This is a genomic window from Paenibacillus caseinilyticus (assembly GCF_027533645.1).
Taxonomy (GTDB): Bacteria; Bacillota; Bacilli; order Paenibacillales; family NBRC-103111; genus Paenibacillus_G; species Paenibacillus_G caseinilyticus.
Map to the genome: position 1 here is coordinate 1 of NZ_JAQAGY010000001.1, position 115,343 is coordinate 115,343.

94 protein-coding genes and 3 pseudogenes (1 of these 97 running past the window's edge) are annotated in these 115,343 nt (G+C 52.8%); 33 read left to right on the forward strand and 64 right to left on the reverse strand.

Going from position 1 to position 115,343, the window contains the following annotated elements:
- Positions 1-305 precede the first annotated feature (305 nt).
- The 4 genes from O9H32_RS00005 to O9H32_RS00020 all read right to left on the reverse strand — a co-directional run bounded on the left by O9H32_RS00005 (position 306) and on the right by O9H32_RS00020 (position 5,133).
- On the reverse strand, positions 306-1,778 hold the full coding sequence (locus O9H32_RS00005; RefSeq protein ID WP_269863663.1) for a serine hydrolase domain-containing protein: 1,473 nt from the start codon (positions 1,776-1,778) through the stop codon (positions 306-308).
- A gap of 367 nt (positions 1,779-2,145) precedes the next feature.
- A complete protein-coding gene (locus tag O9H32_RS00010; protein ID WP_269864293.1) occupies positions 2,146-2,712 on the reverse strand; it encodes an RBBP9/YdeN family alpha/beta hydrolase in 567 nt (188 codons plus the stop codon).
- A gap of 882 nt (positions 2,713-3,594) precedes the next feature.
- Positions 3,595-4,326, reverse strand: coding sequence for a Fic family protein (locus tag O9H32_RS00015; RefSeq protein ID WP_269863664.1), 732 nt, complete (start codon positions 4,324-4,326; stop codon positions 3,595-3,597).
- A gap of 297 nt (positions 4,327-4,623) precedes the next feature.
- The gene (locus tag O9H32_RS00020) at positions 4,624-5,133 is read right to left on the reverse strand and encodes a hypothetical protein (protein ID WP_269863665.1); all 510 of its coding nucleotides are present in this window, start codon (positions 5,131-5,133) and stop codon (positions 4,624-4,626) included.
- Between the two features lie 215 nt (positions 5,134-5,348).
- Between O9H32_RS00020 and O9H32_RS00025 the strand changes: the two genes are divergently transcribed.
- Genes O9H32_RS00025 through O9H32_RS00035 form a run of 3 tightly spaced genes read left to right on the forward strand, consistent with a single transcriptional unit; the run spans position 5,349 to position 9,142 of the window.
- A complete protein-coding gene (locus O9H32_RS00025) occupies positions 5,349-7,142 on the forward strand; it encodes an ABC transporter ATP-binding protein (RefSeq protein WP_269863666.1) in 1,794 nt (597 codons plus the stop codon).
- 4 nt (positions 7,143-7,146) lie between these two features.
- Entirely contained in the window at positions 7,147-7,845 is a 699-nt protein-coding gene (locus tag O9H32_RS00030) for a response regulator transcription factor (RefSeq protein ID WP_269863667.1), read from the forward strand.
- The gene (locus O9H32_RS00035) at positions 7,832-9,142 is read left to right on the forward strand and encodes a HAMP domain-containing sensor histidine kinase (protein ID WP_269863668.1); all 1,311 of its coding nucleotides are present in this window, start codon (positions 7,832-7,834) and stop codon (positions 9,140-9,142) included. Before O9H32_RS00030 ends, O9H32_RS00035 begins: the two co-directional genes overlap by 14 nt.
- A 459-nt stretch (positions 9,143-9,601) precedes the next feature.
- Here O9H32_RS00035 and O9H32_RS00040 read toward each other — a convergent pair whose 3' ends face one another.
- The 4 genes from O9H32_RS00040 to O9H32_RS00055 form a co-directional block, all read right to left on the reverse strand.
- On the reverse strand, positions 9,602-9,919 hold the full coding sequence (locus tag O9H32_RS00040; protein WP_269863669.1) for a hypothetical protein: 318 nt from the start codon (positions 9,917-9,919) through the stop codon (positions 9,602-9,604).
- A gap of 209 nt (positions 9,920-10,128) precedes the next feature.
- Positions 10,129-11,691, reverse strand: coding sequence for a DUF4179 domain-containing protein (locus O9H32_RS00045; protein WP_269863670.1), 1,563 nt, complete (start codon positions 11,689-11,691; stop codon positions 10,129-10,131).
- Entirely contained in the window at positions 11,636-12,235 is a 600-nt protein-coding gene (locus tag O9H32_RS00050) for an RNA polymerase sigma factor (protein WP_269863671.1), read from the reverse strand. The genes O9H32_RS00045 and O9H32_RS00050 overlap by 56 nt, the downstream gene beginning before the upstream one ends.
- A 304-nt stretch (positions 12,236-12,539) precedes the next feature.
- Positions 12,540-12,893, reverse strand: a complete 354-nt coding sequence (locus O9H32_RS00055; protein ID WP_269863672.1) for a helix-turn-helix domain-containing protein — start codon at positions 12,891-12,893, stop codon at positions 12,540-12,542.
- A 117-nt stretch (positions 12,894-13,010) separates the two neighbouring features.
- Here O9H32_RS00055 and O9H32_RS00060 point away from each other — a divergent pair.
- Positions 13,011-13,840: pseudogene (locus O9H32_RS00060) on the forward strand (IS110 family transposase); the annotation flags it as partial.
- Between the two features lie 4 nt (positions 13,841-13,844).
- Here O9H32_RS00060 and O9H32_RS00065 read toward each other — a convergent pair.
- Positions 13,845-14,591, reverse strand: coding sequence for an SDR family NAD(P)-dependent oxidoreductase (locus O9H32_RS00065; protein ID WP_269863673.1), 747 nt, complete (start codon positions 14,589-14,591; stop codon positions 13,845-13,847).
- 181 nt (positions 14,592-14,772) lie between these two features.
- Here O9H32_RS00065 and O9H32_RS00070 point away from each other — a divergent pair, with 181 nt between their 5' ends.
- The 3 genes and pseudogenes from O9H32_RS00070 to O9H32_RS00080 all read left to right on the forward strand — a co-directional run bounded on the left by O9H32_RS00070 (position 14,773) and on the right by O9H32_RS00080 (position 16,663).
- Positions 14,773-15,123, forward strand: coding sequence for a winged helix-turn-helix transcriptional regulator (locus O9H32_RS00070; protein WP_269863674.1), 351 nt, complete (start codon positions 14,773-14,775; stop codon positions 15,121-15,123).
- Between the two features lie 28 nt (positions 15,124-15,151).
- Positions 15,152-15,468: pseudogene (locus tag O9H32_RS00075) on the forward strand (EVE domain-containing protein); the annotation flags it as partial.
- A 580-nt stretch (positions 15,469-16,048) separates the two neighbouring features.
- Positions 16,049-16,663 (forward strand): CBO0543 family protein, encoded by a 615-nt coding sequence (locus O9H32_RS00080; RefSeq protein ID WP_269863675.1) that lies wholly within the window; start codon positions 16,049-16,051, stop codon positions 16,661-16,663.
- 289 nt (positions 16,664-16,952) lie between these two features.
- Here O9H32_RS00080 and O9H32_RS00085 read toward each other — a convergent pair whose 3' ends face one another.
- From O9H32_RS00085 to O9H32_RS00095, 3 genes are all read right to left on the reverse strand, one after another.
- The gene (locus tag O9H32_RS00085) at positions 16,953-17,174 is read right to left on the reverse strand and encodes a hypothetical protein (RefSeq protein ID WP_269863676.1); all 222 of its coding nucleotides are present in this window, start codon (positions 17,172-17,174) and stop codon (positions 16,953-16,955) included.
- A 168-nt stretch (positions 17,175-17,342) separates the two neighbouring features.
- Complete coding sequence (locus O9H32_RS00090) at positions 17,343-17,561, reverse strand: hypothetical protein (RefSeq protein ID WP_269863677.1); 219 nt, start codon at positions 17,559-17,561, stop codon at positions 17,343-17,345.
- Positions 17,562-17,965: 404 nt separating this feature from the next.
- Positions 17,966-18,676, reverse strand: a complete 711-nt coding sequence (locus O9H32_RS00095; protein ID WP_269863678.1) for a hypothetical protein — start codon at positions 18,674-18,676, stop codon at positions 17,966-17,968.
- A gap of 237 nt (positions 18,677-18,913) precedes the next feature.
- On the opposite strand from O9H32_RS00095, the gene O9H32_RS00100 reads away from it, so the two are divergent.
- The gene (locus tag O9H32_RS00100) at positions 18,914-19,312 is read left to right on the forward strand and encodes a carboxymuconolactone decarboxylase family protein (RefSeq protein WP_269863679.1); all 399 of its coding nucleotides are present in this window, start codon (positions 18,914-18,916) and stop codon (positions 19,310-19,312) included.
- Between the two features lie 230 nt (positions 19,313-19,542).
- Here the strand turns inward: O9H32_RS00100 and O9H32_RS00105 are convergent, their stop codons facing one another.
- Complete coding sequence (locus tag O9H32_RS00105) at positions 19,543-20,223, reverse strand: TetR/AcrR family transcriptional regulator (RefSeq protein ID WP_269863680.1); 681 nt, start codon at positions 20,221-20,223, stop codon at positions 19,543-19,545.
- 138 nt (positions 20,224-20,361) lie between these two features.
- Between O9H32_RS00105 and O9H32_RS00110 the strand changes: the two genes are divergently transcribed.
- Positions 20,362-21,714 (forward strand): MATE family efflux transporter, encoded by a 1,353-nt coding sequence (locus O9H32_RS00110; protein WP_269864294.1) that lies wholly within the window; start codon positions 20,362-20,364, stop codon positions 21,712-21,714.
- Between the two features lie 246 nt (positions 21,715-21,960).
- On the opposite strand, the gene O9H32_RS00115 is transcribed toward O9H32_RS00110, so the two are convergent.
- Positions 21,961-23,469, reverse strand: coding sequence for a DUF5050 domain-containing protein (locus tag O9H32_RS00115; protein ID WP_269863681.1), 1,509 nt, complete (start codon positions 23,467-23,469; stop codon positions 21,961-21,963).
- Between the two features lie 240 nt (positions 23,470-23,709).
- Between O9H32_RS00115 and O9H32_RS00120 the strand changes: the two genes are divergently transcribed.
- Positions 23,710-24,390, forward strand: coding sequence for a hypothetical protein (locus tag O9H32_RS00120; RefSeq protein ID WP_269863682.1), 681 nt, complete (start codon positions 23,710-23,712; stop codon positions 24,388-24,390).
- A 449-nt stretch (positions 24,391-24,839) separates the two neighbouring features.
- Here the strand turns inward: O9H32_RS00120 and O9H32_RS00125 are convergent, their stop codons facing one another.
- The 7 genes from O9H32_RS00125 to O9H32_RS00155 all read right to left on the reverse strand — a co-directional run bounded on the left by O9H32_RS00125 (position 24,840) and on the right by O9H32_RS00155 (position 32,031).
- Positions 24,840-25,661 carry a putative protein N(5)-glutamine methyltransferase gene (locus O9H32_RS00125; protein WP_269864296.1) on the reverse strand — a complete coding sequence of 274 codons (822 nt, stop codon included), beginning with the start codon at positions 25,659-25,661 and terminating at the stop codon, positions 24,840-24,842.
- Between the two features lie 82 nt (positions 25,662-25,743).
- The gene (locus tag O9H32_RS00130; protein ID WP_319946913.1) at positions 25,744-26,271 is read right to left on the reverse strand and encodes an AAA family ATPase; all 528 of its coding nucleotides are present in this window, start codon (positions 26,269-26,271) and stop codon (positions 25,744-25,746) included.
- 377 nt (positions 26,272-26,648) lie between these two features.
- Positions 26,649-27,320: an adenylyl-sulfate kinase gene (locus tag O9H32_RS00135; RefSeq protein ID WP_269863683.1), complete on the reverse strand. Its 672-nt coding sequence runs from the start codon at positions 27,318-27,320 to the stop codon at positions 26,649-26,651.
- Positions 27,317-28,063: an HAD family hydrolase gene (locus O9H32_RS00140; RefSeq protein ID WP_269863684.1), complete on the reverse strand. Its 747-nt coding sequence runs from the start codon at positions 28,061-28,063 to the stop codon at positions 27,317-27,319. Before O9H32_RS00140 ends, O9H32_RS00135 begins: the two co-directional genes overlap by 4 nt.
- 1 nt (position 28,064) lies before the next feature.
- Positions 28,065-29,108, reverse strand: coding sequence for a zinc-dependent alcohol dehydrogenase (locus O9H32_RS00145; protein WP_269863685.1), 1,044 nt, complete (start codon positions 29,106-29,108; stop codon positions 28,065-28,067).
- A 45-nt stretch (positions 29,109-29,153) separates the two neighbouring features.
- Positions 29,154-30,392, reverse strand: a complete 1,239-nt coding sequence (locus O9H32_RS00150) for an aspartate aminotransferase family protein (RefSeq protein ID WP_269863686.1) — start codon at positions 30,390-30,392, stop codon at positions 29,154-29,156.
- Between the two features lie 415 nt (positions 30,393-30,807).
- Positions 30,808-32,031: an MFS transporter gene (locus tag O9H32_RS00155; RefSeq protein ID WP_269863687.1), complete on the reverse strand. Its 1,224-nt coding sequence runs from the start codon at positions 32,029-32,031 to the stop codon at positions 30,808-30,810.
- A 100-nt stretch (positions 32,032-32,131) separates the two neighbouring features.
- Between O9H32_RS00155 and O9H32_RS00160 the strand changes: the two genes are divergently transcribed.
- On the forward strand, positions 32,132-32,782 hold the full coding sequence (locus tag O9H32_RS00160) for a DUF1349 domain-containing protein (RefSeq protein WP_269863688.1): 651 nt from the start codon (positions 32,132-32,134) through the stop codon (positions 32,780-32,782).
- Between the two features lie 372 nt (positions 32,783-33,154).
- Positions 33,155-33,724: a CatB-related O-acetyltransferase gene (locus tag O9H32_RS00165; protein WP_269863689.1), complete on the forward strand. Its 570-nt coding sequence runs from the start codon at positions 33,155-33,157 to the stop codon at positions 33,722-33,724.
- 193 nt (positions 33,725-33,917) lie between these two features.
- Here O9H32_RS00165 and O9H32_RS00170 read toward each other — a convergent pair whose 3' ends face one another.
- Complete coding sequence (locus O9H32_RS00170; protein ID WP_269863690.1) at positions 33,918-35,486, reverse strand: ABC-F family ATP-binding cassette domain-containing protein; 1,569 nt, start codon at positions 35,484-35,486, stop codon at positions 33,918-33,920.
- 187 nt (positions 35,487-35,673) lie between these two features.
- Between O9H32_RS00170 and O9H32_RS00175 the strand changes: the two genes are divergently transcribed.
- The gene (locus tag O9H32_RS00175; protein WP_269863691.1) at positions 35,674-36,294 is read left to right on the forward strand and encodes an NAD(P)-dependent oxidoreductase; all 621 of its coding nucleotides are present in this window, start codon (positions 35,674-35,676) and stop codon (positions 36,292-36,294) included.
- Positions 36,295-36,398: 104 nt separating this feature from the next.
- Here the strand turns inward: O9H32_RS00175 and O9H32_RS00180 are convergent, their stop codons facing one another.
- Complete coding sequence (locus O9H32_RS00180; RefSeq protein WP_269863692.1) at positions 36,399-36,662, reverse strand: substrate-binding domain-containing protein; 264 nt, start codon at positions 36,660-36,662, stop codon at positions 36,399-36,401.
- Entirely contained in the window at positions 36,563-36,859 is a 297-nt protein-coding gene (locus O9H32_RS00185; RefSeq protein ID WP_269864320.1) for a type 1 periplasmic-binding domain-containing protein, read from the reverse strand. Before O9H32_RS00185 ends, O9H32_RS00180 begins: the two co-directional genes overlap by 100 nt.
- A gap of 215 nt (positions 36,860-37,074) precedes the next feature.
- Here O9H32_RS00185 and O9H32_RS00190 point away from each other — a divergent pair, with 215 nt between their 5' ends.
- The 4 genes from O9H32_RS00190 to O9H32_RS32820 all read left to right on the forward strand — a co-directional run bounded on the left by O9H32_RS00190 (position 37,075) and on the right by O9H32_RS32820 (position 41,064).
- The gene (locus tag O9H32_RS00190; protein ID WP_269863693.1) at positions 37,075-38,058 is read left to right on the forward strand and encodes a glycoside hydrolase family 113; all 984 of its coding nucleotides are present in this window, start codon (positions 37,075-37,077) and stop codon (positions 38,056-38,058) included.
- A 36-nt stretch (positions 38,059-38,094) separates the two neighbouring features.
- On the forward strand, positions 38,095-39,306 hold the full coding sequence (locus O9H32_RS00195) for an AGE family epimerase/isomerase (RefSeq protein ID WP_269863694.1): 1,212 nt from the start codon (positions 38,095-38,097) through the stop codon (positions 39,304-39,306).
- A gap of 29 nt (positions 39,307-39,335) precedes the next feature.
- Complete coding sequence (locus tag O9H32_RS00200) at positions 39,336-40,517, forward strand: glycoside hydrolase family 130 protein (protein ID WP_269863695.1); 1,182 nt, start codon at positions 39,336-39,338, stop codon at positions 40,515-40,517.
- A 223-nt stretch (positions 40,518-40,740) separates the two neighbouring features.
- Entirely contained in the window at positions 40,741-41,064 is a 324-nt protein-coding gene (locus O9H32_RS32820; RefSeq protein WP_406627232.1) for an EthD family reductase, read from the forward strand.
- A 162-nt stretch (positions 41,065-41,226) separates the two neighbouring features.
- Here O9H32_RS32820 and O9H32_RS00205 read toward each other — a convergent pair.
- A pseudogene (locus tag O9H32_RS00205) lies at positions 41,227-41,388 on the reverse strand (YebC/PmpR family DNA-binding transcriptional regulator); the annotation flags it as partial.
- Complete coding sequence (gene fabF / locus O9H32_RS00210; protein WP_269863696.1) at positions 41,387-42,625, reverse strand: beta-ketoacyl-ACP synthase II; 1,239 nt, start codon at positions 42,623-42,625, stop codon at positions 41,387-41,389. The gene fabF and the pseudogene O9H32_RS00205, both read right to left, overlap by 2 nt.
- Before the next feature lie 146 nt (positions 42,626-42,771).
- Here fabF and O9H32_RS00215 point away from each other — a divergent pair, with 146 nt between their 5' ends.
- Positions 42,772-43,629: a helix-turn-helix transcriptional regulator gene (locus tag O9H32_RS00215; protein ID WP_269863697.1), complete on the forward strand. Its 858-nt coding sequence runs from the start codon at positions 42,772-42,774 to the stop codon at positions 43,627-43,629.
- A gap of 153 nt (positions 43,630-43,782) precedes the next feature.
- Here the strand turns inward: O9H32_RS00215 and O9H32_RS00220 are convergent, their stop codons facing one another.
- From O9H32_RS00220 to O9H32_RS00255, 8 genes are all read right to left on the reverse strand, one after another.
- Positions 43,783-44,847, reverse strand: coding sequence for a LacI family DNA-binding transcriptional regulator (locus tag O9H32_RS00220; RefSeq protein ID WP_269863698.1), 1,065 nt, complete (start codon positions 44,845-44,847; stop codon positions 43,783-43,785).
- Between the two features lie 97 nt (positions 44,848-44,944).
- Positions 44,945-46,258 carry an ABC transporter substrate-binding protein gene (locus tag O9H32_RS00225; RefSeq protein WP_269863699.1) on the reverse strand — a complete coding sequence of 438 codons (1,314 nt, stop codon included), beginning with the start codon at positions 46,256-46,258 and terminating at the stop codon, positions 44,945-44,947.
- Between the two features lie 25 nt (positions 46,259-46,283).
- Positions 46,284-47,792, reverse strand: a complete 1,509-nt coding sequence (locus O9H32_RS00230; protein WP_269863700.1) for a response regulator transcription factor — start codon at positions 47,790-47,792, stop codon at positions 46,284-46,286.
- 12 nt (positions 47,793-47,804) lie between these two features.
- Complete coding sequence (locus O9H32_RS00235; protein ID WP_269863701.1) at positions 47,805-49,661, reverse strand: cache domain-containing sensor histidine kinase; 1,857 nt, start codon at positions 49,659-49,661, stop codon at positions 47,805-47,807.
- A gap of 174 nt (positions 49,662-49,835) precedes the next feature.
- Positions 49,836-54,350 (reverse strand): glycosyl hydrolase, encoded by a 4,515-nt coding sequence (locus O9H32_RS00240; RefSeq protein WP_269863702.1) that lies wholly within the window; start codon positions 54,348-54,350, stop codon positions 49,836-49,838.
- Positions 54,351-54,476: 126 nt separating this feature from the next.
- Entirely contained in the window at positions 54,477-55,778 is a 1,302-nt protein-coding gene (locus tag O9H32_RS00245; protein ID WP_269863703.1) for an ABC transporter substrate-binding protein, read from the reverse strand.
- Positions 55,779-55,948: 170 nt separating this feature from the next.
- Positions 55,949-56,782, reverse strand: a complete 834-nt coding sequence (locus O9H32_RS00250; protein ID WP_269863704.1) for a carbohydrate ABC transporter permease — start codon at positions 56,780-56,782, stop codon at positions 55,949-55,951.
- Positions 56,779-57,654, reverse strand: a complete 876-nt coding sequence (locus O9H32_RS00255; RefSeq protein WP_269863705.1) for a carbohydrate ABC transporter permease — start codon at positions 57,652-57,654, stop codon at positions 56,779-56,781. The genes O9H32_RS00250 and O9H32_RS00255 overlap by 4 nt, the downstream gene beginning before the upstream one ends.
- A 580-nt stretch (positions 57,655-58,234) precedes the next feature.
- Between O9H32_RS00255 and O9H32_RS00260 the strand changes: the two genes are divergently transcribed.
- On the forward strand, positions 58,235-59,761 hold the full coding sequence (locus O9H32_RS00260) for a glycosyl hydrolase (protein ID WP_269863706.1): 1,527 nt from the start codon (positions 58,235-58,237) through the stop codon (positions 59,759-59,761).
- Between the two features lie 145 nt (positions 59,762-59,906).
- Here the strand turns inward: O9H32_RS00260 and O9H32_RS00265 are convergent, their stop codons facing one another.
- Together O9H32_RS00265 and O9H32_RS00270 are read right to left on the reverse strand one after the other, a co-directional pair.
- On the reverse strand, positions 59,907-61,247 hold the full coding sequence (locus O9H32_RS00265) for an MFS transporter (protein ID WP_269863707.1): 1,341 nt from the start codon (positions 61,245-61,247) through the stop codon (positions 59,907-59,909).
- Between the two features lie 68 nt (positions 61,248-61,315).
- Positions 61,316-62,344, reverse strand: a complete 1,029-nt coding sequence (locus tag O9H32_RS00270) for a quercetin 2,3-dioxygenase (protein ID WP_269863708.1) — start codon at positions 62,342-62,344, stop codon at positions 61,316-61,318.
- 229 nt (positions 62,345-62,573) lie between these two features.
- On the opposite strand from O9H32_RS00270, the gene O9H32_RS00275 reads away from it, so the two are divergent.
- Entirely contained in the window at positions 62,574-63,473 is a 900-nt protein-coding gene (locus tag O9H32_RS00275; protein ID WP_269863709.1) for an AraC family transcriptional regulator, read from the forward strand.
- A 31-nt stretch (positions 63,474-63,504) separates the two neighbouring features.
- Here O9H32_RS00275 and O9H32_RS00280 read toward each other — a convergent pair whose 3' ends face one another.
- Positions 63,505-64,524, reverse strand: coding sequence for an AraC family transcriptional regulator (locus tag O9H32_RS00280; protein WP_269863710.1), 1,020 nt, complete (start codon positions 64,522-64,524; stop codon positions 63,505-63,507).
- A 115-nt stretch (positions 64,525-64,639) separates the two neighbouring features.
- On the opposite strand from O9H32_RS00280, the gene O9H32_RS00285 reads away from it, so the two are divergent.
- From O9H32_RS00285 to O9H32_RS00300, 4 genes are all read left to right on the forward strand, one after another.
- Complete coding sequence (locus tag O9H32_RS00285; protein WP_269863711.1) at positions 64,640-65,221, forward strand: NAD(P)H-dependent oxidoreductase; 582 nt, start codon at positions 64,640-64,642, stop codon at positions 65,219-65,221.
- A gap of 184 nt (positions 65,222-65,405) precedes the next feature.
- The gene (pdxR, locus tag O9H32_RS00290) at positions 65,406-66,836 is read left to right on the forward strand and encodes a MocR-like pyridoxine biosynthesis transcription factor PdxR (RefSeq protein ID WP_269863712.1); all 1,431 of its coding nucleotides are present in this window, start codon (positions 65,406-65,408) and stop codon (positions 66,834-66,836) included.
- An 88-nt stretch (positions 66,837-66,924) separates the two neighbouring features.
- A complete protein-coding gene (locus O9H32_RS00295; protein ID WP_269863713.1) occupies positions 66,925-67,482 on the forward strand; it encodes a CBO0543 family protein in 558 nt (185 codons plus the stop codon).
- Positions 67,483-67,715: 233 nt separating this feature from the next.
- On the forward strand, positions 67,716-67,934 hold the full coding sequence (locus tag O9H32_RS00300) for a hypothetical protein (RefSeq protein WP_269863714.1): 219 nt from the start codon (positions 67,716-67,718) through the stop codon (positions 67,932-67,934).
- Between the two features lie 318 nt (positions 67,935-68,252).
- On the opposite strand, the gene O9H32_RS00305 is transcribed toward O9H32_RS00300, so the two are convergent.
- On the reverse strand, positions 68,253-69,233 hold the full coding sequence (locus O9H32_RS00305) for an aldo/keto reductase (protein WP_269863715.1): 981 nt from the start codon (positions 69,231-69,233) through the stop codon (positions 68,253-68,255).
- A gap of 325 nt (positions 69,234-69,558) precedes the next feature.
- Here O9H32_RS00305 and O9H32_RS00310 point away from each other — a divergent pair, with 325 nt between their 5' ends.
- Entirely contained in the window at positions 69,559-73,266 is a 3,708-nt protein-coding gene (locus tag O9H32_RS00310) for a family 14 glycosylhydrolase (protein WP_406627233.1), read from the forward strand.
- 79 nt (positions 73,267-73,345) lie between these two features.
- Here O9H32_RS00310 and O9H32_RS00315 read toward each other — a convergent pair whose 3' ends face one another.
- The 3 genes from O9H32_RS00315 to O9H32_RS00325 form a co-directional block, all read right to left on the reverse strand.
- Positions 73,346-73,720, reverse strand: a complete 375-nt coding sequence (locus tag O9H32_RS00315; protein ID WP_269863717.1) for a hypothetical protein — start codon at positions 73,718-73,720, stop codon at positions 73,346-73,348.
- Between the two features lie 118 nt (positions 73,721-73,838).
- Complete coding sequence (locus tag O9H32_RS00320) at positions 73,839-74,600, reverse strand: SDR family NAD(P)-dependent oxidoreductase (protein ID WP_269863718.1); 762 nt, start codon at positions 74,598-74,600, stop codon at positions 73,839-73,841.
- A gap of 79 nt (positions 74,601-74,679) precedes the next feature.
- A complete protein-coding gene (locus tag O9H32_RS00325) occupies positions 74,680-75,456 on the reverse strand; it encodes a DUF817 domain-containing protein (RefSeq protein ID WP_269863719.1) in 777 nt (258 codons plus the stop codon).
- Between the two features lie 286 nt (positions 75,457-75,742).
- On the opposite strand from O9H32_RS00325, the gene O9H32_RS00330 reads away from it, so the two are divergent.
- Positions 75,743-76,579, forward strand: a complete 837-nt coding sequence (locus O9H32_RS00330) for an alpha/beta fold hydrolase (RefSeq protein WP_269863720.1) — start codon at positions 75,743-75,745, stop codon at positions 76,577-76,579.
- 312 nt (positions 76,580-76,891) lie between these two features.
- Positions 76,892-77,857 (forward strand): pectate lyase, encoded by a 966-nt coding sequence (gene pelA, locus O9H32_RS00335; RefSeq protein WP_269863721.1) that lies wholly within the window; start codon positions 76,892-76,894, stop codon positions 77,855-77,857.
- A 94-nt stretch (positions 77,858-77,951) separates the two neighbouring features.
- On the opposite strand, the gene O9H32_RS00340 is transcribed toward pelA, so the two are convergent.
- From O9H32_RS00340 to O9H32_RS00355, 4 genes are all read right to left on the reverse strand, one after another.
- Positions 77,952-79,442 carry a glycoside hydrolase family 32 protein gene (locus O9H32_RS00340; protein ID WP_269863722.1) on the reverse strand — a complete coding sequence of 497 codons (1,491 nt, stop codon included), beginning with the start codon at positions 79,440-79,442 and terminating at the stop codon, positions 77,952-77,954.
- Positions 79,443-79,461: 19 nt separating this feature from the next.
- A complete protein-coding gene (locus O9H32_RS00345; RefSeq protein ID WP_269863723.1) occupies positions 79,462-81,054 on the reverse strand; it encodes an ABC transporter substrate-binding protein in 1,593 nt (530 codons plus the stop codon).
- Between the two features lie 72 nt (positions 81,055-81,126).
- On the reverse strand, positions 81,127-82,008 hold the full coding sequence (locus O9H32_RS00350; protein WP_269863724.1) for a carbohydrate ABC transporter permease: 882 nt from the start codon (positions 82,006-82,008) through the stop codon (positions 81,127-81,129).
- Positions 82,009-82,036: 28 nt separating this feature from the next.
- Positions 82,037-82,960, reverse strand: a complete 924-nt coding sequence (locus tag O9H32_RS00355; protein ID WP_406627242.1) for an ABC transporter permease — start codon at positions 82,958-82,960, stop codon at positions 82,037-82,039.
- 556 nt (positions 82,961-83,516) lie between these two features.
- Here O9H32_RS00355 and O9H32_RS00360 point away from each other — a divergent pair.
- The gene (locus O9H32_RS00360; protein WP_269863726.1) at positions 83,517-84,560 is read left to right on the forward strand and encodes a LacI family DNA-binding transcriptional regulator; all 1,044 of its coding nucleotides are present in this window, start codon (positions 83,517-83,519) and stop codon (positions 84,558-84,560) included.
- A gap of 171 nt (positions 84,561-84,731) precedes the next feature.
- Here O9H32_RS00360 and O9H32_RS00365 read toward each other — a convergent pair whose 3' ends face one another.
- The 5 genes from O9H32_RS00365 to O9H32_RS00385 form a co-directional block, all read right to left on the reverse strand.
- Positions 84,732-85,742, reverse strand: coding sequence for a LacI family DNA-binding transcriptional regulator (locus O9H32_RS00365; protein ID WP_269863727.1), 1,011 nt, complete (start codon positions 85,740-85,742; stop codon positions 84,732-84,734).
- A 193-nt stretch (positions 85,743-85,935) separates the two neighbouring features.
- Complete coding sequence (locus tag O9H32_RS00370; RefSeq protein WP_269863728.1) at positions 85,936-86,907, reverse strand: ABC transporter permease subunit; 972 nt, start codon at positions 86,905-86,907, stop codon at positions 85,936-85,938.
- A complete protein-coding gene (locus O9H32_RS00375; protein ID WP_269863729.1) occupies positions 86,904-88,472 on the reverse strand; it encodes a sugar ABC transporter ATP-binding protein in 1,569 nt (522 codons plus the stop codon). The genes O9H32_RS00370 and O9H32_RS00375 overlap by 4 nt, the downstream gene beginning before the upstream one ends.
- A 108-nt stretch (positions 88,473-88,580) precedes the next feature.
- Positions 88,581-89,555 carry an ABC transporter substrate-binding protein gene (locus tag O9H32_RS00380; RefSeq protein WP_269863730.1) on the reverse strand — a complete coding sequence of 325 codons (975 nt, stop codon included), beginning with the start codon at positions 89,553-89,555 and terminating at the stop codon, positions 88,581-88,583.
- Positions 89,556-90,427: 872 nt separating this feature from the next.
- Positions 90,428-90,739: a putative quinol monooxygenase gene (locus tag O9H32_RS00385; protein WP_269863731.1), complete on the reverse strand. Its 312-nt coding sequence runs from the start codon at positions 90,737-90,739 to the stop codon at positions 90,428-90,430.
- Positions 90,740-91,065: 326 nt separating this feature from the next.
- On the opposite strand from O9H32_RS00385, the gene O9H32_RS00390 reads away from it, so the two are divergent.
- On the forward strand, positions 91,066-91,926 hold the full coding sequence (locus O9H32_RS00390; protein WP_269863732.1) for a helix-turn-helix domain-containing protein: 861 nt from the start codon (positions 91,066-91,068) through the stop codon (positions 91,924-91,926).
- A gap of 179 nt (positions 91,927-92,105) precedes the next feature.
- Positions 92,106-92,957: an oxidoreductase gene (locus O9H32_RS00395; RefSeq protein ID WP_269863733.1), complete on the forward strand. Its 852-nt coding sequence runs from the start codon at positions 92,106-92,108 to the stop codon at positions 92,955-92,957.
- A gap of 111 nt (positions 92,958-93,068) precedes the next feature.
- Here O9H32_RS00395 and O9H32_RS00400 read toward each other — a convergent pair whose 3' ends face one another.
- The 5 genes from O9H32_RS00400 to O9H32_RS00420 form a co-directional block, all read right to left on the reverse strand.
- Entirely contained in the window at positions 93,069-93,302 is a 234-nt protein-coding gene (locus tag O9H32_RS00400; RefSeq protein ID WP_269863734.1) for a GNAT family N-acetyltransferase, read from the reverse strand.
- Positions 93,303-93,325: 23 nt separating this feature from the next.
- Positions 93,326-93,889, reverse strand: a complete 564-nt coding sequence (locus O9H32_RS00405; protein ID WP_269863735.1) for a hypothetical protein — start codon at positions 93,887-93,889, stop codon at positions 93,326-93,328.
- Positions 93,850-94,338 (reverse strand): S1 domain-containing protein, encoded by a 489-nt coding sequence (locus tag O9H32_RS00410; protein WP_269863736.1) that lies wholly within the window; start codon positions 94,336-94,338, stop codon positions 93,850-93,852. Before O9H32_RS00410 ends, O9H32_RS00405 begins: the two co-directional genes overlap by 40 nt.
- A 911-nt stretch (positions 94,339-95,249) precedes the next feature.
- Entirely contained in the window at positions 95,250-96,044 is a 795-nt protein-coding gene (locus O9H32_RS00415) for a class I SAM-dependent methyltransferase (protein WP_269863737.1), read from the reverse strand.
- Between the two features lie 92 nt (positions 96,045-96,136).
- On the reverse strand, positions 96,137-96,982 hold the full coding sequence (locus tag O9H32_RS00420; protein WP_269863738.1) for an AraC family transcriptional regulator: 846 nt from the start codon (positions 96,980-96,982) through the stop codon (positions 96,137-96,139).
- A 134-nt stretch (positions 96,983-97,116) separates the two neighbouring features.
- On the opposite strand from O9H32_RS00420, the gene O9H32_RS00425 reads away from it, so the two are divergent.
- Positions 97,117-98,226, forward strand: coding sequence for a glycoside hydrolase family 88/105 protein (locus tag O9H32_RS00425; protein ID WP_269863739.1), 1,110 nt, complete (start codon positions 97,117-97,119; stop codon positions 98,224-98,226).
- A 566-nt stretch (positions 98,227-98,792) separates the two neighbouring features.
- On the opposite strand, the gene O9H32_RS00430 is transcribed toward O9H32_RS00425, so the two are convergent.
- Positions 98,793-99,698: a LysR substrate-binding domain-containing protein gene (locus O9H32_RS00430; RefSeq protein ID WP_269863740.1), complete on the reverse strand. Its 906-nt coding sequence runs from the start codon at positions 99,696-99,698 to the stop codon at positions 98,793-98,795.
- Between the two features lie 141 nt (positions 99,699-99,839).
- Here O9H32_RS00430 and gdhA point away from each other — a divergent pair, with 141 nt between their 5' ends.
- Complete coding sequence (gene gdhA, locus O9H32_RS00435; RefSeq protein WP_269863741.1) at positions 99,840-101,219, forward strand: NADP-specific glutamate dehydrogenase; 1,380 nt, start codon at positions 99,840-99,842, stop codon at positions 101,217-101,219.
- Between the two features lie 196 nt (positions 101,220-101,415).
- Here the strand turns inward: gdhA and O9H32_RS00440 are convergent, their stop codons facing one another.
- A complete protein-coding gene (locus O9H32_RS00440) occupies positions 101,416-101,937 on the reverse strand; it encodes a DUF421 domain-containing protein (RefSeq protein WP_269863742.1) in 522 nt (173 codons plus the stop codon).
- 245 nt (positions 101,938-102,182) lie between these two features.
- On the opposite strand from O9H32_RS00440, the gene spoVB reads away from it, so the two are divergent.
- A complete protein-coding gene (gene spoVB / locus O9H32_RS00445; RefSeq protein WP_269863743.1) occupies positions 102,183-103,697 on the forward strand; it encodes a stage V sporulation protein B in 1,515 nt (504 codons plus the stop codon).
- A gap of 89 nt (positions 103,698-103,786) precedes the next feature.
- Here the strand turns inward: spoVB and O9H32_RS00450 are convergent, their stop codons facing one another.
- The 7 genes from O9H32_RS00450 to O9H32_RS00480 all read right to left on the reverse strand — a co-directional run.
- The gene (locus tag O9H32_RS00450; RefSeq protein WP_269863744.1) at positions 103,787-109,657 is read right to left on the reverse strand and encodes a glycoside hydrolase; all 5,871 of its coding nucleotides are present in this window, start codon (positions 109,655-109,657) and stop codon (positions 103,787-103,789) included.
- A gap of 347 nt (positions 109,658-110,004) precedes the next feature.
- Positions 110,005-111,027 carry a LacI family DNA-binding transcriptional regulator gene (locus O9H32_RS00455; RefSeq protein WP_269863745.1) on the reverse strand — a complete coding sequence of 341 codons (1,023 nt, stop codon included), beginning with the start codon at positions 111,025-111,027 and terminating at the stop codon, positions 110,005-110,007.
- Between the two features lie 258 nt (positions 111,028-111,285).
- Positions 111,286-112,311, reverse strand: a complete 1,026-nt coding sequence (locus O9H32_RS00460) for a LacI family DNA-binding transcriptional regulator (RefSeq protein ID WP_269863746.1) — start codon at positions 112,309-112,311, stop codon at positions 111,286-111,288.
- A gap of 113 nt (positions 112,312-112,424) precedes the next feature.
- Complete coding sequence (gene iolB, locus O9H32_RS00465) at positions 112,425-113,243, reverse strand: 5-deoxy-glucuronate isomerase (protein WP_269863747.1); 819 nt, start codon at positions 113,241-113,243, stop codon at positions 112,425-112,427.
- On the reverse strand, positions 113,240-114,301 hold the full coding sequence (gene iolG, locus O9H32_RS00470; protein ID WP_269863748.1) for an inositol 2-dehydrogenase: 1,062 nt from the start codon (positions 114,299-114,301) through the stop codon (positions 113,240-113,242). The genes iolB and iolG overlap by 4 nt, the downstream gene beginning before the upstream one ends.
- Positions 114,302-114,314: 13 nt before the next feature.
- Positions 114,315-115,178, reverse strand: a complete 864-nt coding sequence (gene fba / locus O9H32_RS00475; RefSeq protein ID WP_269863749.1) for a class II fructose-1,6-bisphosphate aldolase — start codon at positions 115,176-115,178, stop codon at positions 114,315-114,317.
- 35 nt (positions 115,179-115,213) lie between these two features.
- Positions 115,214-115,343: the 3' portion of a CoA-acylating methylmalonate-semialdehyde dehydrogenase gene (locus O9H32_RS00480; protein ID WP_269863750.1), read on the reverse strand. Its footprint extends 1,316 nt past the window's final position; the window shows 130 of its 1,446 coding nt (coding positions 1,317-1,446); the start codon falls outside the window, past its right edge; its stop codon occupies positions 115,214-115,216.

The window sequence follows — 115,343 nt, forward strand, 5'->3', positions numbered from 1 at the left end:
TTGCCTCCAGCTTCCTTCAGATTCCACCTCACGGTGGACACCCTTGCTCTTGGCTAACGGTAGGCGTTCGCCAGCCCCCGTTCGGGACTTTCACCCTAGAGATGACGCCCATGCTGGGCGTACCACGAAAAAAAGGCTGCCGGACCATAACCGGCAGCCTCGTTCTTCGTAGGAGACAACTACAGCGGCAGCTGCCCCGTCACGTCCTTAGCTGATTGGAAGTTGGTATGAAATTCATTTTTTCCAAAACCGGTATAATACAGGAATGATTTAGTGAGTCAATATCGGCTATGAGTAAGTTATTCTCACCCAACATTACTCTGGACCAACTTAACTTGGCAAAACCTTCTCATTTGGCATACCCAATTTGTTATATTTACAAGCGTTATTACAACAAGCCATATTATTAGCGATGACATGGTGGTCCATAGCCCAAGCCAAGGAACCACTCGCCCAGCGGCCATGAATGTAGTTAGGGGTGAAAGCAGCACAAGAATCAAGCCAGGAAGAATCCACCAGACGGATGAAAAAATCAATTGTCCAGCCGTAATGCCCTTGTTGCTCTTGCTGATACGAAAATGTGTATACAACCCCCAAAGGCCCGTCGCAATGATGAGCAAAATCATAACGGTCTCCATCTTTTTACTGTTAAAGATAGGAGCTTCGGCCTTTTCGCCCTTTATGATCCTTTCAATGCCTTCGACAAAAGCTCCATAATCGACAAAAGTATTGATTCCCGAGTTAAACATCATGGTAATGCCGAGCCGATGATCTAAATCTATCTTCTCTTCACTCTTATACGTCCAGAAAATTCCATTGTGGGAAAGGGTCCGTCCTCTATGTTCGTCCTCGTCTACATTCCACCCCATTCCATACGGACCGTTCTGTCCGGCTGTATGGTACTCCTCCATTAGTTCTGAGGTAAGAAGCTCCCCATGATATTGAGCAAGCATCCATTTTGCCATATCTTCAGCAGTTGAAACAATCCCTGCCGGACCGTCAATGAACCAATGCGGCTCTTCTTGCCTTACAGGAAGGCCAAGCAATAAATAATTCCCCCGCGGAATGGCAGGATTTTCATTGATTTGCTGCGTAGTGCTAATGCTGAAGGTATGCCTCATACCCAGGTGCTCGAATATATTCTTTTTCATGTAGGCAGAGAAGTCCTGCCCGCTTACTTTCTCCACAAGCAGAGCCAAATACTGATAATTCGGATTGTGGTAGATATAGGCTGTTCCGGGATCATTCGCAAGCTGAACCGTGCTCAACGATTGGTTAATCTCCCGCAGCGATTGATATTGGGGGGAACGTGTCATGTCGGGATTCACTTTGTCATTAAGACCGGTTGTCTGATTCAATAAATTCCGGACCGTGATTGTACGAACACGCTCATCCTTAGGCGAGAGCTCAGGAAAGTATACAGCGTATGGCGTGTCAAGATGAATTCGTCCTTTTTCCACCAACTGAAGAACGGCTAGTGCCGTGAAAGCTTTGCTTAAGGAAGCAATGGGAAAAGGGGTGCTGCCGATGATCTGGCGACCATCTGGAAATTCACCGTAACCGTTGGTATAAAACACCTCTTCCTTATTGACTATTGCGAGAGACGCAGCTTTAATGTTGTTGGCTTCCATATTATTTTTGATGTAATTATCGATTTCTTGCCGTACTCCTTCGGCTTTGTTTGGAACTTCGATTGCAGACACAGGGTGAACCTGGATTGACATCCATAGCAGTACACTACTCAAGCATAAAATGAATTTGTTTTTGGCGGTAGTCATCGTGATCCTCCCTCCAACCCAGCATAGGGAAACGGTAAAGCATACAGGCTATGCCATTCTCGTGCTGCTTGATAGTTCATTGAATTGCTCCTCCTTATATTGATTTTCCCGTTAAAACCAGTGTTACAGATGAATCTTAAGAAATAAGGAGGGTTTTTCTTACTATTTTAGATAATAACAATCCAAATCCTTGCAAACTCACGACACTATCCACTTACCGGTACCCGATGGTTATCATTCCCATTTCCGTCAGCCTGTCTGCCCCATGAATTGAAAAAAAGGCAGCCATTATGCCGGCTGCCGATCATCGTATTTCATTGAGTTAACGTTACCCATAGCGTAATGATATGTCTTAAAAACCACCATTTTATATAACTTTGATCATTTGATTCAAAATATCATAAACCGCCGGGAAAGTAATATAACCATCATCTTCTAAAAAATGGCCACCCTTTTCGACAGAAATAAATGATGCATCCAATTGTTTTGATAAATGTTGACTGAATTGAAAAGGAACAATATTGTCATCCTTTGCAGCGATAACAGCACGTGAATTTGTTGCAGCAATTATTTTGTTGTAATCCACTTCTTTTTCTGTAAAAGGATTTATGGAAGGAAAGAGTGACAATGGTTTAGCGAAACCAGAAACAAGAATAAAGCCTCCAAAGGTTGGTAACGGATTTAATTGTTCTAGATATTTCAATAGTGTGATGGATCCTAAACTATGTGTGACAAAATAAGTTTTGTTATCTATACTCTTTATACCTTTAGCTAATGTATCCAACCATTCTTCCTTCCTGGGGTCAGACGAATTGGGCATGTCTAGGACCGAAACTTGATGATCGTCTGCCAATAACGCTTCTTTTAACCAAGGGAACCAATGATTGTTTGGTGAAGCTCCATAACCGTGGATAATATATACTTGTTTTCCCATTACTACACTCCCTTTTATAGAGATGAAAACAAGGAATACTAATTTGCACCATTCCCAGGCCGGAAAGGCAAAATATGGTATATCCATATTTCTAATAATATCGAAATTCATAGATCTGTCAACAACTTCTTCTCAGTAATGTTCTGCCCGATTATATGAAGAAGTAAGCAAGAGCTGACGCGGCAGCTCCTTCATTCTCGGGATCACGAGCAAAAATTACTGAAATACTGTTGCCAGGATTGATTCAAGATTCGTGCTGGACGACCAGATCGTTTCTCGATGTCTCATGTAACGATATGGAATTTCCCATTAGAGAAGTTCTGTTGTATACTCCCAATGCTTGTGATTACGTCTGTCGGAATTCCCATCTGTTGAAGCTGTCCTTGAAGCGTCTCAAGTGGCAATGTGATGAAAGCCAATGGCTTACCGCTGGCTTTAGCGATGGCCTCTGCTCGTTGAGCACCAGTGAGGCTTACTGGCCCGGTTCCTGTATATATTGCACCATCGTGACCTTCGCTGACTAGAAGACCGTTATGAATGCCCTCTAAGTTTGCATAACAGGAAAACTCTTACAACCGATCGTGGTATTGGCTGGCAACACACCACCATATCCAGTTCCCAATGGCAATGGCCTTTGCTGACCAGCCAAGTCGATAATACGCCCCTAGTTGTCCACGCTCGGCTATGGTAAGATGGGTGCAGCTCATGTGTGGGTTCTCCTGTTCAAATGGTGGTGTGGTAACTTCCATTGTACACGAATCCAAACATAGGCTCTTTTATTTTTCGCTTAGGTGTCGCACTTCATATTACAATCCGTCAAATGATTAAGATATTATAGAAGACTTCTTTACATATTATTTGTTGCTTCCGTATATCGGAAACTTACACCGACAGTAATAGTTGTAATCCGTGGATAACCTCATCTAATACCATATCGATAAGGTTTTTGGGGTCACCTTGATCCGCAAGTTCAAGCGCTTTGTAATAATCTTGACGATTCTCATTGCGGACAATTGCTGGGGGATATCCGTTCTTCAATAATACATAGTTCATGATAAGCCGACCAACACGTCCATTCCCGTCCGGGAATGGATGGATTGCTACAAATTTATGATGACATAACGCAGCTAACTCGATAGGATGCAATTGGCTCTGCCCAGAATACCATCGAATAAGCCCCTCCATTTCTTCCGGAACGAGTATAAATGGAGTGTAATGATGGATTTCGCCAGATATAGTCAATACATGATTGTCCTTCTTTTTATACTCTCCCGGTTGAAAATCCAAGTTCCGAACACCTTGAAATAATATAACATGGAACTCCTTGATAAGGCTCTCACTGAGGTCTCTATATTTAATGGCATCCTGTAGGTAATCAATCGCTTCCGCATGATTCACGATCTCCAAGTGCTCACGCAAAGATTTCCCCTTGACCGTTAACCCTTCCCTTAGAAAAAAAGCCGTCTCCTGATAAGTAAAAGTATTTCCTTCAATGGCATTTGAATGATAAGTCCACTCTTCCCGAAACTTCTGTGCTAAGGTCTTCATTAGATCCGGTTGAATTGGTCTCCGTTCTTCAACTTGCCGCTTTAATTCGTCAACTTGTTCCCACATTGAAATATTTCCCTTTCCGATACTGGAATAATTATATTTATTATACCACTTGGATGGACATATCTGCTCATTAGCTTAGAAAGTGAAGTCATCTAACGAGAGCCAGTGTACCAAAAACCAGTGCCATTAACCTCCGATACGCTCTTCTGATCATTCGCAATACAAACAGTGCTGCAAAGACCATAGCAATTAACCCAGCAGGATGATTAATCCAATCCATCTTAAACACCTTCCCTTCCTATATTAAAGTAGCGACAGCTGTACCGGCGGCTTGGAATATTCGGGCAGCAGCGGAAGCTATAGATCGATGCCGTGATATGCCTCCTCCAGCCGGAAGAGCCACTGCAGGTTGTAGGCCATACAGGCTTCGCCATCCCAACTCGGGTCCACCTTATCGGCAGCGACTTGCCCCCTCTCTGTGAGCACAAAACGCTTCTGCCGGCTCCAAATCGGAGTCGTAGAGTCCCAATGGCTCAGTCGCAGCCCCTTCGCCGTTTTGCGAATCCTGGCTATCTCTACAAACATGATCCGGAGGAGTCCCATCAGAAAGGAGGAGAGCTTGTTGAACTGCTCCAGGTTCCTCCGCATGATTGTCCGCCGATACAAGAAGAACGCGATCGCCGCGCGCACCCGCTCGCGGGAAATTCCATGAGATCCCTTGCCGCGCTGGGTTCTAAAGTGCACCTGCTTCGAGGAAACGGACTCAACGAGATTGATATTCCCAAGTCCTGTCTCTACTCTGCCGGAAGTAAACTTCTTAAAAAAACGTCGTTCCCACTCTCTTGCTGTTACGTCAAAATGATTCATACACTAACCCCCTCTTGTCGGGTGAGCCATCGTGGCAAACACGGAGCCTCTGGCTGCACCTCTTATTCGTTTTGATCATTTATGAAGGCATCTAAAAATTCTCTGAATCTACTTTCATAAACTGTTAAGATTTGATCTTTATGATGAACAACTGTACCGCGGCGACATCATAAATTTACGTATGGAAGCGAATCTTAACGAACTGGGAGACAACAATGAACTTATTTGACAAATCCACCAAGCAGACAGACACTCAAGATCCATTGCCTAAAACCACGCTAAGCCATTTTGCTGCGCTTTTAATCTCAGCAGGTATTCCCAAACTGACGCTCGGCATCGCGATCCTATTAAGCTTAATCAGCGCGATGGCGGGACTGATTGTTCCACTCGTCACCGGCAGTATGATTGACCAGTTCCGCCTGGAGTCGATTAATGCCCCGATGGTGCTGAAGCTAGTATTTTTCTTTATTTTGCAAGCGATATCGAGCGGGGTTTCCTATTTATTGCTGGCCTACGTTGGCAGCCGAATGGTCAAGCACTTGCGCACAAAACTCTGGAAGAAAACATTGGCGCTGCCGGTGCAGTTTTTTGACCGCCATCGCTCGGCAGACCTTATGAGCCGCGTAGCTAACGACACGAATGAGATCAAATCGTTTATTACCGACCACTTAATCGCCTTTTGTTCCAATCTGCTCACCGTCATTAGCGCGGTCGCCATTCTTTTTTACTTGGACTGGCAAATGACACTGATCATCTTGCTGGCGCTGCCGATTGGTATTGCCTTCCTGATGCCGATGGGTGATAAATTGTACGAGATTTCAGTGAACATGCAGGAACAATTGGCCGGGCTGGCTTCAACCCTTTCACAAGTACTTGGGGAAATTAGGCTGGTGAAGTCCTCTAATTCCGAATGGCGAGAAATAAAGAACGGTGAAGCCGACATAGACGGGCTGTATCGCTTTGAGATGAAAGAGGCCAGAATAAACGCAGTGCTGACACCATTGATGTCGCTGATCATGATCGTTCTTCTGGTTATCATCATCGGTTACGGAGGGGTCCGTGTTTCTTCCGGCGCTTTGAGTACGGGAGCACTTGTCTCTTTTATCCTGCTGTTGTTTCAGATTCTATTTCCATTCAGCCAATTCGCAGCCTTCTTCTCGCATTTAAAAAAAGTGATGGGTGCAACAGGGCGGCTAAGGCTGATTATGGAGCATCCCCCGGAAACCAATCCTCAAGTTCGCTTGCTGCCTAACAAGCAAAATACCATGGAGTTCCGCAGCATTCGCTTCGGCTATCAACAGGATAAGCCGATTCTGCTGAATGTCTCTTTTACGATCCCCCACTGCAAGGTGACGGCTCTGGTAGGACCTAGCGGAAGCGGGAAAACGACGATTTTTTCACTTATTGAACGTTTTTATGAACCGGAGAACGGTGTGATATACTGGGGAGATTCAGCAATTGGTGATTTTCCCTTCGAGGCTTGGCGCAGGAAGATCGGTTATGTCTCCCAAGAGAGTCCGCTTATGGCGGGTACAATTCGAGACAATATCACCTATGGCCGTGAAGAAGAAGTAAGCGAGGAAGAACTGATCGAGGTAGCTCGGCTTGCCTATGCCCATGATTTTATTGATGCACTCCCCGAAAAGTATGAGACAGAGGTTGGCGAGAGAGGAATTAGGCTATCAGGCGGACAACGCCAGCGTATTGCTATTGCCCGGGCTTTGCTGCGTAAACCCGATATTTTGCTCTTAGATGAGGCGACGGCCAGCCTGGACAGCGACTCGGAGCATGAAGTACAAAAGGCGCTCGACTATTTAATGAAGGGCCGGACAACCTTGATCATCGCGCATCGATTATCGACCGTCGTGCATGCGGACCAAATCGTCGTGTTAGACCATGGTCAAGTAACTGGAATCGGCACGCACGAGGAACTCCTTCATAAGCATCCTTCCTATAAGGCGTGGGCTTACAAGCAGTTTCAGATCAATCCATATACGAGCAAGGGGTGAAACGATGAATCCGAATCGCATTTTAGTTGTGGAAGATGATCAAGATATTCGTGACCTCCTCTGCGCCTCGCTTGCCCGAGCGGGTTACGAGGTGACTCCGGCCAAGGATGGACAGCAGGCATTGGAGCATATAGATGATTCGCTTGACCTGGTTATATTGGATATTATGATGCCAGGCATTTCGGGAATTGAAGCATGCAAGCAAATTAGGAAACGCTCCAATGTCCCGATCTTGTTCCTAACTGCAAAATCCGGCACAATCGATAAGACAGAAGGGCTCTTGGCCGGCGGAGATGACTATATGACGAAGCCCTTCTCCGAGGACGAGCTTCACGCCAGAGTCATAGCCCAGCTGCGCAGATATAAGATTTATCAGGACAAAAAAGATCACGGTGAAACGTTTCTGATTGCGGGCAAACTCAAGGTCAGCGAGCAGTTCAATGACGTCTGGAAAGACGATCGCAAAATCGAGCTGTCCGACCTTGAATATCGGATCTTAAAGTTGCTCATGAGCAGGCGTAACAAAATTTTTTCCGCGCAAAATATATATGAAAGCGTCTGGAATCAGCCCTACTTCTATTGCTCGAACAACACCGTCATGGTGCATATCCGTAAATTGCGCGCGAAGATTGAGGATGATGCCGCTCATCCGACCTATATCCAGACTGAATGGGGAAGAGGCTACCGCTTTGTCATATCGTAGGCTTTCGCTGACCAAAAAGCTGGCGTTGCTCATTTTGACCGCATCGATGGTGAGCGGGTTATCTTTTCTTATCATGCAAGCCATCAGCGATGAATGGATTGACCGTCATCTCGAATCGGAGACTTATTTCGAGCAGCAGTCTTCCGAATATGTGAAGAAATTTGCTGAGTACGTTGACGCGAATGGTTTGTCTTCGACGGACCGAGACGCCTTCGCCGCGTGGACGAAGAAAGAAAAAATTATTCTGCTTACCATCTATAAGGACCAGGTACTCCAGTTTGATTCCGTCTACACGGCTGGAGATGAATCAGCGTATGGAGTGGAATCCGAATCCCAATACGCGAAGAAGCATTCTTCCCCCGTTCTGTTTAGCGATGGCCAAGGAGATGTCATTATTGACGGTTTCTTCGCATCCCGTTATTACGACGCAGCCTTTGCACTGGAGGTTCTAGCATCAACGGCCATCTTTCTGTCGATTGTGCTAACGGGCATCCGCCGAAGCCTGGCTTATCTGAAGACGATCCATGAAGAAATTCACATTCTGGAAGGCGGCGATCTGGAGTATGCGATGACCATCCGAGGTCACGATGAATTAGCCATGATCGCCGGAAGCATTGAAGAGCTTCGCAAAGCGTTTCTAGGCAAGCTGCTCGCAATCGAAGCGCTTCAGGCGGAGAGCCGAAGCCTCGTAACCGAGATGTCTCATGATATGCGTACGCCGCTGACCTCCTTGATGATGTACTTAGAATTTGCCCGAAAGGAAAAGGACAAGTTGTCCCCCGAAGCCAGCAGCTATATCACAAATGCCTATGGCAAAGCACTTCAATTAAAGAGCCTGTCCGATAATTTGTTCGCTTACTTCCTTCTGGACAAAGAACAGGAGGCCGAACTGGAGACGTTGTCTGCGCAAGAGGCGATTTACGATCTGATGTCCGATCTGGTCGGTGTGCTGCGGCAAGAACAATTCCTGACCCGCTTGACAGGCGAACTACCCGACGCCTATATCACCGTTAATATGGAGTATCTTGGACGTGTTTTCGATAACCTGCTCTCCAACTTGTTGAAATATGCAGAGCTGCATGACGAAATCAACATCTCATTCGTGTTCGATCAAGAAGTGTTCGAAATTCATATCCGTAACACGATTAAGGCCACGGATGCTTCCTTGGAAAGCACAAGGCTGGGTGAAAAAATCATAGCGAAGATGATGCAGCACATGCTGGGTCAATTCTCCAGTTCCAACGATGGTCTCACCTATCGGACGGTCTTGAGATTCTGGAATACAAAAAGGTACTGATGATCCGCTGGCGTTGTTCTAAAGGACACCAGCGGATCCATTCATATCTATCATCGATAGGAACCTCCTCTGCAATTATTATATAAGTAAGCGTCAAATAGCCCACATCCTTTGACTAGGTATGGGCTATTTGACGCTTATTTTTCTGACGAGCGCCAATGTGCCAAAAACCAGTGCCATTAACAACTCCGGCCTCCACCCCTTGGACAGGCGTAACGAAGGAATGAGAGGGCAACGACCCGTTGAGTCATGGGAGTGAAAACCTCCAGGGGCGGCGTGAAGCATGCGTGCAGTATATGGAAGGATATGGGGTTGCAATCTCCCCTCTATTTCCTCACGCCTTCATGTTGTCTCGGTCTTCAACAGTGCTCCTGAAACTATCTTTCCGTATTTCTGTCAAAGGTGAAATCCTGCGAATAAGCGAGTATTCGTCAGAGAACTAAATCGTACCGAGGGAGCTTAATGAGTAATATGTGAAGTTAATCCTAATTTATCTATGAGAAAATCCCCTTGTTCTATTTTTAACGTTTTCTTTTCATTACTAAATTCCCATCCATTTTCAATCGCATATCTAATTAAACGTTCACAATTGCTTGGCTTATGTGGGATAAAGTGCCAGCTGCCTTCCCATGTAAATAAGACTTCAAAAAATGAGGTTTTTGATGAATAGACCTTAAAATTCACAAATTTATTATTAGAGATCTCATTAATAACGCAGTGGAATTGAGAGCCATTTACAATTATCTTTTTAGTTCTTTTGCAAAATGTCTTCCCCATAAATGTAACCCTCCTGAATACGACATTCTTCAAGCATGTAGAGTCATATTGTTACTTTGAAAGTATAGCACACCTTGGGATTAACTCCCCTTATTTCAATAAAAAATGAAGCAATTGCCGAGGCAAACTGCTCCTGAGTCGTTCAACTATCGTTCCCAGATAGTTCAACAAACCCTTATCCATCTTCAACATAGCAAGTAGCTATTATTTTACTCCATTGGCAGCTTCCAGTTCACATTGTTATACCACTTAGAAACAGAGGTACGGGTTAATAACAGTTTTTGGGGGATTATTGTTATCCCCGGAACTCGAAACTGATAGAGAACCTTAGGGTCTTCCACGCCCCCTCCCAAAACGTAACGCTCCTCTTCCATCATAATGGAGCCATGACCTTTAGCAGAATACACAGTGCCCTGGTCGTCTTGAAATACCCAGTTGGATTCAATGGGGTCGTTTAACAGTCTTCCTTCAAGATGCAGGCTGCCTTCGCTTTGCTTTGCATCAGGATTCTCATTGGGCTCAATCGTGAATCGTCTGAGCATGAATTCATCACCAGCTGAACGGAAAGCTAGGGGCTCCTCGCCTAGTCTCTCTGGCTCGAAGCTTATTTTTGTACCATCCTTCTCAGAGACTGAATATCCATCTATTACGAAATAATAAGGCTCATTCTCAGGCAAATACCGGAAAGTGTAGCTCCATAGCATGCCCCCCTGCTTCGTACCCGGTATGCTTGAGTATGTCATTAGACTATCGTTGTGAGGAAATTTCCGTGCATTCACACTATGAATTTCCTTTCCATGCTCATCTTCAAAATGAAACGATAGAGACTGCTTCTGCCAGTAATCCTGCGGGGAGCGAAGCAACGCTTCCGTGCTTAGCTCTGTTTCCAGCTCCAGTCTTACGCCTTGCACCATTCGAGTCAGTCGCTTTAGCCGGATTGTCATACCCTCAGGTGTGGTGTATTCCCCTTGTATTGGGGTGACCCGAGTTTTGGCTTTTGCTTCCTTCATATCGATAGTGAAGTCAAAATTCCATTGTCCATTAATGGGCTCCAGCCACTTATGGTATTCATTGGTGAAGCTTGTGATGCGACCCTCAACAATAATCTTGTCTACGGTAACCGGCTCCGCGAAATGGGCTACCATGTAATAAAAATCAGGAGTTATTCCTATGTCGTACATTTCTCCAAGTTGATGCCCCTCTTGATCCTTAATGGTAATGGCACCAGGATTCAGAAACCGGTCATCCGTCGCGGCTGGGCCACTCAATTGCAAGGCCAATACCACCCTTGTTGGGTCTGCAACAACCTCCTCAACACGTACTGTATGTTCATGATCAGTCACCTCAATACCCGGGTTCTGTACCAAGCCGAATTCCATAGCACGAAGCAACCCTATGTCCACGTTCTCTTCTTTAAACAAAGAACGGATGATCTGTGCAAATGAAGGGACAGTATAGTAGTTCACCACCCCTGCAGTAACTAGTAGTAAGGCAACGATAGCCGCGATCGTCCTGCGCATTCTCCAGCGGCTTTTAATACGGGGACGATGACTTGATGTGGTGATTTTGTCCATCACATCAGTGACAAAGGAATCTGGAAGTTCATCCTCATAAAGCAGCGTAGCAAGACTCTCTTGTTCCTCTAAGAGACGCTGATACTCACCTTGACAACGAGAACAACTTCCAATATGAGTAGAGAATGCTCTCCGGTGCTCTTCAGTCGGTATCTCGACCAGATAAAGCTCCATCTCCTTGCGGCTTAAGCAATCCATGCCCTGCCCCCTCCTTCTTGCTTAGTAATAAGCGCATCCGTTCCTTAGCTCTGTACAGATCGTTTCGAACCTTCGGCACACCTACACCCAGTAACTGACTGATTTCTTCGTAACTCAAATCGTTAGTATATCGAAGCAAGAGAGCAAGCCGATAGTGCTCGGGAAGTCGTTCCATAACTTGATAGAGCTCCTCACGGCTCTCGGCACGAAGCAGCTGCTCCTCAAATCCCTGCCCACTTGCAGTAAGATCTTCATCGAGTTCTGTTAAAATTAGTTTTTTTCTCTTTACTGAATCTCTCCATATATTGGTCGTAATGGTATACAGCCAGGCAGAAAAACTTTTCTCGGGGCGGTGAGTAGATAAATTATGATACGCCTTAATAAAGGCTTCTTGTGCCATGTCTTGCGCGTCTTGCGAAGGCACGCCTAATCCGCGTAGGAGTCCGAATAACTTTCCTTTGTACCTACGGACCAATATAGCAAACGACTCTGTATGTCCAGCCAGAACACGCTCCACGATCTCGCGATCCGTTTCAGATTCCACGCACTTAAGCTCCTTTCCTATTCCAATGAATAAGACGAGAATTACTGTGAAAAATCTCTTTTATCACGAATTTATTTTCATACAAGAGCCCGGTTTGTGCCCTTCTAGCTTCTCTTCTCAGTATGAGCGAATAAAGATGAGCCACTTGAAGCTGATTCTATGGAACACAAAAAAGCACCTACCAGCTAGATGCTTTGTCTTTCTTTAAGCCCATTTACCAGGTTATCCTGCCCGTTACTTCAATGAAAAAATAGAGCAGCTGCCGCGGCAAACTGTTCCTGGATCATTCAACTGTCTTCTCCAGTTAGTTTAACACGGAGGGTTCATACTGCTTTCTTTGTTCCGTGGATTCTTTAATCCACTCGCTTAGACCAGCACTACTTACAAATATGTCGTTACCTATTTTGATAATTGGCAACATTTTACCCCTGTATGAGCCACTTGTCGTCAGAGCCTTTTCTTCGGAACTAATAATCGCTTTTACTTGAGACTCAGATATATTTAAATAATCAGCTGTTTCTTGAATTGACATTAGTGGTTTATAAGTTTTGTTCGATGAAGATGACAATTGACCCCCGCTGATGATAAAACAACCAACCATGAATGCAATAGCTAAAAAAACTGAACAGATAATATTACTAAAATTAGAACTTTTCAAAGAAATATCCCTCCGAATATGGTAAAAGAGTTTACACTATATTTTACCACAATTGGAACTAAACTGTCCTTTAGTTTAACGAGCGACCAGGTTAATTAACTGTTCTGATCCGGCCATACAGGCGTATTCTGGAAGCCAATTGTTAACCTATTAGAAGCGGAAGATATTGAATTTTTAGTGGTAAATGCTCAACATATGAAAGCTCTCCCAGGACGTAAAACGGATGTGAAAGATGCGGACTGGATTGCGCAACTTCTTCGTCATGGACTGTTAAAGGCGAGCTTCATTCCGAACCGCAGCCAAAGGGAACTGCGAGAATTAGTTCGTTATCGCCGAAGCATCATTGAAGAACGAGCTAGACAACATAATCGGATTCAAAATGTGTTAGAAGGAGCAAACATCAAGCTTGGCTCTGTGGTTTCAGATATTATGGGGGTCTCATCTAAGGACATGCTTAACGCCATTGCAAACGGTGAAGAAGATCCTGGAAAATTAGCAGGCCTCGCTCTGCGAACTATGAAAAAGAAAAAAGATGAACTCGAATTCGCTCTTCGAGGTTATGTTAATCCTCATCAACGTATGATGCTCAAAACCATTTTAGGTCATATTGACTTCCTCACCGCACAAATGGGGATATTAGATCAAGAGGTTGCCCAAAGAGTTATTTCAGATCAAGAAGATCTCGAGCAATTAGATTCTATCCCTGGACTTGCCACTCGAATGGCTGAACAAATCTTAGCTGAAATAGGAACAAACATAAAAGCCCAGTTTCCAAGTGCGGCTCACTTGTGTTCTTGGGCAGCACTTGTACCTGGACATAATGAGAGCGCGGGCAAAAGGAAGTCTTCTAAAGGAAAAAAGGAAATAAAAATTTAAAATCTGCATTAACAGAGGCCGCACATTCCGTAGGTGCCTCCAAAAACTATCTTGGTGCTATGTATAGGCGAACATTTAAATTTGTGCAGCTCCTCCATCCACAAACAATTCGGTCCCTGTGATATAACTACTTTCGTTGAAAGCTAGGAACATAACTGCTTTTGCAATTTCTTCAGATGTCCCCAATCTACCTAACGGCGTTGTAGACTTGGCATACTCCATAGCATTATCGAGCTCAGCTCCAAATAATTCATCATGAGCTGGTGTAATAATCGTTCCAGGGCTAACCACATTAACACGAATTTGAGTTCCCTTTAAATCAAGAATCCAGTTGCGAATTAGTTGTCTGATTGCCGCTTTTGTAGCGCTGTAGATACTGAATGCCGGCATTCCCATTGAACCTGCCATAGACCCCGTCAGGATAATCGAGCCTACATTGTTCGGAAACAAGGGTAATGCCTTTTGAACTGTGAATATCGCTCCTTTTACATTAACATCGAAGGTTTTGTAATAATGCTCCTCCGTAATTTCACCCAACGGAAGAAATGACCCCACTCCAGCATTAGCAAAAAGAATGTCCAAATGACCTTTCTCTTGCTTCACTGCATTATACAGCCGGTCCAAATCCGCCAGATTGGAAACGTCGCCTTGAATACCAGTTACATGATCTCCAATCAGCTTCACAGCCGCATCAAGCTCACTTTGTCTGCGCCCCGTGATATAAACATGCGCCCCTTCTTTAGCAAACTGCTGTGCCGTTACAAGCCCGATACCGCTAGTGCCTCCTGTAACAACTGCCACTTTCCCATTAAACTTTCCCATGTTATGACTCTCCTTTTAAAGGTGCTTTAAGTATGTCTGTCCGTCGTTTTGTCATCAAACAACTGTTCAGTACATCTCATAAATGATATTATGTAATAAAAGTAACCACAATAATAGTACCCACTTTTTTGTTATATAGTAACTAAAAAGTAATAATTGTAATTGAAGGGAGATATACAACATGAAAGTTTATTATTGTAACCTTGAAGTTACCATGGAGGTAATTGGGGGGAAATGGAAAGGGCTAGTTTTATACTATTTGATAAAAGGTCCGAAACGAACGGGCGAATTAAAGCAACTTGTGCATGGTATCACTCAAAAAATGCTTATCCAGACCCTCAGAGAATTGGAAGCTGATGGACTTGTTAGCAGGAAAATGTTCAATCAGGTCCCTCCGAAGGTCGAATATTCGACTACAGAGCTTGGGCAATCGCTAGATCCGATTCTAAGAGCGCTTTGTCAATGGGGTGACGGTTATGCGGATAAAACATTCGCTGAAGGAGAGTTTCAAATTCTTAATAATGAATTTTGAGTATCCAACTAAGTCAGGAATGGATGAGCGTACAGAAATGACGAAAGGGACACCCCTCCAAGCGTTTACCGCTATCGGGGAAGTGGATGATGATAAAGTCTACGAATATCAGATGTCCGAATCGTTTGTGCCAATCCGCAGAAAATCCGCTATATTTCATGCCGGGAGGTACAGATTAGAGATCTATTAGAGCAGCTTAGCTTCACTCGCGGGAACCGAAATTGGGGGTATTCCTTAAGCTACGGTCATTTTGAGATCGGTCGGGAGGACTTTCTGACGATTGCGAGTGCGATGCTACCCAAGCCAGATAGCCAGCATAATCTGCAAATGGTTTGTCAGGCTTAACATTAGACGTTATTTTACTTTGCTTGGTTTCCGTAAAATGTCGGTCACTTCAATGCAAACAGAGAGCCGTTCACGGTGAACAGCCCCCTAGTTGTTATGCTAACCAGTTAGAATTCCTGTAAAACGAGTAATTTGGTCTTTGCAAAAAAACAAGCGCCTCTGTACGATGGGGTTGCACACGAAACTACCCACCTTGTAGTTGGCCAATTCTAATTTGTGGTACACGTCACCAATCAGATAATAAATGTTGAAGTGAAGACCATTATAATGAATCTTTACAACAGGATCTCCCCATTCATCTTTTTTCGTCCAGATATTATATATTGTGATCTTATCAAATTTTCCATTGAATTTAAGCGGTAGGTTATTGGGGATAGAGTTTAGCTAATATGGGAGCGTGGATATAAATCCATGCTTTTATTTGATTTGGACTAGCACCATGCCGATCAAGGACAGCGCCTGCTGGTTCAGCTCATTGGACAGCTGCGTAGCCTGCATCGCGGAATCGATCAGGTAGGTTCGCAGTTAGATTGCCCTTCGCCCATGATGTAATACAGCCATCACTGATCGGAGACAATAGATGGAAAAGGAGCTGAGTGGGTTGGGAAGTAAGCAGGAAAAGATATTCGAGAAAATACTTGGAGAGTTTCATGAAGCCAGTGACCACATGATTTGGTACTGGGTTCACTACTCCGGCTTTAACACCTGGCAATTCTGGCTCTTGGCAGCCATGCTCATTTGCCCCTTGATTGCGCTTTGGTTTTGGCTAGACCGGAATCGCGTGTTTCTGCTCGGATTTTACGGATACAGCGTACATATCATCTTCACCTATTTAGACTCGATCGGTACTTCCCAAAGCTTCTGGGCCTATCCGTATAAGCTGTTCCCGTTCCTGCCTGTGGGATTCGCGCTGGACGTATCACTTGTGCCGGTCTGCTTTATGTTCCTGTACCAGCACTGCCTGAAAAAGAGATGGAATTACTACCTGCTTTCCGCAGCCGCCAGCGCATGCTTCTCGTTAATCATTAAGCCCATTATGGGCGCAGCTGACCTATTCCAGATGTATAACGGCATGAACTATTTCATCTTGTTCGGCCTCTATGTCGTCGTCGCTTTCGGCGCCAAGTGGACAACAAACTTGTTCATCTACTTCGACAGGCAAAGCGACACCTATCGGATCCGTCGTATCAAATGAGGGCGTTCAGGTGAGCGTCCTCACCCGTGCTCGATCGCGACGGCAATTGGCAGTGGCTGACGCTTGAGGATCTTGGCTATGATGAAGAGCAAGTAGAGCGATGGGAACTACATTGCACTAAACTGATCGACCACAATGAACATGAAGCAAAACATTGGTCTCTCAGCAATCTTGAAGTTACTTCAATGGCAAACGGCAGCCGATCGTGTGCCGGCTGCTGTCGTCTCTTGTGGAGCTATCGTCTCCAGTTAGTTGAACAATGACTAGGGGTAATAGTTGGCCTTTGCTTCTAAAAAGATTGCAGCACATACATGATAATAAAAGTAACACTACATATAGCACCAATTGAGAAAACAGTATAACCGAAAATACGGAGAGCCCATGGCATAACTCCCATATCAACTTTACTGGTGGGTGTCCCCACTATAGTCCTATAGTGCTCGGTTACCGAATTAAACGAAGAAATTTCTTGATTCTCACTCTTCACTTGCTTTGAGTTGAATTGTTCCATAAGAAATCACTCCTTTTTTATATCATACCACGAAACCCTCAGTTTTTTCCTTTAATTGTAACTCTCCTGCCCTTCAGCTTAAAGCGAACCAGGGAGCAGCTGCCTCGCGGCGATCTGCTCCCTGGTTATTCCGCTAACATTCCCCGATAGCTGAATGATTTATAATAATTAGGACTTTCTTCCTTTATTGAATAAAAATAAAAGAAATCCTAAAATCAATAAAAGAATAATTGATGGTATTAGCATTGAAAAGTTAATAGTGAAGCCGAAGTCACCTTGAAACAGTGTTTCTATCAATGATAATTTGTTTTCAGTTAGTCCATATTCATCCATCAACTGGGCTCTTGTTTCTTCCGTAAGATCATTTTTAGTGGTTTCCAAATCCATATATATAATCCCCTTAAACCTTCCTAATTAAAGCTTAAGACGAGGAATATCCGTTGTGGATTCCTCTCTGCTTATTGAACTAACGTTCTCAGTTAGCGTAACGTCCAAGTGCCTTGCGAAGGCGAGGTTAATAGTTCTTTCATTGCTTATTTTTTTCGATATATCCCCACATATAATAAGCTCCCCAAAATAATACTGGAACAATTAATGTAACTGGTCTCCATTCTCTTGGTCAATAAAATGCCATAAATATTGCAACCAACAAGGTCCCATTGCGCTATACTCCCGTTACTTCAATGAAAAAAAGGAGCTGCTGCCGCGGTGGCAAACTGCTCCTGGTTGGCTCTAAACTAACGGTCAAGGATAGTTGAAAATGAAAGCTAAGAATAAGTACCGGACGGCGTTCACTTGAGCTGGTTTTGCGCTTCGGGCTTCAGAATATCGTCGCCCTCGATGATTAGATTTTTTAAGTCTCGCAAAGAGTTGATCTCTTGCCTGAGGATATGGTTCAACTCCTTCAGGTCGTCGGAACCATCAGTGAAATCCGCATCGAGGTACTGAGCTGGAACCTGTGTATTTTCTATTTTGATGTTGTACATATGATCGTCCATGACGATCAAGCCTGCATAAAGATTGCCCACAATCTCTATGGAACCATGATTGTAATATCCAAAGACGGCATCGCGGATGTGGGCGTCTCCGTTAATGAAGATTTCAGAGCCGCCGGAGAGGATATTCCGGGCAATGACATTCCCCTGAACCAGCAGCAGTGGACCACTGTCCATGTTGGTGTTCAGCACGTTACCCTCAATGGTCAGATCACCCAGAACAACCAGACCATTTAATTCCCAGTTTCCCTCTGGAGCCAGCTGTTCGAGTTCTTCCCAATCGAGCGGCAGATGCTGATTCAGCACCAGAGGTCCGTTGCTGACCAGGAATCGACTCTCGGGATCAAAGAAGTAGTCATCAAGGTGCGAAGGCAGTGAAAAGATTTGATGTAACTGTACTCTGGCGTTCAGACTTTTAAATGATTCAACGATCAGTTTCCCCTCTGAAATGTACTCATGAAGTGAATTCATTTCTATTTCTTGAACCTCATCATTTGAACTACTCATTATTGATCGCCCCCCCATAAAGATTGAAATCTAGTATCAATTCATGATAGTAAACCCATTGTCCTAGCCTCGAGTAAGGTTGAAACTCTCCTGATACGAATCTATCTTTTCATCTGTTGAATTGTAAAAAAGTTGGTTTCCATAAATTGATTATAGCATATCAAAAAAAGGCCTTGCTTTAGAGTGCACTCTAAAGTGTAACATTCAATTCAAGTTACTCACGAGGAGGAATACTATATGTCAAATGAATCAAACGAACGTTATACACGTGGTTGGGAAAAACTAATGCAAATAGATGGTGAAGGAGGAAAACGTGTCATTGAGTCAATGAGGGACATTGCTCCCGACCTCGGAAAGTATGTTGTTGAATTTGCATTTGGTGAGATCTACTCAAGGGAAGTTCTTGATCTCAAACAGCGTCAGCTAATCACGATCTCATCGCTTACAACACAAGGCGGATGCGAGCCGCAGCTTAACGTGCATATCAACGCAGCTCTCAATGTAGGGCTTTCACCGAATGAAGTCATCGAAACGATTATGCATTGCATTCCCTATACCGGTTTTCCAAGAGTTCTTAATGCAGTTTTTGTTGCCAAACAAGTTTTTGAGGAGCGGAATTTGAAGATTGCGAATTAATACAACTATCCTCCCTCATTGAAGGGCAAAAGAAAAGCGAGGCCCGCAGGCGCTGGATTATGAATGGAATTCAGAGTAAACGGGAAGCCCCATCGAAACCGCCCATCCGATAACCGGATGAGCGGTTTTTTTAATGGATAAGAATTGATATCTCGTCAGGGCTCGATCCTGAAATCTACTTATAAACGCGCATCGTCCTTAAAGGACGGCGAAGCCGTTTATCTTGCATTCTATTTCTCCTGCTCCTGGATCACCTGCTCAATCCCGAGCAGAATCAGCTTCAAGCCGAACTCAAATGCCGCGTCGGTCCCCATCAGCTCGAACAGCCCGCTTTTGAACATCCTCCGGAACAGTCCCGCTTCCGTCTCGCTCATGGAGTCCAGGAGACGAATCATCTCCTCACCCGGAAGCTCCTTCTGCTCCTTAAGAATAGCGGAGACATTGCGTTGATGCTGATCATCATCCAGAACAAAGTAGTAGACATAGTTCACAAGGGTGAGAACGACTTGCATCTTCTGCTCTTGCTCAAGCAGCGTTGATTCCACGCAGAGCAGCATACGGTTGGTGAACCGGATGATGTCCGGCTCGTGGGGGAGCGTCAGCATCATGAGCTGCGTGGAGCAGGGATACCGGCGGAGCACACTCCGTACCGTTACCGCAAGCCCCGTCAGCTGCTCCTTCCAATCCCCATCGGAGTGGAACTCCTCCAGGATCATTTTCGATACCTGGTTGGCCAGACGCTGGTAGAGGTCTTGCTTGCTCTTGAAGTACCAGTACAGAGATGGAGCCTGAATCCCCAGCCGGTCGGCCAATCGCCTCATGCTGAATTTCTCGATGCCCTCCTCCCCCAGAAGCTCCCACGAGGCTTCCAGAATCTTATCCTCCGAAATCTGAGGCTGCTGCTTTTTCATCGGTATCCGCCCTCTTATCTAACAGTGTAAGTTTGTTCTTTACAGGTTCATAAGTTCATGATATCATCTTACACTGTAAGGCTCAACCTTACACTGTTAGTCTGAGGTCAAAAAAATATGCAGAAAGTAGTGACCCACATGGATGCACAAAACCTCCATTACTTTGAAAAAGCACCGATCGCAAAAGCCGTAGCGCACTTCGCTGTACCGATGATGCTAGGCATGTCAATGAGTGTCATCTATTCCATCTTGAATGCTTATTTCCTTGGTACGCTGAACAATACGGCCATGTTAACCGCACTCGCACTAACCTTGCCGTTATTCGCGATCATTATGGCGCTAGGCAACTTGATTGGCATGGGCAGCGGCACCTTCATCTCCCGTTTGCTGGGGGAAAAGAAATATGATGAGGTAAAGCAGGTGTCTTCCTTCGCCTTTTACAGCAGTCTAGTTCTCGGTCTGATCGTGATGGCAGCCTGTCTTCCCTTGATCGATCCCATCGTTCATGGCCTGGGGGCAACGCCTGACTCCTTCGGATTCACGAAGGACTATGTCACGATGATGCTTATTGGTTCACCAATCGTCGTATTATTCTTTACGCTGGAGAATATCGTGCGCTCGGAGGGTTCAGCCATCACGTCGATGGTCGGTATGATTCTCAGTGTTGTCGTGAATGTGATTCTCGATGCGCTTGTCATCTTCGTCTTCCATTGGGGCGTGATCGGCGTTGCGTCTGCTACGGTCATTGCTAACTTGGTCGCGAGTGTATTCTATGCGTTCCATATGGGATATAGGAGCCAATTCTTAACGGTCTCCGTAAGATGGTTCAAGGCTACCAAGGACATTCTCGGCAATGTGTTCAAAATCGGTGTTCCCGTCTTTATTATGAGTATCTTCTTGGGCGCCATGTCACTCGTCTTGAACCATTTTCTTGTCGAATATGGGGATCAGGCTGCAGCGGCTTACGGAGTTTCTTCACGTTTATTGCAATTTCCCGAGTTTATTCTGATGGGCTTATGCGAGGGTGTCGTACCGCTCATTGCCTTTTCTTTTACAGCGAATCAAGTACGAATGAAGCAAACCATTGGATTCACGATCAAGGCGATTGTGGCGTTAGCCGTCGTGTTCGGCGTCATCATCTATCTGACATCCGACCACTTAATTGGATTATTTACGAATGACCCGCAATTAATAGAAATGGGCAGCTACATTCTGCACGTGACGTTCTTATCCCTGTTCATTTCAGGAACGACCACGTTGTTCACGGGAATCTTCCAAGCAACAGCGCAAGGAACCGCCGCGTTTATTATGTCAGTTATTCAAGGAATTACTCTGATTCCTGTGCTCTATATCGCCAATCGAATGAATGGCTTCCACGGGGTGGTCTGGTCGCTCGTCATTGCGGATGCCGTCGCGTTCCTTGTTGGAGCCATCATGCTGTATGTTCTGCGGAACAAATTGCAGCCGGATTTGGAACATTTAGGACAGTAGCAAAACCATATAACATGCAAGTAGCAGGAGGTCCTCGATGTTTACCTCCTCCCCCGCTCCAACCCGGCCGCCCATAAAAAATGGAGCAGCTGCCTATGCAAACTGCTCCTGGGTCGCCCAACGATCGTTCCCCGTAGTGGAACGAACCGCCCGTGATTCCATCAGTCGACCTTCAGTCTGTGGCGTGAACAAACAATACGGGTGATAGGACCCGATTATAGGGCAACCGGACTGATCGGTCTAGTCTTACTGCTCTTTGAGCGGCACGATCTTGCCGTCCAATGTCACTTTGTAAAGCGGAGCGTCACCCATCGAGCTTCCTGCGAAGTGGAGCTGACCACCGGCAAAAAACAGGTTGACCGCGCGCACACCCCCGGTCACCTCGGTCGGCTCGCTGCCGTCGATGCGGATTTTTTCAATGACGGCCGATCCCATGATGCCGAACGAGCCTTTGACGTAGTACAGCCAGCCGTCATGGTAGTTTAGCGTATTGAAGTTGACATGCTGGTCAAACTTCCGGAGAGGTATGCTGGAGGAGCCCTCCAGCATCATTTTGAATAATTGATTATTAGTGCCGTAATAAATCCAGCCTTCCGCAATAAGGAAAGTATCGAAATCTCCGGTAGAGGCTAGCGGTGTCAGCTGCGATCCGTCTTTACGGATTTTGCTCAAAACCGCAGGATGCTTCCCATCTCCCGGCTGTATGAAATAGATCCAGTCTTTTAGGACATGGATGGAATCTGTAACCACGCTGCTCACCGAGTCGCTTAAGGTTCCTTGGAAAAGCGTCGATTCGCCGCTTCCGTCCGTCCGTATCTTTTTAATGCCCTTTGTTTTGTAAAAACCGACCGAATATTGCTCTTGTCCGGTCAATTCCTGGTCTACATAGTAAATCCAATCCCCGTCTACTGTAATCCGGCCCGCTGGTGCATCCGATAGTTTAGTCCGTTCCGTACCGTCCGTGCGCACCTTGTATATGCCTTGATGTACATTTTTACTTTTGTCAACCACCGTATAATAAACCCAATCGCCGACCACATTGATCGAACCGGCGTTGTCATCCGTCAGCCTCGTCTTGCCACTGCCGTCCAGCTTCATTTTATACAGGTAGTTAGGACCGTCGTAGCTGCTGTTCGGGTTGAGATACATCCAGTCGTCTGCTACCGCGAGCTGTCCGCCGTTATTCAAATTGTAGTTGTCGCTCTCGGCGATCGGCCGTGTGCCGTCCGTAGACGCCGCCGTATGGATACGAAGGCCGTTGACGCTGTCCCACGACGTATTCCAGCCGAACTCGTCATGAGTAAAACGCCATGTCATCGGAAAATAGGTGATATTTCGGAACAGGAGCAGAGGATAGGGCTCCGTGCTATTCTCGATGCGTTTCCCGTTCACTTCAATGAGGAATTCGGGAAAAACCGCAGTTTCGCCGGATAAAGTATTCGCCTCCGTCGTCAGTGTTTGCACCAGTACCTCAGAACGCACTCGCTTTTGAATGCCAAGCCTTGACTCCGTATCCCAGGAGGTCTCTAGTCCAAGCGCCCGTGCGTAATCCCATGTCATCGGGAAATAGGTGATGTCCTTATAAATAAGAAGGGGATACTGGCTGTGTGTATTATCGACCGGGGTTCCGTTCAGAAAAACGGGGAATGGCGGAAGCGCCACCTTCGCTTGTTTCGGTGTGGCGGCAATTACGGGATAAGCGCTGAGCAGCAGCATCGGAATCGCGAGTGCGGCCGTTAGCAAGGAACGCTTCATGTTGCAGTCTCCTTTGTCACAGGTTAGTATGCTATTTACGTTAGACGAACGTTCGCAATGAATGTTGCATGAATAGTAAGAGAACATTGAATCAAGTGGGAAATGTACTTAGGGAACATGAAAGATGGAGCAAATTCCAACAGGAATTGAAATACGTATTCGGATTGGCTACTCCTCAGGAACGATATTATGATTATTATTGAAATTTTGGTAAAATAATATAGTAAAAGGAGGGGTATTTTGAAAAACAAAATTAAATATGCCGCAGCAATCGCAGCCTGTGTTCTAGTAAGCAGCTGTGATGAAGCTAAAGAAAATAGTTCGCCAGCAGCCATCACTACCAATAGCACCTCACAATCAAGCGATACTGCCCATCAGTACCACACCGCTGAAGAAAAGCCAACTGCAGAAATAAAGCCAACTGCAGAAATAAAGCCTATTGAGAGAGGTCCAGGTCCTCTAACTAAAGGTAACACTTCGATGGGTGGAATTCATATAGGAGATAGTCCAGAAAAAGTAAAATCGATCCTGGGTGAACCTACTACAATAGGGGCTGTACACAGTACCCCAGAAGTCGAATGGTATTATGAAAAGGAGAACCTCCGAGTTCGTTTTTATCGTACTAGCGAGACTGAACCCATTCGCGGAGTAGAATGGATCGTATTAGATGGACCCTCCACAAAGAAACTGAATGACGCCATTGAGATTGGTGACCCGGTGGAAAAAATTCAGCAAAGCTTTGAGAAAGTCGAGACTTATAAGGATAATGAGAACCAACTCGTAAAAAATTACTGGGTTACAGGTTCTACTTATACAGAAGGTGTTTACCATCCATATTTACTTTTCATGGTAGATGAAACAGGAAAAATCACAAAAATAGATTTATCCAATCATCTAATCGATCCTGCCCAAACAAAATAACAGAGGACTTCTAAAACAACGGCCACGCCATAAGCGAAGACGGCCCATCCACGAAGTGGACTTAGGGCAACTTTTCATATTGGGACCACTGACTTGCACAATTCCACACACTCCGAGCCGTTCTTGAACGGTATTTTCGTCTGTCCTCTTAACTTCTCCTTTGCATCGGAGACACTTGAGTCTTGTGTGTTGAACTGGTTCTACCCGACTGTAAGAAAGGTAAGCGAGTTTAGTCCTCATAGTGGAAGGCCGAGAAGCGAGCAGGCACGACAGGCCATTATCGGCGCAGAGCGACTCTTCTCGGGACGCATGGGTATAACCATCTTACAATGGAGGATATCGCCAAAGCCGTGCACTATCGACAATACGTTCGTCACAGGCACCGTTCTTGAAGTGGACGGCGGACTGCGGCTGAAGAAATAAGGAAGGGGCCCTGCCGGGGAATCTGGCTAACCGCCCGGCGTGCTCTGAACGGCCGGTCTGGTGCCGATCACAACAGTGGCGTCCAGCTCGTCGGAACGTACGGTCTGCGGAATCAGCCCGTTGACCGCCATGATCTCGGCGGTCTGCACCGCCTGCCCCTCGCTCGTCTCCAGCAGCAGGCGGCCTCCAGGCGCCAGCCAGAGCAGGGCCTCGGCGGCCACCCGGCGCTGGATATCAAGCCCGTCCGCCCCTCCATCGAGCGCCGCCCGCGCTTCATGCATACGGGCCTCCGGCGGCAGCAGCCGAATCGCCCCGGAGGGTACGTAAGGCGCGTTAGCGACCAGGAGGTCGACTCGGCCCCTCAGCAGGGCGGGCAGCGGATGGTAGAGGTCGCCTTCGTATACGCGACCCCTTGCGGCACTTACATTGCGGCGGGCGCACTTCACTGCAGCAGGGTCGATATCGACGGAATACAGCTCGATCTCCCCCAACTCGGAGGCCAGCGCGATGCCGAGCGCTCCCGAGCCGCAGCACAGGTCCACCACGACGGCTCCCGGCCGGGCGAGCGCTGCAGCCTGGCGGACGAGGAACACGGTACGTTGGCGGGGTACGAAGACGCCTGGGGCCACCGCGATCCGCAATCCGCAGAACTCGGCCCATCCGATGACGTGCTCGAGGGGGAAGCCTGAGACCCGCCGGTCCGTCATAGCCGCCAGTTCGGCCGGAGTGCGTGCCGCGCAGACGAGCAGCCGGGCCTCCTCTTCAGCGAAGACACACCCGGCCGCCCGGAGTCTATCGACGATGACCGGATACAGCTCCGCCCCCCAAGAGGATTCTCTCGCTTCCATTTCTTCCATTTCTTCCATTGATTTCATGGTTTCCATCGGTTCTATGGTGTCCATCCATTCCCTCCGTTTCTACCCGTCAGAGCTATTCCTCCAGCCTGTATTGTTTGCCGCCTCGAATCTCTTCCATCACGCGCACCACATCCTCTTCCCCCATCGAGCTTGTATCGAGAATGTGTTTGGGATCTACTCCCGAAGCTTCGAATTCCCTAAGCAGGATTAGACACCGTTCTCCCATCTGGTGTTCGGGCAGCCTCAATCGGTCTCTCTTGAGCAGGGTCTCTGGATCCGCCCGCAGAACAACATAGACAACAGAGACATGGTAATTCTTCAACTTATCCTGCAGCCACTTCGCCTGGGCCGGGAAGGTAACATAGTCCACGACCACATCGACTCCATGGGTAACAAAATTAAGGGCAAGGCTTAGAATATTATTCCATATGAGCGTCAATTCCGCTTCGCTCTCCCATGGCTTCTTGCGACCTTGAACATGCATGTGGCTAATATCGTCACCTGAAAGATAGGCGCTATGCTGCAATGCATGAACGAATTGCAGAGAAATTGTGGATTTGCCGACCCCGGCCGGTCCCGACACCAGGTATACAGTTCGCACGATGAGCCTCCTTGCCGTACCGCTATCCTTCCTGCGGAACGCCTAGTCTTCCCTCCATGCTACTCTGCAGCAAGCTGCGCTTCCAGGGGGCAGGTTGGCTATAGTCAAACTTTCCTAAGCGGCAACGAGCGTACCGGGAGTCTGATGCAGGGAATCATACCTATGCAGTACAAAAAGGCCGGGCCTCCATTCCAGCGGGAGGCCCGGCCTTTCATTTATATATAAGAAGAATTTAGATTATAAGAATTTAGATCTCGCCAGGGCTCGATCCTGTAATCTTATATCTTATAAACGCGCATCGTCCATAAAGGACGGCGAAGCCGTTTATCTTGCATCATGTTCAAACCGCGATCCTATCCGCCATCCACCCTTCCCCGTTACCGGCTGATCAGCGCAAGGTCCGGAGTGGATGGCGCCAGGACAGCCTGGCACCGCTCCCATGGCCGGTCCTGCTGCAGGTGCAGGAGCTGTCCGCGGTACAGCCGCTTCAGATACCTGTCGCGGATAGCCTGAACGGAACCATAATATGCAAGGTCCCTTTCCCGGCTGCAAGCCCGCTTCACGCCCGCCCGGAAGGAGAGCGACAACCAGATGCGGTAGTCGAACACATCGGGAAGATCTCTCCGCAGCAGGAAGACCCCCTCCACCACGATCACGGAAGGCTCGGGCACCGAATACTCCGTCTCCCTGTACGCATCGGACTCCCAATCGACATGGGTCACAGTCTTGCGGACCAGCTCCCCCCTGCTTAGCGGCACGAGAAGCTCCCCGAACAGCGTCCCGTAATCGCAGGAATCGAGGTAGTACCCGGCCGCCGGGTCCGGGTTCCGGTAGCGGACATGCCGCCGGAAGAAGAAGTCGTCGCCGGAGAGCGGCAGGACCGGCATCCCGCGTTCCGTAAGACTCTCCTGCAGACGCTGTGCCAGCGTCGACTTGCCGGAGGCATCGATACCGGAGACGCATACGAGCAGGTGCCGGTTCTCCTTCTTCTTCGCTTGATAGCCCCGCTGCAGCTCGTCCACCAGCTGACGGTACTCCTGATCGGTCATGCCCCGGCACCGACGGGAAGCGAATCCAGCAGGAGAGGCACCTGCCCGATTCTCTCCGCCTGATAATACCGCGGATGGGACCCGTAGCTCAGAGAAGGCTGCGCTGCGAGATGAATCGTGGTCATGCCCGCATTCAGGGCCCCTACGGTATCCTTCGTCTCGTTATCTCCGACATGCACCGCTTCTTCGGGAGAGACACCGAGGCGCTCCAGCGTAAGCCGGAATGCCTTCTCATTGGGCTTCGAGGCTCCCGCCTCGTCGGAGAAGGTGAATACGGCAAAGTAATCGAGCAGTCCGTCCCGCTCCAATACCCGGCGCAGCATCCGGCCCGAGGTCTGGCCTGTGTCTGAGATGATCGCGAGGGTGTACTGCCCGGCCAGCCTCGCGATCGTCTCCTTCGACTCGGCGAACGGGAGGGGCGGGTAGGAATGGCCGACGGCTTCAACCTCTCCAGCCAAACGGAGGGCTTCCTCCTCGGGCAGAGAGATGCCTAGAAGGGCGGCGGCGGCAAGCAGCCTCTCCTGTGCCCCCGGCGTGAAGTGCTCCTCGTCCCACTGCCGCTTGCTGGCATCGGCCGCCCGCCGGACAGCCGCTTTCAGCCGGGCCCGCTCCACGGCGAACCCGAGTTCGTACAGCCGCTGATGGATGAGCTCCAGCCTGAGCTGCCCGCGGGTGGCATCACGCTGCGGGCAGTCGTGGTAGATCGTATCCCACAGATCCAAGGTGATGGCCTTGATCGTCATGTTAAGCACCTCCGGAATGAAGCACGACCTTGATCGCCGTAGAAGAAGGCTGGAGCACCCGCCCGCTCAGGTCGCAGCCGAGCGTCCGGAAGGCCTCCGCATAGTCCGTCACGGGATAAGCGTGGGTGATCAGCTTCGCCGCCGGAACGATGCCCCGCTCGATCAGATAGTGCGCCGTCGCGAAGGTGCCCAGCGAGTCGATGGAGCCGATGATCTTCAGGCTGCGGTCAACAATTTCTTTGGGGTTGAAGCTCGACTCGCCGTCCCGGAGCCCGACCAGCATCAGATACCCTCCATTCGCCAGATAAGCGATGGAAGGGGACGCGAGCAACCCGGTCGTGTCCACGATCAGGTCCGCCTGCAGATCAACCGGCGCATGGCACCGCACCGCGTCTTCCAGCGAATGGTGTACATCCCATCCCTGCGGGACGATAGACCTGGCGATCTCCCGGCGTTCCTCCGAGATCTCCACCATGCTGCCGGTCACGCCCTTCGAGGCCAGGGCATAGCTGTAGAGCATGCCGATCGGACCGGCCCCAAGTACGACGGTGCGGAAGTTCGGCAGCAGCCGGATCTGGTCGATGCCCGTCAAGATGCAGCTCAGCGGTTCCGTCAGGGTCGCTTCCTCATACGTCGTGTGATCCGCCAGCTTGTACAGAAACCGGTCCTCGGTCACGTAGTAGTCGGTGAAGGTCCCGTCGCTGCTCACCCCGGTTTCCGTGGCGCCTTTGTGGATACAGTGATTCTGCCTGCCGGTGCGGCATTTGTCGCACTGTCCGCAGTAGTAAGTCGGATCGATCACCACGCGGTCGCCGGGCTTCAGCACGGTAACAGCCTCCCCCACCTGCACGACTTCGCCTGCGGACTCGTGTCCGAGGATGATGGACGATTTGGCGTGATATTTGCCGCTGATGATCCCGAGGTCCGTCCCGCAGACCCCCGTTGCCCGGATGCGCACCAGCACCTGCCGGTCCGTCCGGATTCGGGGAACCGGCCGTTCCTCCAGTGCAATGTCCCAAGCCGAATGGTATACAAGCGATAACATGGCTGATCCCTCCTGTATGGTATATGGTCTTCGCAGGCCCAAGAATTAACCGACCTTCCGGAGTACGGCGCTGAGCCTCTCCACAATCTCCACAAGCTCGTCGTCCGTCGCCACAAGCGCCGGCCTGACCTTGACCACATTGCCGAACCCGTATCTCGAACCCCTCAGGATGAGGCGCTGCTCCTTGAAGGCCGTATCGATGATGGCATTGGCCTTCCGGACATCGGGGTCCCCGTTCTCGTCGACGATCTCGAGTCCCCACATGAGCCCGATGCCCCGTACGTCCCCTATGCAGCGGAACCGGGCAGGCAGCTCACTCAGCAGTCCTGACAGAATCTCGCCCTTCAGCTTGACATCGTTCAGGAACTCGGGCTCCGATACGACTTCCAGCGTCGCCTTGGCGGCAGCCAGCGAGATGAGATTGCTTCCCGAGGTGAAGGAGTGCTCATGCTTCTCGAGCACATTGTAGCGGGAGCGCATCAGCACGGCGGCGATCGGTACGCCAATGCCCCCGAGCCCTTTGGCCAGCGTAATGATGTCGGGATCCATGCCGAGCATCTCGCTCGCGAACATGTACCCCGTCCGGCCGACGCCGGTCTGCACCTCGTCGGAGATGAGCAGCATGCCATGCTCGTCGCACAGCTTGCGCAGCCGCTGGAAGTACCCTTCAGGCGGAATGATGTTGCCCCCGTTGCCGAGGATCGGCTCGATGATCATGCAGGCCACGGAACCGGAGCTCGCATACTGGATATGGTCCGCTATGGCTTCGACGCATTGGAAGCCGCAGCCCGGGTAAGAGAGTTTGTAGTGGCAGCGGTAGCAGTAAGGCGCCGGCACGTGTAGGTGGTTCGCTGCCGCCGAATTCGGGAAGCCCTTGCGGCGGAAGCTGTTGCCGGATATGCCTGTAGCGAATTGGGTCTGTCCGTGATGGGACAGGAACAAGCTGACCACGTCGTCGGCGCCGGTATACTTCTGTGCGATTTTGACTGCGCATTCATTGGCTGTCGATCCGGTGATATCCCGCATCCAGCCGGAGTCGATCCCCGGCGGAGCATACTCCAGCAGCATGTCCAGCACCTCGTTGGCATAGGGCTCCGTGAACGTGGAGGACATGTGCGACAGCTGCCCTACCTGCTCCTGTACCTTGTTGACCACATGGGGATGGTCATAGCCGAGCGAGAGATTGAAGGTGCCCGATACCCCGTCGATATACTCTTCACCGGCCTCGTTGATCAGCTTAATCCCTTTGCCGTATTTGAACTTGTTCGCAACCAAAGTTTGCATGAATGGTCCTCCGTCCGAGTTTGGAATATGTTCATATATAAGAATTTGTATCTCGCCAGAGCTCGATCCTGTCTTCTTATATATCTTATAAACGCGCATCGTCCTTACAGGACGGCGAAACCGTTTATCTTGATATATAAGAATTTGTATCTCGCCAGAGCTCGATCCTGTCTTCTTATATATCTTATAAACGCGCATCGTCCTTACAGGACGGCGAAGCCGTTTATCTTGATATATAAGAATTTATATCTCGCCAAGGCTCGATCCTGTCTTCTTATATATCTTATAAACGCGCACCGTCCTTAAAGGACGGCGAAGCCGTTTATCTTGCCTATCCGCTCATCCGCTGCTGCTGGTACCAGCCGGCCGCCCCCACCTCCCTTCTATGTTGCAGCCTGGTGTATCGAGTATTCCTCTACCGGTTCGACACCTGGAGCTCCGTCTTCTCCGTGCTTGCCCGGTTCCCCCGCAGCCCTGTAGATAAGAGGACGGCAGCGAAGAGGACCAGGGCGAATGCCGCCAGAATCCACAGCGTCCCCCCGACCTCCCATGAGGTCATGCTCCATCCGACGAAGAGCTGAAGTACCGATCCACCGATCCCGCCCGAGGCGATGAGAATGCTTGTGGTCCGCTCGACCATGCCCGGCAGAAGCTCATTGGCCAAGACGAGGGCGATGGAGAACAGCCCCGACATGAAGAGGCCAACGGCGAGTATGAGGAGGAAGATGGCCGCTCGGCCCTCTACCAGAGCCAGTCCGATCAGAAGAAGAAGGGTGCCGAGGCTGCTTGCCGCCAGAAAAGGCACGTACCTTACCCGTTCGGCGAGGTGTCCGGCGAACAGCCTGCCGATCACCATGGCGATCCAGAAAAAAGTAACGCCGAGCGCACCTGTAGACGCCGAGACGCCGGTGCCCTCTACCAGAATGGACGGCAGGAAGTTCATCAGGCCCAGTTCCAGGCCCATGTAGACGAAGAAGAAGATCACATATATGAGCAGAATCGTCTTCTGGCTGCCTTGGTACTTCCCCGGCCGTGCAGGCGCCCCGGCGTGCTCCTCCGCCGTCCCGTCCGCAGCCGGAGGAGTCCGGAGCAGCTGTGTACATTCGGCAGGCATGCTCACCCACAGCACCAGCAGCCCGCCCGCCGCCGCAGCCCCTGCGAAGAACGAGTAGGACCAGGCATCCAGAGCCACGAGACCGCTGACGGCGGCAGGCATGAGCAGGGCTCCGACGCCAAAGTACACATCGAGCTTCGTCATCGCGATCGATTTGCGGTCTTCGGCGAATTCGATCGTGAACGCCCCGATCGCCGATTCGATGATCCCCGAACCGAAGCCGGTGAAGAAGGTCATGGCAACTACCACATACCAACCGGGCAGAAACCCGATGACCGCATACGGAATGACGATGGTGAGCAGCGCGAGCAGCAGAAGCTGCTTGCGGCCATAGCGGGAGGACCACCAAGGCGAAGTCATTACCCCGCACAGGAAGCCCGCGAACTGCAAGAACAGGAGCAGCCCCCCGTCGCTGTATTGACGTCCATAGTACGGGAGCAGCTTCGGCAGCAGCGAACCGAGCAGGACGCTCGTAATCCCGATGAGCAAATAAAAGTAACAGCTCAGTCCAAAAAGACGTTTCATTCCATTCCTCTTTTCCGCCTGAATCATCAGCATTGACTATTCCAGAATTTGTAACTATCTTTAGAGGTGGGTGTAATAAGAACAGTGGGAGTGATAGGACATGACTACAGAAACCGTATTATACGAAAAATTCGATGCCGAAGAGCTGCATCCCGGCCTGCAGTGGCACAGTCCGCCGCAGGAATGGTCCATCCGCGGGAGCAAGAAGGCCTTGGTCGTAAAACCGGGAGCCCAGACGGATTTTTGGCAAAAAACCCATTATGGGTTCAAGGTCGATAACGGTCATTTTCTGTATACGCAAGCAAGGGGAGATGTCGTCTTAACAACGAAAGTCCGTTCTTACCCGGTCCATCAATTCGACCAGGCCGGACTCATGGTCCGGTTCTCGGAAACCTGCTGGCTTAAGACATCGGTAGAGTATGATACGCAAGGAGAGTCAAAGCTTGGCGTGGTGGTAACCAATCACGGCTACTCGGACTGGTCCACACAGAACTTCAAATCAGGCTTCACCGAACTGCTCTTCCGCATACGCAGGGAAGCGGGCGACTATCTTGTGGAATTCTCGGAAGTTCCGCAGACGCAGACCGCAGTGCCTTCATGGACCCAGCTGAGAATGGCCCATCTGGCGGAAGACCTTCATGATGATACCCCCTTTCAGTGCGGCTTGTACGCATGCAGCCCGCAGGGCTCCGGTTTTACGGCGGAATTCGAGGAGCTGCACCTGAAGCAGGGCCGCGTATCGGGAAGTTAAGCGGTTTATTCGACCTAACTTGTTACAATTCTACATTTTTTATAAATATTCCCACAAGGGCTTATTTTACGAAAAGGTGTCATATTTTACGATATTTATGAAACTTATTCCTGTATCTGCCAACGGATCCCGCTGAACCGCGGTGCTCCGTTGGTTGTGCTGCGGCGAATCCATGGAACCGCCGCTGCACGCTGGGGCCGGCTTCCGGCCTCTGGATTGCCCCTCGCCCAGCAGCTGCCCCACGTCCCTGCCTATACTGCCTGTACCGCCTATCGTAACGCGGAATGGCCGGATGGTGTTGTCCGAGCCGGCCCTCAGCCGCATATGATGTCTTAAGAGACACCTATAACCGGGAAGGAGCTGTATGGCACGATGGAGCTTAGCGATTTGTCTCAGGCCCTGCCCCGCCGTACCGCCGATCCGCGTACATTCATCGGCGAGTTTACGTACGGGAGTCCGGAGGTTAAGCACTGGGGGGAGAACAGTTCCCTGCATATCGGCAAATTCTGTTCCCTTGCCGATGGGATTACGGTATTCCTTGGAGGCGAACACCGGGCCGACTGGGTGACGACCTATCCATTCAGCGCGATTCTTCCCCGATTCCGGCATATCGAGGGGCACCCCAAGACCAAAGGAGATGTCGTCATCGGCAGCGATGTATGGATTGCCTCCGGCGTGACCATCCTATCCGGTGTTACCGTGGGCCATGGGGCCGTGCTCGCGGCACGCTCCGTGATCAGCCGGGATGTGCCTCCTTACGCGATTGTGGGGGGCAATCCGGCAAGGGTGATCAAGTACCGGTTCGACGAGGAGACGATCCGCCGCCTGCTCTACATCCGCTGGTGGGATTGGCCTCTGGACCGGCTCGAGCAGGCGATCCCCCTGATGCTGTCAAAAGACATCGGCAGCTTCCTGCGCTATGCCGAATCGGCGGGAGGGTAAGCTTAGGGGCACGCTCCCGCAGCCGATTCAACATTCATCGCACAAGGATAAACGGCTTCGCCGTCCTCCTTTAAGGACGATGCGCGTTTATCAGATATATAAGATGACAGGATCGGGCCCTGGCGAGATATACATTCTTAAGGTATCAAAAAAAGGCTAAATCCGCTGATCCCAGGCGGATTTAGCCTTTTTACTATAAATTCTGCTCGGTTACGGTTCCGCCGGGCCCGAAGGTCAGCGTCTTCGTCGCGATCTTGTCGATGAAGAACCGGTCATGGCTGACCGTGACCACCGCCCCGGGGAAGTGGATCAAGGCCTGCTCCATCACCTGAATGCTCGCCAGGTCGAGATGGTTCGTCGGCTCGTCGAGCACGATGACCGAGGCTCCCGACAAGAGGCACTTGGCCAGCGCCACCCTGGCCTGCTGCCCGCCGGACAGCTGGCCGATCATCTTGTGCTGGTCCGCCTCGGAGAACTGCAGCATCGACAGGAAGCGGCTTACCTTCTTCCGCGGCGCATCCAGGCCGAGTCCGTACACGTTCACGGCGTGCGAGATCGTGTCCTTCTTGTCCAGCTCCTCCCACATCCGGTTGAAGTAGGCGTAAGAGACGCCCTTCTCCCACCGGATCTCGCCCGAGTCAGGCGGTTCCTGCCCGGTCAGCGCTTTGATGAGGGTCGATTTGCCGCTGCCGTTCGGGCCCAGGATCGCCAGCCGGTCCTCCTTCTGAATATCGAAGCGAACGTCCTGGAACAAGGTGCGGTCCCCATACGCCTTGCTGATGCCCTCGACCCGGCACAGGTTGTCCGGCACCCGCAGGTTGTTGTAGATGTCGGTAATCAGCGCATGGACCGGGTTCGGTTCGATCCGTTTCTTGAGATCGGCCAGCTTGCGGGACAGGCGGTCGCCGGACTTCTTCTGGCGCTTGTTGTCGAGGCCCTCCGCCTCGATCAGCAGCAGCTCTTCTTCCCACTCGAACTGGCGGTCCAGCTCTTTCTTGCGGAGCTTCTTCCGGCGTATGTATTCGGTATAGCTGCCCTCGTACTCGTGAAAATGGTAATTCTCGATCTCTACGATGCGCGTTACGACCTTGTCGATGAACTGCCGGTCATGCGATATGAGGATCATCGCGCCGCCGAACCGGTTCAGCCACTGCTCCAGCCACGCCAGCCCTTCCAGATCCAGGTAGTTCGTCGGTTCGTCCAGCAGCACGACATCCGGCTGCTCGATGAGCATCTTGGCGAGGGCCGCCCGGTTCCTCCATCCCCCGGACAGCTGCCCGATCGGCTGGTGGCGGGATGCGTCATGGAACCCGAGCTTGCTGAGCACCGTATCGATCACCACCGGCACGTTCCAGCCGTCGTGATGCTCCATCTGCTCGAACAGCTCCGCCTGCCGGTTCAGCAGCTCGTCCATCTCGCGGTCGTCCGGCCCTGCGCCCATCTTCTCCTCGATTTGCTTCAGCTCCCGTTCGATCTGCCAGATGTGCTCGAAGCACGTCTCGAGCTCCTGCTGGACGGACTTCTCCCCCTGAAGCTCCGAGAACTGCGAGAAGTATCCTACCTTTACCTTCCCGTCCACTTCCACCTTCCCGGCGGTCGGCTCTTCCCGGCCCAGAATCAGCTTGAATACCGTCGATTTGCCGGCTCCGTTCCGGCCGATGAGCGCCACGCGCTCCCCTGCGGCCACACGAAAATATACATCCCGAAGGATAAGGGTATCCTCATATTTCTTCGTCACATTCTCCAGTCGAATCAAACTCACACTTCTCACCTCTCCTCTATAATTCTGGAATCGCGTCCATTCTCCTGCACGGCACCGGAATACGCGGGCTCCGGGGCGGGTCGTTTGCAATAGAGGCGCCTTCTCTCTACACTGGAATTACCAGCCCAGGAAACAGGGAGCGGAGCGCAACTCACAAAATATAAAAACAGGAAGGCGGCGACTACCTATGAACATACTCCTCTTAGGCGCCACGGGACGCGTGGGAAGCGGGATATTAAGTCTTGCTCTGCAGGATGGACACGCGGTCACCCTGCTGGTCCGTACGCCGGAGAAAATCACCCGGAAAGACGGCCTTCTGACGATCCTGCAAGGAAATGCGCTGAATGAAGAGGATCTGGCTCTGGCGTCGCGCGGCATCGATGTGGTGGTGAGCGCCTTGAGCACAGACGGCACCACCACCTTGTCCGGCAGCATACCGCTGATTATAGCCGCCATGCACCGTGAGGGGATCAAGCGGATCATTACCGTCGGCACCGCCGGTATTCTGCAGAGCAGGACGGAGCCCGGGAGGCTGCGGTACCAGTCCAGCGAGTCCAAACGCAGACTGACCCGGGCTGCCGAAGAACATCACAAGGTATACGAGCTTTTGAATGCCTCGGACCTCGACTGGACGATCGTGTGCCCGTCCTATTTGCCGGATGGCGGCAGCACCGGCATCTTCCGCGCCGAGCCCGATTACTTGCCCGAAGGCGGAACGCAGCTATCCGTAGGCGATGCCGCCCTGTTCACTTACCGCCAGATCGCGACCAAGGATTACATCCGCTCCCGGGTCGGCGTTGTGTATTGAGGCTCTCGAAGTCCCCGCGCAGATGAGGGACTCCCATGCAAACAAGCTGACGCCCTAAGGACGCCAGCTTGTTTGCTCTGCTCTTCTGCCTCGCTCTTCTAAGTTTATAAGAAATACAAGAAGACAGGATCGGTGGATATGAGAATGTGCTCTGCCGCAGCATCCGGCTCCCCCGCTTTCTCCAGAATCATCCGGGCTGCGCGGGCGCCAGTGCTCTCCTTAAGCACTCTTACGGTGCTGAGCTTCGGAGTCATGAATTCGGTCAGCGTCAAGTCATCGAACCCGAGGATCGATATCTGGCCCGGACAGCGGCGCCCGGCTCCCCGGCATACTTCAGCACTTCGAAATCCAGCATATCGTTCGCACATTTAGAAATACGCCTCTTCAGGGCGGTAATGCAGGCTTCGGGCATGTGCCCAAAAACCGGCGCCCCGCCCACTTTGCTGTCCTGGATGCTCGATGTCATGCCGTCCCTTGGATCCAGGGCAATATCGATCCCCGACAGGATCATACTGATCCCATGCGCCGAGAATTCCGTATCGATTCCCTGCAGGATCTTGCCCAATACTCAATATCCGCCAAAGAAGCTCTCGGCATACTTTTTAGCATTTTTCTGCCCATTTCTCCGATCCATTGAATGATTCATCATCTCCTCTCGAACGCTGGCCTGCCCCTCATATGATCCCTTACAAACTTTTTTGTTATTTTAGTTATTGTATTGTTATCTATTCATTGTTATATTAAATAACAGAGACATCATTAACCTTCCGAGGTGAGCTTATGAACACGAACGTATTGCAGCCCTATGTGGCGGGAATGACTTGGGGCTGGACCGGCATCCGAGGCGAATGGGCCACGGAACAGGCCGAGCACTCTTTAGTAGAAATGAAAGACAAACTGCAGGTCAACTGGGCTACCATCGCCTTCGCCGCCCTGCAGCCTCATCCGCAGTCCACCGTCATTCCTTTCGAGGAAGCGCCGACGGTTACCGATGAAGAAGTCCTCTGGGCGATCCGCAGATCCAAGGAGCTCGGGCTGAAGGTCTGCCTGAAGCCTGTAGTCAACTGCGCGGACGGCACGTGGCGGGCACACATTAACTTCTTCGACATGGATGTGCCGTGCGAGCCGAAGTGGTCCGAATGGTTCGCTTCCTATACCCGCTTCATCCTTCACTATGCGCGGATCGCCGAGGAGACCGGCTGCGAGCTGTTCTGTATCGGCTGCGAGATGGTCCAGACCGACCGCCGCGAGAGCGAATGGCGGCAGCTGATCGCCGAGGTGCGGAAGGTGTATACCGGACCGATCACTTACAACTGTGACAAATACCAGGAAAGCCATGTCACCTGGTGGGATGCCGTCGATATTATCTCCTCGAGCGGCTACTATCCTGTCGGCGATTGGGAGAACCAGCTCGACCGCATCGAAGCCGTAGTGCGGAAGCACGGCAAGCCGTTCTTCTTCATGGAAGCCGGTGTGCCAAGCCGGGAAGGCTCGCAGCATCTGCCGAACGATTGGGGCCTGCAAGGCGCACCTAGCGAAGAGGTGCAGGAGCAGTACTATGAAGCGATGTTCGGCGCCTGCGAGAAGCGCGACTGGGTCCGCGGCTTCATGCTGTGGGATTGGCCCGCACGCCTCTACGACCGCAGCACGGCGGCACAGAATGACGACTACTGTATGTACGGCAAACGGGCCGAGCAGGTTGTGGAGCGGTATTATTCGCGGAAGCAGACGCAGGACGCCGCCCAGGCACTTATCGAACAATAGGCCAAGACCATAGGACCATAGGAAAGGTGACCACTCATGCAGCTCAGCGAACTTCGGGCTTCCTGGCTCCCCCAAGTGGAGAAGGAAGTTAAGGATAACATTCTCGGCTTCTGGTTGAAGTACACGGTCGACTCCAAGAACGGGGGCTTCCTCGGGGAGATCCGCAGCGACCTTACCCTTGTGGAAGATGCAGAAAAAGCACTCGTACTCAATACGCGCATCCTGTGGACCTTCTCCTCCGCGTACCGGATCTTCGGAGATGCCGCTTATCTCGAGGCGGCCCACCGGGCTTACGCCTATCTTACGGCTCACTTCACCGACCGGGAGCACGGCGGATTGTTCTGGTCGGTCGACGCGCAGGGTCGGCCGGCGCAGACGAAGAAGCAGGTGTACGGCCAGGCGTTCGCCATCTACGCTTATTCGGAATATTACCGCGCAGCAGCGGTTCCCGAAGCGCTCGAGAAGGCCGTGGAGCTGTTCCATCTCCTCGAGAAGCACAGCTTCGACCCGGTTCACCAAGGATATGTGGAAGCTCTGTCCCGTTCCTGGGAGGATACCGATGACTTCAGTCTCAGCGGCAAGGATCTCAACGAGAAGAAATCCATGAACACCCACCTGCACGTCATGGAGGCTTATACGAACCTCTACCGGGTGAACCCGACCGAGGAGCTCGGCCGCCAGCTGAAGGGACTCATCGAAGTGACCCTGAAGCACATCGTCGATGAGTCAAGCGCGCACTTCCTGCTGTTCTTCGATGAAGCCTGGAACTCTAAGAGCGATCATGTATCTTACGGCCATGACATCGAGGGCAGCTGGCTGCTCGTGGAAGCCGCCGAGGTGCTCGGCGATCCGGCCCTGCTCGAGCAGGTGAAGATCACGGCGCTTCGCATGGCGGAGGCAACATACCGCGAAGGCATCGACGAAGACGGCGGTCTCTGGAATGAGGCTGACGGGAAAGGGAATCTGCTCGATGCGGATAAGGACTGGTGGCCGCAGGCCGAGTCCGTAGTCGGCTTCTTCAATGCCTACCAGCTGACCGGCGAGGAGAAGTACCTGAGCGCCGCGCTCGCCTCCTGGACATTCATCGAGAACCATTTGATCGACCGGGAGCATGGCGAATGGTACTGGGGCGTCACCCGGGACCGCGAACCGATCACCGCGCAGTCCAAGGTCAGCGCCTGGAAGTGCCCGTACCATAACGGCAGAGCCTGCTTCGAGATCATCGAACGTCTTCATCATACCGTATAAATCCATTCCATCAACGGAGGAGAATCCCCATGAGTTCCCTTTTTGAACAAAGAAAACAAGCCCTGGAAGCCCAGTATGAGGCATTAATCGGCCGTAAGAACGAGAAACTGCCGCTCGGCAATGGCATCTACGACCGCTACACGTATCCGGTCCTGACCGCCCAGCATGCGCCGCTCGTATGGAAGTATGACTTCAATCCCGAGACGAATCCGTTCTTCATGGAACGTCTGGGCATCAATGCCGCGTTCAATCCGGGCGCGATCGAGCTGAACGGACGCTTCTACCTCGTAGCCCGCGTGGAAGGCAACGACCGCAAGTCGTTCTTCGCGATTGCCGAGAGCGAGAACGGGACGGAAGGCTTCCGCTTCTGGGATCACCCTGTCGTCCTGCCGGAGACGGAAGAGCCGGATGTGAACGTCTACGATATGCGTCTCGTGAAGCATGAGGACGGCTGGATCTACGGCCTCTTCTGCACGGAACGCAAGGACCCGTCCGCTCCTGCGGGCGATCTGTCCAGCGCCGTCGCCCAGTGCGGGATCGTCCGTACGAAGGACCTGCGTTCGTGGGAGCGTCTCGCCGATCTCAAGACGAAGTCCAACCAGCAGCGCAACGTGGTGCTTCACCCCGAATTCGTGAATGGCCAGTATGCCTTCTACACGCGTCCTCAGGACGGCTTCATCGATACGGGATCCGGCGGCGGGATCGGCTGGGGCTTGTCCGCTTCGATGGAGAATGCCTCCATCGAGAACGAAGTGATCATCGACCACCGCCAGTACCACACGATCAAGGAAGTGAAGAACGGACAAGGCCCCGCCCCGATCCGTACACCGAAGGGCTGGCTGCATATCGCTCACGGCGTGCGGAACACCGCTGCCGGCTTGCGCTATGTGCTGTACGCCTTCCTGACCGACCTGAACGAGCCGCAGAAGCTCACACACAGCCCGGGCGGCCACCTGATCGCCCCCGAAGGCGAAGAGCGGGTCGGCGATGTGTCGAATGTAGTCTTCTGCAACGGCGTCATCGCCCGCGAGAACGGCGACGTATTCCTGTATTACGCCTCCTCGGATACGCGCTGCCATGTGGCTACCACGACAGTGGACCAGCTGCTCGATTATGTGCTGAACACGCCGGAAGATCCGCTTCGCTCCTATGCCTGCGTGCAGCAGCGCATTGCCCTGGTCGATAAGAATCTTCAGCTGACGAACGTATAGGACCGGATTTCGATTTCAATTACAATTTCAATTTCACCATTGAATTCATAGTTCTATATCCTTTTTCCATAACAATCTGACCGTCCGGATGCCCGGACGGTCCTTTCGCGTGCTTGTCCCTCCGTTTCCAGAGTCAGCCTTTAAGCTAACCGGAATTGCCCATTGACTATACCATTAATGTCATGGTTTATCATGTCATCATAATCTAAAAGGGGTTGTTGACATGGTCGTATTGACCTTCTGTTACAAACGAGATATCCCGTTTGACGAGAACTATTACTTTAATTTCCACCTTCCCAATTTATCCAGCAAAACGGTTCTTGAAATGGGGGCATGCAAGTACGAGGTGAGAAAAGTCTTATATTCAGCAGACAGCTCCATTACTCCATATTCATTTTTATTCCATCTGTATTTTGAGTCTAAGGATGCTCTAGAAACATTTATCAGTGATCCTAGAATCAAAGCATTGCAAGATGATGTTCCTAACTATTACATCGGAGAGCAAGATATATTTATCGAAGAAATTGTCACATTCTTCAAAAAGTAACGGTTGAATCAGGGCTTTAAGCCCTAGCATAACAATGGATTGCACTGCTGTTTTCTTTGCTTTCCCGCTTTGAATAGATAGTTCGAATCGAATAGAATAGAATAGAATATCTTCTAAGCAATATAAGAAAGAAGAACCGTCCGGTTGCCCGGACGGTTCTTCAATAACTATAGACCCGTTAGGCCCGAAGCCCTCATAACGGAGCTCCTCATAGATTTCATCGGAGGAGCCTATGGCTCTATCGATGGTGCGGTCAATAATGGCTTTAGTCACATTGCAGGCCTTGGCCCGCTCCAGTACGTCTTCGAGCGCACGATTGGCCTCAGTCCTCATACCTCCGCAGCACAATGACGGCATTGTGTCCTCCGAAGCCGAAGGAGTTCGAGAGCCCGATCTTCAGGTCCGCCGGACGCGCCGTATTCGGCACATAATCCAGATTGCAGTCCGGATCGCTCTGCTCCAGGTTAATTGTCGGCGGAATCATCCCTTCCTGCAGGCTCTTCACGAGCGCGATCGCTTCGGCGCCTCCGGCTGCTCCCAGCATGTGCCCGGTCATGGACTTGTTCGCCGTCATCGGGATGCGGTACGCCGCCTCGCCGAACACCTCCTTGACCGCCAGCGTCTCAGACTTGTCGCCGAGCTCGGTGCTGGTCGCATGCGCACTGATGACGTCCACCTCGGACGGCTGCACTCCCGCGTTCCGGAGCGCCGCTCTCATCGCCTGGGCCGCGCCTCTCCCCTCCGGGTGGGTGGCTACGCTGTGGTACGCATCGGAGCTCGCACCGTACCCGATCACCTCCGCATGAATCCGCGCACCGCGGCGCAGCGCATGCGACAGCGTCTCCAGCACGAGGATGCCGGCGCCCTCGGCCATGACGAACCCGTCCCGGCCGGCGTCGAACGGCCTGGAGGCGCGCTCCGGCGCGTCGTTGCGCGCCGACAAGGCGGTCGCGTTCCCGAAGCTCGCGAGCGAGATCTCTGTAACCGCCGCTTCCGAGCCTCCGGCGAAGATCACGTCCGCTTCGCCTGTGCGCAGCACCCGGAACGCTTCGCCGATGGAGGTGTTGCCGACGGAGCACGCCGTGACCGCAGAGAGGGTCGGGCCGTAAGCACCGAAGCGGATGCTGATCGTGGCGGCCGCCATGTTCGCGATCATCATCGGCACCAGGTTCGGGCTCACCCGCTCGGGGCCCCGCTCCGCCAGCACCCTGCCCTGATCCATCAAGGTCTGGATGCCGCCGATCCCGGAGCCCACGTACACCCCGAGCCGCTCCCGGTCCAGCTCCTCCAGCACGAGGCCCGAGTCCGCCAGCGCCTGCTCTGCAGCCGCAACCGCAAACTGGGTGTAAGGGTCCATCTTCCTCGCTTCCTTGCGCCCGAACCGGGCTTCCGCATCGAAATCACGCACAAGTCCGGCGAATTTGGTTTTGAACCGGGACGTATCGAAGGCATCGATGAGGGAGATCCCCGAGACTCCCTGCAGCAGATTATTCCAGAACACGGACACCTCGTTGCCCAGCGGTGATATGACGCCCATGCCGGTGATTACTACTCGTTCCATGGTAAGATTCCTCCTTCTCTCTCTTGCTCTCCCCCCTATCTTGTCACTTCCATTATCCTATTACAAGTTGGTATTTATTATAGTACAATGAATACTAGGATAAGCTACTAGTACCAACTCACATTTACCGAGAGGGAGGACACCGCATGAACCGCGGAGCAAGACTGCAGGCCTTATCGGCCTTCCTGAAAGCACAGCGCGCGAAGCTGCTGCCCGAATACGTCGGCCTGCCGTCCGGCACCCGCCGGAGAACTCCGGGGCTCCGCAGAGAAGAAGTCGCGCAGCTGGCCGGCGTCAGTCCGACCTGGTACACGTGGCTGGAGCAAGGCCGGGACATCCAGGTGTCTGCCTCGGTGCTGGACTGCGTCGCCGCCGCTCTGAAGCTTAGCCGGGATGAACGGAGCTACCTGTTCTCGCTGGCGCTCGATACCGGGGGATCGGCCGCCGGCGCGCTCCCGGAAGAGCCGCTGCCGATCTCCCCGCCCCTGCAGAGAATCCTGCAGGAGCTGAGACACTGCCCCACGATCATCTCGGACCGGAGATGCCAGATCGTGGGCTGGAACGAGGCGGCCTCGCACGTGTTCTTGAACTTCGAGCAGATGCCGCCGGAGCAGCGGAATATGATCCGCCTGCTCTTCTCGCGCAAAGAACTCAGGCGGCTCGCGGTCAACTGGGAGCATTTTGTCAGCGGCTTCCTCGCGATCTTCCGCGCCTATTATGGGCAGTATGTGGAGGACGAGTGGTACGACGGGTTCCTGCGGGAGATGCAGGAGATGCACCCCGAGTTCCTTCCCCTGTGGGAGCAGAGCAAGGTCAGCTCCGCCCCGGAGGTGCTGCTGGAATTCCGGCATGCGGTGGCGGGCAAGATGCAGTTCCACCTCACGAGCCTGCAGGTGCACGGGACGGCCGACCTGCGCTGCAGCATCTACACCCCCGCACCGGATTCCCGGACCGAAGCCAAGCTCCGCCGGTGGACAGAGCAGCGTACGGCAGCCTCCGACTGAATGGCCCATGGAACCGCGTACCAAGCCCAGAAAGATGATAACGCCTGCTATGCAACTTGCTGTGTGTAGGCGCGCTATTTGCACAAAGAAGCCCTTGGGCACCATACCAAGGGCTTCTTTGTGTTCAATTGGCCTTCACCGAAGCTGCCTCTATCAGGCGTACAGTGTCTTGGCCGCTCCCGCCGTCGACTCCCGGTACATGACTTCCCCCGAGAGCAGCAGCTTCTCCGTAGCGTCCTGATCCTTCCCCACCCGCTCCAACAGCTTCTCTACGGCTCTCGCTCCCATCAGTTCCTTCGGAACATTCACCGTAGTCAAAGAAGGAGAGGTCTGATAGGAATTCTCGATATTGTCGAAGCCGCTTACCGACACATCCGCCGGTACCTTGAGGCCCATGCCGAGGAGCACCTGAACGGCATCCAGCGCGATCGTATCGTTAGCACAGATGAATGCCGTAGGCAGGTTCTGCTGCCGCTGAAACCCCTCCAGCACTTCCCGGATCTGATCGCCGAAAGCTTCATACCCTTCCAGCCGGATCAGCAGCGAAGCCGGAGTATCGGTTGCAAGCCCCTGCTCCTCCACCGCGCTGCGGAAGCCGGTCCAGCGGTCATAGAAGCTCCGCGAATAGCGGGGGTCTCCTACGAACATCAGACGCTTGTGGCCGATGCCGATCAAATAATTCGTCAGCCGGTGCATCGAGTCGTAGTTGTTGACGAAGACCGTATCCGAAGGGATCAGCCCATCCTCATGGTCCACAAGCACGAAGGGCACACCTAGACGGTGAACTTCAAGAAGAACGGAACTGGAGATCTCGCCGACCCCGATCATGCCGAGAATGCCGTTTGGATTCAGCGCCTGCAGAAAATGATCCGCGCTCTGCTCCATCACGATCATCATGCCGAGTCCGGCGCCCTCCAGCCTCGCCGAGATTCCGTCCAGAATCCGTCCCCAATACAGGGACTCCTTCGTTTGAAACCGGACATTGGGCATCAGCACCAGCACGGACTGCTTCGAGCCTCCTTCCGCAGGGGCCTCCGGCGGTTTCGGCGGAAGATACGGGTTCGTATTCGCGAAGTAGCCGAGCTGGGAGGCCGCTTTAATCACTTTCTCTTTCGTAGACTCGCTTACGCCGCCTTTGCCCGACAGCGCTTTGGACACAACAAATTTGGATACGCCCATATAATCCGCAATCTGCTGCATGGTTACTTTCTTAGCCATTCGTCTGCACCAACCTATTGTATCAATGATAGATGACCCCATTATAACACGGTTAGCACTATTAACCTAACAAATACTAACATAACGGGAGCCCTTCTTACTTTCCGCGGGCACGGTTCTCGAGCGCACGGATCCGGTTCGCCTTCCAGCTGGCATTGAGTTCTCCGAACGCAGCCGGCAGCCGGTCCGCGACAGCGGCACGCTGCAGATACTGCCCCTTGTAGAAGTCGATCTTCGCTTTATTGCCAATCTCGTACCATAGTGGCGACGACGGGACATTCTCGAATACGGCGGGACGGTAAGAGAAGAACTCCTCAAGCTGCGGAAGCTCCGGCTTCCGCTTCTTCTGGGGCGGGATGAAGCCCGACAATTCCGCGTAGCCCGACTCCTCGACCATGAAGCGGATCCAGGCCTTGGCCGCCTCCTTATTCCTGCTGTTCTTGCTGACAGCGTAGAACCAATCTGTATTCATGAGTGCATGATAAGTACCGTTGTTATCGTAAGGGAACGGAATATACCCGATATCCTGCGGCGCGGTACCTGCCCTCTCCAGCTGTCGGATCATCCAGTTTCCCATAAAAAACATGCCTACGCTGCCCTGCGCAAATTCCCCCTTGGACAGCTCCCACCGGTTGGTCTGCAGATCTTTCTCCACGTACCCGTTCCCCATCAAGGTCCGCAGAATCGTCAGCGACCGCCCGAACTCGTTCTCCGTGCGGAACGGTTCGTCGGTTTCGATCATCGAATCGAGATAATTGCCCTTGCCGCTCATCATCGTGACGAGCACTTCGCCCCACTGCTTCATCGGCCACTGTGCCCCGTAATTGATGTAGAACGGCGTAAGGCCGGCTTGCTTCAGTTTCGCGCAGGCGGCATACAATTCATCGAGCGTCCGGGGCGGCGATACGATCCCGGCCTTGGCGAAGGCCCTCTTGTTGTAGATAATGCCTTCGGTGGATACCCCGGAGACAATGCCATAAATATTGCCGAGGTAAGACTTATAATATTTGAAATACAGATCTCCGAGCCCTTCTGCCGTGTCGTTCAGGTTCTCGAAGAAATCCTCCAGGTTCACCTGCGCGATATTCCCTGGAATGAGCAGCACATCCCCCGCATCCCCGGTCGTCAGCCGGATGCGGATATCGCTCTCGTAGCTGACGATCGGCTCGAAGACCACTTCTTCCACTTCCGGATACCGGGCTTGGAACGCTTCGGCATACCGGCCGAACGTCCCGTCTTCGACCAGATCCACGCGATGGGTCGAAACCGTCAGCCTGCCGTTCACCTTGGGCGGAGCTGCGCTAAGAGCAGAGTCAGCCTCCGGCCGGGTTGGCGGCTGCTGTATGCCGCCTCTGTCTGTACAGGCGGAGACCAGCAGCAGGATAACCATCAGGAGCAATCCCCTTCGCATGGTTGTCATCCGCCTCCTTCTTTCTTTATTTTCTGACGGTATCCCTATACTCTTTCGGCGTGAAGCCGACCGTCTTTTTGAAGATTTTATTAAAATAGGCCGGATCGGGATAGCCTACCCGCTCCCCGATTTCATAGGTTTTGAGCTCGGTGCGTTCCTTCAACAGTTCCTTCGCTTTCTGAATCCGGATACCGATCAAAAATTCGGTCAGCGTCTGCCCGGTCTCCGACTTGAACAGCTTGCTGAGGTAATTCGGCGTGAGGAAAACTTGGGCTGCCAAAGCAGACAGATCGATGTCCCTTTGGAAGTCTTCCATGAGAATCTTCTTGACTTGGCCGATCACCCGGTTCTCCTGACTGCCCCGCCTCTCCCCGCTCACCCGGAGCAGATCGGACATGATCCAGCTCCACTGCGCCGCGATCTGTTCGAATCGCATGGCATCATAGACCAAGGATTCCCACTTCAGCGAGCCGTCATAGTCGGAGTCGATCACTTCGGCCAGCTCGGGGATCTCCTGTCGCAGCAGGAAGAGGGTCCCCTCGAAGAGCTCAAGCACCTGCCGCTTCTCCGGCCTGAGTTCGGCCAGTCGGAGCAGAAGCCCCTGCAGCGCCTCGCAGATGCCCGCCGTATCCAGTACATCAAGATAGGGCCTCAGGTCTTTCTCGACCTTGGCGAACTGCCCCTGTACCGATATCACGGGAATCTCTTCCACAGAAGCGCTCAGCACCCTCCCGCTGCCGTACATCGCATAATGGCTCGCCCGGAGCGCTTCCTGGTACGCCTCATTCCACTCGCGGGGCTCCTGTACTGCCGGCCCCATCCCGACGGACAGGCAGCCCTTCTGGCCCGCGGTGCAGGAGTGAACCAGCAGCCGGCCGAGGTCAGCCGTTCCCTGCGGATTGGCGTGCGGGCCAGCTGAGAACAGCAGGCAGACGAGATGCGGGGACACGGGGACGACCTCCAGGAAAGCAGCTCCCGTGACGCCGGAAGCCCACTTTCGCAGCGCCCCCGGATCGATCGGCTCCTCTCCCCGGATGACGATGCAGGCCGCTTCGCCCCCGCGAGTCAGCTCCGGCATCTCCTCTGTGGGATCCGGCTCCCTGCCCTCCAGCCTCTCCCGGATCCAGTCCGTGCGCCTGGCCTGCCCTTCGCTCCGCCGCTTCTCCGTCTCCCCGTGCAGACGTCTCAGCAGTTCGAAGAGCTCCTGCTTGTTCACGGGCTTCAGCAGGTATTCCGTCACCCGGAACTGCAGTGCCTTGCGGGCATACTCGAACTCGCTGTAGCCGCTTACTATCACGCACTGCACGCCGGGACGCTGATCCCGGAGCTTTCCGATCAGCTCCAGGCCATCCATCCCGGGCATCTGGATGTCCGTAATGATCACATCGACATCTTTGCCCGGCAGATCGGCCAAGAGCTCCGTGCCGCTCGCATAGGATCCGACGACCTCGTACTCCGCGCTTTCTTTCGTGATGATTTTCTCCAGTCCGAGCCGGATGCGTTCCTCGTCATCGGCTATCATAATACGCAGCATGCCTTCCCACTCCTATTCCCATGAACGGTGCAGCCTGACATGAACCTCCGTGCCGCCGCCCTCCGTACTGTATACTTCCAGTCCGTACGCTTCGCCGTAATACAGCTTCAGCCGCTCATTCACATTGCGCAGGCCGATGCCCCGCTTATCGCCCTGACGGGCTTCCGCGGATGACAGGGATCGGCGCAGCTTCTCCAGCGTCTGCGGACTCATGCCGATTCCGTTATCCTTGATCACCATGACGGCATCCTCCCCGCTGCTTACGAGAGAGACGGATACGAGCATCTTCCGCGACGTGTCCATCCCGTGCAGGATCGCGTTCTCCACGATCGGCTGCACGGTCAATTTGAGCATCCGCAGCGGTTCGAAACGCTCGTACGGCTCAATGGCCAGCTGGAAGCGGCCCGGATACCGGAACTCCTGCAGCAGCATATAATTGCGCAGATGCTCCAGCTCATCTTCCACCTGCACGAATTCCTTCTTGTCCGTAATGCTGTATCGCAGCAGCTTCCCGAGAATCTCCGTCATATCGGCCACTTCATCGTCGTCGTTGAACTCGGCCGTCATGCGGATGGACTCCAGCGTGTTGTAAATAAAATGAGGATTGATCTGCAGCTGCAGCGCGTGCAGCTCGGCCTCCTTCTTCCTCTCCCCGATCCGGATATTCTCCTCGATGAGATGGCGGATCCGCTCGATCATCCGGTTGAACTGGTTGCCTAGCCGCCCCGCCTCATCCTGGGTCGTGACCGGGAAGCTGACATCCAGGTTGCCCTGCTGTACGCTCTTCATCAGGGACACCAGCTTCCGCAGCGAACGGGTAAGAGCGAAGGACAGGAAGATCGACACCACGAGAGCCAGGGAGATCGTGAGCAGCGTCGCCAGCAGGGTGAACTCCCGGGTGCGCTGTACGCCCTGGGTCAGTTCATCGAGCGGTACCGTGATCACCACGCGCCACCCGGAGCGCTCCGATACGGAGTAGACGACCAGCGACTTGCGTCCTCCCACCTCTTCGGTGAAGCTGCCTTGGCCCTCCCGTCCCTGCTGCAGCCAGTGGCCCTCCTCCACCTTGCGGGTCATGTAAGTGCGGTCGCTGTCATAGATCACGACATCCTCGTTATTGATGATAAAGGTCTTCCCGCGGGTCACCTCATCCATATCCTTCACGAAGCGTTCGAAGGAATCCATATTGGCATCGACGACGATCAGCCCGATCGGTTCGTAAGCATTGTTGAACACCTCGCGGACCACCGAGAACAGATAGTTGCGCCGGTTCGTGTTATTGACGACCTCTTCGGTCGGTATCAACGCCGGGAGCCCCTTATGCTCCTCCACCGCCCGTTTCCACACCCCATAACGCTTGTCGATATCCAGGCGCACCCCGCTCTTGTAGCGGTAATACGCATTCCCGTAGGCGTCAAAAAGATACACGGATGTCGTATCTTCCTTGATGTTGTTCAGGAAATTGATGCTGGATTCGATCCGCTGCCGGATATCCACGGAGGACGGCGTCAGGGACTGCGAGGCCGCAGGGGTTCCTGCCGGTCCGTTCGCCACGCTCTCGTAATACTGGTTGGAGAGCTCCAGGTTTTCTTTGATCTCCTCCACGTATGCCGGAATGGTCGACAGCTTCTCCATATCCCGGATATATTCGTCGAGCCGGTTGGCGGTTTCCTTGGACACCTCTTGGACATAAGCCGCCGTATTGTCCTGGACCGACCTCGCGTAATTCTGGTCCGAGTAATAACTAAGCATCGATATGGGAATAATCAGCAGACTGACAAATATAAGGATGAGCTTCCATTCCATCCGCAGCTGAGCGAGCTGCACCATGGGCCCCCGCAGAAGAAAAAGTTGAAGTCGTTTACGCATTCCCGTTCTCCTAACCGCCTACCAGCGTCAAACTTGCCACATCAGACGGACCAGCTTTCTGGCTCCCAGTCTTCTATTCCTGTTCTTATTGTAGCACAGGGATCTCCGCCTGTAGTCTGCCAATAACAAACAACCCGAAAGAAGAAAATCCTCTTCCGGGTTGTCCGCACTTCCCTACTCTGACGCGCTCAATCTGACCTCGTCCACGTAGACGACGCTTGACCCGGTCCCGCTCGCCGGTTCGATCTTGACGCCGATCGATTGGACCAGATCCGCATTCGCAATGGAAGCGACAGGGATCGAGAGCTCTGCAAACCCGCTCGAGTCCACCAGCGCCGCCCCGCTGTCATGCCAGACCCAGTCCGGGCCCGTCTTCACATACAGCCGGGCATTCGCCTGGCCTGCGGATAACTTCAGCCTGACGCTCAGCTTATCCACTGCGGACAGATCCAAGGCTTCCACCTTGCTCAATTCGAAGCCTGCGCTTCCGGCCAGAGAGAAGCTCGAGCTTAGAGAGGAGCTTCCGGAGGCGGCCGCTTCCGTCGTCACGGCAGGGGCCGTCGCGGAAGCCCCATTCTGCTCCAGGACCCAGCCTCCGGTATCCGTCTCGAAGTCGTAGAGAATGCCGGGCTGTGCCGCCGAGCTGCCCGGGCCCGATCCGCCGTTCGGCACCGTAGGCGCCTCCGGGTTCAGCACCGCACGGATGTCATCGAAGTACATCGCGCTCTCGAGCTTCGCACCGTTCACAGCGTTGGTATAAATCGAGAACTCCTGGACGCTCTTCAGCTTCGTCTTCGTAAGCTGTCCCGAGCCCCCATGGACGGGAACGAAGGCTGTGAACGGAATCTCCTCCAGGTGGGGCGTGGACTGATCCGTTGCCGGATAATATTCATAGTAGGTTCCATCCACCTTCAACTGAATGACGAGCTTCTGGTTCTGCCCGTCCGGCGTAAGCCAGAACTGCAGCTGGTTGACTCCGGACCAGTCGCGGCTGCCGAGAAGCTTGTTCACTCCCGAGTAGCCTGCGCCGGCTAACTTGTATTGATACTTCATCGCATACAGGCCTTGGCGTGCCTGACCCGGTGCCAGGGACACCGACGCGCCGTCTCCGCTGGCGGAGACGAAGGCAGTCTGGAGTCCTACGTCCAGTCCCTGATAGCCTTCGAAGTCGTCCACTACGGACGGATCCTGCGGAGCATCATGATACACACTGTACAGCTCCACATTGTCGAGATACACAGGACCGGTGTACTCCAGTCCGCTGCCTACGATCGAGAGGGCAAGTCCTGTGGCCGCTGCGGACAAATCCGGACTGGTGAGATCGATGGATGCCGGATAGACCGCATACACGGCGTCACCTACGGTCACTGTCTCGAGGTCGGACAGCTTCCTTGCCGTCGCATTCATGCCATACTTCGTGTCCCAGTCCGGCGGCAGCATGACGACCGCCTGCAGCGACGCGTCTGCGCTCTTACTGCCGGCCTCCAGCGGAATCATAAGATCGAACCGCACCCGCTTCACATCCGCCAGATTCACATCCCGGGCAGCCGATGTCAGCTGGAGCTTCAGCTCCTGCCAGGTATCCGTGTACACCATATCCGTTACGTTCAGCTGCAGCCTGCCGCTGCCGGCAAAGTCCGCATGCCCGATCGATGTCACGGAAGCCTGGTACCCTCCGTTCGACTGGAAGCCTGCGATGCCGTCATCGAAGGTGTAGGCGTGCATCAGCATCTCTTCCACTTTGACGAAGACCGTATTCGTCTCCTGGTGGGTCACGGCGCCGTCCTGATATACCTTCACCGTATATTGCGCCGTCTTCCCGTTGAAGGCCGGGTCCAACTTCCAATCCGCCGAGTAATAGCCTTCGGCATCCAGCGTCATGGGAATTTCGCTCTCCGATCCGTCCACCGTGAAGACGACGCGGTCCGGATTCATGTGCAGCACCTTGGCCCGCACCTTCGTCACCGGGGTGCTTACCGTGCTCTGCTCTACCGGTGTAACGGCATGCATGAGCGGCGCTTCTTTGGCCGGCGTCAGCTTCCTGCCGGTCACCTCGTCCACTTCCCGGAGGAAACTGGAATAAGGATCGTTGTAGAACGCCTTAAAGTCCGGCAGCAATTCATGGTCGCCGAGCTCCGGGTGGCTGCTGTAAGGCACGAACAAATTGCTGTTCAGCCCGAAGTTGGCCCAGGTCTGCATGTAGGCCATGCGCTTCGCCTGCGGATCGCTCTGGATCGCGCCAAGCACCTTGCTGAACCAGGCGAGATCCCCGTTGCCGGTTGTCTTCATCCCCTGCGGGCTGTAGCCGAACTCGGTCAGGGCGGCAATCTTGCCTTTGCTGTCGGCCACGCCGGAGATCATCCGAAGATCCTCTACGAGCGCATTCAGGAAAGCTTCCGTTCCCGGAGCGGCCTGGTTGTCATATTGGTCCATCCCCAGGATATCCACATAAGCATCGCCCGGGTAGGTAGTGAGATACTTCGCGGAATCGCCGCCGAACGGACCGTTGGGCGACCAGGCATAGAGCAGGTTATGGACGCCCTTGGTGTCCCGCAGATACTCGACCGTATACCGGTAGAGCTCGATGTACTGCTCTGTCGGCGTCGTCTTGGCGCCCCACCAGAACCAGCCGCCGTTCTGTTCGTGGAACACTCGGAAGATGAGCGGAATCGGCGTGCCTTCATCGTCCTTCAGCCTCAGGGCAAAGTCGGCGATGAGGTCGAGGTAAGCCGTGAACGCCGCATTCGCCTTGCCGCCGGGAAGCACATTCTCCGCCACATTCCCGGTCGTGTCGCTGTATTTGCCCCCCGTCACAAAGTTCGAGGGATGCATGCTGAGCGCAAGCAAACCGCCGAGTTCATGGGCCTGCTTCATCTTAGCGAGCAGCCGGTCCCGGCTCTGCGCGGTATCGCCCGGCACGCCCGGCTTCTCATCGCCCTGGAGGCTCAGCGTATCCCAGCCGAACATGGCGGGATAATCGCCGACAGCCTGCCGCACATCAGACTCTGTGCCCATCGGATTCTGGATGGAGAATCCCTCGTCTGTTGCATGCTGGTGCCCGAACAGAATCTCCCGTCCCCTCACGTCCTGGAGGTAGGCGAACAAGGAGCGTGTCGCTTCGGTTGCGCCGGCATCCACCAGGTCGGCCGTAAGGCCGTCACCGTCGTCTCCGCCGCTGCCGTTGTCTCCACCGCTGCCGTCATCTCCACCGCTGCCGTCATCTCCACCGCTGCCGCTGTCTCCGCCGTTGCCGTCGTCTCCGCCGCTGCCGTTGTCTCCACCGCTGCCGCTGTCTCCACCGCTGCCGCTGTCTCCGCCGCTGCCGCTGTCTCCACCGCTGCCGCTGTCTCCACCGCTGTTGCTGTCTCCGCCGCTGCCGCTGCTTCCACCACTGCTGCTGTCTCCACCGCTGCCGCTGTCTCCACCGCTGTTGCTGTCTCCGCCGCTGCCGCTGCTTCCACCACTGCTGCTGTCTCCACCGCTGCCGCTGCTTCCACCACTGCTGCCGCTGTTGCCGCCGCTGCCGCCGCTTGCGGGCGCCTCGGGGTGACCGGCCGTCGTCAGCACGCCGCCGGTCACTTGATAGTTCCCCTTGGCCGCTTCCTTCCCGTTGATGCTCACCCGATCAGCCGCTACCGCCAGCTCTGTCACATTGCCGCCGAGCGTTAGGCTTGTCCCTGCCGCCTCCGCTGTAATACGGAGTACACCGACCTCGGCTCCCTCAGCCACATCCACTGTAGACGCCCGGTTCACATCCAGTTCACTTACCCGTCCGCCCTTCTCCAGCTCCAGATGGGCGGCACTGCCGAGCTCCAGACGCCGGATGGATGACGAGCCGGACACCACCGTCCGAACCTTGCCCTCCTGGCGGCTCACGATCACCCCGCCGAGCGAGGAATCTTTCACATGAACGGAGTTCTCGCCTCCTCCGGAGATGAAGGTCGTTCCTTTGACCGTGACCTTCTCCAGATGAGCATCACCGTCGGCTATCCCCGCCGCTATGTATAGATTCCCAGCCACTTCCGCATCCCGCAGATGGGCTCCCTTCTTGTTCAGGATGGCATGGCCTTCGACAGGCGCACCGGCTCCCTGCGGATTGTAGCCTGCGACCAAGCGGTCAAGCAGGCTGACGGTTTCCCCTCTGGTAATGTTTTCTCTCGGATGGAAAGACCCATCCCCGTAACCGTTTACAATTCCGGCAAAAGCCTGCACCGCTTCCCGGGCATAGGATTCGATCTCGTCACCATCCCTGAATTCCTTCCCTGCCTGAGAACCTGAAGCTGACTTCAGTTCGAACGCTCTGGCCAGAAAAACGATGGCATCCTGTCTCGAGATCTCCGTCTCCGCCTTCGATAAGCCGCCGGGGAAACCTTGATAATATCCGGCTGTTTTGGCGATCGAGAGTTCCTCCGCATACCAGGCGCCTTGCGGCACGTCCACGAAAGAATCCTTCGCCGAGGCGTAGTAACCGAACAACTCATTGACAATCGTCACAAACTCCGCCCGGGAAATCCGTTGGTCCGGGCGAAAGCTGCCGTCCTCATATCCGCGTATCACGCCGTTCGCGAGCCACTTCTCCACGCTTCCCTTCGCCCAGTGATCCGCCGCATCCGCCGGAATGCCGGTTACTGCCGCTGCAGCGGAACCTGCCGCCGGGGACGCGGCCGAGAATACAAGAGATGCTGCCATACACGCCTTAAGCCATGCCTGATGCTTCTTCATGGGGATTCTCCTCTTCGCTATAAGGCCGCCCGGAAGGCAGCAACCGCCATCCGGGGGATCCTAAGTCATCTGTGATGTTTTGATTGCGGGATGTTATTTCACCGAAGCTCTGGCTTCTTTCCACTTCTGATTGAGCTTATCGAGCTCCGCCTTGAGGTCTTTCGCTTCCAGAACGTCCTGGATGTACTTGCCGCCGAAGAAGTCGATCTTCGCTTTGTTCCCGATATCGTTCCACTTCGAGGAAGTCGGAACATTCTCGATGAAGTTCGGCTTATAGGACTTGAACTCTTTCAGCTGCGCGAGGCCCGGTTCTTTGGATTTCTGCGGGGGGATGAACCCGGAAGCTTCCACATAGCCCGCTTCTTCGACCATGAACTTGATCCAAGCTTCGGCGAGCGGCTTGTTCTTGCTGTTGGCATCGATACCATAGAAGTAGTCTGCGCTGAGCGGAGCATTCAGCTTGCCGCTGTTATCATAAGGGAACGGGAAGTAGCCGATATCTTCCTTGGCTGCCCCTGCACCGATCACCTGGTTGATGACCCAGTTGCCGAGGAAATACATCCCGGCTTGGCCGCCGGCCACTTCACCTTTGGAAGCTTCCCACACGTTCGAGTACAGGTCTTTTTCCACATAGCCTTTTTCCTTGAGCGTCCTTACGATCGTGAAGCCCTTGCCGAAGTCATTGTCCACCTTGAACGGCTCGTCGGTATCGATCATCTTGTCGAGATATTTGGCATCCCCGCTGGAGAACTGCACAAGTACCTCCCCCCACTCCTTCATCGGCCACTGTGCCCCGTTGTTGATGTAGATCGGCACGATGCCAGACGCTTTCAATTTCTCGCAGGCGGCGTAGAATTCGTCGAGCGTCTTCGGCACGGAGGTAATGCCCGCTTTCTCGAACGCTTTCTTGTTATACACGATCCCTTCCGTCGACACGCCCGATACGATCCCGTAGATCTGTCCGTTATCCGCCTTATAGTCCTTGAAGTACAGGTCGCCGAGGCTGTCCGCCAGCCCGTTCACCGGAGCGAAGAACTTGCTGAGGTCCTTGGAGGCAATGTTGGTAGGAATGAGCATCACGTCACCGACATTATTAGCAGACAACCGGACGCGCATATCGGACTCGTAGTTCGTAATCCCTTCGAATTCGATGTCCTCCACCTTCGGGTATTTCTTCTTGAAGGCTTCTTCATACTTGTCGAATGTACCGTCATTCACCAGATCCGTACGCTGGGTGACGAAGGTGATCTTCCCTTGGATCTCGCCACCCGCGCCTGCCGCTCCCTTCTCTCCTGCAGGAGCCGCTTCCTTAGCCGGCTCGGAATTACCGCCGCAGCCTGCAAGAGCGGAAGAAGCAAGGGCAACAACCAGCATCGTACCGAACATTTTTTTCATGTGTAGAATCCCCTTTTCGTCTGTGTAATGGTTGATATCGCTTACATCCTTATTGTATAAAGGCCGGAAGGAAAATTCATTGTATTCTGTTATCAAAAGTTGTCCTATAATACTCATTAATCGCAATTTACTAAAATAACAATTATAACGACACCCTTACGGCAAGCACTCTATTCCTTGACTGACCCGCTCGTAACACCCGCATAGATAAACTTCTGCAGGAACAGGAACAGGATAATCGCCGGAATGAAGATTACGATAATCATCGCCGCAATGTAGTTCCAGCTTGCCGCATTGGGCCCGACGAATTGGAAGATCGAAGTGGATACGACCTGCAGGTTCGTCTTGGTCATATACAGGAACGGAATGTAGAAATCGTTATAGATATAGATCGTACGCAGGATCACAACCGTAATCGTCGCCGGCAGCAGCAGCGGGAAGATGATATTCCAGTAGATCCGGAACAGGGAAGCCCCTTCGAGCATGGCGCTCTCGTCGAGCGAGTACGAGATATTGCGGATAAACTGCAGGTAGATGATGATCGAGATAACATCCGCTCCCAGGTACAGCAGGATCGGCGCATGAATGTTGTTGATGAGTCCCAGCGTATTCATGAGCCCGTAGGTCGCTACCTGCGTCGTCACGAGTGGCGTCACGGAAGCGAGCAGATACAAGCCGATGATGACCTTCTTCAGCTTGAAATCAAAACGGCCGAGCGCGTAAGCCACCATGGTACCCAGAATAATGTTGCCCGCCACCGACAGGCCGATGATGTACAGCGTATTGGGGAACGCCGTCGTCAGGATTTTGGTCTTCGTAAAAATGTACTCGTAGTTATCCAAGTGGAACCAATCGGCCGGAAGGGCGAACCGGTTCTGAAGATACTCCTGCTTGGTCTTCAGCGAGGTAATGAACACCGTATAAGGCGGGAATAGTACGACGAATACCCCAATGAGCAATGAGACATATTGAAACGTCCGGACCAAGTACGATTGCTCTCTCATGCTTCATCTCCCCCTTTCAGCAGCAGGCGCTGCAGCCCTACGAAGACCAGAACGATCAGCAGCATGACCACGGCGAGCGCGGAACCGAGTCCCACCTGCTGGAACTTAAAGGCCACATCCACGGTTTTGATGATGAACGTCTCGGTGTTGTTGGCTCCGAGCATCATGATGTACGGAATTTCAAATGCTTCCAATGCTCCGGTAAGCGTCAGCAGCAGCAGAAGCTCCATGACTTTGCGGATACTTGGCAGCGTAACATGCAGGAACTGCTGCGTGGAGGAAGCGCCGTCGATCCGGGCGGCCTCGTAAATATCCTGCGGAATGGACTGCAGGGTGCCGAGGAAGATGACCATGCTCAGTCCCATGTACTTCCACATGGAGACGAACGCAAGCGAGAAGTTGACCACCGACGGGTCACCAAGCCAATTTTGTTTTAAGCCCGAGAGCCCGATCAGATCCAGGAAGGCATTGAGCGTACCGTACTGGTTGTTGTACAGCGCCTGGAACATGAATACGATCGCTACGCTGTGCATGATATAAGGCAGGAACAAGATGACCCGGAATCCGTTGCGCCCCTTGAGCTTGCTGTTGAGCAGCACGGCAAAATAAAGGGCCAGCGAAGTCTGAAGCAGTCCGCCGATAAAATAATAGACGTTATTCTTCAGTACGCCGAAATACTCTGCGTTCCCAAAAATCTCTCCGTAGTTCCGGAAGCCCACGAACACCTTCTCGGTCAGTCCGTCCCATTCCATGAAGCTGTAATAGAACAAGCTGAACAGCGGATAATACGAAAACGTAAACAGAAGCAGCAGCGGTACCGTCAAAAAACCGACAAGGATGATGGATCTTTGCGTGTTGTAACTCAAGTTCATAGGCCGCAGCCCCCTCCTATCCCAATATCTCTAGAAATTCCAACCAACAAGTATGCGCTTTCTTGTCAGGTATGCCTTGACCTCCCAACACCCACTTGTTATCGCTTGCATGATTGATTATAAGACGGTTCGTCCCCTGATAAAATGCACTCAGTAAGCATTTCTTGTCTTCAATTATCCAAATGCGGCAAGGACTCTTCGACTGCGGCCAAAAAGAACCACGAAGAAAGATACGATGACCGCAAAAAAGGCGGTACACGGAGATGAGCATTAATATAAATAACACAAATAACAATACCGCCCCATGAATCGTCATTTTTAATAGAAATCAGTATTAAAAGAGCTCAAAACCTTCGATTTATCAAGACAATTCGCAAATTCTTATATCTAAAAAAATGATTGACTTTTCCATTAAATGAATTTTATTATTATATCACGCTAACAAAACAAACAATAGATATCCCATTCTCCTTTGCCCGCGTTAGCGATCCATTCGGCAGAAAGGAGGACTTCTGCAGCATCAACCTTCTCTAATTTGTAACCGCTTTATATTCTGCATGGTTAAAAGGAGATGTATGACATGAAAAAAACGATGATGCTCTTCACGCTGACCTCCCTGCTCTTCAGCAGTGTGCCCGCCGCCTACGCCCACACGTCGGCCCCTGCGGACTCCTCCGCCTCCCAGAAAACAAAGGATACTTACAACTGGCTAAGTCACCTGCCTAACCGCTCGGACAACAGGGTGGTATCCGGCTTCTTCGGTGGATACAGCAACAATGGCTTCTCGACTACCCAGCTCGAAGAATTGAAAGCGGCTACAGGACAATATCCGGGGATCTTCGGCTGCGATTACGGCGCAGGCTGGGCTACGGCATCGGATCCGGCCACCTTGATCGACTCCTCTTGCAACTCCACGCTGAAAACCTACTCGGCCAGCGGCGGGTTGGTCACGGTCAACGTCCACTATCCAAGTCCGGGCTATTCGACCGGCGGCAACCTGAACACGAAGTTGACGAATTTCGGCGATCTCACCAACCCGAACACGGCAACCGGCCAGCGCTGGAGATCTTACCTGGATAAAACGGCAGCCGGTCTGAAGGACCTGCAGAATGCCGGTGTGACCGTACTGTGGCGCCCCTTCCACGAGATGAACGGCGACTGGTTCTGGTGGGGCAACCAGGATGCGGCAGCTTTCAAGGCGGCTTGGACCGATATGTACAACTACTTCACGGACACCAAGGGTCTGCATAATCTGATCTGGGTCTATGCGCCGGACTTCAGCAGAGGCAATCGGACCGCCTACTATCCGGGGGCCAGCTACGTGGATATTGTAGGCCTGGACGCGTATGACGATAATCCGGAGAGTGCTGTAACCGGTTACGACGAATTGGTCGCCTTGGGCAAGCCCTTCGCCCTGACCGAGATCGGGCCCGATACGTTCGGTTCGTTCGATTACACCAAGTGGCTGAACGCCATCAAGACCAAGTTCCCCAAGACGGTGTATTTCTTCGCCTGGAACGACAATTGGGCACCACACCGCAACCAGAATGCTTCCACGCTGTTCAATGATTCGTGGACGGTGAACCGGGGCGAGATTACGCTGAGCTCCATCACGGAGAGCGGAGGATCGACACCGGGGACTACGAACCCGGGTACCGCTGCAGCGCTGTATACCTTCGAGGGGTCTACCGAGTCCTGGGCCGGCACGAACCTAGCAGGCGGACCGTGGGTCACGAGCGAATGGAAAGCAAGCGGCAGCTCTTCCCTCAAAGCGGATGTGAACCTGGGCGCATCGAGCAAGGATTATACGCTCAGCCGTGCCGCAGTACAGAATCTGTCGTCCAAATCGACGCTGAAGGCCACCGTCAACAGAGCTTCCTGGGGGAGCGGCACCGTGACGGCCAAGCTGTTCATCAAAACCGGAGGCACCTACCAGTGGTACGACGGAGGAGCCGTAACGGTCCCTGCGACGGGCACAACGCTCAGCCTCTCGCTGTCCGGCCTCGCGAACCTGTCCGATGTGCGCGAGATCGGCATCCAGTTCACGGCGGCTTCGGGCGGCAGCGGCACGAGCGCGGTCTATGTCGACCATGTGACCGTGGAGTAATCCAGCTCTCGTCTTACACAAGTTAGTCGCGCGAAAAGGTAGAACCCTCTGACGCTGTGGATACAGCAAGAATAGGGCCGGATCGGCCTCCATAACGGAGGCTGATCCGGCCCTGTCGTGCTTGCAGTACCGCAGACGGCAGGATTCACTTCTTGGAACGCTCCCGGAAGACGGTCCAATAGAGTACCGCCGATACGGCGATCCAAATACTGAAGACGATGAACAAGGTGCTGAATACATTCTCCGCTCCGGCCCCGCGGTCCAGGGCAGCCCCGATCAGGGTCGTGCCGACGGCTCCGGCAATGAAGCTGGCCATCATATAGACGCCCATGCCGACGCCGGTTTGTCTGCCGGTTAACGTCCGGGAGACCGTGTTCGCCATCGTAATCTGTGCGAACGTCAAGCCGGTGTTGAGGACGACCAGCAGGACCGCAATCACCGCCGGCAGGGCGCCGGTGAACAGGATCAGGAGCAGGTAAGCCGATATCTGGAGCAGGAACGCCAGCGTGAACAGGAACCGGTTCCCTCTGGCGTCCGCGATCCTGCCGCCCACGAGCCCGAGCAGCGCCGCGACCAGAGCGCCGGGGAACATCACGAGTCCTGTCTGCTGGGAAGACAGGTGCTGAACGGAGCTCAGCAGCTGCGGCACCAGATACGGCACACACAGATTCAGCGCGAGGACCATGCAGCCGATGACGAGGCCTGCCGTGTATCTCGCATTGCTGAAGATGGCGGGATCGACGAAGGGATGGGGCGCCTTCCGGATGCGGATCACGAAGAGGAGGAAGACGACAGCGGTGACCGCGGCATACATCCAGCTCCGCCCGGTAATCGACAGGAGCAGCATGGCGATGGAGCCCGCCAGCAGCAGGCCGCCCGGAAGATCGGCATGACCCTTCGTGCCCGGCTGCTCTGGGAGATGCTTCCGGAACAGAGGCACCGCCAGCAGCACCAGAAGAGAGATCAGGAAGAGATACCGCCAGCTGGCCAGACCGATCACGAAGCCGGCCAGCACCGGTCCGATCGCGGTCCCCAGCGCCATCCCGGAGGAGGTAATGCCAAGGGCGCGCCCCCGGTTCTCAGCCGAGATGCAGCGTATGGGGATCAGCATGGAGGATGCCGGTACCACCGAGGCGCCGATCGACTGGAACACCCGGCCTACAATGATCATCCAGTAGCCGGTGGACAGCAGACCGATCAGGGAGCCTGCCGCGAAGATGAGCAGCCCGAACGTGATCAGGTTCTTGAGCTGGAACATATCGGCCAGCTTGCCGTAGGCCACCGACCCGACCGCATAAATAATAATATAGACTGTGACAACCCAGCTGACCTGCGAGGACGTCAATCCGAATTCCTGGCGCAGCGCCGGAAGAGCGACATTGAACATGGTAGAATTCATGACCGAGATGACCATGGCAAAGGCCAGGACCCAGATGATGGCGTAAGAATCCGGTTGATGTTGGTTCTTCTGGATGTGATTGGACATAGGGGGCGCAGCCTTTCCGTTTGCTATTTGCATTTCCTGATTTTTGGAAGTTTGCTGTTTGCTCTTTGCTATTTGCGGTCCAGCGGCGACTTCGCCACTACATTCAGGTCCAGCTGATCGATGATGGCCATGACACGGTCCATGCGGAGCGGGCCCGGAACGGCAGGGAAGGCGTGATCTTCGTAAGGCTCGCCGAGAGCACGGAAGAAAGGCTCGAACAAGCCGGAGGCGAGCAGGCCGACTACCTTGGTGTAGTGGGCGTCGAACCGGTACGAGTGCAGGGTGCCCGCCGGCACATGAAGGAAGTCTCCCGGATACAGCTGAACCTCTTCCCCGTTCGCCCACATGGTCATTTGTCCCTGTACGCAGAAGAACGTCTCGGTGTGATGATTATGGTAATGCTCCACAATCGGATCGCCTTTGGGTCCATCCGTGGCTACGATAATATATTCGCCGTCCGTATTCTGCTGGGTCGCCAGAATCCGGTGCAGCTGGTCCCCCGTAAGCAGGCGGTCTCCTTCCCCGTTCTCCAGCAGATACGGCGCGATGCGGCCCGGATTCATATGTCCGTCGACCGGCTTCGATGGGCCCCATGCCGCCTTCTCCTGTACGAATACGATGTCCGCCGCCTTCGCGGCTGCGTCCCGATGGTCCGCGCTATACGAGTTGTATGCACGCGGCGGGTGTTCGTAGTGGGCGTAGGGCTCCCCGATCATCTCATAGATCTTCGTCAGGCTGCCCGCAACCGTATACGAAGCAAAGCAGTTGCGGTGTCCGGCCATCCGGTAGGCGTGGACGGTTCCCGGAGGGATGTGCACATAATCGCCGGCCGTCAGCAGGTGATAGGCCCCGTCCAGCATCCATTCGATCTTGCCTTCGAGCACGTAGATGGATTCATACGTATTCGGGTGGCTGTGCGCCGGGAATTCTTCCCCTTTGGCCCCTGCGATCGTCGTCAGTTCCATCACGCCCCCGGTGCTGCCGGCATCCGCGATTACCGTTGCCAGCTGCCCCTCGAATACATAGCGTCTTCCCTCTCCGCGCCGGAGCAGGTACGGCATCTTTTCTTGGGGCAGGCTTGTCGTTAATACAGTCATCTCTTTGTGCCTCCTTCGTTTGTATGCTCCTATTCTAGCCCGGACGCTATGGCCGCTCATATGGTCACGGACGACAGCTTATGGGCAATGGAGACACCTGGAGGCTTGATTTTTATCTGTGATGGATTTAACATGTAAGCTTGGCCTTATTGTGGATCTGTTGTGGATGTGTTGTGGATCTGTTGCAAATCGAAGCGCAGGATGATATAGAAACGAACGGAGGGATTGTGTGATTGCCAGCGAACCGAATTACATGGATCATTCCTTTGCTGACGGAACCCCGATCTCTCTTCATCCCGTTCAGACGGAAAGCCCCTTCCGGAAGCATGCCCATACCTTCTACGAGATTACCTACATTGACGGGGGACACGGCACGCTGCATCTGGCGGGGGAAACTCGGCCCGTCTCCAAGGGAGACTTGGTCTTTATCCCCTATGGGCATGAGCACGTTATTCTTCCATCGGGAGAATCCGGGGACACTCCCCTCCGGCTGATGAACTGCCTGTTCGACAAGCAGGTACTGGCCGTCCCAGGCGATCCTCTCCATAATCCTATCTATGAAGACCTCCACGGCCTGGCCCGTGTGTTCCGGGAGAGCACGGACTGCATCCAGGTCAGAGAGCACACCAAAGAATTCGCCAGAATCATGTATGCGCTCGAAATGGAGCAAAAATGTAAAGGGACGGGCTTCCGGTACAAGCTGTACCTATACCTTATCGATTTGTTAACCCGCATCCACCAGGCCAAAGACGCTGCAGCGGCCCCTTCCGCTCAGGCTCTCTCGAATCCGGTTCAATATGCGATCGACGACATGACCCTTCATTATCAGAATCCGCTGGCGGTTGAAGACCTTTGCAGGGAATTTCTGATCAGCCCCCGGCATTTTCAACGAAAATTCAAAGAAGCGACCGGAACAACGTATACCAAGATGCTTCAGGACATCCGCATCCACCGAAGCTGCGAGCTCCTGATGGACACGGACTGGAGCGTGCAGACGATCGCGCTCGAGGTCGGCGTTCACGATATGAAGCATTTTTACCGGCTCTTCAAAGAGCGCTGCGGGGTGACCCCGCACGATTTCCGCTGCCAAGCCCAGCCCAAAAACAGCGTCAGCCCGGGACTTATGTAGAAGTCCAGGACTGACGCTGTTTGTTATAAGCCTAGCCGTAGAGCACGCCTTGGTCTGCCCGGTACTGTCCCGGCGTGACTCCCGTCCATTTTTTGAACGCGCTCTGAAACGCGCTGGGCTCCGAAAAATGCAGCAAATACGCAATATCGCCGACAGAATGCTCCGAACGCCTTAAGTAGCTTAACGCGAGCTCCCTGCGGACCGCAGCAGAGATTTCATTATAGGAAGTGCTCTCTTCCTTGAGCTTGCTCTGCAGCGATCTCGTACTCATCCGGAGAGCGTCAGCCGTCTGCCCCAGCGTAGGGAACCGGGCAGGCATGCATTTCATCATCCATTGATAGACCTCATCGGAGAAGACCTTCCCCCGGGTCAGCCGTTTCCTCGCTTCATCCGCCATCGGTTCGAATAGACCCAGCAGCCGGGCATCCGAATAGAGAATGGGGTAATGCATGACGTCCTTGCTCATCCGCAGATCGTTGCCTTCCCAGCCGAAGACCGGCAGGGTTCCCAATATGGACAGATAGGGAGCGGCATCGGCCGGGGCGGCGTGCGAGAAGCGGACTTCATGCAGAGGAATGCGCCGGTGGGACAGCTTGCCGATCAAATGATAGACCGAGCTCGCCATATCCTCCATGCAGTGACGGGAGATCCGCCCGTTCGCGTTCTCGAAGGTCAAGCGCAGCAGGACATCTTCCCCCTGCTCCTCCCAATCCAGATTGAAACCGCTGCACAGAATGACATTGTACCGCCGGAAGGCAGCAAGCGCCTCGGCCACCGTTCCGGAATGCATCATGACATACCCGAGGATCCCCATATCCACGATATCCGTCATCTGCCCCTGGACCAGACCGAAGTGGTCGTCCTGCGTGTAATCCGCCGCCGCCTTCATAAGCCTCTCCAATTCTTCCCCGGGAATACGGGCCTCCACATCCTGCAGCAGGCGGGAATCAAAAGAAGCATAGCGCCAAAATGCTTCCGGGTCCAGTCCCTTGTGGACAAGGGTCTTCATGACCGGGTATACCATGGAAATAGCGATTCCCTGGCTCGTCACGCTCCATCCCTCCTTTTGCGCGAATCAACAACTTTTATGCGCGGCAGATCATTGGTCTGCAGCCGCTGTAGCCCTATGATGAGTATAACGCAGCCACTCAAGGGGGAGAACCGCAGTGAAAACAAAAATACTCGTCATTACAGGACATTCCGATCCGCAGAGCTTCTGCTCCGCTTTGTCACACGCTTATATAGAGGGAGCAGCCAGCCGCGCCGCCGAGATCCGGGAGATCGACCTGAGCCGCATCGAATTTGATCCGGTGCTGCAGTATGGATACCGCAAGCGAACGGAGCTGGAAGAAGATCTGTTGGAGGCTCAGGAGCTCATCCGCTGGGCCGATCACCTGGTCTTCGTTTATCCCACTTGGTGGGGGGCGATGCCGGCCATCCTCAAAGGGTTTATCGACCGCATCTTCTTGCCCGGCTTCGCCTTCCGGTACCGGGCCAATTCCTCCCTGTGGGATAAACTGCTCAAGGGCAAATCCGCGCACCTGATTGTCACGATGGACACTCCCTCCTGGTACAACCGGTGGATCTACGGACGTGCGGGGCACAACGTAATGAAACGCAATATCCTCCAGTTCTGCGGCATAACACCGGTGCGTATCACCGAGATCACCCCGATCAAGACTTCTACTGCCGAGCAGCGCGCCAGTTATCTGGAGAAGGCGAAGCGGCTCGGCGCCAAGCTGGCTTAAGGTAACAGCCAGGTGAGAATCCAAAACGGAGCCGCCCCATACGGACGGCTTCGTTCTTTGGTGCTATCCCCTTCCATCAAGGTGCCCTGCGTCTGTTATAATCAAAATCAGCAGCACTTGGGTAATATAAAATCTAATGGCAAGAAAATGCTGGATGATGATCAATGATAGATGGGGATGCTCTATGTGGAAACCGGATCGGAGTCTTAAAAAACCGTTATACCAACAAATCGCAGAACATATCGAGCGCAGTATTTATCTGGGGGAATACCCTTCCGGCAGCTTCCTGCCCTCGGAGCGTAAGCTCGCCGACCGGATGGAAGTCAACCGGAGTACGGTTGTACAAGCCTATGAAGAACTGCGCTCCACAGGCATCGTCGAGAGCACGGTAGGCAGCGGAACCATGGTGAGCAGGCACATCTGGGGCATTCGCCCAAGCCTGTCTCCGAATTGGAGGCATTATATCCAAGGAGGCACCTTTGCTCCGAACCTTCCTTTTATCCGGCGGATCCGTGAGGTATTGCAGGACCGCCCGTCCCTGATCAATTTCGCAAGCGGCGAGCTCTCGGCCGACTTGTTCCCGGGCCACAGCATGATGCGGCTGATGAGGGATGTCCCATTCGAAGCACACCTCGGCTACGATAACCCGCAGGGGTACTATCCGCTCCGGGAAACCTTGGTCCGGTTCATGCAGGAGGAATTCGGCATCCATACAACGGAGCCGTCGATCCTGATTACTTCCGGTTCCCAGCAATCCTTATTCCTGATTCTTCAATGCTTGCTGGCCCCCGGTGACGCGGTCGCCGTAGAGGACCCTTCTTACTGCTACTCGCTGTCGATGTTTCAGTCGGCAGGACTCCGGACTTTTCCGCTGCCGGTTCACGAGGACGGCATTGACCCGAAGGATGTGGAAACCCTCTTCCGGGAGCACCGCATCAAGATGGTATTCCTGAACCCGAATTATCAGAACCCGACAGGGACGATTCTGCATCCCGACAAAAGACGGCCGCTGTTGAACATGGCTGCGGAACTTGGAATCCCCATTGTAGAGGATGATCCCTTCAGTCTGACGGATTTTGCCGGACAACCTCCCCCCACGTTAAAATCGATGGATGAGCACGGAACCGTTCTCTATATCGGCTCCCTCTCCAAGATCGCAGCTTCGGGACTCCGCATCGGGTGGCTGATCGCTCCGAAGACCGTAGTCCAGCGGCTGGCGGATGCCCGTCAGCAGATCGATTTTGGCCTTAGCATCGTCCCTCAATGGATAGCCAATGAATTCATGCGCTCCGGTATGCTGGGAGAGCATCTCGGCTTCTTAAGGCAGGCACTCGCCCGCAAGCAAGAAATCCTGATCTCCAATCTAGAAAGGGAGCTGCCGGGGGACCTGAGCTTTACTGCCGCCGGGGGCGGTCTGACGCTGTGGTGTCAATTGACCCGCCCGGTCGATGACGCCAAGCTGCTCGAGGAATCCATCAAAAGAGGGGTCGTCTATACCCCTGGAGCCGTGTATGGATCCGATCCCGGGTCTATTCGTCTAAGCTTTGCCCGCCCGTCTATGGAGGACATCGCCGCCGGCGTATCGGGTATTGCGCATGCGCTGCGTTCGCTTTAAGCGTCCCCCAGAGCCGATGGCCCTGGTAATGATGAATGAATCTGCCAATACCTACAGATCATATCATTATCTGGAGGAGGCATTCATTATGGATAAAGATCAAAAGATACAGCTCATCGATGAGAACCTTATCAATATTGAATTCTATATCGATCAAAAGGTAAAATTCTGGATGGAGCATGTCCTCTTCTCCGGATTATGGTGGTTTGGGTTTATTCTATCCATTGTTCCATGGGTGATTTGGTTCTTCTTCAGGAAAAAGGAGAGTACGGACCGTCTGTTATATATTGGTGTGTTGGTCATGGTGATTTCGCTTGTGTTTGATATTCTTGGAGATCAATTTGCCCTATGGCATTACCGGTTTAATGTGGTTCCCATCCTTCCAACCTACTTCCCTTGGGACTTAACACTTATGCCGGTGACCGTTATGTTACTTCTGCAAGTGAAACCCAAGGGGAGTCCCTACCTCAAAGCCCTTTTGTTTGCGCTGGTCACTGCCTATGCTGCCGAACCCTTCATCCATTGGCTAAAAATCTATGACCCCAAAAACTGGAGGTTCTCTTATTCGGTCCCTATTCAATTTGGCATCTATATGTTCGCTCACTATTTATCCAGAAGGAACAAGTTTGTGGAGCTGGCGAAGTAGCTCCTGGTATGGCACCTGGTCTTCCTCTCTGATGACATCGATCAGGAGGGGGCGGCTGAACCCCCAGGGTATCGCGCATGCGCTGCGTTCGCTTCAAGTGTGAACATCCCTTGAACTTGGATGGCCAAATCCGCGCGAGAATGGATGGTTACTTTGGAGCGGAGCCCTGTTATAGTTCGGAAGTAAGATGTTTGAGGCAAGCCATGCAGCGGAATAAAAAAGGGGGCTCTACCGTGGAACTGTATGTCTACTATATCTTGTTTGCAACCATTATGTTGTTTGCCGTCGTGGCCACGCTGCTTGTCGGCAGGTCGAAGAAGAATGTGGAAGGCAATCCCCAATATGATATGCGTACCAAAGGAAACTGGTCCCGTCTTACTTGGATCTATATTGTCGTCATACTTCTGGCTTATATCGCATTGATTGTTTATATTGTCCAATCCCATAACTAAAGAGTAAATCCGGAATGACCGAGGATGTGTTATAAGTGTATTCTCCCTTTGGAACCTGGTTCATGCTGATTGCGGTGCATGTCCTGATGGGCTTGATGTTCTTGGCCGGATGGATTTTCTATAAGAAAAATAAAGATTTGTTCTGAGGCTCACGAAAGCCGATGCCCCTGTGTTGTATAGAAGCAGCCTCCCCCTGCCTAACCTGTTCGCGTGCATGTTACAGAAGGACCGTCTCTCACCGTGACGGTCCTTCTGTGCTCAGTTATCCCGCGAACCTTGCATCAGGCGGCTAATTTTCAAACCGTTCTGACGAGGGGATTACTGTGCTCCCACTACTTTATGAGGAACATACAGCTCTTCGAGCGACGCTATTTCTTCTGGTGTTAGCCTGATCGCAAGCGCACCTGCCGCCTCTTCGAGCTGGGTTATTTTCGTAGCGCCGATAATCGGAGATGTCACCGGTTCTTTCTGCAGCAGCCAGGCGAGAGCGATTTGAACGCGGGGAACGCCCCGTGTATGTGCAATCGCGGTAACGCGGTCTGCAATCCCCCGGTCCACACCTGCCGTTGCATCATACTTCGATTTCTGGGCTTGGTCGGTTTCGGAACGATGCGTCGTTACGGACCAGTCGCGTGCCAATCTGCCTGAGGCGAGCGGGGAGTAAGGAATAACACCGATTTGTTCTTGCTTGCAAAGCGGCATCATCTCCCTCTCCTCTTCACGGTAAATGAGGTTAAGATGATTCTGCATCGATACGAACCGGGTCCATCCGTGCTTCTCCGCTGTATGCAATGCCTTCAAAAACTGCCAGGCATACATGGCAGAGGCACCGATGTATCTTGCCTTCCCCGCCTTAACCACGTCATGCAAGGCTTCCATTGTCTCTTCAATGGGCGTAGCGTAATCCCAGCGGTGAATCTGATACAGATCCACATAGTCCGTTCCTAGTCGCTGCAAGCTTTTATCCACTTCGCTCATAATGGCCTTTCGCGAAAGCCCCGCTCCATTGGGCCCCGGGTGCATTCGGAAATACACTTTGGTTGCAATGACAATTTCATCCCGGTTGGCATAATCCTTCAATGCCCGGCCTACAATTTCTTCGCTGGCTCCAACCGAATAAACATTCGCCGTATCAAAAAAATTGATCCCTAGCTCCAGCGCTTTCTTGATGATCGGACGGCTATTCTCTTCATCCAGTACCCATGGATGTGTCCACCGCTCGGCCGCACCGAAGCTCATACATCCAAGGCAGAGCCGAGAAACATCCAATCCCGTATTTCCCAGTTTCACGTATTCCAATGATTTCGCCTGCTTTCCAAGTGATATGTTTCCTGTCTATGCAATTCACTCAGCTGACTTAGTACCTGCAGATATCTGTTATTATCACACTTGGAGTTCACTCCAAGTCAAGAGATAATCTAGATGCGTTTCCCCATCATGTCAATAAATGCCCCCTCTTTGTACAATATTGTCTATTTCCAAATATGACCATACACCTTAGAGTAGTACTTGTAAACGTTTCCTAATGCTTCGATAACCTTGTAAATTCGTTTCCGCCCCAACAAGATTAGCATGATTAGCACTTTTCGGAAACCGGTTTCAAAAAACTAAGGAGGATGATGTTTTGTATTCCGGTACACTTGTTTGGAGGAAGAGTTGTCTGTATTTGTTGAGCTTTTTCATATTGATTTCGACTTTTTGGGGGTCTTTTGCAAGTACGGCCAAAGCCGAGGTAGCTAACGATTTCCAGGCTTCCGTCATGGCGCCGCTGACCAAAATCACGGATTGGAACGCATTTAAAAATCAGTTGAAGACCTTGAAAGACAATGGCGTCTATGCGCTTACGACCGATGTATGGTGGGGCGATGTAGAAGCAGCGGGCGACAATCAATTCGATTGGAGCTATTACAAAACGTATGCTGACGCGGTTAGTCAGTCCGGCTTAAAATGGGTTCCGATTCTTTCCACCCACAAATGCGGAGGAAACCCCGGCGATGATTGCAACATTCCGATTCCTTCCTGGCTGTGGAGTAAAGCCGGCACGGATGTCTTGCAGTACAAGAGCGAAACCGGTTTTGTGAATAACGAAGCCCTCTCTCCATTCTGGAGCGGCGTTGGACAGCAGTACAATGAACTGTACGCCTCCTTTGCAGCCAATTTTGCCAGCTACAAAGGCTTGATTCCCAAAATCTATCTGAGCGGCGGACCGTCGGGAGAACTCCGGTATCCTTCTTACTACATGCCGGCAGGCTGGTCCTATCCAGCAAGAGGCAAATTCCAAGTCTATACAGAAACTGCTAAAGCTGCATTCAGATCAGCTATGATGACCAAATACGGGTCCATCAACGGCGTCAATCAAGCTTGGGGTCTGCAGCTCACGAGCGACAGCCAAATCAACCCGCCAAGCGACGGAGATTCCTTCTATTCGACAAGCGGTTACAATTCGACTTACGGCAAAGACTTCCTCTCTTGGTACCAAAGTGTACTCGAAAATCATCTTGGCGTCATTGCTGCGGCAGCCCATACGAACTTCGATTCCGTATTCGGCGTTCGAATCGGCGCGAAGATCTCAGGCATTCACTGGCAGATGAACAATCCGGCAGCGCCTCACAGCGCAGAACATGCTGCTGGCTACTATGACTACAACCGGCTCGTTCAAAAGTTTAAAGAGACCGATCTGGATTTAACCTTTACTGCACTGGAAATGCATGACAGCGGGACATCCCCGCAATATTCTCAACCTTCCACCCTAGTGGATACGATCTCCTCTACCGCCAATTCCAAAGGCGTTCGCTTGAACGGCGAAAACGCTTTGCCTACGGGCGACTTCCAGAAAATCGAGCAGCAAATTACGAAATGGAACTACAATGGCTTCACCCTTCTGCGCCTTGGCAATCTCGTGAATAGCGATGGTTCGGCCAGCGGCAATATGTCCGGCTTCAAGCAGTTCGTCATCAGCCACGCAAAGAAGCCAGTCGACGACATTACACCGCCAAGCGTTCCAACGAATCTCGCCGCTTCCGGCGTAACAGGTTCGAGCGCCACGCTGAACTGGACCGCTTCGACCGATGCTGTCGGAGTAACCGGCTACGAAATTTGGCGCGATGGCGCCAAAATCGCTACTTCCGCTACGAACAGCTACACCAATACGGGATTGACTGCGGATAGCACTTACAGCTACGCTGTCAAAGCCTATGATGCGGCAGGCAATATTTCGGGTGCAAGCGCCGCAATTAGTGTGAAGACAGGCACAACCACGAGCAACAACGTTACGATTTACTACAAGAGAGGTTACGCGACTCCGTTCATTCACTATCGTCCTGCGGGCGGCACGTGGACTACGCCTCCAGGCGCAGCTATGCCTCAAGCGGAAGCTTCTGCTCCGGGCTACAACAAATTTACGGTGAATATCGGCTCGGCTGCCCAACTGGAAGCTGTGTTCAACAACGGCAGCGGCACTTGGGACAACAACAATTCGAAGAACTATCTCTTCAGCGCAGGAACATGGAACTACACGCCTGGCGCTAACGGAGCACCTGGCACGATCAAGCAAGGCCCTCCGGCCGGTATCGACATCACGCCGCCAAGCGTTCCAACGAATCTCGCCGCTTCCGGCGTAACGGCTTCGAGCGCTACACTGAACTGGACCGCTTCGACCGATGCTGTCGGAGTAACCGGCTACGAGATTTGGCGCGATGGCGCCAAAATCGCCACTTCCGCTGCGAACAGCTACACCAATGCGGGATTGACTGCGGATACAACCTACAGCTACACGGTCAAGGCCTATGATGCGGCAGGCAACATCTCCGCTGCAAGCGCTGCAATTAGCGTGAAGACAGGCACAGCAGCAGGCAATACCGTTACGGTGTACTACAAAAGAGGCTACGCGACTCCGTACATTCACTATCGCCCTGCGGGCGGCACGTGGACTACGCCTCCAGGCGCAGCTATGCCTCAAGCGGAAGCTTCTGCTTCCGGCTACAACAAATTTACGGTGAATATCGGCTCGGCAACCCAATTGGAGGCTGTGTTCAACAACGGCAGCGGCACTTGGGACAACAACAATTCGAAGAACTATCTCTTCAGCGCAGGGACTTGGGATTACACGCCTGGCGCTAACGGAGCCCCTGGCACGATTACACCAAGAACCACGGCCGGAGACGACCTTACACCGCCAACCGCTCCAACGAATGTTGCTGCTGCCGGGACAACAGATACGACCGTTTCACTAAGCTGGTCAGCTTCTACGGATAACGTCAAAGTTACCGGGTACGATGTGTACCGCAACGGCAATAAAGTCGGCACTACTACAACGGGATCGTTCACCGATAGCGGCTTAACACCTGAGACATCCTACACGTACACCGTCAAAGCGTTCGATGCGGCCAAAAATGTGTCTGACGCCAGCGCGCCAGCAACCGCAGCAACAACAAAAAAACCAGTGGATAACGGAAGCAGCAAAGCATATTCCACGAATCCAACCTTTGGCAAAAGGACAGCTTCTCCCATCACGATTGATGGAACCAACACGGGCGAGTGGACCGATGCGAACTTGATCGCTGTCGATGCAGCCAATGATGACCCTAGGACGCTGGGTTCCAACTGGACGCTTCACGAGACGCCAATGGATCTCTCTCATTTGTGGGCTTCTTGGGATAATGACAATTTATACTTAGCATGGCAGTACGTTGATGTTACGGATGTCGTCGATCCGGCTAATGCAGGCTCGGCAGGCGGAACGCCCATCCGCTCCATGGATATGCCGCAGACGATTGCCATCGATACCACTCCAGGTGCGGGTGCTGTGCTTGACATGTGGAAAAAGAATGGGAACAAGCCGATGTGGGGCGGAACGGAACTGCCTGATTATCAAATCAATATCGCATCCAATATGTTCCACACGGGCTACATTTCCAAAGCAGTAAACGGGGTATTTCCTGTAGACGATGCTGGCGTGAACTACAAAACAGGCGCTGCCGCAGGCATCGTTGTGAAATTCAAAGCAGGCAATGCCGCCGCTTCGTTATGGGGCGCTAAAGACGTGGATGATGTGAATACGTCAAGTAAGCTTGTCGACTTCTTGACTCTGGGCCATAGCGCAGCAAGAGATACGTTCTATGAAGCGAAGATCCCTCTGAGTGCGATCGGCAATCCGAATCTTGAACTAGCCGGCATCGGCGTTAAGCTTCACCAAGGCGAGTTCTCGCCTGTCGATTCGATCCCTAATGATCCGGCAACGTCCGATACGCCGGGCATTAGCGAGTCAAACTCGCCGAAAGAATGGGGAGATACCGATTTATTAACAACGGGCTTCGCCCGCATTGGAAAGTAATTCATCCTATCCATCCCCCCAAAAAACCTCCAAAGCCTAATGGCCTTGGAGGTTTTTTACGGATCAAACTTTTGAGTTATTATTGCCGAATGACAAGAATGTCTTGAGGGGGTCTGCCGGTGCTTTGAATGTGGGAGATTTCTAAGTTGGTAAGATTGCGTCCTACCACAATGAACGAAGAGGTGACATTGTTGAAATTAAAATTGCCCAAGTTCGCCACGCTTTGGCTGCCGCGGAACACACGGAAGGAACCCTGAAAATTGATTCGCGAAAACAATACAAGCGTTACTTCGGAACTCTGGGCAACATTTCTTAGCCGGAAGCTCGAAAGAACGTTGTTAAATCGAAACGCGCCAAGATCACGGACAGCAACTCCTCCGCGTCTGAAGAGGATTCGACGAACGGTAAAGTTTTTGCCGGACCATAGAGCAAGACGTACATCACGGTTTGCCAACTATATCACTCCTTTTTTTGAAGATGATATAGCTTATTCCAAATTGCAAGATTGGTATAAGACAAGTACCTCAGGCAAAACGTTTGTTTATTAGAATGGGAGACTTCACTTTGCCGCTCTAAATGGCCGGCATGACGTTGCCCCCGGTTACCGGGATATAGGCGCCGGTTATAAAGCTTGCCAGATCGGAGGCCAGGAATGCGACCGTATTGGCAATCTCTTGATCGGTGCCCCTCCGCTTTAACGGCACGCTTTGCACATAAGGATTGTTGGCATCCATCCCGCCCGTACGGTCACGGTCGCTGATGGTCCACCCGGGCGCGACCTGATTGACCGTAATCTGATGTTCTCCCACTTCCTTAGCCAATACACGATAGACGCCGTCCATCCCCCGCTTCCCGGCAGTATAGGCCGATTGGTTCGCAAAATTCTGCATCGCGCATTCCGTATTTATGCCGATCACCCTGCCCGCTTTGCGTTCCATCATCGCCGGGACGAAGGCTTTGGCCAAATAAACGCTTTGCAGCACACAGGATTCAAACTGGCTTACATAGTCCGCTATAGGCTGCTCAAGTATGCTTGTCCATTGATATTGGATAACCGCATTGGCGACAACGATATCTACATGTCCGAGCTCCGCGGATACCTTATCTTTCATTGCATTCACATGTTCTTCGTTCGTTACATTCGCCTGTACCATCATCGCCTGGCTTCCAAGCCCGTTCAGTTCTTGCAGCAGTTCTCTCGCTTTCGCTTCGTTACTATGATAATGAAGCACGATGTTAGCGCCACAGCTTGCGAGCGTACGTGCCATAACCCGTCCCAGATCACCGGTCGATCCTGTGATCAATGCGGTTTTATTCGAGAGATCGATTTGCATGCGAGGGTCACCCTTCTGAAAATAAGAGATTTGTTATTTCATTTATTATAGGTTATGCTACCAAAAAAACAAAGATGGACTATGAATCTTTCGTGCTCCGGCCCGCCTTCACATGTTTCAGCTGGGCAACAATAATGACGCTGATGATGACCAGAAGGAACCACGAACTGATCTTGCTGAAGCCCACCAGCTGCCAGGCTTGCTGCTGGTTAGGATATTTCCAAGCATTAAAGAACGTAGCTATATTTTCGGCCAGCCAGATAAAAAAACCTACAATGAAAAAAGCAAGCGTCAAGGGCATGCGATAAGTCATGTTCCGCACCCTATATATAATCCAGGTTCTCCAAAAGACAATCACCACGAGGGCCGTCAGCCACCAACGAAAATCCGGAATCACATGATGCGTGAAAAAGTTCAGATAGATGGCTCCCCCCAGCAATCCCGCAGAAGCAAGCCCCGGCCAGCCGGTCATGTCCATCTTCAGCCTGCGCCATACCTGGCACATAAAGCTCGCTACGCTTGCATACATAAACCCGCTATAAAGAGGCACACCGAGCAGCTTCGTAAAGCCGGGCTCCGGGTACGACCATGAGCCCATTCTTACTTTATAGACTTCCAGGGCCAACCCAATCAGATGAAATACGCAGATCACTTTCATCTCGTCGCGTGTCTCTAATCCGCTGCTGTACATAAGGTACTGCACCGCAAGCAGTATAACAAGAATGGCATCATAACGATGGATGAAGGGCACTTCTATTACGCTGGAAAGAGCTAGCGTTCCAAAGATCGCAACAGGAAAGATGCAGCTCATCGCCTGATGATAGCCAAAATGCAGCAGTTGTATTATTGGTTTCAATGATGTATCTCCTCGTCATGCCCCGGGCGGCTTTATAATTCCCATCCCTCTCCCATAGGGCTGTGAATAGTTTATCTGGGTGACGGCCTGTCTTCAATGATAGGAAGCTGATGTTCTACTCACTATTCTACAGCCAGTCCCCGCCTTGTAGAACACCAAGCATCCCCTGGATGGATACTAGTATAGAATATCTTAATACAAAATATAGAAAATTAGGTATTGATATGATTTGGTTCTCATAGTTACAATGGGTCTAATCCATTACAATTTGAGAGGGGAATTTGATATGGCTTATGTCACTGTGGCAGAAGAGAAGGCCGCACCGGTAGAAATTTATTATGAGGATCATGGAACAGGGAAGCCGGTCGTGCTGATCCATGGCTGGCCGCTGAGCGGACGCTCGTGGGAGGCTCAAGTTCCAGCCCTGACCCAAGCCGGTTATCGGGTCATCACCTATGACCGCCGCGGCTTCGGCAAGTCCTCCCAGCCATGGGACGGATATAACTATGATACCTTCGCGGCCGATCTGCATAAGCTGATCGAGCATCTGGACCTTCGCGATGTGACCTTGGTCGGTTTCTCCATGGGCGGAGGCGAAGTGGCGCGATACGTAGGCACCTATGGCAGCGAGCGGGTGAGCAAAGCCGTGTTCGCCGCATCGGTTGTCCCTTATTTCTATAAGTCGGACGAGCATCCGGAAGGCGGGCTCGATGAAGCGACCCTTCAATCGTTCCAAGCGGGTGTAAAAGCAGATCGCATCGCATTCCTCGAATCGTTCACCACAAACTTTTTTGCCGCCGGCGGCCGCACGGACTTAGTGAGCGAACCGTTCCGTCTCTACAACCTCGATATCGCTTCTTTTGCTTCGCCAAAAGGAACATTAGACTGCATCGACGCCTTTGGACGTACCGACTTCCGAGATGACGTAGCGAAGTTCAAGATCCCGACGCTGATTATTCACGGAGATTCCGATGCCATCGTACCGGTTGAGGTCAGCGGCCAAAGAGCGCATAACCTGATCCCAGGCAGCCAGCTTATTGTCATCAAGGGCGGTCCGCACGGGCTGAATGCGACACATCCGGAAGAGTTCAATGCAGCACTGATTGGTTTTCTGAAAGGTTGATCCCCTGTAAAGAAGAGAAGACCGTGCCCTAGAAACCCTGGTGTACGGTCTTTTCATATTACGTGATTTCCCGATAAGCAAAAGAATCAAAGTCCCAAACTTTGCTTCAGCATTGCTTTCCTCCCTAGCAAAGGCAGGGACTTTGTTTTAAACATTTGACAAAAAAGGGGGTATAAGTAAAATAAAGGTGAAATTAAATGAAACCGATTACATTTCGACTAGAATGCAGCTTCCCTTTGCCATCATGATCAAGGAGGTGGTGGGTTCAACCGCGGCTTATCTATTATTGACCAACAAAGGAGCGTGTTTGTTATGATCCCATTCAAAAAACGATATGCATCCATCGTGTTAGCTGCCACTTTTGCGTTCTCGTCCGCTGGCTTGGTAGTGCTGCCGACGTCTACCGTATTCGCTGCTGATGCGTCCGGTGCTACAGCCACGATCTCCGATATTATAAAAAACCAGCAGGCAGACGGCGGCTGGAGAAAAGACTATAAGGTCACCAGCGGGGACTGGGCCAAGTCAACGATCGACAACAAGGCCACTTATACCGAGATCAGAAGATTGGCAGCCGAATACCAAAAGACCAAAGACAGCAAATATTCAGCAGCTGCGGTCAAAGGAATCCAATTCTTATTGAATATGCAGTATGCTAACGGCGGATGGCCGCAGATCTATCAAAGCACAGGGTATCATCAGCATATTACCTACAATGACGATGCCATGATTAACGTCATGATTCTGCTGGATGAAGTCGCGGGTAAGAAAGGTAATTTTTCTTTTATTAGCAGCTCATTAGCCGATAAAAGCAAGAATGCCGTCGCCAAAGGGGTACAGTGCCTACTAAAAACACAGGTTGTGGTTAACGGGAAGCTGACAGCATGGGGACAACAACACGACTCCGCCACTCTGAAGCCTGCTGGTGCAAGAGCGTACGAAGTTCCTTCTCTTTGCGCTAAAGAAAGTGTGGGCATTATCCAATCCCTGAAGACCCGGCCTTCAACCCCGCAGATCGCCGCCTCGGTTCAAGCTGCGGTAGATTGGCTTGGCGCCGTTAAGATGAAGGGGATTAAAGTAGTGAAGACAAGCGATGATGTGGTCGTTGTCAGCGATCCGAACGCTGCTCCGATCTGGGCCCGCTTCTATGAGATGGGAACGAATAAGCCGATCTTCGTAGGGCGGGACGGGGTAGTCAAGTACCAACTTCGCGAGATTGAGCAGGAACGAAGAACCGGGTACTCCTGGTATGGCACCTGGCCTTCCTCCCTCGTAAAATAATCCATTCACGTTCCAACTAATGAAGCCAGGGTACGATGGCCCCTGGCTTCTTTGATCGCTGCCGTAACTTACGCTGCGCTTGGCGCTTTCCCTGTTATACGGTTACGGCCGAGTAGATCGACTTCAACTCGTAGTGTCTAAGGGAAACCAGCTTGGCTTCGCCGCCCAGGACATACAGCTCCAGACCGGTACTGGATGGGTCCGGGAAAATTTGATCGGTCATCACGATCTCGCCGTCGCCCGCGAAGACTTCGACCGAAGCATGATCGACGAACAAGCGCAGCTTCAGCTTGCCGTCTTGGGTCTCCAATGGAGCCTCATGCCTGCAGCCGAATGCCGGATGGAATCCGGTTTCGCCCGAGCGGCTGCGGTCTATGAACAACGTCCGCGCTGCGGCGTTATATCCAACGACCGTCTCCTCCCGCTCCGACTGCCGAAGCTTCAACCCCAGCTCGATTGCGCCGCATAGATCGAACTCGCATTCGATCTCATACGTCGCGCTGTTCAGGCCCGCTAACAAATTCACACCCGGCGTCACCGTTATGTCCTCCCACTGCGTCCCTTCCACGCGCAGCTTCTGAAGCTCGGTCACCGGCTCCTGCACCAGCCGGACTCCGAATAACACGGTCTTCAGGGACAGCACCCGCGGAAGCGTCATGGCGCTTCTCCAGCTGCTCGTTGGCGTAAGATTGGCATATTTCCAGTTGCTCATCCACCCGATGAAGAGCCGGCCTCCATCCTCTCGGTTCGTATCCGACCAGGTTACCCCCGCATAATTGTCCCTTCCGTGGTCAAGCCACAGTACCGTGTCCGGCGAAGCGTCATTCGTGAACTGCCTGCCGTCAAAGCTGCCGACAAAATACTGGGTCCGGGACCCTTCCGGGCACTCGGGATGATCCCCGATACTGACGATCAGCACCCACTTGGTGAGTCCAGCCTGCCCGTCTACCGGCAGCTCCATAAGATCGGGGCATTCCCATACGCCGTCGTGCGAGCCTTCGGCCGCCCCGAACTCGCTCGCAAATGCCCATTCTTTCAGATCGGGAGAGGTGTAGAACTGCACACGGTCTCCCGCAGCCAGCACCATAACCCACGTCCGGCCGGGACCGTACCAGAACACCTTGGGATCGCGGAAATCGGTGATCTGCTCCTGGACGAGCACCGGATTCCCCTCATACATCGTCCAGGTTCTTCCCCTATCGAGGGAGTAGGCCAAGCTTTGACGCTGTCTCGGTCGGTCCGTATCCGGATACTGATCCGCATGAGTGAAGACCGCTACCAGGCCCGGCCTGCCGGAGAAGAAGCCGCTGCTGTCCTCCCAGTCCACGACGGCGCTGCCCGAGAAGATCAGACCATGCCGGTCCGGCTTCAACGCAACCGGCAGATGCTCCCAGTGGGTCAAGTCCGTACTTACGGCATGCCCCCAGTGCATCGGCCCCCAGGTGGTACCGTTCGGATGATGCTGGTAGAACAGATGGTACTCCCCGTCATAATACACCATCCCGTTCGGGTCATTCAGCCAGTTGGCAGGCGGTGTGAAGTGAAACTGCGAGCGGTATGTTTCCTGGTATAGTGTGGTATTCATTGCATCTCTCTCCCTCTGTTTATTTCGTCACGCTGCGGTCATACCCCGCCTGCTTGATTGTGAGCCAATCCTGCAAGCCGAGCCGGTCGAGTTCTTTCAGGTAGGCACCCCATTGCTCTTCCACTTTGCCGTTCTCGATCCACTCCGTACGCATGCGGAGCACATAGGCGAACAGGTCGGTTTCGATGGTTGAGATCCGGTCCAGCTCCTCGAGCGAGAAGAACACCTTGGGGTATATATTCTTCGCTTTCATGTCCGGCACCATGACCTTCTTCATCAGGTCCAGCCTCCAGGCGGCGTCGTCCGGCTTGGTCGTCACCTTGCCATAATAGCTGTCGAGGATCGCAAGCGGTCCGGCGACCGAAGTCTTCTGCCGCAATTCCACCGGAGCCATACCATTCAGCGGCAGGTGCTTCAGCATCTTTTTCGATTCATCGAGCTGGAAGATGTTCTGCTGGGCTGTATCCCCGTAAGTGCCCCAGTTGTTCTGCACGGACTGGAGCGGATCGTACAGCTGATCCATCCACTTGGCGGTGGCCTCCAGGTTCTTGTTCTCCCGGGTGACCACCATTCTCCCGCGGTCGAAGCCCATTCCATTCGTCCGGGTGACGTTCTTCTCGCCGGACGGACCCTTGAGGGCCGGCATTAAGTCGTACTTGTCATTCGCGCCGGTAATATTCGCTTTGTCCCAAGTGAAATAGAGGCCGTACCGTTCCTCTTTCCCCTTGGCCAGATACGTATTCCAGTCCTGTGTGAAGGCTTCGATGTCGATCAGTCCCTCCCGGTACAATTCATGAAGGAACTTAACCCCTTCCTTGAAGCCGTTATCCGAAGAGGTGAACAGAACTTTGCCATCATCGCTGACCACCGTGTGGTCCCAGTTCTCCCCGAGACCGAAGGAGCCGAATAAGAAAGCGAGATCCTCGCCGCCGGTTTTGTTAATGAAGGATAGCGGAATCTCATCCGCTTTGCCGTTGCCGTTCGGGTCTTTCGTCTTGAAGGCGATGAGTACCTGCTTCAATTCCTCCGTAGTCTTCGGCATCTCGAGGCCCAGCTTCTTCAGCCACTCCACATTAATCCAAGGAAAGTCATCGACGGAGTGGATGCTCTCCTTCCCTGCCCCGAGCTCCTCAATCCACGGGAGGGAATACACGTGGCCGTCCGGCGCGGTAATCATCGCTTTGTACTGTGGAGCCTGCTCAAGGACTTTCTTGAAGTTCGGCATCTTCTCTACCATGTCGTCCAGCGGGATAATCGTCCCGTCTTTGGCGAGGCGCAGCAGGTCGTAGTCCCCGAGGCCCGCGTCGAAGATCGCGTCCGGCAGATCGCCGGTGGCCAGAGCCAGGTTTCTCTTCTCCGTGAACGTTTCGCTGGTGTAGTTCTTCCACTCGATGTGAATCCCCGTCTTCTGCTCCATCCGCTGGAAGATCAGCTTCTGATTGGGATCCGCCGGAGCCAGCGGGGAGCTCTGGGTCATGAATTTCAGCGTACTGGCAGATGTGCTGCCCGTGCCTGCCGGGTCCGAAGTCCCGGAGTCCTTGTCGCTGCTGCAGCCGGTTACGGCCAGCGCGGATGCTAATGTGATCATTGCTGCCTTGTTGCAGTATTTCATATGTAACCCTCCCTGTAGTCGAACCGTAATCCCCATACCTGCTTCGTCCCGATGCTTGCTCTCTTCCCGGCCTTACTTTAAGGAACCGACCATAACCCCTTTCTCGAAGTATTTCTGGAAGAAGGGATACATGATCAGAAGCGGAAGGCTGGAGATCACAATCGCCGCGTACTTGATGATTTCGGATAAGCGCTTCATCTCCGCCATCGCCAGCTGATCCCCGATCATGCCGGGTGCCACTTGATTCTGGATCAGGATGGACCGCAGCACGAGCTGCAGCGGATACAGCTTCGGGCTCTCGATATAGATCATCGCGTCAAAGTACGAGTTCCATTGACCGACGAAGGCGTACAAGGCCAACACGAACATAATCGGCTTGGAAAGCGGAAGGATGATCCGGAAGAAGAGGAGCAGGTCGGAAGCCCCGTCCACCTTGGCCGCTTCATTCAGCTCTTTGGGAATGCCCTTGAAGAACGTCCTCGCCAGGATAATGTTCCATACATTGACAGCCCCCGGAATAATGACGGCCCATACGGTGTCAAGCATCCCCAGACTCTTCACGACGAGGTACGTAGGAATCAGCCCGCCGCCGAAGAACATGGTAATGATGAACAGGGTCATAAAGAAGCGATGGCCGGCGAAGCCGTCCACGGACAGCGGATAACCCGCAAATACGGAGACCGCTACCGTAACGACCGCAAAAGCGGCTGAGTAAAAAACGGCGTTCACAAACCCTCGGATCATGGCTTCATTGGTCAGGATCCGCTTGTAGCCTTCGATGCTCCAATCCGCAGCCTGAAACGATATGCCCTTGTTCAGCAGGGCTGTCGGTTCCATGAAGGAAGCGAATACAACATAGAGCAGCGGCACAAGCACGACCAGTACAGCACATCCCAGGAACAGATTGCTGGCCCACACGATCAGCCGGTCGTTCATAGACTGCTTGATGTTCATAGAGCGTTACTCCTTTCTTCCGGAGGGATTAATACAAGCCATCCCCTTCGTTCAACTTCTTCACGATATAGTTCACTAGGACGAGCAGGATGACGTTGATCGCCGAATTGAAGAGTCCGACTGCCGATGAATAAGCGTAGTTCCCCGACTGCAGGCCCACCTTGTAGACATAGGTAGGAAGAATCTCTGAGGTCGGCAGGTTCAATGCCGTCTGCATAAGGAAGGCCTTCTCGAACCCGATGGCCATCATCCCGCCGGCGCCCAGGATGAACACGATGGCCATGACCGGTTTGATCGTCGGCAGATCGATATGCCGGATTCGCTGCAGAAGATTCGCCCCGTCGAGGGTGGCAGCGTTATGCAGCTCCGGGTCCACATTCGCCAAGGCGGCCACATAAATAATCGATGCCCAGCCCGCTCCCTGCCAGATGCCCGATAGGATATAGACGGTCCGGAAGTAATCGGGGTCCGACATGAACTTGACCGGCGTGCCGGTGATCGAAGTGACGATGCTGTTGATCGGCCCGACAGGCGAGAAGAAAATGAACAGCATCCCTACGATGACGACGACGGAGATAAAATTCGGAGCGTATAAGACCAGCTGGATGTTCTTCTTCACCCCCGCCCTGCGCAGCTGATTCAGCATCAGCGCCAGCAGGACAGGCACGGGGAAGCCCAATAAGAGACCGTAGAAGCTCAGTTTGAGCGTGTTCATGAAGATTACCTCAAAGTTCGGTGCGGTCAAGAACTTCATGAAGTGCTTCAGTCCCACCCACTCGCTGCCCCAAATGCCCTTGCCGGGATTATAATCCTTAAAAGCGATAAGGGCTCCGTACATCGGGACATACTTGAAGATGATCGTAAGGATCACAGCCGGGGCCATCAGCAGATACAGGAAAGGATTCTTCCTGATGTAGTCCAGCCTGCTCTTTCGAAGGCGGCTCCCTTGCATTTGCACGTTCTTATTCCACCTCACCGTTTCTTCCATGACGTTCCTCCTGCCTGCAAAATGAATTTCGTTTTTGCACATTTGACCAAATCATTTTCACACAAAACTATCCTATCCCCCTGAAAAAATGCTCACACCCGTCATTTTCCAAGCGCTTACACTTCTAATTTACATGGTCGGCTGGACGTAGTCAATCATTATTTTTACATTTAAGTATTCATATGCATATTTTAAGTTTACAAATAACACCTAGATACAGTTAAAAATGATTCGCATGGTCCTATAACAACGCTATGCTCTTGCTATATTCGCTTCTACTTTGTCCTTTATTCCCATTTCCGCCCCCACCGATTTGGTCATTCCAGCGGGACCACGTCCAAACCCTATGTTAACAAATATCAATTGTGCATTTGTTTATTAAATCACAGAAAATCCCGATCCCCCCTTCCCCCTTTACATATGCATATTCGATTGTTCATTTGTAACTCATCCATATTGATAATTCGGGTCAATTAGTATACAGTAAATATAATTTACCGTCCGTAGAGGAGTATTACTTATGAACAAAGAAAAAATCACCATTCAACATATAGCGGACTCGCTGGGCTTATCCCGAAACACCGTCTCCAAAGCGCTGAACGGCGGCGAGACCATCCCCGCCGAGACCCGGAGCAGAGTGATCAAGCGCGCGATCGAGCTCAAATACAAGCAGTTCGCTCTGATGGAGCCCGAAGCGGCGGCATCCAAGCCCCCCGGCAACATCGCGCTCTTCACCGCCAACATGCCGAATAGCACCCACTTTGGCACTTCGCTGATCAGCGGTATGGAGAAGATGATCAGCGCGGAGGGGTTTAATTTATCCATCCATATCGTCCGGGAAACCGAGCTGGAAGCGCTGATGCTTCCTGTGAATTTTGACAGAACGAAAGTCGACGGCATCGTATGTATCGAGCTGTTCGACAAGCCATATACCGAGTTTATTAACACTCTGCAGATTCCGACCATCTGTATCGATTCGCCTTCCGACCTCTCCTATCCGGATATCGCAGCCGATGTGCTCTTGATGGAGAATGAACACAGCATCTGCCGGCTGACCCAAGCCTTGATCGACAGCGGCCACCGGAGTCTCGGGTTTGTCGGCGACATCCACCACTGCAGGAGCTTTCATGAACGTTGGACCGGATTCACCAAGGCCCTGGCCGGAGCCGGATTGCAGCTTGACCCTTCGCTTTCGATCACTGATGCCGACCGTCTGATCTCGAACCTCTCCTGGCTCGAAGAGAGACTTAACGCGCTGCATTCCCTTCCATCCGTCTTTGTCTGTGCGAATGACTTTATCGCGATTAATCTCATGCGGATCCTCAAGCACAAGCAGATGCGGATTCCCGAGGATATCTCGGTCACGGGCTTTGACGATTCGCCCGAAGCGCAGATCGTGGAGCCCCAGCTGACTACCGTCCATATTTATCGGGACGACATGGGCATCCAAGCCGCCGAGATGCTGCTATCCCGTATCCGAAGTCCGCACAAGCCTCCCCAGGTCACCCATGTTCAGACCAAGCCGGTGTTCCGGGGCTCTACGGGAGACCTCCCCCCCCAGTAACAGGTCCGGCGAATATTTTCCGGGAAATGAAAGATAAACGCGCATCGCCCTTAAAGGACGATGCGCGTTTATAAGATAGATAAGATGACAGGATCGAGCCCTGGCGAGATATAAATTCTTGGATATTAAGCAAGATACCTCCCCAAGTTCTGGAGAGGTGTCCGTAGATCACTATATAGAGCCTCTTAAGATCAGCTCGCTGGGCAGCTGATATTCCTCCGATTTCTTCTTCGGCGAAGAGATCCGCTGCAGCAGCAGCTCGGCTGCTTGTTCTCCGATCTTGAAGGTTGGCTGCCTGATCACCGTCAATGACGGGGTCATGACTTCCGTCCACTCATAATCGTCATAACAAAGAATGCCGAATTCCTGCGGAATTCGAACTTCACGTTCTCTTAGATAACTGGTCGCTCCCAAGCCTAATGTATTGTTGGCGGCGAACAGAGCCGTAATATGCTGCTGCTCGAACAGCTCCGCCGTCAGCTGATAGCCCGCTTTCCAAGCGGTGTCGAGCGATTTTCTTATATAATCCTCTTGGAACGGCAGCCCGTGATCCAGAAGCGCCTGCCGATAGGCTTCGAACCGCGAGCGGGTCGACGAGATCTCGAGCCCCCCCGATACAAAACCAATCCGCTTGTGCCCCTGGTCTATTAGCAGCTTCATCCCCGCATAGCTGCTGCTGAAGCCGTCGACGACAACGCAATCCCCCTCCCTTTCAAAGCAGGAAGGCTTCCGGTCAATATACACGACGGGATATCCGCCGAACGGGGTTTCGTCCTGTCCGCAGCCTAGTCCGCTGGTAGGCGCGATGATGAGTCCCTCGATATGCTGGGAGTTGAACACTTTGATCCGTTCCATTTCCTCTTCGGCATTCTCCATCGAATTGCTTAATAACAGATGATAACCGTGTTTCTTCAGAACGCTTTCGATGCCACTGGCAATCGACATGAAGTATTGTTGGGTGGAATCGTTATTTTTAATCGGTACAATGAGTCCGATAATATTCGATCTCTGGCGGCGTAAGGAGCGTGCTGCGGGATTGGGCAGATAGTTTAATTCCTGCATGGCATCGGTTACTTTTTTCTTCACTTCATTGGAGACGTATCTCGTGTTATTAATGACGTGGGACACGGTTGCCGTAGAAACACCGGCAAGACTGGCGACATCTTTTATTTTAGCGACCATAGGCCTACCTCTCGCTCATCCATCATTGCAGATATCATATAGGTTATCCTCTAATAATAACTTCACCTCCCCTAATCTTCAAGGCACCACCCCATGAAAAAAAGGCACTAGATCCGCTCTAATGCCGTCTTATGATCTCCATGGCCGCCAGCCTGCTGCCGCATATCCGGACAGGCACGCGTCCTGGACTCTTTTAATTACGCAGTTTATCGAGCAGTACAGCTACTACAATAACCAATCCCTTCACGATGAGCTGCCAGTAGTAATCGACATCCAGCAGCGTCAAGCCATTGCCGAGCACGGCCATAATCAATACGCCGACAATCGTCCCCTGAATGCGTCCTACCCCGCCGACGAAGCTGGTGCCGCCCAGGATAACGGCTGCAATCGCATCGAGCTCGAAGCTGATCCCCGCGTTAGGCTGTCCGGAGATGACCCGGCCGGCCATGACCACGCCTGCAATCCCCGCCATCAGACCGCTGATGGAATAGACATGGATGAGCGTGCGCTCCACCTTGATCCCCGTTAACCGGGCAGCCTCCTCATTGCCTCCGATCGCATACACGTGGCGTCCGAACAGGGTATATTTCAGGACGAAGAACATCGCCACATAGACTGCTGCCATGATATAAATCGGAACCGGAATCCCGAGCAGCGATCCTGCACCGAAAAAGATAAAAAACTTATCCTGCAGTACGACAGGCAGGCCGCCGCTGATCACGAACGCAACGCCCCGAAGATAGGTCATGCTTCCAAGCGTGACGACGAAGGATGGCAGTTTGGCAACGGCTGTGAAATATCCGTTGATCGCACCGGCCACGTATCCGGCAGCAGCTCCCGTGAACATCGCGATGACAGCAGGCACCCCTGCATTGGACAGCATGACGGATATAACGCCCGCCAACGCCAACGCAGCTCCTACGGACAGGTCGATCCCTCCGGTTAAGATCACCATCGTCATGCCGGCAGCCAGAATCGCCGTGATGGAAGATTGTTTGAGAATGTTCAGGATATTGTTCGTCTCTGTAAAATAGGGAGCGAATAAGGCCAGCACCACACATAACAGCACCAGGATGATCAGCATCCCGAGTTGATTCCATACAGGCAGTATTCTCTTCTTCAACGATATTGACGGATTCGCGGCACCTTGTATATTCGCACTCATTCTTTACTCTCCCCCGTGGCATAGTACATAATCTTCTCCTGCGTCGCTTCCTCGCGTGATAATTCCGCCCTTATCCGCCCTTCATGCATAACGAGAATCCGGTCACTCACGCCCAGAATCTCGGGCAATTCGGACGAAACCATGAGTACCGCGAGGCCCTTCCCGGCCAGCTCGCAGATGATTTTGTGAATTTCCGTTTTGGCTCCCACGTCCACTCCCCGTGTCGGCTCATCGAGGAGCAGAACCTTCGGCCCGATCGACAGCCACCTGGCAATCACGACCTTCTGCTGATTCCCCCCGCTCAGCCCCATCACGTTTTGGGCGGAAGTCGCCGTTTTTACCCCAAGCTCCCGAATGTACCGCTCCACTTCGGCATCCATATCCTTGTACCTGAGGATCTTCGCTTTGCGGTAACGGTGCATCTGATTCATGATGATGTTTTCCTTCACCGTAAGGTTGGGGAACAAGCCCTGCTCTTTCCTGCTCTCGGGTACATGGGCAATCCCCAGCTCAATTGCATCCTGAGGGGAGGCGATATGCACCTGCTCTCCGTCCAAGCGGATGTGGCCGCTTGTCATTTTGCTTACGCCAAAGATGGTCCGAAGCAGCTCCGTTCTTCCAGCGCCCACGAGTCCGGCTAAGCCTACGATCTCCCCCGGACGGATCTTCAGCGACACGTTCTTGACCAGGGAGCGGTCGGAGACGCCAATCAATTCGAGTACCGGTTTGCTGATCCCAAGTGGAAGAGCTGCTGCGTTCGGCACGGACTTTCTTTGAAACAAATCATTCAATTCCCGTCCCACCATTAACTTCACCAGGTGGTCCGGATTCGTTTCCCCTATCGGCAGGCTTGCAATATACTGCCCATCCCGCATCACGGTGCAGCGGTCCGATATGTGGAAGATCTCATCCATGCGATGGGAAATATACACGATCGCCACGCCTTTTTTCTTCAAATCTTCGATGATCACAAAGAGCTTATCGATTTCCTTATCCGTTAAGGAGGCTGTCGGCTCGTCCATAATCAGGATCTCCGAGTTAAAGGACAGCGCTCTGGCAATCTCCACGATCTGCTGCTGGGCGACACTCAAGGCGGACACTTTCATTCGGGGATTCAGAGGGGACCCGATCGATTGGAGCACGGCTTCGGCTTTCTCATGGATTTCATTCCACTTGATGAGACCGAATGCATTCTTCGGGAACTTCGTTCCCATGAATATGTTCTCGCCAATCGTCAGGTTCGGCGACAAGCTGATTTCCTGATGAATGACACTGATGCCCCTGTTCCTTGCTTCCTGCGGGTTATTCCAAGCTACCTCGGCATTCTTGTAGACCATCTTTCCGGAATTCGGCCGGTGTATGCCTGAGATGATCTTCATCAATGTCGATTTGCCCGCCCCGTTCTCCCCCATTAAGGCGTGCACTTCCCCTTTATACAGCGTCAGGTTGATCTGGCGAAGAACCTGGACCCCGGAGAAGGATTTACAGATATCCTTCATTTGCAGAATCGTTTGATGCGGCAGCTCTCCCTGCAGCTTCACTTCCGGCTCCCTTACGACGGACATATGGCCTCACTCCCGAATGTTTCGTATCTGGTGAATTATGCTGCTATACCGTATGCACCCGGTGCGGTATCCCTGAAGACACCACACCCGCATGCCGGCGCTTACCTCTTACCAACCCCGATATTGATCGACATTCTCCTGTGCGATCAGTTCCACGGGAATGAGCACTTTGGATTCGATGCTCTTGCCTTCCTTAAGCTGAAGCCCCAGCTCCACGGCCTTGATCACCATTTCGTTCGGGAATTGAGCGGAGGTTGCGGCAAAAGCTTTCTTTTCTTTGAGAGCCGTTACAGCGTCAGGCGCGCCATCCACACCTACGATGAAGAATTCGCTTCCCCGTCCGGCCTGCTCTGCGGCGATTTTGATCCCTACGCCTTCCGGGTCGTTAATGGCGAATACGGCATCGATCTTTTTGTTCGCCTGCAAAATATTCTCCATAACCGACAAGGCCTTCTCCCGGTTGCCTTCGCCATTCTGCTTCGAGAGGACCTTGATCTCGGGATACTTCTTCATCACCTCTTCGAAGCCTCTGATACGGTCCGTTACCGCCGAGACGGGAGGACCATCCATAATGACGATATTGCCCTTACCGTTCAGGCGCTTCGCCAAGTATTCGCCCGCCAGGGTACCGGCCATGACGTTGTCGGACATCACGACGGAGTTAATGCCGCCTTCCGCGAAGCCATCCACGGCGATGACAGGAATATTGGCCGCTTTCGCCTGGGCTACAGCTGCAGCAATGCCTTTGGAATCAAAGGGGCTCAGCAGGATGAGGTCCACCTTCTTCGTGATGAAATCCTCAATCTGGGCGGTCTGCTTCGCGAGATCCTGATCGGCACTCACGGTGATCACTTCCGCGTTGAACTTGGAAGCCGCTTCTTGGGCTCCCTTCGACATCGCAACGAAGAACGGATTGCTTAATGTGGGGACCGTCAAACCGATGCGCAGCTTCTTGGCAGCCGAGGCCGGCTGGGCATCGGATTTTGCACCGCCCGCAGGGTTGGCGCCGGAAGAGCAGGCCGACAGGATGATGAACAACATAAAGGCCATGATCATTGCGATAGGTTTAGCCGTACGTTTCATTTGGTTTCCTCCCATAGCTTCTACTATTTTTGTACTGTTTTTGCTATTGACCACCATTTTTTGAAGATTCCCTATAGCCGCTCGTTGACCACCTCCCTTCCTGGATTCGTTGGTCAGATGCCAGTTAATCGATTACGTAAGGGCTGTAAGGTGAGATCGGATGGCTCAGCCTCATGCCATACGCACCTTGGTTAATCGATTACGTAACGAGTAGGATCCGACAATCGCTCACGATTCCTGCCCTCTCCTGTTAGTTAATCGATTACGTTGACACCCGCCCGAAATGTAATCGCATTCAAATTTCGATGCTTGAATTATATGTCCTAATATTTGGTTATGTCAATCCTTATTTTTGGAATCTTGCGCCAGAACCATTCATAGTGACATCTGGCAGTTGTTTTACTGTAATGACTTCGTCGCCATAACGAGGCTGAAGCTGCTGCCAACATGGCGGAGCGCCCCCCCCCCCCAACTATACGGGGGCGATCACCTCCAATCCCACAACTATAGGGCGGATATAGATGGATTAACCGGCCCTAGCCGATCATCCCTTGCTCTCAGGATAAACGGCTTCGCCGTCCTTTAGGGACGATGCGCGTTTATAGAAATCCGGCCGTGGAACAGCAGCTGGTCGGCTGCTCCGCGTTGATCCTCCACGCTGTGCCGAACCTTTGCTCTAGGATTTGAACAAAACCAGCCGCGGCCCGGTCATGAACCGAACTACGGCTGGTTTTGTTGTAAAGAGGCTTTGGAGCCCCCCTGTATCATGACTCAATGACTACCCTCTCCTCCGGGAAGCACATTGCTGCTGCATTGCTCCCCGGATCGCCCGCAGGTCATCGGGTGCCTGTATTCCATGCCCTTCTTGCGGCTTATGCCAATGAGAAGCCCTTGCCGCCGACTGGCCGCAGTTTTGCTCCATCAACGCCGGCAATATACGGCATCGCCTGCGCGATCGCCGCTCGGGTCTCCGCTTGGGCGAGAACTTCGGCATGGGCCTCCGGGCTCGTCCAGATCTCCGTTACCCATATCGTATCCGGGTTCGTTTCCGAGATATGGATGATATAGGATTCACAAGCTTGGTTAGCTTGAGCGGAAGCTGCAGCTTCCAGCAGCAATCCTGCCAAGGTTTCTCCTTCGCCTGCCTTGGCCGTGAATTTCGCAACCATCGAAAATTTCTGCATTTTGTGTACCCTCCTATGACATTTCATATCTTCTTTATGATAAGTCACGTTTACAATGGTGTATTGTAAAAGTGCGACACGATAAGTCTGTAAATGGGGTATCCACAAATGGACAACCTGTCATATACTGGATTCATATTATTCTTTATAAGTTTATCATAGATCCGGGATGAGAATCGCAGCAGCTTCTTTTGTATGAACTACGGCGGCCGGGTCCTTGAGTCCCGCAATTCTGGTTTTATTTTTGGCCCGCTTTTGGAGAAATGTAATTCTTATACCTGGAGGTGCGGCAGGCGACCGCTCTTATGAAGATGAACACTCGAATCATGAAGGTACCTCAAGGCTTGGCTGCAACCCTGAAGAACCAGAGGCTGTTACAGCTAAAGGGATTGACCGTTATCGAATCCTGCAGCCTTTCCGCCGGTACGCAAGGAGCGATGTACCTGGAGGATCATCTGCTCTTGTTTGTGCTGCAGGGCAAGTACACGGTGCGCTACGGAGAGCAGGAATTTACGGTTCACAAACACGAAATGGTCCTGCTGCAAAAAGCGATCGTCGTACAGTATGAGAAGTGGGGCGAACCCCATCAGGATTATCTCCTCGAGTATATGATGTTCTTCCTCAAGGGTGATCTGCTTGCCGAATTCAGCAAGATGGCGAAGCATCCCCCCGGCCGGCCGGCGGCCCTGGTGCCGGTGACCGTCCAGCCGGTTACGGACCGCTTGACCGCCTACCTGGAATCGCTCAAGCCTCTATTCCATGAACGGTCCGGGGTTGAGGAAGAATTAATACGTTTGAAGCTGCTCGAATTACTCTTCGATGTGGCCCATGCGAAAGCAGACCTGATGGGCCAGATGCTCCAGCTGGGACGGCAGCTCCCATCGAACCTTTCGAGCGTGGTCGAAGAGAATTTGTTGAACCCGGTGTCGGTCGATGACCTTGCTTATTTGTCGGGGAGAAGCTTGTCCAGCTTCAAACGGGAGTTCCAGTCCGTATATAACGTACCTCCCTCCCGATGGATTCGCGAACGCAGATTGGAGAAGGCCAAAGAGCTGTTGACCTCTTCGTCCATGTCGGTGACAGACATTTGCTTTTCCACCGGCTTCGAGAATGCTGCGCACTTCTCCAAAGCATTCAAAAAGCACTTCGGCTGCTCCCCCTCTTTATTCCGGCAGCAGCTCAGCTGAACATGAAGAGCCTGTAAGGCAGCCTGAGTTCACTAGTGACGGACTTAGGCTGCCTCTTTTACTTTTTGAGCCAATATGACAACGAACCTGGGCCGTATGGCAAAGCATCCTCCCCATCGATCCGGTAATCTATACCTTGTCAGGTAATACCACACGATGAAGAAGGGACGACAACAAACATGAAACCGAAACAAAAGGTATGGATGATCACAGGTGCTTCCAGAGGCTTCGGCCTTGAAATTGCTCAAGCGGCATTGGAGGCAGGAGATCAAGTCGTCGCTGCCGTCCGCAGCAAGCCGGAGGAACTGGCTCACAAACTCCAAGACAACAAGAATCTGCTCGTGACTGTGCTGGATGTAACGGATGAGCGGCAGGCCGAGGATGCCGTTAAACAGGCAGTGGACCGATTTGGTGCCATTGATGTCCTCGTGAATAATGCGGGCTATGGTCTGCTCGCCGCGGTCGAGGAAGCCTCGGCCGAAGAAGTTAACCGCATTTTTGAGACCAATGTGTTCGGACTGCTGCACGTCACCCGCGCTGTTCTTCCGCAGATGCGCAAGCAGCGTTCCGGGCATGTGATCAATATTTCCTCGGTGGGCGGATTAACGGGGATCGCCGGCTGGGGCCTGTACGGTTCGACGAAGTTCGCAGTAGAAGGCCTTACGGAGGCGATGGCTTCAGAGCTGTCTCCGCTGGGAATCCATGCGACCGCGGTGGAACCGGGCTTCTTCCGCACGGAATTCCTGGACACCTCATCCCTAAGCCGCAGCAGTCACCAGATCGAGGATTATGCGGGAACCGTTGGCGAGATGCGCAGCTATGCAACGCAGGTGAACAAGAAACAGCCGGGAGACCCCCGCAAATTAGCGAAGGCCTTGATACAGCTGGCCGGCTCGGAGAACCCGCCCGTACACCTGCCGCTCGGCAAAGATACGCTTGACCTTTACCGGGCCAAGACCGCCGCGTTCGAAAGGGACATCGAAGCATGGTTCGATGTGATCGCCGGTACGGACCACGATGATGTAGGATGAGCCTCGAACCGGAGCGTCATCACGACGAAAGCGCAGGCAGCCTCGGACCTAACCGTCCATGCTGCCTGCGCTTTTATTTTCGCATATCACATTCATGCTCATTTCACTTCTTTATAACTCATCCCCATCCCACCATCTCTTCCGGACGCCCAGGATGAATCCTTTGATCTCCTGTCCTTCCTCCGCCACGATCCCTCTAAATCCGGGGGTGTTGATATAATCACTTACATACTGTTCCGCAGCTTCCGGGGTCCAACGATCATTCCACGGCTCTTGATTAAATACTTCGATAAATAACGCCGTGCATGCCTGTAAATCATCAGGAGAAAACAGTCGTGTTATCATGGTTCCACTCTTTCTATATGGTCTCATTTCTTGATCAGCTCTTCAGGCATGATCCAGAACTGCTTTGTATCTTTATTTAATGTTAAGTGGATTGTTCTTTGCTCACCTTGCTTCAATCTCCTATAGCTTGTGCCCATGCTATAGACACTTCTGCCCGGAATGAACTGCAATCCACTCACTTGCCTGTTTTTATGCACAACAAAATATTCGTTCACATCCAGTTCGCTTCCCTCATCAAGATGATAGGAAGTATGATTCCATTGGACGTTTTTGATCTTGATCTTCGTAGAGACTTGGTCATTCACTATGTTCTGTTCCCCCGTGCCTTCCACTGCCACTTCCACATCGGCTGGTACAGGTATAAAATCATAGATTTCCAATTCCTGGCTCGTCCGATCAAGTACCAGGAATTCATTCAATATGAAATAAGTCCCAAATATTCCACATAAAAAGAGTGCAAGCGATATTAGTAATTTCCTCTTACTCACCGAATGGACCTCCACTGCTCTTACTCCGATTCCTGGGGCGAAGCTGCCTGCTTCTTGAGTTACTTTCCGTTCACTTCCGGGTCTTTCATAACGATCCATAAGTTCGAATCATCAAATCCCGATATCTTCCCTTTGATCTTATTTCCCGGATAAATTTTATGTGCACCTGATACTCTTCTGCACTCCTCATAATCTGTGATACCATATCTGCCACCGCCAAGATCGATAATAATCCCCTGAGGGTATATGACTTCGATCTGTCCCTCTAATTCCATCCCCTCCTTCAACTTTCTCCTGGCTTCAATCCACTCATTCCTATACGGTTTATTTCCTAATTCCCAAAGTTCCTGAAATTCATTTTGTGGAATCAAAATACCATATTTAACGTCAATAGGTGCCTCTGACAAGCAAAAGTCAGGCCTGTTGGAAACTAACAAACTTTCCTTCTGCCCTACAATTTGTCGCATGGTTATACCTTCTGAATCAAGTTCAAAAAAGAAAGATTCTTCTCCTTCCTTCCATTCCTTTTTCAAGTACTTATATGTCATAATGGGCTTCAATCCTTTTGAATTTGGGCATTTTCATATAGCGTCGTTGTATTCACGAGTCGGTCGCTGAATCCGCTTCTTTAGAAGAGGTATCTTGCGGACGGAGGCCCGTTAGGGTTTACTCTCATGTCTAAGATCTCCTTCATTGTTGACAAGGACCGGTTCTATATCAAATGCTAACGGATCACAGAGCAGGTTAGTTCCAGCATAAAACTTGCAGTTTTTAACTACAACTGGCCCCATAAACCAAGCATCAAAAAAATCTACGAAGGCATTAAAACTACAATTGATTAATTGGACTTGGAAAGGGGCCTCATTGTGCCCACCACAATCAAAATAGAAAACTTCTTCAAATGTACAACTATTGATCGTAAACCCCTTTAAAAAGTATGTTCCATGGAAACTTATAGACCCAATAGAACAATTGTGAAAACAACTTCTTCACAAAATTGAATAATAGTAAAATCAAGTTTATGGATGGAACAATTCTCAAATACGACACCAACTCTTATACTTTATTGATGAGGAGCAGAGTTTCGATATTATTTCCGGGATTGAAAATATAATTTTAGCTGTTATGGTCATAGGATTATTCTCATTTTTATACCTGCGGAAGGGAAGAAAGGTATTGGTATTATCCTCATTACTTGTTCTGTTTCTTATAGTAAGCTTGGGAATTTCTAGTATGATCATTCGTCACGAACTAAGTCAAAAATATCACGGAAAACATCCAGTAATTACGATCTTCCCATCCCCCACATGGTTTCATTGGAATTACTTTGTAAGAATTGATAACACTACCTCATTTTCAGGTTCTGCTTCTTTCTATCAGATAATTGACGATTCACTTATAGTACACTAGGTTTTATATCTGCTAAAAATTCTAGTTCGGGACGGACCCCGAGGATTTTTCATCCCCCGGCCTTGCGGGCCACGGCCATCCACTCATCGATATGAATCCGGGAGATCGCGCCGTCCGGCTGCCGAACCAGCCCGATGTACTGCTGCAGCCGGGCGTCGGCCAACAGAATATGTTGGGTGACGGTATCCACCTGATCTTCACTGCGGGCCGTCCGTCTTACCCAGGTCGTATAATCGAAGGTTTTTTTGCGTGTCCGCGACGCCAGCCCGCTCATTCCTGCCTGCCGCATCCACTCTTCCCATTCCCCTATACGGTGGCAGCGCACATGACTCTCATCCCGCAGCAGCTCAAGCCGGTTCACGAAAGCGTCGAGGGCATCATCGTCCGGGACGACATTATCAATAAGAAGCAGCCGTCCGCCCGGCTTCAGGACCCTGGCTGCCTCACGTACGAACCGTTCGGGGCTCGGAAAGTGGTGCGCGGCAATCCGGCAGGTAACGGCATCGAACGTATCATCCAGAAAAGGGAGATCTTCCGCATCCGCTACCACATACTCGACGTTATCGTAGGATTCGCTAATGAACGTTCTGGCGGTCTCGAGCATGGGCCTCGTGAGATCGACGGCAATGACCGTCTTCACAAGAGGAGCCAGGGTCTTGGCTGTATGGCCGCCGCCCGTGGCGATGTCCAGCACCTTCCACTGCGGCTGCAGTTCCAGCCAATCCGCAAGCCGGCCGAGATCGTCGCCCTTCGCATGGGTGGTGCTCGTTACATAGCGGGAAGCGTTCCTTGTGAATTGGTCCCTGACCTGGTCTTTCTTCGTCTGATCGCTGTCCTGGTTCATTGCTGCTGCCTCCGTTCGTTCATATGCTTAACCAAGAGGATGGTTGGGGCGGCCCTCTTCCTGACCCGCAAGGGGTGGAGCTCTTCGCCGTTCTACCGCGGCTGCTTCCCCCTCCTGTAATATAACGGTGCGTGTCCCGTGACGGACTTGAACACCCGGCCAAAATGCGTAATGCTGCCGAAGCCTACTTTCGCGGCAATCAGATTCACCTTCATCGACGAACGCTCCAGAAGCTTCTTCGCTTCCTTGATCCGGACGCTGTTCACATATTCCACAAACGTAAATCCGGTGGCTTCTTTAAAAAAACGGCTCAAATAGTAAGGACTGACATAAAACCTCTCTGCAAGCAGATTCAGCGACAGCTCCTCTGTATAATGGCTGTTGATATATTGGACAATCTCCGAGATGCGCTCATGCATCGGGCTCGGCGATTCCAGCGGTTCCATCGAGTTCTGCCGGATCAGCCGGCAGCACAGAATGAGCAGCTGCAGAACCATCGTCCGGGCATACAGCTCAAAGCCGGGCTTCTGGTCCAGTACCTCCCGGATCATACTGTGCACCAGCCCCTCGATAGGCAGCCGGTCATGCAGGGAACAGCGGACGATAAGAAAATCGTTGTCGAACAGCGGCTGCAGAATGTCCGGATACGAACCATCCGCCGACCTCATATCCTGCGGATGCATATTCACAATGAACCGCTCATGCTTCGGCTTCTCGGTATTCGTCGTCCGGTGCAGGATATTCGGCGAGATGATGACCGCATCGCCTTCGCCAATCACCATGGTCCGGTCCTTAATGAAGAATTCCCGCTGCCCGGACATCAGATAGTAGACTTCGTATGTACTGTGAAAATGGCTTGCCGGCATATGATGGCTGGCAGCCCTGCGGTGGGATACGATGAACGTTCCCGCTGTGTTGTGGTAATGAAGATCCCCCAAACTGGCTCCCTTCCTCCTTCCATTCTCCCTTTGATTATATCGCAAAATATAAGAAGAAAGCGTATAAATCCGCAATTAATGTACATATTCCAGTGCTATGATAAGGATATGAACAAGAAGGAGGAACGAGTACAATGAATTCATCCGTATCCCTACGAACCCCCATCCAATGGGCGGAGAAGGCCTGCGAGGCGCTGATGACCAAATTCGAGCCGGAGCTGCTTCCCCCGGACCGGTTCCACTATCACCAGGGCGTCTTCCTCTCCGGTATGGAAAAATGCTGGCGTCAGACCGGGAATGCCAAATATTATGACTATCTGAAAGCCTGGGTGGACAGCCAGATTCTTCCGGATGGCAGCATCAAGAAGTACAAGCCCGATGAACTCGACGATATCCAGCCGGGTGTGCTGCTCTACAACCTGTTGGAGCAAACGGGGGAGGAACGCTATAAGACAGCCCTGCACACCCTTGTCCCCCTATTGAAATCATGGAAAACCAATCCATCGGGCGGTTTCTGGCATAAGGAACATTACCCGAATCAAATGTGGCTGGACGGGCTGTATATGGCCGGGCCGATTGCCGTTCAGTTCGGTAAGACCTTCGATGAGCCTGAGTATTTTGACATGATGACCTTCCAGGCACTCCTGATGGCGAAGCATACCAAAGACCCAGTCACCGGTCTGCTGTACCACGGCTGGGATGAAACCAAGATGGCGGCTTGGGCTGATCCGGTTACAGGCCTTGCTCCGGAGTTCTGGGGACGCGCCATCGGCTGGTATCCTGTCGCCCTGCTCGAGATGTTCGAACACCTGCCGGAGGATCATAAAGATAAAGCGGCACTGGTCGGAATCCTTCAGGATCTGCTCATCGCCCTGACGAAGTACCAGGATCCCGCCACCGGGTTATGGTATCAGGTCATCGACAAAGGTGACCGTCCGGATAACTGGCTCGAGAATTCTTGCACCTCATTGTTCGTTCATGCCATAGCCAAAGCCGTGCGCTTCGGCTATCTGGACGCCTCCTATCTGCAGTATGCCTGGAAGGGATATCAGGGTGTGATCGATACGCTGAAGTTCGACGAGAACGGGAACGTCGTCATCGGCCAGATCTGCATCGGCACCGGGATCGGAGATTACGCCCATTACATCGCCCGTCCGACCAGCGAGAATGACCTGCACGGCGCAGGCGCCTTCATTCTGATGTGCGTGGAGATGAGTCAGGCGGCTCAAGCGGCACGGCAATAATATTCACGAAAGAGCACCTGCTCCTCGGGCTGAGAGGACAGGTGCTCTTTCGTTTGGCGGTGAGCGCTGCTCTGCGCCCACGGATAGAATCCTTCTTGGTACGGAGGTGGTTGTCGAGCTCCGCTCCGATATCTCTTCCTGTACCAAGGAAGCTGGCTCAGCGCTCAAACCGTTCAATCGCCGAGTGCTTGTCCTCCGGTTGCCATAAGATCCTTACCGGATCGATATCATAACGAGTACGCAGATCCTTCTGCACTCTCAAGCCTTCCCATGAACGAATCATGCTCGAATCCCTTTCGGTTTAGATGCTGCTCGCAATGAAATAGGCAATCGCTCCCATAATAATCACGGGAATCGCAGCAAGGAGCGAAGCGACAACCAGCACTTTTTTGAGCCCCGGTCCGGATGCCTGTTCCGCTTCCTAATTAGCTATGATAGGGATACCTTACCGCTGATGATACGCGCCAAGCTATCATCAAATGATACGATTATTCTCTTGCGATACGGCAGACGGTAGTGAATGGCCATTCCTTAAGTGCCGCGGCGCTGCCTCTATTATGCTTTGCCTACTCTCTAAAATATTGTACCTGCGCATAAAATTCCGTAAGAAAATGATAAAATAATTGTTCCGTAGGAAGTAGCTTGCGCTGGGTTGGACGGATCACCCCTATCGTTCGGGTCACATAGGGATCGACGATAGGTATTTTCACAGTGGATTGCGGAACGTTATCTACCAATGTCACTTCGGGCATTAACGCTACCCCTAGCCCAGCCGAAACCAACCCTTTCAAAGCATCAATATCATCCCCTTCGAAAGCAATTTTCGGGACAAATCCAAGTTCGTTGCATGCATTTAGTGCGATCTTTCGAAACACAGTTCCTTCCCGCAGTGTCACAAAGGGAACATCTTTCAGCTCTCGCAGCTGGATGGTGGAACGATTGGCAAGCGGATGATGGACCGGCAGTAATGCGACGATATTCTCCGTAAACAATATCTTTTGTTCAATTTTTTTCTCTTCGCCAGGTACCGGAGCGATCATGGCCAGGTTAAATTCGCCGTCGATTACACCGTCGATCAAGTCACGGTAGAGCGCTTGTCTCATCTGAAAATTCGCTTCCGGGTACCGTCTGCGAAAAGCATATATCGCTGTAGGTAAGACGTGGGCCGCCAGACTGATGGGAAATGCTATGCGGACCGTCCCTTTCTCCGGCTCCAAATATTCCTTAACCTCCCTCTCTGCTTCGTTGATCATGTTCATTGCCTGCTTCACGCGTTCGAGGAAGATCCGGCCGATCGGCGTCAGCTTTACTCTCCGTCCTTCCCGGATAAAGAGATCGACTCCCAATTCACTTTCCAAATTAAAAATCTGTCTGCTTACGGATGACTGCGCAACATGCAGGGCATTCGCAGCTTCCGTCACATGTTCTCTCATGGCAACTTCCATAAAGTACCTCATTTGCCTTATTTCCATGTCTTCCTCCCAATTGATGCAAAAAACGCATCAACTTCATCGGATATGAATATTGGAGCGATTAATTATTAAATTATAAAATCAATTCACAATGAAAAAAAGAGGATTATTTTTGCATCCAGTAAATTAAGGAGTGTATTCATGAAATTACTAACTGAGATTGAACAAACGCATACACGTATCGCAGAGGAGTACGTCAACGCTTTATTCGAAACCGTCACTAAACGCAATCCCAACGAACCGGAATTTCATCAGGCGGTAAAAGAAGTGTTTCATTCCTTGATCCCTGTGCTCACTAAAAATCCAAAATATATGGAACATGCCATCCTGGATCAGTTGGTTGAACCGGACCGGCTCGTATCTTTCAGGGTTCCCTGGGTCGATGACAAGGGAAAGGTAAGAGTGAACCGGGGATTCCGGGTTCAATTCAGCAATGCGATCGGACCCTACAAGGGCGGATTAAGATTTCACCCCTCAGTAAACGCCAGCATCATCAAATTTTTGGGGGTTGAACAGATCTTCAAAAACTCACTAACCGGCCAGCCGATCGGCGGCGGAAAAGGCGGTTCCGATTTTGACCCGAAAGGGAAGTCGGATCTGGAGATTATGCGGTTTTGCCAAAGCTTCATGACCGAACTGAGAAAATATATCGGTCCGGATAAGGATGTTCCGGCCGGCGATATCGGCGTCGGAGCCAGAGAGATCGGCTATATGTTCGGGCAGTATAAAAAGCTGGCGGGCGCGTATGAAGCCGGTGTACTGACCGGAAAAGGCATCGGTTACGGGGGAAGCCTGGGACGTAAAGAGGCAACCGGATACGGTACGGTCTACTTTGTAGAACAAATGCTGAATGACAAGGGCTTGAGCTTTCATGGCAGCACCGTCGTCGTCTCCGGATCAGGAAATGTCTCTATTTATGCCATGGAGAAGGCGATGCAGTTAGGCGCTAAAGTTGTGGCATGCAGTGATTCCGGCGGATATATTTATCATAAGGACGGCATTAACCTTTCTACGATCAAACGTTTAAAAGAAGTAGAAAATAAGAGATGCCGCGATTACGTACTGGAGTATCCTGATGCGATCTATGTGGAAGGCTGTTCCGGGATCTGGACCATTCCTTGCGACATTGCTTTGCCCTGCGCAACACAAAATGAGATCGACAAAGCCTCCGCTGAACTGCTCGTTCGCAATAGAGTCAAAGCAATCGGCGAAGGCGCCAATATGCCTTCGACGCTGGAAGCCATCGACGTGTTCCTCGAGAATCAAGTGCTGTTCGCTCCCGCTAAAGCGGCAAACGCAGGCGGTGTGTCGGTCTCCGCGCTGGAAATGGCCCAAAATAGCGCAAGACTGTCCTGGACGATGGAGGAAGTGGACGAGAAACTGAAAAGCATTATGAATCATATTTATCGGGAAAGCATGAAGTCCTCTGAAGAATACGGCGTTCCCGGCAATCTGGTTATCGGTGCAAACATTGCCGGATTTGTAAGAGTCGCTGATGCGATGATAGCTCAAGGCGTATAAACAGAAACTTCCTCAGGTCGGTCGGCTCCAACATGTGTTCCAGATCGTTTCGTCTTACCCATAGTCTTGAATTTGTATAACTGTAACTGCAAAAAAGGCATCTCCTTTCTATCCAGGGAATGCCTTTTTTTGTATGCGTCCCATCTCTTTGTCTGATTCCATTGTGCGCTTGTCTCATGGGAAACGATGTAATCTGTCATCTATCCCCCTGGATATCTTCCCTGAGGCGGGTCAGCCATACCTCCAGATCGCGCCTGGTTACGGGTTTTGCGGCCTCTGTAAGCTCATAGCCCAGCTCACCGTTCATCTCGATGACCCCCTGTTTGATATCAGCTATGTCGGTGATGCCCAGCTGGCGCAGCCTCATCTCGAGTTGGTTAACCGTAATGCGAAGCTTCCGCAGCGCCTGCATATCCAGTTGGCCCTCCCGAATGACGGTAACCGCCTCTCCCGTGATCAATTTTTGCAGCTTGCCGAAGCGAATTTCCACAAGTTCCAGTACAACCAATACTGCCAGAAACAATGCGACCGCGGCAATCGCCCTCCATACGGTCTTCTCTATAATCCCCTGGGCAATCAACTCACCGATGGAGATCATAATGACGGTCGTCGCAACATTCATTTGCGCGATTGATTTTCGGCCTGATAAACGCAGAAGTATGATGCCCGTCAAGACAAGCAGCATGCACTTCCAGACCAAGTGCCAGGATAAATCCATCCTTTGGTCGCCTCCTCTTGGGATTTTATCCAACCCTATCTTTCCCATCTCGGCTGCAATCCACCCCCGCCATCCGCTATTTGGGATTGAACCGGCTGAAACTAAAAAAGACTTGGCGATGAGGCCTTATTAAAAGCCGACGAGTATGAGCGTGTACACATGTTTTCTCGGATGTTGAAATACAATGGTAGTATTTGAACAACTGGAGGATAGGAGTCCCGATGCCGCAACCGAAGCAAACCTTCATGAGAGGTACGTTATTCTTGTCCGCCGCCGCGCTGATCAACCGCATCCTGGGTTTAATCAGCGGCATGTTCGTAGCCAGGGTGCTGGGTGCCGAGGGGATCGGCCTCTTGATGATGGCCCATCCTCTGGTCCCGCTGGTGATCACGATTACGGAGCTCGGCCTGCCTGTCGCCATCTCCAAGCTGGTCGCCGAGGCCGATGCCCGCGGGGATCGGACGAAGGTGAGACGGACCCTGCACGTCTCGCTGCTCGTTACCGGCTTCCTGAGTGTCACGCTGACGACGCTCTCCCTGCTCGGCTCGCATTGGATTGCCTCCCTGCTTCTCAGCGATCAGCGAGCTTATTACGCCATGCTCGCGATTACACCCATTGCGCCTATCGTTGCCGTCTCAGCGGTGCTCAAGGGCTACTTCCGCGGGAAGCAGCGAATGCAGACCATCGCCGCTTCCGACGTATTGGAGAACACCGTACAGATCGCGTGTGTGCTCGCTTTGGTCCACATCTTGCTGCCCTACGGCGTTGCCTATGCCGCCGCCGGGGCTATGGCCGCCTCCGTGGTCAGCGAGATCAGCTCTCTGCTGTTTCTACTGGCCAGCTACAAGCTGCGCGGCGAAGTCAAGCTGCCGGGCGAGACATGGGCTGCCCACCTTCGGAAGGGCCGGTCAACCCTTACGGAGCTTCTGCGAATCGGCTTGCCGACCACCGGCAATGGAGTGATTCACTCGGTCTATGGCGCCTTCCAACCGCTGCTCATTACGACCAGCCTGGCCGCCGCCGGCATAAGCACAGCGGTAGCCACCAAACAGTTCGGAATGATTGCCGGATATGCTTTCCCGCTGCTCTTCATGCCCAGCTTCATCACACAGTCCCTCTCTACCGCTCTGATCCCGGCCATCAGCGAAGCGGCCGCCAACAAGAACAGCTTGTTAATGCACGAAAGAATGGAGCAGGCTTTACGCTTGGGCTTTTTGAGCGGGGCACCGGCCACCGTGATCCTATTCGTTTGGTCCACGCCGCTGACTACCCTCATTTATAACGCGCCGGAAGCCGGCCCTCTGTTGAAAATTCTAGCGCCGATGTTTTTCCTGCATTATTTCGATGCGCCGCTGCATGCCATACTGCTGGGGCTTGGCCGTGCGAATGCCACCCTATGGAATTACGCCATTACGACCGTGTTCAAAGTTACTGCCATCTACGTGCTTGGCAGCAAGTTTGGCATTGTCGGAATCGCTTTTGCACTGGGCCTCAGCATGGTGGTCATCACGATGCTCAACTTCAACTCGATCTCCGGCAGCATCGGGTCCTACTGGGATATCCGGCCCTATGCAAGGAGCACATTCGCCATGCTCATCATGGTACTATGCGGGCAGTGGGCTATCCGTTACCTGGATAGCCTGGCCCTTCCCATGCTGTGGAATACCATCGGTTCGATCGGCTTCTCGCTGCTCGTTTATTTCGCCGTACTGTCCCTTACGAATGCCTGGAGCCGGAGGAGCAGAAGAATCTATTCATAAGCTCTAATAAATAATGCGAAAAAAGCTGAGACCCTTGAACACAGGCCCCAGCTTTTTTCGCATTCTCAGTCCTTACCCACGGGTAAGTATTAGTTGTACTTGGCACGAATCGCATCATACTCCGTCTGAGTAATAGGCAGCACCGTACCATGACGCGGGCTGGCGGGCAATTTGTAATCGGAAGACAAGGTCCATGCGCCCAAATCCAGGTCTGTCGTTTCATACGGGATATACCCTCTGCCGCCGAACTCATCCACGAACAGATACCATTTCTCTTCCGTGTTGGATTTGAAGACTGTCGGACCTTCGACCCCTTTACTGCCGCCGACCCCTTCTTTGATCATTGTAAATCCGGGATCGAATACGGAAGCCGCAGCTTCCTGGAACACCATTTTTCCGTAAGGAGAGGAGGACGTGTTGTCTCTTTCGTCCTTCGTGAACCGGTACACTTTGCCTTCATTGGCAATCATCGTCGTATCGATGACGGAATGACCGAAGTCCATATACACTTGAGGCTTGGTAAATGTATAGAAATCCCGTGTTTTGCTGTACATCATTTTTTGATACGTGTTTCCGGTATGACTTTGATCTGCGTAGATTTTGGATGCCCAGAAGACGATATACTCGCCTGACTTGTCATCATAGAACACTTCAGGGGCCCAAGTATTCCCGGCCTCTTCCGGCGCAACCTCTACCATTCTTTGCTCCGACCAGTCCACCAGGTCATTGGATTCCCAGACCATGATGGACCGGCTTCCTTGTCTTTGCGCCCGGTCCCAATTCGAGTTCCCGTTGATTTTCAAATCGGTTGCGATCATATAGAACTTATCGCCCTCGGGTGAGCGGATGATGAAGGGATCCCTGACCCCCTTCTCGCCTAATCCCGATGTAAGCACAGGCTTCCCTTTGTTCGTCTCCTGCCAGTGCAGCGGGTCGTTCCCTTCGCTCAGAGCAAGATAGATCTGCTCACCGTCTGCCGTTCCTTCCCCGGTAAAGTAAGAGAAGAGATACCCGGCATACTTTTCTTGAGCCGGCCGTTCCTTGACGATGGCTTGGAATTCCTTGGCCTCGGACGCTCCATTGCGGGAGACCGTGGCTGTAAGCTTCACCGCTGCATCCCCGCTTCCCTGCCCCGGACGCGTCACTTCCCCGGTTGTTGTGATGATTCCAGGGGCTTCGGATTTCCAGGTAATGGTTGTCCCGTTCGCTCCTGCTGCAGGCAAGGTTAAGTTGCCGCGCACATCGTCCACATGGTGAACCACCAAAGCTTCCTTGTCCAATTGAACCGCTTGTTCATCGCTTGGCAATCTGAGAACGGTCACGGTAAACTCTCTTGTGGCAGATTTCGTGCCATCGGAGAAGGCTGCCGTCAAGGTTACCGTTTGGTCTCCGGCTTCAAATGCCGGTCTTTGGACTACGCCTGCATCGGTAATGACAGCCGGGAGGGACGATTTCCAGGTAATGGACGTCCCGTAAGACCCGTTCGCCGGCAAAGTCAGATTCTTCACCACTTCATTTTCGCTTGCATTGGCCCCCAGGATATCGGAGTAAGCCAGCTTGCCCGCTGCCGTACCGACGAACATCCCCTTCATCCGGGCAACCTTCGCATCCGCTTCCGCCTTCAGCCCCTTGATCTCGGCCTCTGTCAGAGCCCCGTTATATAGTTGAAAGTCCGCAATCATCCCTCCAAAATAAGGATCCGCGGGGTAAAATGACTTTCCGATAAATCCGCTTGCGCCCAGCTCCTGTCTAATCTGCTCTAAGGTGAGACCGTTCAAGCCGGCTTTGGATGCCGGAACGCCATCGATATACAGGCTTAACGAACTGTCCTTGCCGGACAGAACGGCAGTGACCAGCTTCCATTCCCCGGAAGGCAGTGTCGCGGATTTGGCGGACACCTCGTTCTTCCAGCCGTCGGTAGCGATACCGAGCCGCGAGGAACTATCGGCATTATACTTGGGCGTGAAGTAGGTATAATGCGTCGAGCTATCCGCTCTTCCGAGGGCGTATAACCATTCCGCTCCGCCTCCCCCGCTCCAGTTGACGAGCGTTGATACGGTCATATCCTGTAATCCGTTCAGAATGCCGCCAGGCAGCTCGATATACGAATTGGCCTTGCCTCCGGCGAAGCTTAGTACGCCCGCTTCTTGGCTGCGGATCCACTCGGCCGACGCCGGGTTCACCCAGGTACCGTCGAAGGTTCCGGTTTGATCCTTCACCTTGGCACCCTCGATTTGCGACATGTCATAATGTAGAATCCGTTCTGCGCCAGACGGTTCGGTTACGGGAGGAATGTCGGTCTCCACTTTGAGCCAGCTTAGCATGGGCTTGGACCCGCCCCCCTTGACCGCTTTTACGATCAGCTCCCCGCCTGTCACCGTGATGCCGCCGAACGTTTTCTCTTCCTTATTGGAACCGATGAGATAATGGTCGAGCTTCGTCTCTCCGTTAATGACGATACTCATCGCCCGATCCGCCGCATGCCATGGATCAAAGAATCCGGCCGTTACCTTATACGTACCGTTCGGAACCTCGAAGCGGTAGGCCAATCCCTTGCCGTTAGTGTTCCCGTCGTATTGGCGGATAGAATCGTAGGGATCGGTCGACCCGGTACGGGCCCAGGTCAGTCCTTCATCGGCTTCGTAGCCCCATAGGCTCCCCGTCACCGGATCCTTGCCGTACGGCTGTTCTTCCAAGGATTGGTACGTCCCGAGCGTCTCGCCTTCCTCTGGCTTGCCTGGCGTATCGTCACCCGCATCGACGTAGTACAGCGCTTGACTGCCGGCACGGCTCGGCGTCGCTTCCACCGGCTCGGACAGGATCGCTTCCACTCCCCGCTTCGCAACGACGGTGAAGGAGTACGCCGTGCCGTTAGTTAGACCGGTTACGATGGCTGACCCTGGATCAGCAGGGACTTCAGCATACGTATCATCGCTGACCGTGGCAGGCTTATACCGCACTACGTATGCATCCGCACCGTCGACTTGACTGAACTGCAATGACACCTGCCTGTCGCCTGCCTTCACCTGGTAAATCACCGGCTTGGAAGGAACTTGGCCTCCCTCGCCAGTCACTTGGACATAAGCGAACTGTGCATCCCCCCAGCTGTGAAGACCCGCGCGCCCGCTGGTATAGGAGGTATCCTCCACACCGAATACCGGCTTCCCGTCGATGAAGGCGCGAATTTGTTTCCCTTCCAGGTGAACCTCCAATTTGTACAGCTCGCCCGGTTTCGCTGTGAACGGAACGGCCGGAGCCAAGTTTTGACCATCCTTTTTCAGGGTGAGCACGCCGTTCTCGAACCCGAATATGTATCCTTTCGAGTGACTCGTTCCGCGGAACGCAATCCCCCAGTCCGCGCCACTCGTTGCATGCTTGGCAATGGCGGTCATCGTGCCGTCAATGATCTCCATCCCGGCCATGCTTACTTCGCCTTGGCTGTCACTCCCGGATACATGCTTCAGCAACCCGTCTTCCATCTTCCACGAACTGAGATCCTGCCGGTAACGGCTCATATTGCCATCTTCAAAAGAGTCTGCCACCCGCACCGACTCCTCTTCCGGAGTCACGGCCGTCTCCGTATACCCGGTACCTTGGCCTCCTTTGCCGATCGCAGCGACACGAACGGTAACGGGGCTTCCGTTGGTCAGATCCTTTATATCGAATGACGTCTTATCGGTCTCCATCCTAGCAATCGGCTCGGAACCGGCGAGCACCTGAACCGCATAGCCGGAGGCCCCTTCGATCTGACCGAATTCCACATGGGCCGATCCATTGCCTGGTACAGCTATGATTTTGCCGGGCGCAGGCGCATCGGGGAGCACTGTGAATTCTTTCGAAGAAGGACTGCTTGCCGCCCCATCCACAGCTTCCACGACGCCATAATAAGTTGTACCGTTCGAAAGTCCCTCGACTTGAATCGATCCGTTCGGCGTACCACTCAGGAGCTCCTTCGTATAGACGCCGGATTGCGTCCCATAACGAACGCGATAGGCGGGAACGCCGCCGCCGGCTTCGTAGTAGACGTGGAATCCGCCGTCCTTGCCGGCCGCCGACACACCGCTCGGAGCCAGTAATGCCGGTGTGCCTTGAACCCGCTTGGAAGGAGGACTGAACCCGTTGCGGTTGCCTGCACGAAGGGTAAGATCGTACTTCTTCCCGTTCTCCAAGCCTCCGATCACGACTTCCTCTCCGGACACCAGCGTAAACTTCTGCTTGCGGGTCTCGCCTCGCACCCCGTAGGTTACTTCATATTCGTAGGCCCCTTTGGGAGCGCTGAATTCCACTTTCAACCCTTTATTGAGCGGCTTGACATCCAAGATCTTCGGCGCTTCAGGCTTCTTATTCTCCTTCATCACATCCCCGTTCAGAGTCACCACGGAACGTGCGGGAATGACGGCTTCGAACGTACCGCCGCCCTGAACCGGAATATCTGCTCCCCGCATGAGATCGCGGTCAGCCGAGGTAACATACGATTTCAGGACGAACACGGATTCCTTCTTCCCGAGCCCCTTTACATCGATCTTCACCCGTTTCTCCTCTTGGCTGTCATTGACGAACACGGCCGTTACCGTCTTCTCGCCCTCATGAAGGTATGCGGAGCCCAGCAGCCCGCTTCGCGCTTGTTCATCAAGCCCCGTAAGCGCGATACGTTTGGCGCCGGGACGAATAAATTTGCTGTAATTGCCAAGGGCCCACAAGATTTTGGAAGTGAGTATATTCTGCTCGTCTCCCGCCTGATTAAAATCGGTATAAATCAGACCATCCTTATAATCTTCCTTGGAAACCGCCGTCCACCACTGCCATGCCGACGCATTCGCCTTCGTCAGATCATAATGAATCGTACGGGCCACATGCAGGGCCGGATCGATCCCCAGGTCGCGGCCGGGTCCGTAGGAGCCCAGAATGCAATACTCCGACATCCAGTAGACAGCGGCAGGCTCGTATTTCTTCATGTTGGCATCGAGCAGTTCCCTCAGCTTGCCAAGGCGGTCGTCGCCCGGGCTGCTATAATCGGACCAGTAGGAATGAGAGGCGATTTTGTTCCCTACCGCTTCCTTCATCTTCGGGTCCCCAAGCAAGTCCTTGATATATTCCCTGTATTTCCCTGTCCCTAAACTATTGGCACCGCCGGTATATTGCTCTTTATTCGAGAACATCTTATAGAATTCATCATCCAAGAGTGCGGTAATCTCTACGCCGTCCGGAGCGCTGATTGTGGACTTCAGGCCTTTCTTCTTCAACTGCCGGTGCAGCTCGAGAATCACGCGCTTCAGATCTTCGTTATTATAGCGGTTCCCCTCCTGCCCGGCCTTATTCCAATCCCAAGTCGGCTCGTTAATCGGGCTGATGTACTGGAATTCAAGACCTTTCTGTTTAAAATGTTTCAACACATCGATCAGATAAGCGGCGAATTCGTCTTCGTAGCCTTCCTTCAAATTGGTAGAGCCTACGGTCGAATCCGGTTGGGCATGGCCGTTCTTCGTCATCCAGACCGGCGGGCTGTTGACGAACGCGATCAGCGTATCGACGCCCCGGTCTTTGGCCGCCTTCAGGAACCACTGCTGTCCCGCCTGCTTGCTCCAGTCGTACTTGCCGTCCTCCGACGATTTGAACGCTTCCGCTCGGCGCCATGGGTTCGAGATGATCTCTTGGTCCGTTTCGGTGGAACCCGCGCCGATATTGAACCGCCACGCAGACAGGCCTATGCCTTTGTCCCTGGAGAAGAGCAGATCGGCTACGCGGTTTTTATTGTCTTCCGTCCAGTGCTTTCCAAGCGGCTCCATCGACCATGCGTCGGATGCGCCAAAGTTGTCGATCCGCTGATAGGAAGCCGATGCGTCTATGGACACCGTGCTGTCCGGCGCAGCCGAACTGGCATACGAGAACCCGTATGTATTGATCAGGCATGTGCACGTCAGCAGTGCAGCTGTGAATTTCTTCCTAAGCTTGGTTTTCATAAGACATTCCTCTCTTCAATGAACTTGGCCTGCTCTAGAAGCCCTGCAGCATCCGCCGCCTGGCCCGGCATGCCGCTCACCGGTTTCAAATAGCTTCTAAGCAATAACGGATTAGCTGCCTTGATGGTGGGTATACCGGATTCTCTCCCCCTCCGATTACGATTCCGAAGCCCTTAATGAAATCATTTATGAAACCCATTACATGAAACGGGTTTCATAATAGCGGAAAAAAATACGGCGCTCATCACCGTGTCTTTTCCCTAGGATGTAAGGGGTTTCACTGACTTTATTCTATTCTTCCAATATTGCCCTGTCAATCCTTTTTTGAGTGGGCTTACCTCACGCCCCTACCGCCTTTTTGTACTTTGGCGTACGACAAGTTCCGGCTCGATTACGGTCACTTTCTTTACTCTTTCCTTCATGATCAGCTTATGAAGTACATGGACCGAAGTCCCGCCTAACGTTTCCATTTGCTGCTTCACGGTGGTGAGCTCCGGGTAGATCGCCGAAGCTAACGGAATGTCGTCGAAGCCTACGATTGACATCTCTGCAGGAATCGCTATGCCGGATTTCATGGCCGCTTTCACCGCCCCTACGGCGGTATAATCGTTCACGCACAGTACAGCTGAAGGGCGGTTTGTCTGGTTCAGAATGATTTCCATGGACCTTTCTCCGGAAGCCATCGAGAAATCCCCGAACAATACGCGGTCCTTCGGCACTTCCAGCCCGTTGCGCGCCATAACCCGCTTATAGGCCCTGACTTTCTGGGCGGTGGTCGTCATGTTATCATTGCCGGCGATGAAGGCAATATCCGTATGTCCGATATCAACTAAATATTGAGTAGCCATCTCGGCTCCCTTGCTCTCGTCGGTGACCACGCGGTGAAGCGAAGTGCCTGGCAAGCTGCCGTTCACGAGCACCAAGGGGATTCTCGCTGCCGTCTCTACCACCTCATGGACAAGAGCCGGGCTGCATTTGGTAAGATTAATCCGTCCCCCGAGGAATATAATCCCGTCGACCTGTTTCTCTCTCAAGATGTGCAGGTATTGCGATTCCCTCTCGTAATCTCCAAGCGTGTCGCACAGAAAGAAGGTGTATCCCATATCCCGCGCCTCCCGCTCGATCCCGCTGAATACCTCCGGAAAGAACGGATTCGTAATGTCCGGAACGATGACTCCGACCGTTCCCGTCTCCTTCTTCGTTAAGCTGCGGGCGAGCGCATTCGGCTGAAACTGGTATTTATCAATGAGCTCCATAATCTTGAACCGGGTGCTTTCCTTAACCGGCGCCGTATTATTCAATACCCGCGATACCGTCGCAACGGACACTCCGGCTTCGCTCGCGATATCGTAGATCGTCATTTGCTTCATTTTCTCATGCCCCTAGCTTCTTCACAATGTGGTACCGATTTCACCTAATGATATCAAATCCCGTACCATCATGCCTAGCTTCTCCAGACAAAAAAACAAGAACCCCAATATCCCTTACGGTCATGGGGCTCTTGTCTCATCCTATTTTGCCAATAAGGAGTAGTTAGAAGCAGGCTTGGCCATTGTGAAACGAACAAAAAAAAGAAGCCGCAAACCATGGCTCCTTGGGATGAGACTCTTATCATGAATAGGGTCCTTCTATACCTCTTCGTGTCCGTCATCAACCGGCCCGGCCGTGGACTGACGTAGGCGCAGCTCCGGCCGGAGAACGATGCGCCGCTTGGTTGATTCCGCATGCTGCACGTTGTCGATCAATAACTTGAATGCCTGCTTCCCCATCGTGGCAATCGGCTGCGCTACCGTTGTCAGCGGCGGATCCGTCACCTGGGCCAATATCGTATCATCAAAGCCGACGATCGACAGTTGATCGGGCACCTTAACCCCAAGCTGCTTGGCCCCCTGCATAGCGCCGATCGCGAGCAGATCGTTGCAGCAGAATATAGCCGTCGGTGGATCAGGTCTGCCCAGCAGTTCAGCTGCCCCGCGGCGCCCTTCCTCTACCCTATGTTCGCAAATGACAACGTTGTGATCGTCGAACGGAATCTGCATTTCCAGAAGACCTTGTTTAAAGCCCCGAATGCGTTCGCGGCTGCTGCTGACTCTCAGATTCTCCGAAAGGATAGCGAGCCTTCGGTGTCCGAGCTCCGTCAGATGACGCGCCGCCATCATACCCCCGATAAAGTCGTCGACTAAGACGGTATCCACCACCAAGGCACTGGTTTCGCGCGCAATCAGGACGATCGGCATGTTCTTCGTTTGGAGCCGTGCCAGAATATCCGTATTGTCAACACCGGTTCCGATCACGATCCCGTCCACCCTTTTTTGCTCCAGGAGGGCAATATACCGCTCCACCCGCTCATCCTGGTTATCCGTACTGCACATAATGACGGAGTAGTCGTCCGTATGGGCCTGATCCTCGATCGCGCGGGCGATTTCGGCAAAGAACGGGTTCGATATATCTGGAATCAGAAGACCAACCGAATAGGTTTTCTTCCCCATGAGGGCAGAAGCGATTAGACTTGGCTGGTAATCGAGCTCTTCCATGATTTTGAAAATGTGCTCGCGTCTTTTTTTGCTGACTTTCCCTTTTCCGTTAATGGCATTGGAGACGGTGGCGATCGATACGCCGGCTTCCTTGGCCACATCATATATGGTTGCTTTCATACCCGTCCCTCTGAAAATAAAATGCTGGGAGACGAGCTGCTCATCCCCCATATCCATATTATGAACTTTTCATTAGGCGGTTGCAACGTTGCTGCGGAACGTGCCGGCTTTCCTTAGATGTTCGCCTTCATGATCCATTGATGATCGGGATCGTTGTGGAATTTCCAGGTCCGATGAGGCCCGGCCATCACATTCAAATAATAGACGTCATAGCCGGGCGGGGCCGCTACAGGATGATACCCGCGGGGCACGAGTACCGCTTCGCCGCTCTTGACGATCAAGGTTTCGTCAAGCGTACGGTCGTCTGTGTACACCCTTTGTACAGCAAAGCCCTGCTCCGGTTCTACTCTGTAATAGTAGGTCTCTTCCAGGAACGACTCTTCGGGCAGCCTATCCCGGTCATGCTTATGCGGCGGATAACTGGACCAATGGCCGTTCGGAGTGAACACTTCCACAACGAGCAAGCTGTCTGCCGGCTCCTGCTCCGGCAGGATGTTGTGGATACGCCGTTCGGTATGGCCTGTGCCGCGAATTTCGACGCCCACTTGTGCGGGCTCGATAAGACGGGCGGCATAGCTGCCCCGGCCGGGCGCCGAGCAGATCGCAATCTCCAAGGAACTCCGTGCCTCTACAGTAAACGGCTCCCCGTTCGGAACGTAGACGGAATAAGGGGGGATTCTTTCAAATACGCTCATTCGCTGTCCAACGGCGCTCCATTGCATCGCGCCTGCCGAGATATCCGCGATGCCGCTTAGCAGGACGACGCATACCTCCTGATCGCCGGTATCCCGGCGAATGGATTGCCCTTCGGTCAACCGGACAACTTCGAAGCCGACATAAGTCCAGCCTGCGGATGCCGGCGTAATGGACAGGATTGTTCCCTCAGGCCCGGGGTTGCGTTCGGCCTTCACTACGAGTGTATTCTTGGTCATAATGGCAGCACCTCGCCATTGTTGTTCGACAGCTCCCGGCGGAGCGAACCCAGCTCGCTAAGTTTAACAGGGCGGTTCCATTGGCTGCTCCACTTGGCCGCCAGCGCGATTCGTTCGGCCTGCAGTCCATCCAAGCCATCGACCGCAGGCGGTGTACCGTCAATCAGGCCGTCAATGAATCGCTGCACCTCTTCCACATAAGCCTGGTTGTATCTCTCAAGGAAGAAATGCAGCGGTCTGTCGGCCACGACACCTTCGGCTGTGCTGAGGACAGCCGTACTCGGATGGTCGTTGGCGATCGACACACTTCCTTTCGAGCCGAACACTTCGACCCGTTGATCGTAGCCGTACACCGACTTGCGGCTGTTGTCGATGACACCAAGGGCGCCGCTGGCGAACTTTAACGTAATGATGGCCGTATCGACGTCGCCGTACTCCGCGAATACCGGATCGACGAGAACGCCCCCCTGCGCATACACTTCCGTGACCTCGCTGCCGGATAAGAACCGGGCCATGTCGAAATCGTGGATGGCCATGTCCATGAACAGACCGCCGGATACTTGGATATATTCCTTCGGCGGCGGACTGGGATCGCGCGAGGTGATCTTCACGATCTGCGGGTCGCCAATGCTGCCGCTCTCAATATGTTCCTTGACACGTTTGAAGTTATGGTCGAACCGGCGGTTGAAGCCAACTTGAAGCTTCACGCCTGCGGCTCTGACAGCTTCGAGCGCCTCCTCCGTCTGTTCGATATCCATGCTGAGGGGCTTCTCGCAAAACATGTGCTTGCCCGCTGCCGCCGCCTGTTTGATCAGTGGAACGTGAGTATCGGTCGAGGAGCAAATGAATACCGCATCGATATCCGGGTGATGGATAATGTCAGAGCTGTCCTTCGTCAATAGACCGATCCCCCGCTCCGCCGCCCAAGCCTGCAGCTCGGGCCCCATGAATAGGTCGCTGACGGCGACGACTTCCGCATGCGTATGGCGGAGCAGATTATCCGTATGGATCTTGCCTATACGCCCTGCACCGATGATGCCTACTTTGATTGTTTTCACATGAACACCCCCACTATACTTTTCCGGAAGCACCAAAAAGTCTCATCTTCGTTTGAACGGCGGCTTGGATCGCTTCCCGGGCCGGAATCAAATAATTCCTTGGATCATATGCCCCGGGATGCTCCTGCAAGTAGCTGCGGATCGCCTGCGTGAATGCCATCTGGTTGTCGGTATTGACATTGATCTTGGCGGTGCCCCGGGCGATCGCCTGAAGGATCTCATCGTCCGGTAAGCCGCTGCCGCCGTGCAGGACAAGGGGCGATCCGGTCAGACGCTGAATTTCCCCCATGCGGCGGAAGCCAAGCTTCGGCTGCCCTCGATACGGTCCGTGTACGGAGCCGAGCGCGGGTGCCAGACAATCGATGCCCGTCTCCCGCACCAGCCTGGCGCAGTCCTCCGGGACGGCATACAAGCCCTCCGCCTCCTCTACGATCAGGTCGTCTTCACGCCCCGTAATCCGGCCCAGTTCCGCCTCCACCGATGCACCGAGCGCATGCGCCGCTTCCGTCACTCTCTTCGTCAGCTCGATATTCCGCTCCAGGCTGTGGTGGGAGGCGTCGATCATGACCGACGTGAACCCGGCGTGCAGTGCGCGGATACATACTTCATAGGTCGATCCGTGGTCCAGATGAAGCGCCACCGGAACGGTAATGCCGTCATGGCCGATCAGCGATTGGACCATGCCCGCGATGGTTGTGAGCCCTCCCATGTAAGGAATATAGGCTTCACTGACCCCCAAGATCACAGGGGCCTGCTCCACCTCCGCCGCCTGGAGAATGGCCTGCGTGAATTCGAGATTGTTCAAGTTGAACTGGCCGACCGCATAGCGGCCTGCGAGTGCCTGCTTCAGCATCTCCGACATCGATACTAGTGCCATAGATTGTGTACCCCCGATTTTCTTTACGGCGCTGCTTACCAGCGGGCGGTGACCATTTTTTTGCGGGTGTAGAACTCTACGCCGTCCGTACCATTGGCGTGCAGGTCGCCGTAGAACGATTTTTTCCAGCCGGAGAACGGAAAGAATGCCATAGGCGCCGGCACA

Bases quoted from the DNA above. Each gene is read 5' to 3' on its own strand.
- O9H32_RS00255 (WP_269863705.1), bottom strand. From the start codon at position 57,654: ATGAACTTGAGTTACAACACGCAAAGATCCATCATCCTTGTCGGTTTT.
- O9H32_RS00320 (WP_269863718.1), bottom strand. From the start codon at position 74,600: ATGCAAATCGATCTCTCGAATAAAACCGCATTGATCACAGGATCGACC.
- O9H32_RS00015 (WP_269863664.1), bottom strand. From the start codon at position 4,326: ATGTGGGAACAAGTTGACGAATTAAAGCGGCAAGTTGAAGAACGGAGA.
- O9H32_RS00250 (WP_269863704.1), bottom strand. From the start codon at position 56,782: ATGAGAGAGCAATCGTACTTGGTCCGGACGTTTCAATATGTCTCATTG.
- O9H32_RS00235 (WP_269863701.1), bottom strand. From the start codon at position 49,661: ATGCGTAAACGACTTCAACTTTTTCTTCTGCGGGGGCCCATGGTGCAG.
- O9H32_RS00440 (WP_269863742.1), bottom strand. From the start codon at position 101,937: ATGGATTTATCCTGGCACTTGGTCTGGAAGTGCATGCTGCTTGTCTTG.
- O9H32_RS00345 (WP_269863723.1), bottom strand. From the start codon at position 81,054: ATGAAATACTGCAACAAGGCAGCAATGATCACATTAGCATCCGCGCTG.
- O9H32_RS00385 (WP_269863731.1), bottom strand. From the start codon at position 90,739: ATGCAGAAATTTTCGATGGTTGCGAAATTCACGGCCAAGGCAGGCGAA.
- pelA (WP_269863721.1), top strand. From the start codon at position 76,892: ATGATCCCATTCAAAAAACGATATGCATCCATCGTGTTAGCTGCCACT.
- O9H32_RS00375 (WP_269863729.1), bottom strand. From the start codon at position 88,472: ATGTCCGTCGTAAGGGAGCCGGAAGTGAAGCTGCAGGGAGAGCTGCCG.
- O9H32_RS00115 (WP_269863681.1), bottom strand. From the start codon at position 23,469: ATGAAGCGTTCCTTGCTAACGGCCGCACTCGCGATTCCGATGCTGCTG.
- O9H32_RS00125 (WP_269864296.1), bottom strand. From the start codon at position 25,661: ATGGAAGCGAGAGAATCCTCTTGGGGGGCGGAGCTGTATCCGGTCATC.
- iolB (WP_269863747.1), bottom strand. From the start codon at position 113,243: ATGACCAAGAATACACTCGTAGTGAAGGCCGAACGCAACCCCGGGCCT.
- O9H32_RS00295 (WP_269863713.1), top strand. From the start codon at position 66,925: ATGGATAAAGATCAAAAGATACAGCTCATCGATGAGAACCTTATCAAT.
- O9H32_RS00430 (WP_269863740.1), bottom strand. From the start codon at position 99,698: ATGGAAATAAGGCAAATGAGGTACTTTATGGAAGTTGCCATGAGAGAA.
- O9H32_RS00100 (WP_269863679.1), top strand. From the start codon at position 18,914: ATGTCAAATGAATCAAACGAACGTTATACACGTGGTTGGGAAAAACTA.
- O9H32_RS00330 (WP_269863720.1), top strand. From the start codon at position 75,743: ATGGCTTATGTCACTGTGGCAGAAGAGAAGGCCGCACCGGTAGAAATT.
- O9H32_RS00080 (WP_269863675.1), top strand. From the start codon at position 16,049: ATGGAAAAGGAGCTGAGTGGGTTGGGAAGTAAGCAGGAAAAGATATTC.
- O9H32_RS00095 (WP_269863678.1), bottom strand. From the start codon at position 18,676: ATGAGTAGTTCAAATGATGAGGTTCAAGAAATAGAAATGAATTCACTT.
- O9H32_RS00020 (WP_269863665.1), bottom strand. From the start codon at position 5,133: ATGAATCATTTTGACGTAACAGCAAGAGAGTGGGAACGACGTTTTTTT.
- O9H32_RS00065 (WP_269863673.1), bottom strand. From the start codon at position 14,591: ATGGGAAAGTTTAATGGGAAAGTGGCAGTTGTTACAGGAGGCACTAGC.
- spoVB (WP_269863743.1), top strand. From the start codon at position 102,183: ATGAGAGGTACGTTATTCTTGTCCGCCGCCGCGCTGATCAACCGCATC.
- O9H32_RS00180 (WP_269863692.1), bottom strand. From the start codon at position 36,662: ATGTGCGAACGATATGCTGGATTTCGAAGTGCTGAAGTATGCCGGGGA.
- O9H32_RS00405 (WP_269863735.1), bottom strand. From the start codon at position 93,889: ATGGATCGTTATGAAAGACCCGGAAGTGAACGGAAAGTAACTCAAGAA.
- O9H32_RS00160 (WP_269863688.1), top strand. From the start codon at position 32,132: ATGACTACAGAAACCGTATTATACGAAAAATTCGATGCCGAAGAGCTG.
- O9H32_RS00225 (WP_269863699.1), bottom strand. From the start codon at position 46,258: ATGCGAAGGGGATTGCTCCTGATGGTTATCCTGCTGCTGGTCTCCGCC.
- O9H32_RS00390 (WP_269863732.1), top strand. From the start codon at position 91,066: ATGAAGGTACCTCAAGGCTTGGCTGCAACCCTGAAGAACCAGAGGCTG.
- O9H32_RS00195 (WP_269863694.1), top strand. From the start codon at position 38,095: ATGCAGCTCAGCGAACTTCGGGCTTCCTGGCTCCCCCAAGTGGAGAAG.
- O9H32_RS00395 (WP_269863733.1), top strand. From the start codon at position 92,106: ATGAAACCGAAACAAAAGGTATGGATGATCACAGGTGCTTCCAGAGGC.
- O9H32_RS00340 (WP_269863722.1), bottom strand. From the start codon at position 79,442: ATGAATACCACACTATACCAGGAAACATACCGCTCGCAGTTTCACTTC.
- O9H32_RS00410 (WP_269863736.1), bottom strand. From the start codon at position 94,338: ATGACATATAAGTACTTGAAAAAGGAATGGAAGGAAGGAGAAGAATCT.
- O9H32_RS00150 (WP_269863686.1), bottom strand. From the start codon at position 30,392: ATGCAAACTTTGGTTGCGAACAAGTTCAAATACGGCAAAGGGATTAAG.
- fba (WP_269863749.1), bottom strand. From the start codon at position 115,178: ATGGCACTAGTATCGATGTCGGAGATGCTGAAGCAGGCACTCGCAGGC.
- O9H32_RS00400 (WP_269863734.1), bottom strand. From the start codon at position 93,302: ATGATAACACGACTGTTTTCTCCTGATGATTTACAGGCATGCACGGCG.
- O9H32_RS00455 (WP_269863745.1), bottom strand. From the start codon at position 111,027: ATGAAGCAAATGACGATCTACGATATCGCGAGCGAAGCCGGAGTGTCC.
- O9H32_RS00425 (WP_269863739.1), top strand. From the start codon at position 97,117: ATGAATTCATCCGTATCCCTACGAACCCCCATCCAATGGGCGGAGAAG.
- O9H32_RS00165 (WP_269863689.1), top strand. From the start codon at position 33,155: ATGGAGCTTAGCGATTTGTCTCAGGCCCTGCCCCGCCGTACCGCCGAT.
- O9H32_RS00155 (WP_269863687.1), bottom strand. From the start codon at position 32,031: ATGAAACGTCTTTTTGGACTGAGCTGTTACTTTTATTTGCTCATCGGG.
- O9H32_RS00240 (WP_269863702.1), bottom strand. From the start codon at position 54,350: ATGGCAGCATCTCTTGTATTCTCGGCCGCGTCCCCGGCGGCAGGTTCC.
- O9H32_RS00350 (WP_269863724.1), bottom strand. From the start codon at position 82,008: ATGAACATCAAGCAGTCTATGAACGACCGGCTGATCGTGTGGGCCAGC.
- O9H32_RS00200 (WP_269863695.1), top strand. From the start codon at position 39,336: ATGAGTTCCCTTTTTGAACAAAGAAAACAAGCCCTGGAAGCCCAGTAT.
- O9H32_RS00010 (WP_269864293.1), bottom strand. From the start codon at position 2,712: ATGGGAAAACAAGTATATATTATCCACGGTTATGGAGCTTCACCAAAC.
- O9H32_RS00190 (WP_269863693.1), top strand. From the start codon at position 37,075: ATGAACACGAACGTATTGCAGCCCTATGTGGCGGGAATGACTTGGGGC.
- O9H32_RS00040 (WP_269863669.1), bottom strand. From the start codon at position 9,919: ATGGGGAAGACATTTTGCAAAAGAACTAAAAAGATAATTGTAAATGGC.
- O9H32_RS00105 (WP_269863680.1), bottom strand. From the start codon at position 20,223: ATGAAAAAGCAGCAGCCTCAGATTTCGGAGGATAAGATTCTGGAAGCC.
- O9H32_RS32820 (WP_406627232.1), top strand. From the start codon at position 40,741: ATGGTCGTATTGACCTTCTGTTACAAACGAGATATCCCGTTTGACGAG.
- O9H32_RS00110 (WP_269864294.1), top strand. From the start codon at position 20,362: ATGGATGCACAAAACCTCCATTACTTTGAAAAAGCACCGATCGCAAAA.
- O9H32_RS00365 (WP_269863727.1), bottom strand. From the start codon at position 85,742: ATGGTCGCTAAAATAAAAGATGTCGCCAGTCTTGCCGGTGTTTCTACG.
- O9H32_RS00245 (WP_269863703.1), bottom strand. From the start codon at position 55,778: ATGAAAAAAATGTTCGGTACGATGCTGGTTGTTGCCCTTGCTTCTTCC.
- O9H32_RS00265 (WP_269863707.1), bottom strand. From the start codon at position 61,247: ATGTCCAATCACATCCAGAAGAACCAACATCAACCGGATTCTTACGCC.
- O9H32_RS00135 (WP_269863683.1), bottom strand. From the start codon at position 27,320: ATGACCGATCAGGAGTACCGTCAGCTGGTGGACGAGCTGCAGCGGGGC.
- O9H32_RS00450 (WP_269863744.1), bottom strand. From the start codon at position 109,657: ATGAAAACCAAGCTTAGGAAGAAATTCACAGCTGCACTGCTGACGTGC.
- O9H32_RS00140 (WP_269863684.1), bottom strand. From the start codon at position 28,063: ATGACGATCAAGGCCATCACCTTGGATCTGTGGGATACGATCTACCAC.
- O9H32_RS00380 (WP_269863730.1), bottom strand. From the start codon at position 89,555: ATGAAACGTACGGCTAAACCTATCGCAATGATCATGGCCTTTATGTTG.
- O9H32_RS00025 (WP_269863666.1), top strand. From the start codon at position 5,349: ATGAACTTATTTGACAAATCCACCAAGCAGACAGACACTCAAGATCCA.
- O9H32_RS00415 (WP_269863737.1), bottom strand. From the start codon at position 96,044: ATGAACCAGGACAGCGATCAGACGAAGAAAGACCAGGTCAGGGACCAA.
- O9H32_RS00215 (WP_269863697.1), top strand. From the start codon at position 42,772: ATGAACCGCGGAGCAAGACTGCAGGCCTTATCGGCCTTCCTGAAAGCA.
- O9H32_RS00370 (WP_269863728.1), bottom strand. From the start codon at position 86,907: ATGAGTGCGAATATACAAGGTGCCGCGAATCCGTCAATATCGTTGAAG.
- O9H32_RS00260 (WP_269863706.1), top strand. From the start codon at position 58,235: ATGAAAAAAACGATGATGCTCTTCACGCTGACCTCCCTGCTCTTCAGC.
- O9H32_RS00045 (WP_269863670.1), bottom strand. From the start codon at position 11,691: ATGGATTGCTTAAGCCGCAAGGAGATGGAGCTTTATCTGGTCGAGATA.
- O9H32_RS00220 (WP_269863698.1), bottom strand. From the start codon at position 44,847: ATGGCTAAGAAAGTAACCATGCAGCAGATTGCGGATTATATGGGCGTA.
- O9H32_RS00085 (WP_269863676.1), bottom strand. From the start codon at position 17,174: ATGGAACAATTCAACTCAAAGCAAGTGAAGAGTGAGAATCAAGAAATT.
- O9H32_RS00070 (WP_269863674.1), top strand. From the start codon at position 14,773: ATGAAAGTTTATTATTGTAACCTTGAAGTTACCATGGAGGTAATTGGG.
- O9H32_RS00460 (WP_269863746.1), bottom strand. From the start codon at position 112,311: ATGAAAGCAACCATATATGATGTGGCCAAGGAAGCCGGCGTATCGATC.
- O9H32_RS00355 (WP_406627242.1), bottom strand. From the start codon at position 82,960: ATGCAAGGGAGCCGCCTTCGAAAGAGCAGGCTGGACTACATCAGGAAG.
- gdhA (WP_269863741.1), top strand. From the start codon at position 99,840: ATGAAATTACTAACTGAGATTGAACAAACGCATACACGTATCGCAGAG.
- O9H32_RS00005 (WP_269863663.1), bottom strand. From the start codon at position 1,778: ATGACTACCGCCAAAAACAAATTCATTTTATGCTTGAGTAGTGTACTG.
- O9H32_RS00230 (WP_269863700.1), bottom strand. From the start codon at position 47,792: ATGCTGCGTATTATGATAGCCGATGACGAGGAACGCATCCGGCTCGGA.
- O9H32_RS00175 (WP_269863691.1), top strand. From the start codon at position 35,674: ATGAACATACTCCTCTTAGGCGCCACGGGACGCGTGGGAAGCGGGATA.
- O9H32_RS00270 (WP_269863708.1), bottom strand. From the start codon at position 62,344: ATGACTGTATTAACGACAAGCCTGCCCCAAGAAAAGATGCCGTACCTG.
- fabF (WP_269863696.1), bottom strand. From the start codon at position 42,625: ATGGAACGAGTAGTAATCACCGGCATGGGCGTCATATCACCGCTGGGC.
- O9H32_RS00090 (WP_269863677.1), bottom strand. From the start codon at position 17,561: ATGGATTTGGAAACCACTAAAAATGATCTTACGGAAGAAACAAGAGCC.
- O9H32_RS00145 (WP_269863685.1), bottom strand. From the start codon at position 29,108: ATGTTATCGCTTGTATACCATTCGGCTTGGGACATTGCACTGGAGGAA.
- O9H32_RS00030 (WP_269863667.1), top strand. From the start codon at position 7,147: ATGAATCCGAATCGCATTTTAGTTGTGGAAGATGATCAAGATATTCGT.
- pdxR (WP_269863712.1), top strand. From the start codon at position 65,406: ATGTGGAAACCGGATCGGAGTCTTAAAAAACCGTTATACCAACAAATC.
- O9H32_RS00360 (WP_269863726.1), top strand. From the start codon at position 83,517: ATGAACAAAGAAAAAATCACCATTCAACATATAGCGGACTCGCTGGGC.